This is a genomic window from Desulfurobacterium atlanticum (assembly GCF_900188395.1).
GTDB lineage: Bacteria > Aquificota > Aquificia > Desulfurobacteriales > Desulfurobacteriaceae > Desulfurobacterium_A > Desulfurobacterium_A atlanticum.
The window spans coordinates 1-113,871 of record NZ_FZOB01000001.1; the positions used below are offsets into that span (position 1 = coordinate 1).

Here is a 113,871-nt window from a genome sequence, read left to right on the forward strand (position 1 = left end):
CGTGGTATAGGTTTATATTTAGCTGCATGGTTGTCCTCCTGGTAGTGGTTTTGGTTTTCTGAAAATTTGAATGTTTAGTGCTCTTAATATTTTAACTACCAGGTGGGCAGCCTTTTTCCTTTGGTGTGGGTGGGGAGTATGTGTATACCTATGCAGGAACAATCTTGTAAAACTGCTTGATTTGGTAAGATAATGGTCGTAAAATCTGCCTGACTTTTTTCACGGAGAAGGTGTTTTGGATACATTTAAAGTTGTTTTTGTTGGAGATGTTGTAGGAAAGCCCGGAAGAAGGGCGCTTCATCTCTGGCTTGAAGAAAACAGGAGAAACATTGATTTTTGTATTGTTAATGGTGAGAATGCTGCAGCCGGATTTGGTATTACCGAAAAAATAGTTAAAAGTTTTATCTCCTGGGGAGTTGATGCTATAACTCTCGGTAATCACACATGGGATAAAAAAGAGATATATGATTTTATTGGAAAATATCCCCTTTTAAGGCCTGCAAATTATCCTGATAGAACTCCCGGGAAGGAGTTTTTAAAGTTTGATTTTGATGGTTTTTCGCTTTCTGTTTTAAGTATTATGGGAAGAGTTTTTATGGAATGTCTTGATAATCCTTTCAGAGTTTTTGATAAGTTATTTGTGGAATTTAAAGATTCTTTTGTTATTGTGGATTTTCACGGTGAAGCTACTTCTGAAAAGCAGGCTTTCGGGTTTTATGTTGACGGGAGAGCTGGAGCGGTTTTAGGCACTCATACCCACGTTCAGACAACAGATTTAAGACTTCTTCCAAGAGGAACACTTTATATTACGGATGTTGGAATGACAGGAGCTGTTGATTCTGTAATAGGAATGGAAATAAAAGAGAGTGTTGATAGGTTTGTTAAACAGCTTCCTGTGAGATTTAAGATTCCTGAGAAACCTGAGAAAATAAAATTTTCAGCGATTACTTTTGAGATTAATAAGCGATCTAAAAAGGTAGTTTCTTTTGAAAGGGTTGAAAGAATTTATATAAGAGGTGATGATGGCAACTATTCTTGATGGAAAGGCACTTGCACAGAAAATAAAAGAGGAACTTAGGGATGAGATTGAAAGATTAGAAGAAGCAGTTGGCAGAAGACCTGGACTTGCAGTTGTTTTAGTGGGAGATGACCCGGCAAGTAAAATATATGTTAAAAATAAAGAGAGAACCTGTGAAGAGCTTGGAATAAAATCTGTAGGTATCAGGAAACCATCTTCTATAACTCAGGAAGAGCTTGAAAGTATTATTGATGATTTAAATGGAAGGGATGATATTGATGGTATTCTTGTTCAACTTCCCATTCCAGAGCATCTTGATAGCCAGAAAATTATAAATCTTATATCTCCCTTAAAAGATGTGGATGGATTTCATCCTGTAAATATGGGAAAGGTTGTTCTTGGACTTTTTGATGAAGGATTGATGCCGTGTACCCCTTATGGAGTTATAAAAATTTTTGAAGCTTACGGAATAGAACTTCAAGGTAAAAATGCTGTTATGGTTGGTCACAGTAATATTGTGGGAAAGCCGCTTGCCAATATGATGGTTAATCTTAATGCCACTGTTTCTGTTTGTCATGTTTATACGAGAGATTTGAAATCTTATACAAAAGAGGCAGATATTCTTTGCGTTGCAACTGGAGTTCCGCATCTTATAAAAGAAGATATGGTTAAAGAAGGAGCGGTTGTTATAGATATAGGCATAAGCAGGGTAAACGGGAAAATAGTCGGAGACGTTGATTTTGAAAAAGTAAAAGGTAAAGTTTCTGCTATAACTCCGGTTCCTGGAGGAGTTGGTCCTATGACAATTGCGATGTTGATGTATAATACTGTAAAAGCTTTTAAAAGGAGAGAGGGGGTAGATTGAGGCATATACCTTATATAAATATAGAAATCTGTACCGGATGTGAAATTTGCGTTGATGTTTGTCCTGCGGATGTCTTTGAGATGAGTGAGATTGGGAAAGCGGTTGTAATTAATCCTGATAGTTGTACAGGATGTCTTTTATGTGAGGAGAACTGTCCGACAGATGCTATTGAAATAAAGCTTATTGAATAAAGAGGTAGATTATGAGTTTAAAGCAGGTACTTTATTCTGTGTTTGTTGCTGCTTTGATTTTGGCAGTGTCTCTTTTTGCACTTATGAATCTTCAAGATGTAACAGTTGTTATTCCGTTTTTAGGAGAGTATCAAACAAAACTTTTTATGCTTATTGTAGTTTCTTATATTGCAGGATTTTTAACAGCTGCTTTTCTGTCTTTGCTTACCCGTCTTTTCAGTATTCCTTCAAGGAGGAAAAAGGAACGTGAGAATAGACCTGTTTCTGAAACTGTCAAGAGTGGTGAAACGAAGGAATCAGGGGAAGATTCTTTGTGATGAAGGGGTTGTTAGAGTAAACGGGACTGTGGTTAAAGCTTCAAAAGAGATAAAGGTCGGTGATGTTGTTGAAATAGATACTGTAAATAGGTTTTTAAAATTTAGAATAGAAGAGGTTCCATCAAGAAAAACTGTTTCAAAAAAGAAAGCAAAAGAGTTGATTTCTGTTCTTGAAGATAGAAGAAAATCCATTTCCGATATAATTGACCTTATTTAATTTTTCCGGGAGGAAATTTATGTTTCTTGAAGATATCATTGAAAATTTTGATAAGAAAGGTGATAAAGAGATTCTTGTTGAAAAAAAAGACGGTAAATATAGTTCTATCACTTTTTCTGAGTTTAAAAAACTTGTCTCCAGTGTTCAAAAGGAGCTTGGAGATATAAATAAAGAGGACAGAGTGGTTATTTTTATGGAGAACTCTCCATTGTGGATTGCGTCTCTTTTTGCTGTTATGTTTTCTGGTGGAATTTCTGTTCCTGTTGATTATCTTCTTTCTGAAAGTGAGTTTTTTAATATTTTAAGGGATGCTCAGCCAAGGGTTATATTAACTTCAACTCAAAACTATGATAAGGCAAAATTAGCAGCCAAGAAACTTGGTTATAAACCGGAGATAGTGAAAGTTGATAATGTTGTTGTGGAGGACAGAGAGTTAAAGATTTTATTACCTTCAATGGATGATGTAGCGGTAATTCTCTATACTTCAGGAACAACAGGTAATCCGAAAGGGGTTATGTTAACTTATAGGAATCTAAATCATAATATAGAGGGAATAAGGGATATCAGGCTTCTAAATGAGAAAGACAGGTTTATAGCTATTCTCCCTTTTCATCATACTTATCCTTTGCTTGCAACAGTTGTTTTACCTATTACTGAAGGATTACCTCTTGTTTTTATAGAGAGATTAACTCCTGCAGACATACTTTCAACGATAAGAGATCAGAATGTTACGATAATGGTTGGAGTTCCAAAACTTTTTCAGGTTATTTATCACAACATTTAATAGAGATTTCCAAGCTTCCTGCTATTAAGAAAGGGTTTGTGAATTCAGCGTTGAAGTTTTTTAGAAAAGTGAATGCAAAAGCTCTTCAGAAAAAGGTTTTTAAGCAGGTTCATGAAAGGATAGGGCCATCATTAAGGTATATGATTTCCGGCGGAGCAAAGCTAAATGTTGAAGTTGCCCGTGGACTTGAAGCTATGGGATTTAATATATTGGAAGGTTATGGTTTAACAGAAACTTCTCCTTTAATATCGGTTAATACTCCTGAAAGAAAAAAGATAGGTTCTGCTGGTCCTCCTATAAAAGGTGTTGAGGTAAAGATAGTTAACGGAGAAATTGTTGTAAAAGGTGATAATGTTATGAAAGGTTACTTTAACAGACCGGAAGAAACTGAAAAAGTTATAAAAGATGGATGGTTTTATACTGGAGATCTGGGTTATATTGATGATGAAGGGTTTCTTTTTATAACTGGAAGGGCCAAAGATGTGATAGTTCTTGATAATGGAAAGAATGTTTACCCGGAAGATATAGAGAATGAAATATTAAAAAGTAGATATATCCTTGAAATAGGAGTTTTTGAAGAGGAAGGAGTTATAAAAGCTATCGTAAAACCGGATTTTGAACTTCTTATAGAAGAAGAGATTGAAGATATCTATGAATTTATTAAAAACGAGATAAAGAGAACCACAAAGCACTTGCAGTCATATAAGCGGGTTAAAGAGTTTAAAATCACAGATAGAGAACTACCGAGGACCAGAATAGGGAAGCTTAGAAGGTTTATGCTTCCTGCCTTATATAAGGAGATAGTTGATTAATGGTAGGACCGAGGGGTTTCGAACCCCTGACCTCCACCGCGTCAAGGTGGCGCTCTCCCACTGAGCTACGGTCCTGCAGTGTGAGATAAAAATATAGCCCCTGGATTATTAAATTCAAGAGTTATAAGAAAAGGAAAGGGAACATTCCCTTCCCCTCGTTCTATTGTGCGTAACTGTGAAGTCCAGGAAGTATCAGGTTTACTCCATAGTATGTAAATACGACACTTAAAAATCCTATAATGGTGAAGTGAGCAAGTGGTTTTCCAGAAAGTCCTTTAACATATCTTGCATGGAGATATACAGAGTAAACAAGCCATGTGATAAGGGACCAGGTTTCTTTTGGATCCCAGGACCAGTATCCGCCCCATGCATATTTAGCCCATACAGCACCGAGAATTATTCCAAGTGTTAAAAATACAAATCCTACAGCTGCAGCCTGATACATTATATCTTCAAGGGTTTCAACTGTAGGGAGCTTTTTTGCAAAACCGCTTTTGTTCATCCAGTAGAGGAATCCAACTACACCGGCGGCTATTACTGCAGATATTAAAAAGAAAAGAAATACACTGGTTCTGTATGCTGAATAGGTTATGAAGAAAGCTATAAATATTGTTGATAGGAAAAGGACTATCCAGTCTGTGCTGTTTGTGTCATCCCTTTTTGCAAAATAAGCGTAAGCTACTCCTGCACTTACTGCAAAACCTGCATAACCGATAAAAGATGTAACAACATGGAATAGAAGCCAGTTGCTCTGAAGTGCTGGAACAAGCGGTTGAGCTTCAGGATTGAAACCGAGTATCTGTGTTGAAGCTTCTGAGATGACTGCAAGGGGCATTACAAACATACCAAATATTTTGTTACGGTACTTTCTCTCAAAAATCAGGTAGATTACCACAATGGTCCAGCCAAAAAGCATCAGGGATTCATACATATTTGTGAAAGGGGCATATTTATAGAAAGCAAGCCAGTCATCTACCATGTTTAACTGAGCTTTCTCCATACCCCTTAGCACAAAAGCGATACCTTGAACAATCACTCCAGCAAGAGCGATGTAGGTAGCGATTTTCCCCATTTTCTCAGATTTTGAAAAAACATGAATGGTGTAAAACACTGATGCTGCCAAAAACAGCACCATTCCGATGTTAAAAAACTCCACTGAATTAAACATCTTTCTCCTCCTTAGGGGCTTGGATATTACAGTATGAAGACTTTAGAACCCCTAAGACTTTTTCCATATCCTTTTCAAGGCTTTCGTTTCCTTTGTTTGTCCTTCCAGCAATTACAATATTAACTTTTCCATCTTTCACATCTTTAACTCTTACAAGGATTCTCTTGTGGGAAATAAAGAAGGCTATAAAAAGACCGATAGTAAGTATTGTGCTTCCAGTCCATACAACCCATGTGCCCGGGTCATATGATACCTGTAAACCGGTGTAGAATTTATTATCTGCCCCTGCTATCGCAACAAACTGGTCTGTTTGTGGAATTCTATACCAGTTGTTTGGCATCATCTGAGCTTGAGCAATTCGTTTTCCATCTTTTGTGAGAAGGTCAACAAATATTATTCCTCCCTGCGCTGCAACAGGGGAAAGGAAATATTTTTTTCCATCTTTGCCTTTTCCGACATAAAACGGTTGTCCAAATGCAACGATAAGTTGTTTCTCTTTGGCATTTTGATTTTCTTTATGGAAGAAAAATACTCTGCCTTGGCCGTAGCTTGCCTGATAAAAATATATACCTTCGTAGGAAAGAGGAGTGTTTACTTCTATTATTTGCTCTTTTACCGCTTTTCCATCTTTTAATATTACAAGGTCACTTATATAAGATTTTGGCATGCCAGATGGGTAAAATTCCATTGTGAATTTTTTACACTCCACCTCAAAAGGAAGTTCTATAATGTGACCGTTCCCAAAGAGAGTAACAAGGTTGCTTTTTCCTCCCTGGGCAAGGTTCATATAACCTCTGTATCCGAAAAGGGCTGTTAATAAGCCACCTATCAGAACAATAATGATTCCGGCATGAACTATGTAAACACCGAATCTTGCAAAAACATTTTTATCTGCAAAAAGATATTTAATGTTTTTCTCTTTTTCATCTTCAACGACTTCTGTTTTATATCCAAGTTTTGATAGAGCTTCTTTGATTTTTCCTACGACTGCTTCTTTATCTGGAACAGAGAGAGTTATTTTGTGAACAAGTTTGAAAGAGCTTTCTGCTCCCTCAGCTAATTTCTTTTTAGGATATTTAGCAAGCTTCCAGATGTAGGGAAGTCTTTCAATTGAGCAGATTATAAGGTTTAATCCGAGTAGAACTAAAAGAAGTATATACCACCATGAGTGGTAGACATCTGTGAAACCTAAGAATTTGAATATTTTGTATGTTACTTCTCCATATTCTCTTAAATATTTATCAGGATCTTGCTGCTGCTCTATGATCGTTCCAATTATTGAGGTTACTGCAAGGGAAATGAGAATTACGATTGCTAATTTTACGGAACTGAAAAGATTGTAGAGTTTTTTTAGCATATTTTTGTCCTCCGCTGTCTGTGTCCACTGCTAATAATTCTCAATTCTCTTTTATCTATGTGATAGAAAATCTATCATTTTGGACTGCTTAAGTCAAATAACTCTATTGATATATCATCCATTAACAGTGTTTTAAAAGGGTCAGATATTTTAAGAGCAGGTTTAACAGCTGTAAAAATTCCGCTTTTTCTGTAAGTTTCTTCTATTCCCAGCGTTCTGGCTCCGCCTGTAGTTGCCATATAAAGCAGATTTTTAAGAGAAATTTTCCCTTCAGTTCTAAAATAAAGAGTTTTTATTTCAGAAAGCAGTGATAGAGATGTATTTGAGCTGAGGCCGTCTGTTCCTATGCCAGCTTTTTCATATTGGCCGATAAACTCAACATTCGGGAAACCGGTTTTTAAAAACAGATTGCTTCTTGGACATATAACTATTCCTGCTCCAGTATTCATCAGTTTTTCAAGTTCTTTTCTTGTGAGATTTGTGCAGTGGACTGCTATTAACTGTGGACAGAGTGCTTCACATTTTTCTATGTAATCTATCACAGAATCAGCTGTAAGATGTTCAAACCGTTTACGTCCAAGTGTTGGGTAGATTCTTGATTCAAATACATTTTTTTCTCCTCTTGCAAATAAAAGCTCATTGTAGCTTTCTCCTATATGCATCTGAAAAGGAAGATTTCTTTCCTTTGATAAACGGGCTCCTTGTTTTATAACTTCAACAGATGTTGAATAGATGGCGTGGATAGATATAGGGAGAGAGATTTTCCCGGGGAATCGGTTGCCTATTATTTCATGAAAAACCATTCCGTTTTCAACTTCAGATACTCCAAAGGAAGAGATATCTCCTATGAATCCTGTTCCCCATTTTCTTGTAAGATTTTTCCCTATTTTAACTCCCTTTTTTATCTCTTCAATGTCAAGTTTTTGTCTGTTTGAGATTATCCAGAGAAGCCAGTTATCAAAAGAGGTGGTCTTTTCTGGATTAAAATCCATCAGAGAAAGTTCAAGATGGGTGTGGGCGTTTACAAGTGCCGGGAAAAGAACAGTATTTTTTTTGTAAATCTTTTTTATTCTGCCCTGCGGTTCCTGATACTGAAATTTTACGGTTTTTCCATCGTAAATTATCCAGCCATTTTCAAAAACATTTATTTCATAATCTATAACAAAATCTGCTGTTACTGCTACTGCCGTTTTCACAGTGAAAATCCTTTTATAAATTTTTCTGCTTCTTCTCTACTGTTGATTTTCCCAAGTAATTGTAACTCCATAAGTTTCTTTTTAATCCTGCCAATATCTTTCCCGCTTTCTACTTTCAGAATGTTCATTATATCCTTTCCAGAAAGAAAAGGCTTTAAGTTTCTAAATTTTTCAAAGAACGGAACCAGTCTTGTGTTTATAAAACAGGTGTAGCTTTTTACTCCCTTTTCCATCTTTTCACAGGTGGCACAGAAGTCAGCTATGCTGTGAAGTATGACATAAGGGAATAAATCTTCACTGTCAAAAATAAATTTTACAATAGCCCTGTTTGATAGTTTTCCGTTTTTGTAAAGCTGATATAGAAAGAACGGGCGAAGATGTAATTTTATTATTTTAGATATGTTTTGTGAAACCTTTTTTCCAAATCCAAGATAAAAAAGTCTATCTTGTGATAGATACGCTCCTATTTTATCGTGGTTATAAAAGGTTAACTTCCCGTTTTTTTCCTTTACAGTGAAAGGTTTTCCGATGTCGTGAAGTAGTGCTGTTAGAATAAGAAGCTCTCTTCCTGTAAATTCTTTAAAATATGTAGCTTCTTTTACCACCTTTATTAGATTTTTATCAATATTTGTTGTAAATTTTTCATCTATTAAAAGAGTTACTTTCTCTACGGCTTTCAAAGTATGAATTATGAGGGGATATTGGTGGAGACCTGAAGGTGGTATTGTTTCCTGTTTTTTAAGTTCTGGAAAAATAACATATAAAACATTAAGCTCTTTCATATCGTGAAAAGCACTGTAGCTGGCTGGAAGTTTTAAAATTTTAACGATTTCCTCTCTTATCCTTTCTACAGGTTCCTTTTTAAGGAGATTACTGTATTTTTCCGATGCTACTTTAAATGTTTCGTCATATTTAAAATGGAGTTTATTTTTTATTCTGATTCCCCTTAAAATTCTTACAGGGTCTTTTTTTATGGAGTTTTCGTTTATGGGTTTTATGATTTTTCTCTTTATATCGTTAAGTCCGTTTAAAGGGTCTATTATTAATGGTTTATTTTTTATAATGCTTTTAATTTCTACCGCAATGGCGTTGATTGTAAAATCTCTGCTTTTCAGGTCTTGTTCAAGGGTTTCCTGAATCTCGGAGATGTCAATTCTACGGCTGCTATTCTCTATTGTGAATACCACTTTTTCTCTTTTATACAGGAAACCGTTTTTACCGGTTTTCTCTCTTACACATTCAATTCTTTCAGGGTCAAGGTCGGGAACGATAATATCTATATCTTTATTTGTTATATCAAGTATAGCGTCTCTTACACATCCGCCTACAAAATAACCATCTTTAACACATGGGACAATATCTTTGATAAGAATAAGTAATTTTCTGAAGTTCATTTTAACCTTTAATTTTTTAAGATGTTATTATTAAAGTTTAAATAAAAATTTTAGCTAAATAAAGGTATGAAAGCAGGGGTGCTTTATGATTCTTGTAAGAGTGGAAAATTTGTGGAAGATTTACAGGTCTGGAAATGATAGTGTTGAAGCTTTGAAAGGAATAGATCTTTCTCTTAAAAAGGGTGAATTTTCTTTGATAATGGGAGCTTCAGGTTCCGGGAAAAGCACTCTTTTGCATATTCTCGGAACGTTAGATAAGCCAACAGATGGAAAGGTTTTCTATAAAGAAAAAGACCTCTTTTCTCTTTCTTCAGATGAACTTGCAGAGTTTAGAAACAGGAATCTGGGATTTGTTTTTCAGTTTCATTATCTTATTATGGATTTGAATCTTGTTGAAAATGTTATGGTGCCCCTTCTTCTTTCGGGGGAAAAAGATAGTGTTGCAAGGGGAAAAGCTGTTGAAATGTTGAAAAAAGTTGGTCTTGGGCATAGATTATCTCACAGACCATTTGAAATTTCTGGCGGTGAACAGCAGAGAGCGGCAATAGCCCGAGCACTTGTTACTTCTCCAGAGCTTGTTCTTGCTGATGAACCTACTGGAAATCTTGACTCAAAAACTTCAGAATCGGTAATTTCTCTTATGCTTTCTCTTAATCGGGAAACAGGAACTACATTTTTGATAGCCACTCATAATAGAGAACTGGAAAAGTTTGCTGATAGGATATACCTTATAAAGGACGGCACTATTAAGATTTAGGAGAGGTGTATATGTTTGAGAAGTTTACCAAAAAAGCAAGACAAATTGTAATAAAAGCCAAAGAAGAGGCTGTAATTTTAAGAACACCTTACCTTGGCACCGAACATTTATTGCTTGTTTTGCTTAAAGATGATGAAATTGTAAACCAGATAATCAGCAAATACAACATCTCAAAGATAAGAATTCAGGAAATGATAATTCATCAGCTTCAGCCATCAACTGATGAGATAGATGTTAACACAATAGCTTTTACTACAGAGGCAAGACGCGCCCTTGAGCAGGCTGTAGAAGAAGCAAAGATACTTGGTCATGCTTATGTGGGGCCAGAACACATATTTATAGGACTTGCAAAGGAAAGACTTGGACTTGCAGGACGTATTTTAAGAAGTTACGGTCTTGACCATTATACGTTAAGAAGAGATATAACACAGCTTTTGAAAGGTATGCTTGGCAGGGCTAAAACTTCCCGTAAAAGTTCAACTCCAAATCTTGATAAGTATGGAAGAGACCTGACCAAACTTGCACAGGAAGGTTCTTTAGACCCTGTTATAGGCAGGGATAAAGAGATAGAAAGGGTCGTTCATATTCTTGCAAGGAGAAGGAAGAACAATCCGGTGCTTATAGGTGAGCCGGGAGTTGGAAAAACAGCAATTGTAGAGGGACTTGCCCTCAGGATTGCAGAGGGTTCTGTTCCTGAAAAACTAAAAGAGAAAAGGATAGTTTCCCTTGATATGGCTTCTCTTATAGCAGGGACAAAATACAGGGGACAGTTTGAAGAGAGGTTAAAGGCGGTTGTAAAAGAGCTTGAAAACAACAAAGATGTGATTCTCTTTATAGATGAGCTTCATACGCTTGTTGGTGCTGGAGCTGCTGAAGGTTCTATGGATGCTTCAAATATCCTTAAACCTTCTCTTTCAAGGGGAGAGATACAGGTTATCGGAGCTACAACTCTTGATGAGTACAGAAAGCATATAGAGAAAGACGGTGCTCTTGAGAGGAGATTTCAACCTGTTCTTGTGGAGGAACCTTCAGAGGAAGAAACAATTGAGATTTTAAAAGGATTGAAGTCCAAGTTTGAAGAGTTTCACAATGTAAAGATTACAGATGAAGCTATTGAAAGGGCTGTAAAGCTGTCTGTCAGATATATAAACGACAGAAAACTTCCTGACAAGGCGATAGATATTATTGATGAAGCTGGGGCAAAGGCACAGCTTATGGTTGGGACAAAACCTATGGAGATAAAGGAGATAGAGGAGGAGATACAGACAGTAAGGGCACTTAAAGAGGAAGCCCTCGCAATGGCAGAGTATGAGAGAGCTCACGAGTATAAACAGAGAGAGATATCTCTTACAGCAAAACTTGAGGAGCTTAATAGAAAATGGCTTGCTTCAAAGAAAAATGATAAACCGGTAATAGATGTAAAAGAGGTTGAAGAGATAGTTTCTCTGTGGACAGGAATTCCTTTAAGCCAGATTCATGAAGCGGAAAAGGAGAAACTTATCAGGCTGGAGTCTGAACTTCACAGAAGGGTGGTCGGTCAAGAAACTGCTGTAAGTGCTGTGGCAAGGGCTATTAAACGTTCAAGACTCGGAATAAGAACAAATCTTCACAGGCCTATAGGTTCTTTCCTTTTCCTTGGGCCGACAGGTGTCGGTAAAACAGAGCTTGCAAAAACTCTTGCAGAGGTTCTGTTTGGCGATGAGAAAGCGATGGTCAGGATTGATATGTCTGAGTATATGGAGAAACATACAGTTTCAAGGTTGATAGGAGCACCGCCAGGATATGTTGGTTATGAGGAAGGTGGACAGTTAACAGAGATTGTAAGAAGAAAGCCTTACAGCGTGATCCTTCTTGATGAAATAGAAAAGGCACATCCTGATGTTTTAAACATTCTTCTTCAGATAATGGAGGATGGAAGGTTAACAGATGGTCTTGGCAGGACAGTATCCTTTACAAACACAATTTTGATTATGACTTCAAACCTTGGAGCAAAGCATCTTGTTTCTGCTCAAAAGGGAATGGGGTTTGATACCGCTTCTGAAAAGGATATGGAGCAGAAGGCTTTTGACAGGATGAAATCTTTTGTGCTTGATGAGGTTAAAAGATACTTTAAACCTGAGTTTATAAACAGAATAGATGAGATAGTTGTATTCCATCCTCTTACAAAAGCTGATGTTAAAGAGATAGTTAGAAAGCAGATAGACAGACTTAATGAGGAACTTAAAGAAAGAAATCTTAAAATTTATGCTACAAATAAATTTGTTGATTACATTGTGGATAAAGAATTCCGTAAAGAGTATGGTGCAAGGACGATAAGGCGGGCTATACAATCCCTTGTAGAAGATAGACTTACCGATGAGATTCTTGCCGGTAGATTTACTGAAGGTGGAGAAGTTGTGTTTGATGTAACTCCTAAAGGAAAGGTTACTGTAAAAGAGAAAAAGAAAAAACGAAAGCAAACTGCTAATATAAACTGAATAAGGGGGCTTTATGCCCCCTTTTCTTTTTAAATGTTAAAATTCTTATAAAGAGCAATTACCTGCTGGAGAGGTTATGAGGAGATTTAAGGTAAACGATATAAGAGAAGATGTGGCTTATTTAAGGGGACAGGAAGCAAGACATGTGCTTAAGGTTTTAAGGTTAAGACCGGGAGATGAAATAGTTATATTTGACGGGAAAGGGAATGAGTATCTTGCTGTTATAGAGGCTTCTTCAACCCAATCTGTAAGGTTGAAAGTTCTTGAAAAGCTTATGATAGATAGGGAAAGTCCCCTTAAAACGGTTCTTTATATGGGTTTAACAAACAGACTGCAAAAATTTGAGATGGCTCTTCAAAAGGCTACAGAGCTTGGTGTTTCAAGGATAGTCCCTATAATTTGCAAACGTTCTGCTTTCGGTGAGAAGGTTAAGGATTGGAGTGGTAAGCTTAGGAGATGGAATGAGATTGTAGTGAACGCTTCCAAGCAGTGTGGAAGAGCTGTTATTCCTCCAGTTGAAGAGCCTGTTAAACTTTTAAATATAGATGATGATTCAGAGTTAAAATTTGTTCTCTGGGAGAGAGGCGGAAAGAGTTTTAATAACTTTAAGGATAATACTGCTACCTCTGTTTCGCTTCTTGTTGGACCTGAAGGTGGTCTTGATGAGAGTGAGGTTGAGATTTTAAAATCAAAAGGTTTTCATGTTATTCATCTTGGAAAGAGAATAATGAGAGCGGAAACGGCGGCTATAGTTGGCCTTGCAATAGTCCAGTATATCTGGGGAGATTTAAAATAGTTTATGAACAGGGAACTTTTAATTGTTGATAAGGATGGAGTGCTTATTCAGGTTGTTCAGGGAGATATAACTCAAGAAAATGTTGATGCTATTGTGAATCCTGCAAACTCTTCCTTAAAGCATGGCGGAGGTATTGCTGGAGCGATAATTAGAAAAGGTGGAAGGATAATTCAGGAAGAGAGTGACAGGATAGGTTTTCTTCCAACAGGAAAGGCTGTTTATACAGGTGCAGGAAATTTAAAGGCAAAGTATGTTATCCATACTGTTGGGCCTGTTTGGGGAGAAGGTGATGAAGAGAGAAAGTTAAGAAGTGCCGTTTCTTCAGTTTTTGATGTTGCAAGGAAAATATCCGTAAAGTCTATATCCATTCCTGCCATCAGTACAGGGATTTTCGGTTATCCTAAAAAAGAAGGAGTTTATGTAATTGTTGACCAGGTTTTGAAGGAGATAGAAAAGGATGCTTCCTATTTAGAAAAGGTGAGGTTGATAGCAATAGATGATGAAACTGTTGCTCTTTTCAAAGATGAAATTTCAGCTAAATTTGGTTTAAAATAGTTTTTTAAATTTCTACTTTTGGAGTTAGATTATGCCGGAGTTTCAGTTTGCAAGAATAGACAGGCTTCCCCCCTATGTTTTTGCTGTTGTTAATGATTTAAAAACAAAATTAAGAAGGGCTGGAGAGGATATTGTTGATCTTGGAATGGGGAATCCCGACCTTCCTACTCCTAAACATATTGTAGATAAATTGTGTGAAGCGGCGCAAAATCCGAGAAATCATAGATACTCACAAACAAAAGGTTTGTATAAGCTCAGGGAGGCTCTTTCCCTCTGGTACAAACGGAAGTATGATGTTGATCTTGACCCTGAAACCGAAGTTATAACCACAATAGGTTCAAAAGAAGGACTGGCACATCTTGCCCTTACGCTTGTTAATCCCGGTGATGTTGTTATGGTTCCGACCCCCGCTTACCCTATTCACCCTTACTCCTTTATAATTGCCGGTGGAGATGTAAGGAGTATTCCTCTTTTGACAGATGAGGGTTTTAATGAGGATGCTTTTTTTGAGTCCATTATAAAAGCATATAAGGAAAGCTGGCCAAGGCCCAAGGTTTTACTTTTAAATTTTCCTCACAATCCGACAACTGCGTGTGTTGATATCGGTTTTTTTGAAAAAATTGTTGATTTTGCAAAAGAGAACAACCTTCTTGTTATTCAGGATTTAGCTTATTCAGAAATATCGTTTGATGGTTATGTGCCTCCAAGTATTTTTCAGGTTAAGGGGGCGAAAGAGGTTGCGGTTGAATTTTATTCCCTTTCAAAGACTTACTCAATGGCTGGGTGGAGAGTTGGTTTTGCAGCTGGAAATAAGCAGGTTATTCATGCTCTTTACAGGATGAAAAGCTATCTTGATTACGGAATGTTCCAGCCGATTCAAATAGCGGCTATCATAGCTTTAAAGGGAGACCAGTCCTGTGTTGAGGAATACAGAAAAATTTACGAGAAGAGAAGAGATACTCTTGTAAATGGATTAAACCGTATAGGTTGGCGTGTTGAAAAGCCAAAATCCACAATGTTTGTCTGGGCAAAGATACCTGAAAAGTTCCGTTCTATGGGCTCTCTTGAGTTTTCTAAAATGCTCCTTCTTGACGGTAAAGTGGCTGTCTCTCCAGGTATCGGTTTTGGTGAGTATGGTGATGAGTATGTTAGATTTGCGCTTGTTGAAAATGAATTGAGAATTAAACAGGCGGTTAGAGGGATAAAAAGAGCTTTTGAGAAGTATGGTTTGAGAAACATTAACGTTTAGGGGTAAAGGATGGATTTGGTTAAGGTTGGAGTTGTTGGCTGTGGAACGGTTGGTTCAGGTGTTGTTGAGATTCTGTTGAAAAACGGAGATCTTATAGAGAAGAGGACAGGTAAAAAGATAGAATTATCCCTTGTAGCAGATAGAAATGTTGAGAAAGTTAAAAAACTTGATGTTCCAGAGAACATTATAGTTGATGACGGTTTTAAAGTTGTTGATTCTGATGTTGATGTAGTGGTTGAGCTTATAGGTGGAGTGACTGTTGCTAAAGAGATAGTTTTAAAGTCTTTAAAAAACGGAAAGCATGTTGTAAGTGCCAATAAGGCACTTTTTGCATCTTACGGAAAGGAGCTTTTTGAAGAAGCTAAAAGGAATGGGGTTTCAATAAGGTTTGAGGCAAGTGTTGGTGGCGGAATTCCTGTAATAAAAGCTTTAAATGAGGGTCTTGTTGCAAATAGGATAGAGAAGATTCTGGGTATAATTAACGGAACTGCCAATTTTATCCTTACGAAGATGACAGAAAATCTTCTGCCTTTTAAAGCTGCTCTTCAGATAGCAAAGGATAGAGGTTATGCTGAAGCTGACCCATCGTTTGATATTAATGGAATTGACGCTGCTCATAAAATAGCCATTTTGTCTTCAATAGCCTGTGGTAGATGGATAACGGTTGATGATGTGTATGTGAAAGGTATCAGAGATATAACACCTTTTGATATAGAGTTTGCCAATGAGTTTGGTTACAGAATAAAGCTTCTTGCTGTAGCAAAATTTGAAAATGGAACGATAGAGGTAAGGGTGCATCCGGCTTTCCTTCCCAAGTCTCATATTCTTTCCTCGGTGGATGGTGTTTTTAATGCCTGCTTGATAGAGGGAGATTTTGTTGGTCCCACCCTTTATTACGGTATGGGTGCTGGAAAGGAACCGACTGCAAGTGCGGTAGTTGCAGATATTGCAGATATTGCATCTTCAAGGGGAAGCAGCGTTCCTGCACAGCTCCTTTATCAGGAGTCACAGATTTTTATTAAAAACCCAGAAGACTTTGTTTCAAGTTTCTATTTAAGGTTTACTGCTGTTGATAAACCGGGAGTGCTTTCAAAGATTTCAGGAATTCTTGCAAAATACGGTATAAGTATTAAGATGGCATTTCAGAAAAATGTTGGGTTTAACGGCGGTGTTCCGGTGGTTATGACAACCCATGATGCTTCGTTTAAAACGGTAAGAAGGGCTGTTGAAGAGATTGATAATCTTGATGTTATTTTAAATCCAACATTTCTGTGTATGATAGAGGAGTAGCTTGTTAAAGGTTTCTGAAATTTTCACTTCCATTCAGGGTGAAGGGGTAGATGTAGGGAGAGTTGCTGCTTTTGTCAGATTCTCCGGATGCCCCCTTGGATGTAGATTTTGTGATACAGAGTATGCTAAAAGAGAAGGGAAAGAAATAAGTATTGCAGAACTCATTTCTAAATTGAAAAAGTTTCAGATACCTGATATTGTTGTTACAGGTGGTGAGCCTCTTGTTCAAGAAAATATAGCATCTTTTCTAACTACTCTTTCAAAAGAGTTGTGGGTGAGAAAGATATTTATTGAAACGTGCGGGTTTGTTTTCAAAGAGGAGATTTTTGCCGGGAAAGTATTCCTGAATCTTTCTCCAAAACCTCCTTCTATGATTGGAACCGATTACAGCAGATTTCTGCTTCAGTATATCAGATTTTTCCCTGAAAGGGTGAATGTTAAGTTCTTAATTGCTGATAAGACTGACCTTTCTTATGCTTTAAAGATAGTAAAAAGCGAACCTGAGTTTTTCAAGATTAAAGGGCTTGTTTTCCAGCCTGTTGAAATACCGGGAAAGCCTTACCCTGATGCAGTAAAACAGGTGCTGTCGTTGATATTTAAAAACAGAAGTATTCTTTCACAGTTTGAAGTTAAGGTTATTCCTCAGGTTCACAAACTTTTAGGGATAAAATGAGCAGATTCTGGCTTTATCTTTATAATTTTGTATATCTTTCTCTTCTTCCGGTTGCGGTTCCTGTTATGGTTTATACCTCAAAAAAGAGGGGAGGATTTTCTCCACTAAGAAGAATTAAAACTAAACTGGATGTTTTAGAGGGAAGGGATATATGGATACACTGTGCAAGTATAGGGGAGGTAAATTCTGCAAAACCTCTTATTGAAAGATTGAGAGATAGAGTTGTGATAACAACTTTTACAGATTACGGTGCAGAAAGGGCGAGAAAGCTTTTTAAAGATGTTCCTGTCTATGTTATTCCTTTTGATTTAAAGTTTTTAACAGATAGATTTTTATCTTTCACTCATATAAAAAAGCTTCTTATTTATGAAACAGAAATATGGCCCTCTCTACTTTCTTCTGCTGTTGAAAGAGGGATTGAGGTTTATATTGTGAGCGGAAAGATAACAGAAAGATCTTTTAAAAATTACAGAAGGTTTTCTCAGATTTTTTCTCCTATTTTTAAAAATATTATTTTTTTAGGTAGAAGCGTTGAAGATGTTAAAAGGGCTAAAGATTTAGGATTCAAAAAATGTTCTGTTGTTGGAGATTTAAAGTTTGACAGTGTTTCATTTTTTCTATCGCCCTTAAAAGTTGATATAGAAGGAAGCAGAAAGATTATTGTCTGGGGTAGCACCCATGAAGGGGAAGAGAAAATCGCTGAGAAGATTCATTTTAAACTTAAAAAAATTTTTCCTGAAGTTTTAACTGTTATTGCTCCAAGGCACATTGGAAGGGCTAAGGAGATTAAAGATTCTCTTTCTGGAAAAGTGGTTTTGAGAACGGAAACAAGACAAATTTCTCGGGATACAGATTTTTATATTGTTAATACGATAGGTGAGCTTACATCCTTTTATGCCGTTTCTGATGTTTCTGTTGTAGGCGGAACTTTTAACAGGAAAATAGGTGGACATAATCCTCTTGAACCTATGGCGCTTGGAAAGCCGGTTGTTATTGGACCTTATTACTACCATTTTAAAGATGTTGTAGAGAAGGTTAGAAAAGCACTTATTTTTGCAGATGAAAGCTCTCTGTTTGATAAAATTTTCTCTCTTTTTAAAAATAGAGAATTTGCATCTTCAGTCGGTGCTGTTGGAAAAAATATAATTTTAGAAGAGAAAGGTGTAATTGAAAGAATTTTGAAAGAGGTATCTATTGAATCTTGAAGAGGTTAGAAAAAAGGTTTTAAGTAAAAAAGGCGGTTGGTTTTTCCTTTATCCACTATTTTTTATACTTTCAAAACTTTTCTGCTTTTTTGCAAGGTTTCGTTATGAACTGTATAAAGGTGGTATATTAAAAACGATTACTCCTGCTGTGCCTGTTATTTCTGTTGGAAATATTGTTGCTGGAGGTACTGGTAAAACTCCACTTGTTGAGTATATCTATACGATGCTTCAGGATGTTGGATTTACTCCTGCTGTTGTTATGAGGGGCTATGGAGGGAAGGAGAAAGGGCCTGTAGTTGCAGAAGATGAACCTGAAAGATTCGGAGATGAGGCGGCACTTTATGTAAAAAAGGGATTTTTCGTGGTTGTAAGCAGGGATAGACTGGCAGGGATAGATTTTGCCGTTTCTAAAGGGGCCAATGTAGTTGTGCTTGATGATGGATTCCAACAGCTTGGAATAAAACCAACGGTAAATGTTGTTGTTGTGGATCCTTTTAATCCCTTTGGTGGAAATATGTGTCTTCCTCTTGGCACTTTAAGGGAGCCTGTTGATGCTCTTGAAAGGGCAGACTGCTTTGTTATATCAAGAGCCAACTTTGCTTCTTTTGAGAAAGTTAACTCTCTTGAAATATATCTTAAAACATTTAGAAAACAGGTATTTAAAGGGGAGCAGTGTTTTAAATACTGGATTGATAGAACTTTTAGAAAGGTTGAACCGCCAGAAAAGGAAATTACAGTATTTTGCGGAATAGGTTCTCCACAACAGTTTCTACAACAGCTTAAAGAGGAAGGATTTAAGGTTATCAAATCTTTTCTGTTTCCTGACCACCATTTTTACACAGCGGAAGAAATTAAAACTCTTTCTAAGTATCCGAATCTTGTTACAACAGAGAAAGATCTTGTTAAAGTAAAAGATTATGATATTGATGTGAAAGTGCCTGTTCTTGGAGTTGAGGTATTTGGACTGAAAGAGTTTATCTTAAATAGGATAAAGAATGTTGAAAAGCATGAGGAAAAGAATGAAAAAGAGTCTTTCGTACCAGATGGAGTATCTGTTTCTCAATCTGTTGAAAGAAGGATTTTTAAAGAGAGTTAGCAGAAAGCAGGCACTTTCTTTTGGTTCCTATCTTGCGAAAATTTTATACACAAAAACGAGGGCAAAAAGAGTTTCGGAAGAAAACCTGAAATTTGTAGGATTTGACATTTCCATAGGAGAAAAAGCGTTTGAAAATTTTGTTAGATGCAGTGTTGATTTTTTAAGGTCTGAAAAATATTCTTTTGAATTTCTAGATTCAATTTTCTCCTTAAGAGAGGAAAGTACTGTATCAATTGAAGAGCTTAATTCTCTTAACGGAGGAATTTTACTGACAGCTCATATAGGAAATTGGGAGCTTTTAGGCGGATGGTTTTCCCGTGTAAGTGGCGGTAGGCTTTCTGTGGTGGCAAAACCAATGAGAAACAGAAAAGTTGATAGCTTGATAAACAGAATAAGAAGTCATCTTGGGGTTAAAGTCATTCCTACGGGAAAGCCGATTGAGATTTTAAAGGATTTAAAAAAAGGAAAGTTTGTGGCTATTCTTCTTGACCAGAGACCGACAGAGAAGGAAGGGGTGTTGCTTAAATTTTTGGGAAGAGATACATATGTGAACAAAGGAGCAGCTATTTTAAGCCTTAAAACTGGAAAACCTGTTATTCCGGCTTTTTGTTATGTGGAAGGAGAGAGATACTCTTTTGAAATTCACAAACCTATCTATCCTGAAGGAAAAACAGTGGAGGAGTTGACATCCATTTATTCTTTCTGGATAGAGAGAGCTGTAAGAAAAAAACCTGAACAATGGTTCTGGATTCACCGTAGATGGAAAAATTCACCGGAGTTTAAAAGATGGAAAGAGAGCTGCCAGTTGTCATCCTGACAGGTCCTACAGCTACGGGAAAAACCGATTTCTCAATAAAACTTGCTAAAGAAATAGATGCTGAAATTATAAGTGCAGACTCTATGCAGGTGTATAAAGAACTTGATATCGGGACGGATAAAATATCTTATGAAGGGATGAAAGGGATTCCTCACCATCTGATAGATATTGTTCCTCCAGATAGACCGTTTTCTGTTGCAGATTTTGTAAGAGAAGCAGATAAAGCTATAAAGGAGATAAGAGAGAGGGGTAAGATTCCGCTTGTTGTAGGCGGAACAGGTTTTTACATAAGGAGTCTCATTTACGGTCTTCCTGAACTGCCGCCTAAGGATGAGAATTTGCGAAAAGAGCTTGAGAAAATTCCTTCAGAAAAACTGTATGATGAACTTAAGAGAGTTGACCCTTTGTATGCTTCAAGAATTTCTCCTGAAGACAGAAAAAGAATCATAAGAGCTATTGAGGTGTATAAACTTACAGGGAAGCCTCTTTCTTCTTTTAAGGAGCCTGATACTCCAAGGTATAGGTTTGTCGGGTATTTTCTATACCGCAACAGGGATGAGCTTTATAAAAGGATAGAAAATAGGGTTGATTCTCAGATAAAGAGAGGGCTTGTTGAGGAGGCGAAAAAACTACTTTCTTACGGAAGAGAGATAACCGCTTTTCAGGCTTTAGGGTATAAGGAGATGTTGCCTTATATAGAAGGGGAAGTTTCTCTTGAAGAAGTGGTAAGAGTGTTAAAGAGGAGAACAAAACAGTTTGCAAAAAGGCAGTTTACATGGTTTAGAAAGGAGAAAGGTTTTAAGTGGCTAAATATGTCTCAAATTCCTGAAGAAGATATTATTAATATGATAAAGGAAGATATTAAAAAGGGGGTAAGGCTATGCAGCCGATGAAGGTGCAGGATGCTTTCTTGAATAAACTAAGGAAAGAGAAAATCCCTGTAAACATTTTTTTAACAAAGGGAATAAAACTTCAGGGTATTGTAGTTTTTTTTGACCAGTTTACCATTATTCTTGAAAATGAAGATACACAACAACTTGTTTATAAGCATTCCATAGCAACTATAGTTCCTTTAAAACCGATAAAGATTTTTGTTTACGGGGAGGAAAATTCTGATTAAAAAGGTTATTCTCCTCGGAGTGTTGAAGGATAGAGAAGAGATAGATGTTAATGAGATGAAAGGTCTTGTTGAAGCTCTTGGCGGTGAAGTTGTTGGCCTGGTTTTTCAAAAGAGGAAAAGTCTTCATCCTGCAACCTATATAGGGAAAGGAAAACTTGAAGAAGTAAAAAGGTTGGCAGACTATAGAGGAGCTGATGCTGTTGTTGTTTATCACAATATTTCTTCTTCACAGATAAGAAATATTGAAAGGATAACAGGGCTTCAGGTTCTTGACCGCTCCGAAATCATAATAGAGATTTTTGCAAGAAGGGCAAAGACAAAAGAGGCAAAGGTTCAGGTTGAGCTTGCAAAATGTTATCACCTTCTTTCTCGATTACGGGGGAAGGGTAAAGAGCTTTCAAGGCTTGGTGGCGGAATAGGGACCAGAGGCCCCGGGGAGAAAAAAGTAGAAATTGATTTAAGGGCTATCCGCAGGAAAATGTATAAGCTTCAAAAAGAGATAGAAAAATTTTCAAAGAGAAAGAAACTTGTTCTGGATAGCAGGAAAAAGAAAGGTTTTGTCACTGTTGCAGTTACTGGATATACAAATGTTGGTAAGTCAACACTGGTAAGAAAACTTACAGGGGAGGACATTTTTATAAAAGATATGCCCTTTGCTACCCTTGATACAAGGACAGGTTCTATTTACCTTAAAAATGCAGGAAAAAAAGCGCTTATAACAGATACCGTTGGGTTTATAAAGGATATACCTCATGAGCTTATAGCTTCATTTAAAGCTACACTTCAAGAGGTGGCAGAGGCAGATATAGTTGTGGTTGTATATGATGTGACATCACCTTCTTTGAAAGAGGAATCTGAAACCGTTGAAAAGATACTTTCAGAGCTTGGCGCTTCTAAAAAGCCCCGTATAACGGTGATTAATAAAATTGATAAAACTTCTCTTAATAGAGATGAGATTATGGTTGATGTGGCGGGGCATATTAAAAATTTTGAAAACCCTGTATTTTTATCGGCGGTTTCAGGAGAAGGGATGGATGAATTTTTTGAAAAACTTGAATATGTTGTTTCATCTTTCTTTTAGGGCTTTATTCCAATTCTCTCTTATACTATCTCTTATTTCCATGTAATCTTTTCCTTCGTTGAAGGCTCTTTCTATCGCTCTGGAAAACACTTTTTCGTAGAATTCCTCTCCCATCCTTTTAACTATTTTTTCATCAAACTCGGACGGCGTTGCCATTTTTCTCCACCATGGTGTTCCTTCCTTTTTCTCTATGTATTCTTTTGTTGCTCCCCGGTATTTTGTTTTATGTCCATAAAATTTTCTTGCGGCTACAACTTCGGCTACTGCAAGACCGTATGATTTGGCTTCTTCTGGAGAAAGTCCCAGTTCTTTTATGCCTTTTAATCGGTTCCATTCTGCGAAGACATCAAATCTTCTTATGGGAGCTTTTGGTTTTATTTTGTCCATTTTGTTCCTCCTTAGTGAATTTATGTTCATTTTAACTTTTGTTCCCTCTTGTTTAATTTTTACAAATTTTTTACAATTAAGCTACACTATTATGAAGTTTATTTGGAGGATTTAATGTTTAAAGGTGGTATGGGAAATATGGGAAATCTTATGAAAATGGCAAAACAGCTTCAGAAAGAGGCTGAAAATTTGAAAAAAGAGATTGAAGAGATGGAGTTTACAGGTTCTGCCGGTGGAGCTGTTGAGGTTGTTGTTAAAGGAGATGGAAAACTTGTAAGTGTTAAGATTTCTCCTGAAGTTGCAAAGGATGATGTGGAAATGCTTGAAGATATGATTGTTGTTGCAGCCAATCAGGCTATAGATAAGGCGAATAAAAAAATGGAAGAGGAGATGAAAAAGATAACAGGTGGGCTTGGAAATCTTGGAGGCCTGTTTTGATATATCCTGAAACTCTTGAAATAGTAATTGATTTTCTTTCTTCTGTATCTGGTATAAGTGAGAGGGCAGCAGAAAGGGCAGTTTTATCTCTGGCAAAACTTCCGGGTAATGAGCGGATAAGGGTAATAAACGCTTTAAAGGAGATAGATACTATAAAATCCTGCTCAAAATGCGGTCTTCCAACTGTTGAAACCTTATGCCCTATATGTGCTTCAGAAGAGAGAGATAAAACTGTTGTATGTGTTGTTGAACAGCCAAGGGATGCTGTTTCTATAGAGAAACTTGGTAAGTATAAAGGAGTTTATCACGTTCTTGGAGGTCTCATTTCTCCACTTGAAAATATTGGTCCGGAAGATTTAAGAATAAAGGAGCTCTTTCAAAGGTTAAAAACAGAAGGTGTAAAAGAGATAATAATTGCCCTTAATCCGACGGTTGAGGGTGAAGCAACAGCAAAGTTTCTGATTGATAGAATTAGGGATAAACACATTAAAATATATCGTATAGCCTATGGGATTCCCTACGGCGGTACAATAGATATGGCTGATGAGTTAACTTTAAAACGTTCCTTTGAAGATATGAAACTTTTAACTGGAGGAGACTGATGATAGAGATCAGATGGCATGCCAGAGGCGGCCAGGGAGCTGTTACCGCTTCTAAAATTCTTGCAAGTTCTGCTATAAGGGAAGGAAAGTACGCTCAGAGTGCTCCAGATTATGGTGCTGAAAGGGCAGGAGCTCCTTTAAGAAGTTTTAACAGGGTTTCAGAGGAGCCGATAACACTGCACTGTCTTGTTTTACATCCGGACATTGTGGTTGTGGTTGATCCGACTCTTCTTAAAACTGTTCCTATTCTTGAAGGAACTGATGAGAATGCAATTCTTGTTGTAAATACTGATAAATCACCAGCACAGCTTAGAGAGTATCTTGGTGTGGAAGGTAGAAAAATTTATACAGTTAATGCTTCTCAGATAGCTATGGAGGAGCTTAAAAAGCCTCTTATGAATATTCCTATGCTTGGTGCACTTGTTAAAGTTATAGAGGACCTTGTTTCTCTTGAGAGTGTGGAAGAGGACATAAAGGCAACATTTGGCAAAAAGATAACTCAAGAGCTTCTTAATGCAAACTTAAAAGCTCTTGACAGAGCTTATAGGGAGGTAAAGGGCGAATGAAAGGATGGAAGGATTTAGAAATAGGAGCTGTTATAACAAATCCTGGCTCAAGTGCAGAGTATAAAACAGGTGAGTGGCGTGCCTGGAGGCCGGTGTTTCAAAGGGAAAACTGTATAGACTGTATGATATGTTGGGTTTTCTGTCCTGACAGTTCAATAATTGTAGAAGATAAAAAAGTTGTCGGAATTGACTATGAGCACTGTAAAGGTTGCGGTATATGTGCTTTTGAGTGTCCAAAAAGTAAAGGTGATGATGAATCAAAAAAGGCACTTGTTATGAAACCGGAATATCTGTTTCGTGAGGAGGATTGATTATGGCAGTTACAATAATAAAAGAGAGAAAGATGGTTCCGTACTCCGGAAATATGGCAGCAGCAGAAGCTCTAAGGCAGATTAATCCTGATGTTGTTGCTGCTTATCCAATTACACCTCAGACTGAAATAATGCACTTTTTTGCCGACTTTGTAGCTAACGGGCTTGTTGATACAGAACTTATGACAGTTGAGAGTGAACACAGTGCTCTTTCGGCAGCTGTTGGTGCAGCGGCGGCTGGTGCAAGAGCGATGACAGCAACAGCTGGTCCAGGTCTTGCTCTTATGTGGGAAATTCTCGGTGTTGCTTCTGGAATGAGGCTTCCCATAGTTATTGCTGTTGTTAACAGGGCTCTTTCTGCCCCGATAAACATTCACGGTGATCATTCCGATATGATGGGAGCAAGGGATCAAGGATGTATTATGCTTTTTTCGGAAAATGCAGAGGAAGAGTATGACAATATGATTCAGGCTATTAAAATAGCTGAAGATGAAAGAGTGCGTCTTCCGGTAATGGTGGGAATGGATGGTTTTATTATTTCTCACTCAATTGAAAATGTTTCCCTTTTAACCGATGATGAGGTGAGAGAGTTTATTGGAACTCAGAAGATGATGAACTCTCTTCTTGATGTTGACAATCCTGTGACTCACGGTGCTATTGCCATGTCAGATTCCTATATGGAGTTTAAGAGACAGCAGAGAGAAGCTATGATGAACGCTTATAAAGTAATTAGAGAAGTTGGTGAGGAATTTGCTGCTTTAAGGGGCAGGAAGTATGAACATATAGAAACTTATAAAACAGAGGATGCAGAATACATTCTCGTTGTTATGGGTTCTACTGCAGGTACAGCAAAATATGTGGCTGACAGGTTAAGAGAGAAAGGGGAAAAGGTTGGAATTATAAAGGTTAGAACGTTCAGGCCATTTCCTTACTACGATATTGCTGATGCTATAGAGGCATCAAATGCAAGGGCGATAGGGATTATGGATAGGGCCGAAACGTTTGGTGGATATTCAGGTCCTTTGTTTGAAGAAGTTTGCACGGCACTTTATACAAGGGGTAAAATTTATCCTGTAACAGGAATAATTTATGGTCTTGGTGGAAGGGACTGTAATATCAATCATATAGAAGAAGCTTTTGATGTTGTTAAAAAGAAAGCTGCAGGTATTGAAGTTCCACCTGTAACTTATCTTAATTTAAAAGCTTAATGGAGGAAAATATGGCTCAGATATCAAATAAACCAAAGTTTGTTACAAAAGATGAGATAAAAGTGCCACCTTTAAAGGAGCTTACCTCTTTAAGGGAAGGCATAGCACCGGGACATAGGCTCTGCACCGGTTGTGTAGCTGGAACTATTTTAAGACAGATGTTTATGGCGGCAGAAGCTGCAGGGTATACACTTATAATTGCAAATGCAACAGGATGTGTGGAGGTTTGTACTTCTATCTATCCTCATACATCGTGGAAAGTTCCCTGGATTCATAACGCTTTTGAAAATGCTGCAGCAACAATTACAGGTGCAGAAGCTGCTTACAAAGCTCTAAAGAAGAAAGGATTGCTTCCTTCCGATAAAAAAGTAAAATTTGTTGCTCTTGCAGGAGATGGAGGAACTTACGATATTGGCTTTCAATCTTTATCCGGTGCTTTTGAAAGGAATCACGATTTTATCTATGTTTGTTATGACAACGAAGCTTACATGAATACAGGAATTCAGCGTTCAAGTGCCACTCCAAGATATGCTTCCACAGCCACTCAGCCTGCTGGAAAAGTGATTCCTGGAAAACCTCAACCGAAAAAGTGGATGCCAGAAATAGCTGCTGCTCATGGGATTCCTTATGTTGCCCAGCTTGCTCCTTCCCATTTTAACGATTTTATGAAAAAATTCATTAAAGCTTTAAACACGAAAGGTCCTTCATACCTGAATATTTTCTGTACCTGCCCAAGAGGATGGAGGGCAAAAGAAGAAGAAGGTATTTTGATTTCAAAACTTGCAGTTGAAACAAACTATTGGCCCCTTTTTGAGGTTGAAGAAGGGAAGTGGAAAATAAATTATAAGCCTAAAAATAGAAAACCTGTGGTAGAATTTCTGAAAAAGCAGGGGAGATTTAAACATATGTTTAAACCCGGAAATGAGCATTTGATTGAAGAGCTTCAGAGAGATGTTGATGCAAGATGGGAAAGATTGCTTAAACTTGAACAGTTGTAAAGAGGGTGAAAGTGCTTAGTATAAGACCTGAAGAAGATAGAAAATTAAGAGAAATACTTACTGCTCTGTGTACTGAAAGTAAAGCAAAGGTTGTGTTTCTTATTGATAAGGCAGGTCAACTTATAAGCCGGAGTAATGCTCCGGCTTATACTTCAAACGATATTACGTTTGCATCTTTAACTGCTGGAAATGTGGCTGCTTCAGAGGCACTTTCAAAGCTTCTTGGAGATAAAACTTTGAATCACGCTTTTACAGAGACGGAAGATGAAGGTATATATATGTCTCTTATAAAGCAGAAACTAATTCTTGTTGTTATTTTTGAAAAGTATACGTCAAATCTTGGGATAATTAGAGTAAAACTTAAGAAGTATAAACCTCAGATTGAGGAGATTATAGAAAACATAGAGATGAAGTCGTCTAAAGAGAAAGAGCTTGGAAAAGAGATAGATATTGAAGATATTAACATAGATAATCTGTTTGAGTAAACGGAGATATCAATGCCGCTGATAAATTTTGCTACTAAAGAGATAAACTGCAAAATAGTTTATTATGGTCCTGGGTTAAGCGGTAAAACTGCCAATATAAAGTGGATATACGATCATATAAGACCAGAAAGTAGAGGGGAGCTTATAACTCTTGCCACTGAAACAGAAAGAACCCTCTTCTTTGATTTTGTTCCTATTGAAGTTGCCAATGTTAAGGGATTTAAAGTCAGGTTTCATCTTTATACTACTCCCGGTCAAATTATTTATAAGGTCAGCAGAAAGCTTATTCTTAAAGGCGTTGATGGAATCGTTTTTGTTGCTGATTCTCAGGAAGAGAGGCACGATGCCAATCTTGATACTCTTGATGATATGCTTGCCAATATGGAGGAGCTTGGAATAAGATTTGAAGATACTCCTTTAGTTTTTCAATATAATAAGCGGGATTTGCCCAATATTTTACCTGTTGAAGTTCTTAGAAGAGATTTAAATAGGTGGAACTGTCCTGACTTTGAGGCTATAGCTATTAAAGGTGTTGGTGTTATAGAGACTTTTAAAGAAATAACAAAACTGGTTGTCCAGAAACTAAGAAAATGATAAATATTAGAGAATTTTTACTATTGTCTCTGGAAAATGTTTTAGAGCAATTTTCTGAGATTTATAACATTAAGAAGATCTTTTCTGGAAAGAAGATTGAGACGTGCGCGATTGTGAATGCTAAAAGTGGGAAATGTGTCTCTGATTGTAAATTCTGTGCCCAGTCTTTAAAATCAAGTGTGAAAATTAAAGTATATCCGTTGCTGACAGAAGAAAAACTTTTTTCAGCAGCAGAGGAAGCTTTTTCGGAAGGAATAAATAGATTCAGCTTTGTTTGCAGTGGTGTTAGAGTTTCAAAGGAGGATGTGGAGAAGATAGCTTCTGTGGTTGAGAAATTGAAAAGCAACTATAAAAGCAAAAAGATATGTGTTTCCCTTGGTCAGATAGATAAAGATAGTTTGAAACTTTTGAAACTGTCAGGAGTTGATAGATATCATCATAATCTTGAAACTTCAAAAGAGTTTTATCCCTCTGTTTCAACTGTTCAAAACTGGGAGGATAGATATAAAACTGTGGCTTTAGCCAAAGAGGTGGGGTTTTCTGTTTGTAGTGGAGGGATTTTTGGGCTTGGTGAGACTGTTAATGATGTTGTTTCTTTATTTAAGTCTCTTAGAGAGCTTGAAGTTGATTCTATTCCGTTGAATTTTCTTCATCCCATAAAAGGAACTGCGTTTGAAAACAATAAATTTTTAACTCCTTTAAAAGCACTTAAAATAGTTTTTGCTGCAAGAGTTTTCTTTAAAGATAAGGTTATCAGGATTTGTGGTGGAAGAGAGTACAATTTTAGGGAATTACAACCTTTTGCTATTTCTGTTGTTGATGGGCTGATGGTGGGGAACTATTTAACTACTAAAGGAAGAACGCTTGATACTGACAAACAACTTTTGGAAGATCTTGGTTTTAAGGCATTTTCTGATGATTGTTTAATACAATAAAAAAATGTGTTAAATTTGTGTTATAATTTACCTGTTTAGGAAACAAGTTTATTAGAACTGTATAAATGTTTAAAACTAAACCAGAGGGAGTAGAAGAATGAGGATAGGGAGATTTCTTTTAACCATTGCCCTGGGAGTGCTGGTAGGGGGAACCTCTTACGCGGCTGAGTGTGGAGGGAAAGGTTATACAGGAACTGATAGTTCTTATTGTTTAAAGTGTCATAAACCCTGTGTAACTTCCACCCTTGCCAAAGGTGAGCCTAAAGGTTGTGTTAAAGTACCTGCAAGCTTTCCGCTTGCAGATGGAAAGGTAACATGTGTAACCTGCCACGATATGGTGAATGGAAATCAGCAGGATATGTTTTTAAGGGGCAATTACAACCCAAATCAGGCGATGTCTTTCTGTTTCAATTGTCATACTAAAGAATGTTACACCAAATTTAATCCTCATGAAGGTATGTGGCTTTATTCTGGTAAGAAGCTAAGACAGACCTGTGCTTACTGTCACGGCAGGAACAATACTGCTGATGCTAAAAAGGTTTGTATAGGATGCCATACTAAAAATCCTCACCCTGGAGCTCTTGAGCACGTTGGACAGTCAACTTCTGTTAAAGACTTACCATCAGTTGATGGAAAAATTCACTGTATAACCTGTCATAATCCTCACCCATCAACTCTTGATAAACATGAAGGAAAGCTTTTAACTGGTCTTGGTGAGAAAGTGGCAAAAGCTGACTTTGAAGCTGTTTTAAAAACTATTTCCTTTAGAAATCTTGAACATGTTGAGTTTAAAAACGGACCCCGTCAGTTGATGAGAATGTCAACAGAAGATGGAAAGCTCTGTCTTGAGTGTCACAGCGATATTCTTAACAAATAATTGTTGATTTTGTTGTTAAATAGAACCCACCGCTTAAGCGGTGGGTTTTTTGTTTTGGACTTTTAAAAAAGGGTGTATAATAGGAGCTTGATTTTTAGCCATTTGGCAGGAGAGGAATGATGAAAAGTTTGAAATGGCGATTGTTAGTTGTTCTTTCTGTTTTTTTTGCAGCCCTTTATGTATCTTTTACAAAAAAAGTTAACCTCGGTCTTGACCTTCAGGGTGGAACCCATCTTGTGCTTCAGGTTGATGTTGAGAAAGCACTTGAGAATGAAGTTTCAACCTATATGAGAGAGATAACCTCTCTTTTAAGAGAGAAAAAAATTCCTGTTCTTGACGTTAAAAGGAAAGGGACTTTCATTACTGTAGAAATTCTTGATAGTGATAGACTTTCTTCTGCTGTTAAATTGATAAAGGATGAGTATGGAAAGGTTTTTGATATAAAAGTTAGAGGAACTTCGCTTTTACTTTCTTTAAAAGATTCCTACAAACTAAAAGAGGAAGACAGATTATGTAATCAGGCTCTTGAAACCATAAGAAACAGAATAGACCAGCTTGGAGTGGCAGAGCCTGTTATTGTGAGAAGCGGAAAGGACCGAATAATAGTTGAACTTCCTGGAATCAAAAATCCAGATAGGGCGAAAAAAATTCTCGGGAAAGTGGCAAAGCTTGAATTTAAGCAGGTTATAGATGTTGCTCCTACAAAAGAAGAGCTTATAAGAAAAGCGGGTGGAAAAATACCTGATGATGAAGAAATCCTGGTTCAGGAGATAAAGAAAAACGGAAAAGTGGTTAATAAGATATACTACCTGGTCAAGAAAGAACCGATTCTCACAGGTGCTTACCTTAAAGATGCATATCCGGGCGTTGACCAGTACAATATGCCGGCTGTGAATTTTGAGTTTAAGTCTCAGGGAGCAAAAATTTTTAAAGAATATACTGCTTCTCACATAGGGACAAGACTTGCGATAGTGCTTGATGGAAAAGTTCAATCAGCTCCTGTTATTCAATCTCAGATTGGAGAAAAAGGTCAGATAACAGGACAATTTACCTATCAAGAAGCAAAAGATCTTGCGATAGTTTTAAGAGCTGGTGCTCTTCCTGCCCCTGTGAAGATAATAGAAGAGACAACTATAGGACCTTCTCTTGGTAAGGAATCTATAGAGAAAGGTATAAAGTCTGCGGTAGCCGGTCTTATTATTGTGATGATTTTTATGGCTATCTATTACAGGCTTTCTGGGGTTATTGCTGATATAGCTCTTCTGATGAATGTTGTTTTGCTCTGGGCGCTTCTTGCGCTTCTTGGTGCAACTCTAACTCTTCCGGGAATAGCAGGGTACATTCTTACTATTGGGATGTCTGTGGATGCCAATGTTATCATTTTTGAAAGGATAAAGGAGGAGCTTAAGAAAGGGCGTTCTCTCATATCTGCGATAGAGATTGGTTTTTCTGCAGCGTGGGGAACAATTCTTGATGCCAATATAACCACCCTTGTATCTGCGGCTGTTCTGTTTCAGTTTGGTACAGGTCCGATTAAAGGTTTTGCTATTACACTTTCCCTTGGTATTTTATGCAGTATGTTTACTGCAGTTTTTGTTACAAAGGTTCTTCTTGACCTGATTATCAGGTATAAAAGGGAACTATTCAGTATTTAAGGAGAAGTTGGTATGGAAAAACAGTTTGATTTTATAGGCAAAAGGTATATTGCTTATTTGATTTCTATTCTCTTGATTGTTGGCTCCTGGGGGTATGGCCTTTATAAAGGACCAAAATTTGGAATAGATTTTACCGGTGGTGTTCTTGTCCAGATTAAAATTGATGAGAATGTTAGCACAGAAAAGATCAGGCAGGTTTTCAAAAATAGTGAAATAGCTAAAGGTTTAACGGTTCAGAAAATAAAAGGGAGTAATGAATTTATTTTAAAAGTTCCAGCTGAAAAAGATCCAAATAAGCTTGTGGAAGAGTTGAAGTTACAATTGAAGAAAGTTTTTAAAGATGGAGTTCATATTTTACGTATTGAAATGATAGGTCCTGCCATAGGAAAGGAGTTGAGGGAAAAGGGTTTGCTTGCGGTAGTTTATTCCATGATAGCTATTCTTATCTATGTTGCATGGCGGTTTGAGCCTGTATTTGCAGTGACTTCTGTTCTTGCGCTTCTTCATGATTCTCTTATAACTGTTGGTATGTTAATGGCTACCGGAAGGGAGTTCAACCTTCCCGTTGTTGCTGCTGTTTTAACGATAATTGGTTATTCTATCAATGATACTATTGTGGTGTTTGATAGGATTCGGGAAAATATGAAAAAGTATAAAAACTCAAAGCCGTTTGAGGAACTTGTTAATGAAAGTATTAATCAGACACTTTCAAGAACGGTTATTACAGCTTTGACAACTTTTTTTGTTGTTCTCTGTCTATTTCTCTTTGGAGGTAGTACCATAAATAACTTTTCCTTTGCCCTGCTTGTGGGAATTGTTGTAGGAACATACTCTTCCATCTTTATAGCAAGTTCTCTTGTTGTGGATTGGTACAGGATAAGACATAAAGGATGAAAGTTTTACACAGGTATATTTTATCGGAGATTATAAGGTATTTCTTTCTGTTTATAGCAGTATTTATACTTATAATGTTGATGAATAAAGCTTCTTTTATTGCTAAAACGGTTCTTGGGTACGGTGTTTCTTTTTCTTCCCTGTTTTCAGTTTTGGTTAAAACTATTCCTTCGTTTTTTGAGTTTCTTATTCCGATGTCCCTTGTTTTTGCTGTTCTTGTGACCTTTTTTCTTCTTTCAGGTAGAAATGAGATTGTTGCTGTTAAGTCCTGCGGGATAAGTGTAAAAGAGCTTGCAAAACCTGTAATAGTGTTTTCTATTGTGTTGACAATTTTTAATTTTTTCTCTGTGATGTATCTTGTGCCTGAAAGTAATGTTGCTATGAAAAGAGAGATTCAGGAACTTGTAAGAAAAAAACTTTCTCTTGGAATAATTCCGGGAAAGTTTATATCAAATTTTCCCGGAGTTACATTTTATGCGGAAAGTGTTTATCCAAGTAAGGGTATATTAAAAAACTTTATGGTTTCGGTAGTAAAAAAGGATGAACAGGCTACAATTTTTGCAAAATATGGAAGAGTAAGAATGACTAACGGGACAGTATTCCTTGACATAGATACGGGAATTGCTCACTTTCTTAACTGGAAAAGGCCAGAAAATCTTAAAATTTTAGAATTTAAGACCTATACGCTTGTTGTTTATAAATTTGCCTCTCAAGAAAAGTTTGAAGCCTCAAAGTACAAAACGCTTAATGAACTTTTTAAGAGATGGAATTTGAAGGATAGGCTTGAGTTTTTTAAGCGTTTAACCCTTGCCGTTTCCCCAGTTATAATGGGATTGTTTGCGTTCAGCATAGCTGTTGTGATTCCGAGGGGGTCTATAGGAACAGGGATTCTCGTTGGGCTTATTGTTATTGTTAGTTATTATGTGTTTTTTACGTTTTTAAGGAAAGCTGCTCAGTTTTCAGGATTTGTTTTTCTTCCTGTTTTTGTTGATATAGTGTACTTCTCTGTTGGTTTAATATTTTACAAGAAAGCAATAAACGAAAATTATTTTAATATGGGGATTGGTAGGTGGTAAAAATCCTGGATGGATATATTTTTAATAGAGTTTTTATCTATTTTTCCCTTTCATTTCTTGTGTTGATGGTTATCTTTCTCCTTGTTGATTTTGTTTCTCATGTGGATTTAGTAGCAAAAGGGAAACTTGTTGATGTTCTGCTACTGGTTTTTTCCCGTATTCCTGTTTATTCAATCAGGATGCTTCCTATAGCTACTCTTATCGGAGTTATGGTAGCAATAAGTGAGCTTTCCTCAACAAATGAGCTTGTTGTAATAAAATCTTTAGGAATAAGCATCTATCGGATTTCTGTTCCCATTTTTATCTTTGCTTCTCTTGTTGTTCTGGCAGGTTTACTTATTACAGAATTCTTTGTTCCAAAAGGTGCTGCCCTGGAAAATTTTATGTATGAAAAACTTGGGAAAAGAAATAAAGTTTTTTATCTTGTAACTCCTGAGGTATGGATTAAAAAGGGAAATACTTTCTTTTCTGTTAGAAATTTTGATCCTGTTAAAGGTTGTGGGGAATATTTTTCTTTAATAAAAATCGGAGAAGATTTTAGACCTTTTTATAGAGAGGATGCACTTAATATTAGGTATGAAAAAGATGGTAACTGGAAACTTGAGAATGTTTATGAGAGAGATTTATTAAGAGAGAAAACCTTATTTAAAAAGGAAAAAGTGGAAAATCTTGGCATTACTGTTAAAGATCTAACCAGTTTTTTTATAAATCCTTCTACAATGGAGCTGTTTTCACTGTTTAAACTGATTCATCATTTAAAACTTCTTGGTTATAACACTACAACTTATGAGATGGAGTTTTACAGTAGAATTTCTATGCCTTTTATTGTTTTTGTTGTGGCGTTGATAGGTATTCCTCTTGGAGCTTTTAATCCGAGAAACCAGAAAGGTTATACTGCAGTTGTTGCTGTAGGGTTTATTGTTTCTATGTGGGTAACAGTGTCATTTTTTAATAATTTGGGTAAAACAGGTTTTCTTCCTCCTGTTTATGCAGCTTTTGCTTCTCATTTTATTTTCCTTTCAATTGGTCTTATTTTGTTTTCGCGGAGCCATTCTTAATGTTTAATTTTAAAAAAGCAGCGGTTGCTCAGCAGATTTTAAGGAAAAAAGTTCAGGTTAAACCACTTGAAACTTCTATAAATTATGTTGCCGGATGCGATTTGACATTTTTAAATCCTTTTAAAACACCAACGGTAGGGATAGCTGCTTTTACACTTTTTAAGTATCCTGAGCTTGATCTTATTGAAAAGGTGTGGATTTCTGGAGAGGTGGAAATTCCTTATGTTCCAGGTTTTCTTGCTTTTAGAGAGATTCCACTTTTAGTGCGAGCTTTCAACAAGCTTTCTACAAAACCTGATATTGTAATTGTGGATGGGCACGGTATTGCCCATCCACGGAGAATGGGAGTGGCTTCCCATTTTGGAGTTGTTACGGGAACACCTACGATAGGCTGTGCTAAAAAGCCTTTATATGGGAACTTTTCTCCTCCTGAAAACAGGAAAGGGGCATTTTCATTTATTTTTGATGAAGAAGGAAAGCGGATAGGAGCGGTTTTGAGAACCAAAGTAAATGTTAAGCCTGTTTATGTTTCTCCCGGCCATCTTATAGATGTTGAGGGTGGTTTGCATCTTGTTTATAACTGTGTGAAATCTTATCGGCTGCCAGAACCTACCAGGATTTCCCACAACTTTTTAAAAGGGATAAGAAAACAACTAATGAAAAATAACAAAAAATAATACTGTTTTCTATAGAAATAATATTTTATGTTTCTTGTTGACATAATATCAGAATTTCCTTATACTAATATTATCTTAACTTCATCTCTGGAGGTTAGAATGGAATTCCAGTTAGAGACCGCAAAAATTCTTCCTAAGGAAAATTTAGGCAGATTTCTTGAAAGCTTAAAAAGTTTTGGTAGATTGATTGCTCCAGTTAAAAAGGAACAAAAGTTTGTCTTTTCAAAGATTGATGATGTTTCTGTAGTTGAAACAGACTATGTTAGAACAATTCTTCCTCCAAAAAAGTTTATTCTTGGCTATTTAAGAGAAAGATTTGAATACTCTCCAGATAGTATGGAGTTTACTGAAACTTTCACTTCTCAACCTCAGATTATTTTTGGATTGCATTCCTGCGATCTTCATGGAATAGCGATTCTTGATGCAGTTTATTTAAAGGGAGAAAATCCTGATCCTCGCTATCTTGCTGCAAGAAAGGAAACGGTGCTTATAGGTATTTCTTGTATTCCTGATGAGGATTGTTTCTGTATTTCAACAGGAACAGCTTTTCCAGATGGAACAAGCTGGGACCTGTTTTTTACCGATATAGGGGATAGTTATTTTGTTTCTATCGGTAGCGTAAAGGGAGATGAGATAGTTCACTCTTTTGAAGAACTTTTTAAGGATATTTCAAAAAAGGAACTTTCACTTTATAAAAAGGTGACTGCTGAAAAGAAGTATATGTTTAAAGAGAGGGATGTTCCAGATCTTGAAAGGATTTCTCAGGTTATTGAGCTTGAGTTTGATTCTGAAATCTGGGATGAAGAGGCAAAGCGATGTTTTAGCTGTGGAACCTGTACCAACACCTGTCCAACGTGTTTTTGTTATACAAGTGTTGATGTTCCTTCACTTGACGGCTCGCTTGTGAAAAGGGTTGAATTTATTACCTCATGTCAGTATCCCTATTACTCTCTTGTTGCCGGTGGCCACAGATTCCATGAGAATCTTAAAGAGAGATTTAGAAACCGTTATTACCATAAGTATGTGGGGTATCCCTATCAGATAGAGCGTTTCGGCTGTGTTGGATGTGGTAGGTGCCAGCATGAATGCCCTGCAGGTATAAGAATTGTTGATACTCTTAAAAAACTGAGAGGAGCGGGAGATGAAGAAGAGTCTGGAAAAGTTACTGACAATATCCACAGTGCATGATCCCTTTAAACCGCAAAAAGTCAGAATTGCGGATATTGAGGAGCTTGCTCCTGGCCATAAGAGGTTTTCCTTTGTTTTCCTTAATGATGAGCTTAACGAGACCTGGAGTTTTAAACCAGGACAGTTTGTAATGTTAACCGTGCCTAAAGCCGGGGAGATTCCTATATCTATCTGTTCCTCTCCTACAAGGAAGGGAACGGTTGAATTAACAGTCAGGAATGTTGGAAGAAAAACCAGCGTTCTTCATCAGATGAGTTGTGGAGATGTGCTGGGTTTGAGGGGACCTTACGGAAATTCGTTTCCAGTTGATTTGATGGAAGGGCATAATGTTTTAATTATAGCTGGTGGTCTTGGAATGGCTCCCCTTCGTTCTCTTGTCTGGTATGTTCTTGATAAAAGAGAGAGGTATAAAGAGATATACCTGCTTTACGGAACAAGGAATTATGAATCTGTGCTTTATAAAGAGGAACTTAAAAGATTGAAAGAGCGGGATGATATTAAGTGTCTTTTCATACTTGACCGATTGGAAACAGAGGAGGATAGAAGCTGGACAGATAGAGAAGGATTAATTACCTCTTTAATTCCTGAAGTTGACCTTGATCCTGCAGATACTTATGTGGCTGTTTGCGGTCCTCCCGTTGCCTACAAATTTATAGGGGCTGAACTGATAAGGAACGGTTATCAGGAGAGTAAGGTTTTTGTTTCTCTTGAAAGGAAGATGGAGTGTGGAGTTGGCAAGTGTGGTCACTGTCAGGTTGGTTATAAGTTTACATGTGTTGACGGGCCTATCTTTCCGCTGTGGGATACAAAAAATCTTCCAAAAATGATTTAGATGGGGTGTAAAATGGCTAAACCTAAAATTGGAATAATGTATCTTACAAGCTGTTCAGGGTGTCAGTGTGAAATTTTAAATTATGAGTCTGCCCTTTTAAAACTTCTTGATATAACCGAGATAAAGTATTTCCCTATAGGAAGCAGTGCCAATACCCTTGATGAAGAGCTTGATGTTCTTTTTGTAGAAGGTTCTGTTTCAACAGAACTGGATGAAAAGATGGTGAAAAAAGGAAGAGAGGCGTCTAAAGTTCTTGTTGCTATCGGTACGTGTGCATCTTTTGGAGGAGTTCAAGCAAATAATAATGATATTCCTGTAGAAGAACTGCTTGAGACTATTTACGGAACGTCTGAAATGCCTTTTGAGATAACAAAGGCAAGACCTCTTGATGAGGTTGTGAGAGTTGACTATAAGCTTCCTGGCTGTCCTGTTGAAGGAAAGCAGTTTGTTCAGGCGGCAGCTTTCCTTTTAAACGGTGTAAAACCGTTTTTCCCAAAAATGGCTGTCTGTTATGAATGTAAGCTTTCAGAAACAGAGTGTAGAACTTTACAGGGATTGTGGTGTCTTGGTCCTATTACTAACGCCGGTTGTGGTGCTCCCTGCACTTCAAAAGGGTTTGGTTGTCAAGGGTGCCGTGGTGACCATGACGATCCCAATTATATGGAGATGGTTGAAGTGCTGACGGAAAGGGGATTGAAAGGTGAAGACCTTGTAAACTTTATGAAAACCTTTCGGGGTAATTATCTTAAAGAGAAATTGAAAGATGCGGGAGTTGAGTTATGAGAAGAGAAGTAAAGGTTGAACATCTTACCCGTGTTGAAGGGCACGGGGCTATAGAGATAGTTTTTGAGGAAGATAAAGTTAAGGATGTTAAAGTCAGAATAACTGAAGGACCGAGGTTTTATGAATATACTGCAAGGGATAGGCTGTGGGGAGAGATTCCAAAAGTCATGTCAAGAATTTGCGGGATATGTTATGTTAGCCACAGGATAGCTTCTGTAAGGGCTATTGAGGATGCGTTTGATGTTTCTGTTCCTGAACCTATAGAGCTTTTAAGAAAACTTCTTATAGTTGGTGAGTTTTTTGAAAGCCATTCCTTACATGTTTATTTTCTGGCTCTTCCAGACTATATGGGATACAACTCAGCTCTTGAGATGGCAAAAGAGTATCCGAATGTTGTAAAACGTGCTTTTAAGATGAAGAATTTAGGCAATAAGATAATGAAAACTATAACTGGAAAGCACTTTCACGGAGAGAATATTGTTCCCGGTGGATTTGCTACTTTTCCTTCTAAAGATGAACTTCTTGAGCTTAAGGAAAATCTTGAGGATATTTTAGTTGATGCGAAGGATACAATAAAACTTTTTGATTCTCTTGAGTATCCTGAATTTAACGCTCCTTTTGAGCTTCAGATGGCAATTTCAAAGGAGCACTTTTCTCTTGTAGGAGATGAGGTTTACGTGTCAAATGGGACTGTGTTTACGAAGAATGAGTTTGAGATGTTTGTTGTTGAGACTTTTAACGGATATTCAATGGCAAAGCAGTCAACCATAGAAGGGAAACCTTTCCTTGTGGGACCTCTTGCAAGAGTTAACCTTCATCTTGATTCGTTAAGACCTGAAACAAAAGAGATTATGAAAGATATGAGGGTGAAATTTCCATCTGCAAATATTCTTCATCAAAACGTTGCAAGAACCATAGAGCTTTTTGAATTGGCTTTAGAGGGGATTGAACTTATAGATAAGATTCTTGAAAATTATCCAGCCTTTTCAGTGGTTGATATTAAGCCTAAAAAGGGCTCTGGTTTTGGTTTAAAAGAAGCTCCACGGGGAACACTTTATCATAAGTACTCTTTTGATGAGAACGGCAGGTGTATATCTGCAAATGTTATAACACCGACTGCCCAGCTTCAGGCGAATATGGAGAGGGATTTAAGAAGTCTTGCTGAAAAGCTTGTTTCTGCTGATGATGAAACAATTAAAAAATATGCAGAGATGGTTATAAGGTCGTATGATCCGTGTATTTCCTGTTCTGTTCACATGTTCAAAGCAGAATTTGACACTTTAAAGATAATTCGCCTTTAAAAATTCACTTTTCTTGAAGCCCTTAAAGGGCTTCTCTCTTTCAAAAATCTCTTTTTAACCTTTTTAAAATGTTAAAATTTTTTAAAAAGCTCTGGAGGATTTATGGATACAGCTATAAAGATTTTTTATTACGTTGCAAGGGTATTTTTCTTCCTTGCTTTCATCTATCTTGTGCTGGTTATTCTTCTTAGAATATATTGGAACTTTAAATCTAAAAGAATGAGAGGAAAACCTTTACCTTTACTTGATGGTGAATTTTCTAGATTAAAGAAAGGTAAAGGGATGGTTTATTTCTTTTCTCCAACATGCAAACCGTGTAAGGAGATGGAACCTATAATTAAAAAACTTTCAAGAGATGCAAAGATTAAAGTTGTAAGGGTTGATGTTAACAAAAAACCCGAACTTGCAAGGAAGTTTGGAGTTCTTGCTACGCCGTGTGAGATCCTTACAAAGGATGGAAAGATTGTGAAGATTTTTCTTGGCCCTGCTACAGAAGGGGATATAAGGAAGGCACTTGAGCTATGAAGGTAACCTTTTGCGGTGCTGCTGGTGTTGTAACGGGAAGTTGCTTTCTTATTGAAGCGGAAAATGTCAGGTTTCTTGTTGATTGTGGTCAGTTTCAGGGTGATGTGAAGCTTGAGGATGAGAACTTTCGTTTTCCCTTTGATCCTTCAACGATAGATTTTGTTCTTTTAACCCACGGACATCTTGACCACTGCGGCAGATTGCCGCTTCTTGTAAATAAAGGTTTTAAAGGCAAAATCTTTGCTACAGACGGGACTATAGATATAGCCCGGCTGATTTTAATGGATGCGGCTCAGGTTCAGGAAGAGACAATAGTTACTGTTAATAGAAAACGGATGAGGGAAGGATTACCACCTGTTAAGCCACTTTTTCTCCTTGATGATGTTTTTGAGGTTTTTCCTCTTTTTGAGTCTGTTGAACAGAACAGGCAGATTGAATATAAAGGGGTAAGATTTTGTTTTCGTGATGCGGGACATATTCTCTGTTCTTCTTTTGTTGAGATTGATATTGAAGGAAAAACGGTTGTTTTCTCGGGGGATTTGGGAAATAGAGGAAAACCAATAGTTCCCGACCCTCAAGAGCCATCCCCGGCAGATGTGGTTTTTATGGAGACAACTTACGGAGATAGGAAACATAGAACTTTGGAGGATTCAGTTAAAGAGCTTAAAGATGCGATCAATGATACTTTTAAAAGGGGAGGTGTTGTTCTCATTCCCTCTTTTGCCCTTGAAAGGGCTCAGGATGTCCTTTATTTTATCAGACAGTTTGTTGAGAAAGGAGAGATTCCCCGATGTAACGTTTTTCTTGACAGTCCCCTTGCAATTTCAATAACCAAAGTTTTTAGAAGACATCGGGAGTGTTTTGATGATGAAGCTTTAAATAAAAGAAATCTTTTTGATTTTCCTGGGTTGAAATTTACTAGAACGGTGGAAGAATCTATGAAAATTAACAATATAAAGTCAAAAGCGATAATAATTGCCGGGAACGGCATGTGCACAGGGGGAAGGATACTTCACCATCTGAGGCATCATCTGTGGGATAGAAATAGCTCAATAGTGTTCATAGGTTATCAGGCAGAAGGAACAACGGGAAGGGAAATAGTTGATGGAAAGAAAAAGGTTAAAATATTTAACGAGCTTATAAAGGTTAATTCAAAGGTATATACGATTAACGGGTTTTCATCTCATGCAGATCAACCGCAGCTTCTTAACTGGCTTTCTCACGGAATTAAAGAGGGGACAGAGGTGGTTCTTATACACGGAGAGAAAAGAGCTATGAGTGTTTTTGCTAAAAAGGTAGAGGAGTTGTTTGATATTTCACCGGTAATGCCGTCTCTTTATGAAACTTTAATTTTTTGAAAGGGTATAAAGATGAAAAACAGGGAGCTTGCGAAGATTTTTGAAAAGTGGGCTGATATTCTGGAATTTAAGGGAGATAATCCTTACCATATAAGAGCTTACCGAAATGCTGCAAGGATTATAAACGACCTTACTGAAGATATAGAAGTTCTTGCGAAAGAAGGGAAACTTACTTCTATTCCAGGAATAGGACAGAGATTGCAGGCTAAAATTCTTGAGTTTCTGAAGACCGGTAAGATTGAGGAGTTTGAAAAAATTAAAAGGGAAGTTCCTGATACTATTTTCACACTTCTTGATATTCCCGGTGTGGGGCCTAAAACGGTAAAACTTCTGTATGAAAATTTGGGGGTCAGAAGTTTAGAAGATCTTAAAAGGGTGATTGAAAACGGAAAAATTTACTCTCTACCAGGTTTTCGCCAGAAAAAGGTTGAGAAGATAAGGAAGGGAATAGAGCTTCTTGAAAAATCAAGGGGAAGAATTTTACTTGGAGTTGCTGTTTTTATAGTTGACAGGATAGTGGAGCAGCTAAAATCCCATTCGGCTGTTGAAAAGATAAGTGTTGCCGGTTCAACAAGACGAATGAAAGAGACTGTTGGGGATATAGATATTCTCGCAACAGGTAAAAATCTTGAAATAATAGAAGCTTTTGTTTCTCTTCCAAATGTTAGGGAGATTCTATGGAAAGGAACAAAAAAGGCAACAGTTATTGTTGAGGAGGGCGAGCAAGTTGATTTAAGGGTAACAGAGCCGGAGTGTTATGGAGCGGCGCTTCAGTATTTTACAGGTTCAAGGGCACATAATATCCATCTACGAACTATTTGTGTTAAAAATGGGTTAAAGCTTAACGAGTATGGGCTTTTTAAGGGAGATGAGAGGATAGCTGGAAAAACGGAGGAGGAGATATATTCGGCTCTTGGGATGGATACGCCACCTCCAGAAATAAGAGAGGATACGGGGGAGATAGAAGCGGCTCTTGAGCATAAGCTTCCTGCTCTTTTGGAGGATAAACATATAAAAGGAGACCTTCACATTCATTCAAACTGGTCAGACGGTGCTTCAACCATTGAAGAGCTGATAGATGAGGCGCTAAAAAGAGGTTATAAATATATAGCGATAACAGACCATTCGAAATCTTTAAAGGTTGCTTCAGGTCTTTCTGAGGAGGATCTTTTAAGAAGAAACTACGAGATAGATAAGTGGAATGAAAAGCTTAACGGGAAACTTGTTCTTCTTAAAGGTACAGAAGTTGATATTCTTCCTGACGGTTCTCTTGATTATGATGATGAGATTTTAAAGCAGCTTGATTTTGTGGTTGCCTCAATTCATTCAAGATTTAATAGGGACAATACAGACAGAATTTTAAAAGCGATGGAAAATCCTTATGTTAATGTTATAGGACATCCTACAGGTAGAATTATCGGAAGCAGGGACCCTTATCCTCTTGATATGGAAAAGGTTATGGAGAAAGCTGTAGAGACAGGAACTGCACTTGAGCTTAACTGTTACTATGATAGGCTTGACCTTAAAGATACCAACTGTCGTCTTGCAAAAAGATACGGAGTAAAAATTTCCCTTGGCACAGATTCACACCATAGGGACCACATGTGGATGATGAAACTTGGCGTGGGGACGGCGAGAAGGGGCTGGCTTGAAAGGAAGGATGTTATCAATACATACACATTGAAAAAATTAAAGGAGTTCGTTTTAAGAAAACGAAAACTGTTTGGAGTTTTGTAGGGGGATGGGATGTATGTTTTAAAAGCAACCGAGATGGCGGAGATAGACAGAGTAACTATTAATGAGATAGGCGTTCCCGGTGCTGTTCTTATGGAGAATGCGGCAAGAGGATTGGCATCTGTTATTTTTGACCGTGTAAAAGGGAAAAATGCTCTTATTGTTTGTGGTGCCGGAAATAACGGTGGAGATGGTTTTGCCGTTGCAAGGAATCTTATTAATCACGGCTATAAAGTAGAAATAGTTCTTCTTACATCTCCTGAGAGGTTGAAAGGTGATGCAAAAATCAACTACGACATTCTCCTTAATATGGGAGTTGATGTTAAAGTTGCTGAGAAAGAAACAGATTTAACTGTTTTGCTTGATAGTCTTAAAAATGCAGATTTTGTTGTTGATGCTATTTTTGGCACAGGTTTAACAAGACCTGTTGAGGGTTTTTATGCTACGGCTATAAAGTTTATTAATGAGAAGAGTAACTTTACTGTTTCTGTTGATATTCCATCTGGACTTTTTGCCGGTGAATCATTCCTGCCTGAAGGTGAATTTATCAAGGCTGATATAACTGTTACATTTGCCTATCCTAAAATTGCTCACGTCTTACCGCCAGCGTGTAAAATGTGCGGGGAGGTTTTTGTTGTTGATATTTCTATTCCTGAGAGTAAAGTTAAAAATCTTTTACCCCATAGAGAGCTTATAACGGTTGAGAAAGTTGCTCCCGCTTTTCCAGGAAGGGATATGGATACTCACAAATACAATTACGGCTATCTTGCTGTTATAGGTGGTTCTTGCGGAAAAACCGGTGCTGTTTCTATGACTGCTATGGCATCTTTAAGAACCGGCGTTGGTCTTGTAACTGCTATTGTTCCGAGGGATCTTAACACTATTTATGAGGTGAAACTTACCGAGCCGATGACAATTCCGATAATTTCTGCTGAAAAAGGACATTTTAATGCCAATTCCCTTGATGAGGTTATTACTGTTTTAAAAGAAAGCAAGTTTTCTACAGTTGCGATAGGCCCGGGACTTGGATGGAATAAAGATACTGAAATTTTCGTTTCGGAACTTTTGAAGACTATTAAAAAGCCTGTTGTCCTTGATGCTGACGGACTTAACAGTATTTCTAAGAATGTTGATATTCTTAAAACTTTAAGGGAAACTCCAATTCTTACTCCTCATACAGGAGAGTTTTCAAGGCTTACAGGAATACCTGTAAAGGAGATAAATAATAGACCTATTGACACTGCAGTTAAGTTTGCTACAGAATATGGTGTTGTTCTTGTTCTAAAGGGGGCAAGAACTATTGTTGCAACTCCCGAAGGGAAAGTTTACATAAATACTTTAGGTAATCCGGGAATGGCAACAGCTGGAACAGGGGATGTTTTAACGGGTATTATAGGAGCTTTAAGGGCTAAAGGATTATCAGCAGAACTTTCTGCTGTTGCCGGAGTGTTTGTTCACTCTCTTTCAGGGGATTTAGCAGCTAAAACTTTGGGAGAAGAGTCTCTTATCGCTACAGATTTAATTAAAACTCTTCCTGAGGCTATACGATTTTTAAAGGAAGCTGCAGAAAAAGAAAAGTCTAAAGATAGCTTTGTTAAATCTTTTCGTGAGATTGTAGGTGCTTAAGAGTAAAAGGGTAAGGAAGCGGATTTTAAACATAGCCGGTTTATTAACCGGCTTTTTTATTCTTGCTTTTTTTGGAACCAAGTTTCTCTCATGGATATCTGGAAAATTCTATTTAAGCAACCCTTCCTTTCATATACTTTTTTCTATTAATCTCCTTTTACTTCTTGTTATCTTTGTTTTTCTTATCAGAAACATTTTTCTGCTTTTTGTTCCCTATCGTTCAACCCGTTTAAGATTTAAACTTGTAACGGCTTTTTCTCTTCTTATCCTTGGACCTGCTCTTTTTTCAGTTTTTATCTCTACAAATTTTATTAATAGGGGGCTTGATAGACTTTTTAAACTTCAAATGAAAAGAAGTATAGAGACTGCAGTATCTGTAGGTTCTGCAACATTTGATCTTCTTTCTGATGACGTTGCTTCATTTTTAAAAACTTTTCCTTCATTTAAAAGAGTTAATTTAAAAAAAAGTGGATTTGAAGGAATCTGCCGTATTACAGGGGAAAAGGTGGAATGTAGAGGGAAGATAGATATAAACCCGGACCTTGTTAAAAATGTTGTTGATGTTTCAGGTATCTATTCTCGCCTTAATAGGAAAAATAGGAGTTTAACTGTCTGTATAAAGAGGGGAGGAAGATATTACTGTGCCTTGAAAAAGCTTCCTGAAAAGTTTATGAAAAACCTTTCTCAGCTTGAACAGTTAAAACTGGATTACTCTTTAATGAAAAGTTATGAGAAGCCTATAAAAGGGGTTTATACAGCTACTTTCTTTGTTATGGGTGTTCTTGTTTTGGTTGGAGCTTTTTGGTTTGCAAGATATTTTGAGAAAATGATAAATGTTCCAGTTGAAGCTCTTTACAGAGCCACAAGAAAAATTTCTACTGGAAATCTTGATGTAAAAATTGAGGTGGAAGGGACGGATGAACTTAGAAATGTTATTTCGGCTTTTAACTATATGGTTGAGCAGTTAAAGGCTTTGAAAAACAGATTGGAGATGGAAAAGAGATACATTGAAAACATTATTAATGCGATTTCTCCTGCTGTGATAACTATTTCAAAAGATGGACAGATTATTTCCTTCAACAGTGCTGCTAAAACGATGTTAGGTGATTTAAAGCGGGGAATTTCACCGATGAAAGCTTTTAAAGATTTTCCTGAATTTAGGGCCTTTTTGTCAAAATTAATAGTTTCTGGTGGTGGAAGGGAGGAAGTTAAAGAAATTATTGATGGTAAAGAGCGGATATTTTCTGTAGAGGTGGTTAAACTTCCTGATGAAGGATTTGTTGTCATTATTGAAGATATTACCAAAATAGTTAGTGCTCAGAAAATGTCTGCATGGAGAGAGGTAGCTCAAAGACTTGCTCATGAAATTAAAAATCCTTTAACTCCCATTTCTCTTTCGGCAGAGAGAATAAAAAGAATTATTGGAAAACAGGATTTTCCACAGGAGAAAAAAGAGATTATAGATAGGGCTGTTTCTCTTATACTTGAAGAGGTGGAATCTATAAGGCGATTAATTGATGAATTTAGAATGTTTGCCAGATTGCCGCTTCCTGATAAAAGACTTGAGGATATAAATAAACTTATAAATGACTTTGTTTCAAGTTATAAAGAGAAGATTTCTGTTGTTATTGATCTGGCTTCTGATATCCCTGCTGTTCCTGTTGATAAAAGGCTTTTGAGGGAAGTGTTGTTAAATCTTATGGAGAATAGTATAGATGCGGGGGCTGATACCGTTTACATCACTACCACTTATAGAGACAACAAAGTTTTTATTGTTTTTAGAGACAATGGTCCGGGTGTTCCTGAAGAGCTTGGTGATACTGTTTTTTCACCTCACATTTCAACAAAGAAAACCGGATGGGGACTTGGGCTTGCGATAGCCAAAAAGATTGTAGAAGATCATGGAGGGAAAATTTTTCTTGCAGATAGAAACACTTTTATTATAGAGCTTCCTGTTTAGATATGTGGTTTTGACAATATTATAAAAACTTTTAAATGGGTAGACTGTCTGTAGCTTTGGAGTATTGTTTTTTTCTCAAATTTCCTATAGATGTTAAAATATTGTAAAAAAATTTGGTAAAATAAATTGAACCATAAAGTGGGAGGAATAATATGAAAATACATGAATATCAGGCAAAAGACATATTCAGAAAGTATGGGTTGCCTGTTCCTGAAGGGAAGGTTGCACATTCAGCACATGAAGCAAAGCAGGCTGCAGAAGAGCTTGGAACTTCTGTGGTTGTAGTTAAAGCACAGGTTCATGCAGGTGGTAGAGGAAAAGCAGGCGGTGTTAAGCTTGCGAAATCTCCAGAAGAGGCGGCTGAAATAGCTGCAAATATGATAGGTAATCGCCTTAAAACTTACCAGAATCCCGAAGGTCTTCCTATTAATGTTGTTCTTATAGAGGCAGGTGTTAATATAGATAAGGAGTATTATGTAGGTATAACTCTTGATAGAGAAGTTTCACGGCCGGTTCTTATGGTTTCGGCGGCTGGCGGAATGGAGATAGAGGAGATAGCTAAAACAAATCCTGAATTGATTATAAAAGAGCATATAGATCCTGTGACAGGACTTATGCCTTATCAGGCAAGGAAAATTACCTTTAAAATCGGCCTTACAGATAAAAAAGTTCTTTCTCAATTTGTAAGATTAGCAATGACCCTTGCAAGAATGTATTTTGAACTTGATGCCTCTCTTATAGAGGTAAATCCACTTGTTTTAACTAAAGAGGGGAATCTTATCTGTCTTGATGCAAAGATAGAGTTTGATGAGAATGCTCTTTTTAGGCATTGTGATATTCTTGAGCTTGAAGATACAACCCAGATTGATCCACTTGAGCTTGAAGCTAAAAAGTGGGATTTGAACTATGTAAAGCTTGATGGAAATATAGGTTGTATGGTGAACGGTGCAGGACTTGCTATGGCTACAATGGATACTATTAAGTTTTACGGAGGAGAGCCAGCCAACTTTCTTGATGTTGGTGGTGGTGCTACTGTTGAAAGAGTTGCTGCGGCTTTCAAGTTGCTTCTTTCAGATCCAAATGTGAAAGCTATTTTTGTGAACATTTTTGGCGGTATAGTCAGGTGTGACAGAATTGCCGGCGGTATAGTTGAAGCAGCAAAACAGGTTAATCTTGATAGGCCACTAATAGTAAGACTTGAAGGAACAAATGTTGAACTTGGAAGAAAAATGCTTGAGGAGAGCGGTCTTAATATAATTCCTGCCAAAGATATGGCAGATGGTGCAGAAAAGGCTGTTAAAGCTGCAAAAGGTGAACTTTAATTAAAGGGAGGATGAGAAATGAGCGTTCTTATAGATAAAAACACAAAAGTAGTTGTTCAGGGTTTAACGGGAAAAGAGGGTTCTTTTCACGCTAAACAGTGCCTTGAATATGGAACTCAAATAGTTGCCGGAGTTACTCCTGGTAAAGGTGGACTTACATGGGAAGATGATGAGAAGAAGTATAAAGTTCCTGTGTTTAATACCGTTGAAGAAGCTGTTAAAGAAACAGGGGCAGATGCTTCTTTAATTTTTGTCCCACCGGCGTTTGCTGCAGATGCAATACTTGAGGCTGCTGATGCCGGAATAAAGCTTATTATCTGCATTACAGAAGGGATTCCTGTTAATGATATGGTTAAAGTTAAAAGAGCTTTAGAGGGAACAGGTGTCAGGTATGTTGGTCCAAACTGTCCCGGTGTTATTACACCTGAAGAGTGTAAAATGGGAATTATGCCAGGGCACATTTTTAAGAAAGGTTATGTTGGTATTGTTTCAAGAAGTGGAACATTAACATATGAAGCAGCTTATCAGCTTACAACACGAGGAATAGGTCAGTCAACGGTTATTGGTATCGGTGGAGACCCTGTTCCTGGGACAACCCATAAAGAAGCTGTGGAGATGTTTAATAATGACCCGGAAACAAAAGCTATAGTTCTTATAGGTGAGATTGGTGGAACTATGGAAGAGGAAGCGGCAGAATACATTAAAAACAATGTGGATAAGCCGGTGATTGCTTATATAGCCGGTGTTACTGCGCCTCCTGGAAGAAGGATGGGACACGCGGGAGCTATTATTTCTGGTGGAAAAGGTGATGCTAAAAGTAAAATGGAAGCCTTAAGAGAAGCTGGTGCTTACGTTTGCGATACTCCGGCCGAAATCGGCGCTATGGTGGAAAAAGCTTTAAAAGAAAGAGACCTTTTGTAAGGAGGAAAGTATGACAAAGCCAAAAGGGATAGTTGAAATTAACGTTGAGTGGTGTAAAGGATGCAATGTTTGTGCTTCTGTATGTCCTACAGATGTTCTTGAACTTGACAGAGTTAGAGCTGTTATGACTGTTAAGCATCCTGAAAAGTGTATAGGATGTAATCAGTGTGAAATGATATGTCCAGATTTCTGTATCTATGTTTTTAAACCTGAAGAGTTTGAAGAAATTACAGGAAGTAAAAGTGCTTAATGGAGGTTAAAAATGGCAAAGCTTGAGTTAAAGTATGGAAACCATGCCTGTGCAGAAGCGGCAATTATCGCAGGTTGTAGATTTTACGCTGGATATCCTATTACTCCTTCTTCTGAAATTGCAGAAAAAATGGCAGAGCTTCTTCCTAAAGTGAGAGGTGCTTTTATTCAGATGGAAGATGAGATTGGTGCTATGGGTTGTGCTATAGGTGGGGCTTTTGCAGGTAAGAAGTCTATGACGGCTACATCCGGTCCCGGATTTTCTTTAAAAGTGGAGAATATCGGTTATGCTGTGATGTCTGAAGCTCCTGTGGTTATCGTGAATGTTCAAAGGGGCGGTCCTTCAACGGGTCTTCCGACTCAGGTTGGACAGCAGGATATACTTCAAACTCAGTGGGGACCTCACGGAGATAAACTTATACCTGCTTTCTGTCCTGCTTCTGTTGAAGAGGTTATGGAAGAGACTATTAGAGCTTTCAACTGGGCAGAAAGGTTAAGAACACCTGTGGTGCTTCTTCTTGATGAAGTTATCGGCCATATGAAAGAGTCTGTTGATATGGAAAAGTTTGAAAATCCTGAAATCTGGAATAGAAAGAAGCCAAAGGTTTCTCCTGAAGAGTATCTTGCTTATAAACCTGAAGAGGATGATGTTCCTGCTCTTGCTGATTTTGGAGATGGTTATAGATACCATGTAACAGGGCTTATGCACGATTACACAGGCTTTCCGACAACAAATCCAGAAATGTGTCAGGAGCTTGTTGAAAGACTTATAAGAAAGGTGAGAAGGAGAGCTAAAGAGCTTGAAAAAAATGAGGAATTTATGCTTGATGATGCTGAATTTGCGATTGTTGCTTTCGGTTCAACTGCAAGATCTGCAAAGCTTGCTGTTAAGCTTGCAAGGGAGAAAGGTATTAAAGTTGGACTTTTCAGACCTGTAACTCTTTTCCCTTCACCTGAAGAAACTCTTTACAGACTTGCTGGGAAAGTAAAGGCTATACTTGTTCCAGAGCTTAATATGGGGCAGTATGTTCTTGAAGTTGAAAGATGCACAAAAGGGCAGTGTCCGATTTTCAGAATGAACAGAGCAAACGGCCAGATGATATATCCGTTTGAAATTCTTGAAAAGATAGAAGAGATAGCAAGTAGAAAAATAGTTATTCCAGTTTCAAAAGCTTAATTTCAGGAGGTAAATTATGCTTCAGCCTGTTGATATTCCAATGGATAAAGTAAAGGAAAGAAAAATCTACTTTAAATATTTAAGAACAGATAAACTTCCCCACATCTGGTGTCCTGGATGTGGAAACGGTCAGGTTTTAAAGGCTATCTGTTTTGCTCTTGATAGACTCGGTATAGATAAGAATGATGTTGCAATGGTTTCAGGTATCGGTTGTTCTTCAAGAACACCAGGATACTTTGACGGTTATACCCTTCATACTACTCACGGAAGAGCTCTTGCATTTGCAACAGGAGTAAAACTTGCAAGACCGGAACTTAATGTTATCGTAACAACCGGGGATGGTGATTGCACAGCTATTGGTGGAAATCACTTTATTCATGCCTGCCGCAGGAATATTGACATGACAGTTCTTCTGTTTAATAACTGGATTTACGGTATGACAGGTGGACAGGTTTCTCCTACTACTCCTGAGACTCATTACGCTACAACTGCTCCTTACGGAAATATTGACCCGAACTTTTCAATTGCTGACCTTGCAATCGGTGCTGGGGCTACGTTTGTAGCAAGAGGAACTGCATATCACGTTACAGAGCTTGTAAATCTTATAGAAGCTGGATTAAAACATAAAGGTTTTTCTCTCATTGAAGTTTTAACGCCGTGTCCTATCCAGTATGGTAGAAGGAATAAGATGGGAATTGTTGATAGTTATAAGTGGCTTAAAGAAAATACCCTTCCACTTAAGGCGTGGGAGAAACTTCCTGAGGAGAAAAGAGAGGGTAAATTGCCAAGGGGAATTCTCCACCATCTTACAGATAGAGATGAATATACAGAAAGATACTACAGGATGGTGGAAAAAATCGCTGGAGGTAATGAGTAATGAGATATGAGATAAGGGTTATAGGTTCAGCCGGGCAGGGTTCACTTCTTGCTGCTTACGTTCTTGCCCAGGCAGGGGTTGAGGATGGATATCATGTAACCCAGACTGCGACTTATGGTGCTGCCATGAGAAGTGGTACATCTATGGGTGATGTTGTTATCTCAAATGAGCCGATAGATTTTCCAAAAGTTATAGACCTTGATGCTATTATAATTCAATCTCAGGAAGCTTATGATGAGATGGTTGGCGGGAAGCCTGTAAGGCTTGACCCTGAGTGTGGTGATAAAAATGCTGATATTCTTGTAAAAGTTAAGGATGGTGCTATTGTTGTTTTTGATGCTGATCTTGTTAAATGTGACCTTGAAGCTAACAGATATAAGCTTATTCCTGCACCGATAGCAAGAACAGCAACAGAGGTGGTTGGAAAAAGGCAAACGATGAACATTGTTGCTCTTGGTGTTCTCTGTGAAGCGTTAAAGGATTCAGTGGCTCCAATATCTGAAGAAGCTTTCGTAAAAGCTATTGAAAAAGCTGTTCCATCAAGATTTGTTGAGCTGAATAAGAAGGCTTTTGCGGAAGGGTTGAAGATAGCTAAAGAGGCTGTTAAGTGATTAGGGGGATATATCCCCCTTCTTTTTAGTATTCAAGCCATTTTTCAATTTTTATTTTTCCACCTGTTGCTCCATTTTCTATCTGCCTTTTGAGTTCGCAAAATAAGTTTTTATATACTCCTGAAATTCCGTAATCTGTTCCATTGTTGCAAAACATTTTAATTTCTTCATAAGTTAAACCACTTCCAGCAAAATCCCATTTCCCTTTAAAAGAAACATTTCCCTCAGGAACAATAACAGCCATGTTTCGTGGGTAATGTGCTGATGCATCTGAATTAATTCCATGGGCTGTAAGTCCCTTGTCAGCCCAGACTACCCAATTTGTATATTGTTTAGTGCTTCCTGTTTGGTCTATAAGATATTGGCTGTTTAAATTCTGGTTTAGTGTAAACTTCCCTTCAGTAAGAATAAAAATGTTGGATGCCTTTGTTTCTGCTTCTCCAGCAGTAATTTTGATGAAATCCTGAGTTGCTCCTACTATTTCCTCTTTCCCGTACAGTAGAATATTGTAGTTTTCTTCGGGCTTAGCTGTAAGATATATAAATTCTTTCCCTCCATTCAACAATATTTTCCCTTTGGCCAGCACTTTTATGTCTATATTTTCTATACTTCCTGTTTCTATACTTCCTGTTTTTTTAAAGACACCGTTTGCGTTGGAGTTTACAACTATATCCTGCTGTGCTGCAATAGTTATGTTAAATTTATCATCTGTTGGTTCTATCTGGGTATTAATAGTTACCGTTTTTCCGCAAACCGTCACTATGCCGTCTCCATTTTTATCATAAGGATTAAAATTAAGTGAGTAATCACTATTGTAATTTCCGTAGTCACACGCTGTTTCTTCGGGGAAAATTTCGTCGGCATTTATGTTTGAAACCCGAGGTATTTGTGGATTTGTAAGGTAATCTATGGTAAATCCTGCATCTTCCATCTGTTCTTTTGAACTTTCATCTGCAAACTTCAAAACTCCCATATATGCGTCACTCCATTTTCCTCCATCAAAGTTTTCAACGTGATATGTCCCATTTATTGAAAAAGGATAGAAGTTTCCTCTTCCTAAAGAGAATTCAACAATGACTTCCCTTACCGAATTTCTGTAAATTCCTTTTGATTGTATTCTTACTCTATTGCCGCTTTGCTTATTTATAGAAACATCAAAATTGCCGTATCTTAGGTTTTTTTGCACTCTATTTGGAGAGCATGTTGCACTTTTACAATCAATATCACCTTTTTTTATTTCAGTTAGTGCTACCTCTACGCCGCTTTGAGCGGCTCTTAAAGCTTTTAAGCTATTAATTGTTTTTGCGGTTGTTCCTGTTTCCTGATTTATTACATATGCACCTATCGCTCCTGCTATACTTAGAACGGCAATTGTTCCAAGAATTGTGACAAGAACCATTCCTTTTCTCATTGTTTTCCTCATGAATCAGGGTTTATTTAATAATTTAATATTCCTTCCAGTAGATTATTTTAATTTCCCCGCTTCCTGTTTCAATCTGTGTTTTAAGTTCACAGTACAGCTGTTTTACAGTTTCAGGAATTCCCAGAGATGTTCCGTTTAAACAGTAGTTAACTATATCTTTATAGGAAAGGCCGCTTCTGTCCTCGCTTCCGCTGAACGCCCAGTGGTCAAATACAGCATCACCGTTTGCAACTATTACAGAAAAATTCCTTACAGTTGAAGAGGAACCGGCAATATCAAATCCTCCATTTTCACTGTTTATTCCTTTGTCACCCCATAATACGAAATTAACGTCGTTTCGCGTTGTTGCTGTGTCATCTATAATGTCTCTGTTTACATTGATTTCACCTTCTGTCATAATAAATACATTTGAAACGTTAGCTGTGTTCTGGTTCCCTGAAATAGAGATAAACTGTCCAGTTGTATCGGGACTTGAGATTTCATTTTTTGCATATAAAATAAGATTAAAACCTTCATCGGCTCCTGAAAAGTCTATATTGCTATTTCTATCAAAATATGCTGTATCACCGGCAATAATACTTAAATCTGAAGCACTACCAACCTTTTGTTTCAATGTTGTGTTTGGAGTGAATGTTACGTTTCCTTTTGCTGCTATAACTGTATCTTTATTAAAGTAGATAAGGGCATCATCTAATGTAATGTTTTTCCCGCAAACAACAATTTTTCCATCATTATTGACATCTTCAGGGTCATTTTTTACTACTAAATCTGTGTTGTAATTGCCATAATCACACTCTGATTCGGAAGGGTAAAAGATAGAACTATCTATATCTGCAACTTTTGGAACATCAAGTGTGTTTGATATTGTTATTTTAAAGCCGATATCTGTTAATTCTTCATAGGTGTTGTTATCTATGGTTTTAACACCAGCTTCTGCTTCGGTCCAGTTTCCAGAGCCAGTGTTGTCAAAATCATTTATTTTAAAAAGTCCGTTTATTGCGAAAGGGTAAAAAATCCCTGTCTTTTCAACTTTTACTTCAACTTTCCTTAAAGCGTTGCTGGTTTTTCCTGTGGAGATTATGGTTATTGAATTGTCAGAGTTTTTTGTGAGATTCACATAGAAATAACTGCCATCTATTGTTCCGTTGAAAGCATAGGGAAAAGTGCCAACTCCATTTTTTAATTTTACAAGGGCTTCTTCTACTCCACTTTGAGCGGCTTTTAAGGCTTTAATACTGTCTTTGGTAGATTTTGCTGTTTTTGTCTCTCTTGAAATTACATATCCCGCTACTCCTCCGAGCAAAGAGAGAATTGCCACAAATGCAAGCGTTGTTTCAATTACAAGTCCTCTTCTTGTCATCAATACTCTTTCCAGTTTTTAATGTTTAAATTTTCAAATCCTTCTTTCTCTATCAACTTTTTAAGTTCGCATATCACATTTGATAATGGCGAGTTTACACTTTCTGTGTAGTTACACCATTCAACTATCTCCTCGTAGGTTAAGCCATTTCTTTTTTCCCTTCCTGAAAAGAACATATCACCAAGAGTTAGATTTCCCTGAGTTAAAAATCCTATGTATCTTATTTCATCCCCACTGTTTGCTACGTATTTTATTTTTCCTGCGTTTATGTCTCCGTCTGACCACACAAGCAGATCAAGCCACTCTCTGCCGCTTATATTGATAAAGTTGTTATCGCCCATATCTATACCATTTTTTGATATAAGGACAACACTACTCTTCTGGTCCAGGTCTGCTGATGCGTATCCTGAAATATCAAACAGATAGGTGCCTTCGCCAGAACCGGGGGCTGAAAGTTCAGAGATTATTTTATCTCCTGCATAGATGAATGTCTGATAATTTTCGCTTTTCCCTGAAAGTTGCAGTTCGGAGTTAAGGTAAATGTCTCCTTCTTTTGCAATGATGGAAACAAGTTTTTCATCTGTGGCGTATATATGGATTTGGTCATTGATTTTTATATCTCCTTCTTCAGATATAAAGCTTATATTTACACTATCACTATTACTGTTTCCTCCTCCAGAACTTAAGCTTCCTATATTGGCGTTAACTTCAATATCGCCGGTTGTTTTTATCACAAGAGAGGCATCATTTATATCTGTGCTTGAGATGCTGGTTTCAATACTTATAGGTCCACCGTCATTACAGAGCACTATTTTTCCATCTCCATTTTTGTCTTCTAACTTTACATAGGTTCCATCTTTGATATAAACAGCAGGATAGGAATAGCTGATTCTACCAGGCCCTGTTGCAATGGAAACGCTATCTATCTTTTCAACGTTGTTTATATCGCATTCATACTCTGGAAATGCGATGTTTAAGTCTTCCACCTTCGGTATAAAAGCGCTGTTAGCGTCCTGGAATAAAGGAGCAAGTCTTTGTCTCATCTCTTCTGTGATTGTGCCGTCTGGTCCTACAACAAACTTAATGTTCCAGGAAGTTCCATCTATTGAGATTTTATCGTTGCAAAATCCGAAGCCTTCTCCAGCCCAGAAAATTGTTTCATTTTCCCATTCTCTTGACCCGGGAGCACCAACATTTATAAAATCACATATAGTTAACATTTCTCCAGCAGCAAAAGACCTTAACGCTCCTCCTTCAGGTTCTATTGTAACTTCTACAATCCTGCTGTTTCCGTTAAGATACCCTGTGGATGTTAACAGATAACTTCCATCATTTTTCTTCTTTATTATGACGGTGTAATTTCCATTTTTTATATTTCCTATAAGTTTGTATGTATTATTGTCAACTTTTTCAAGCTGGGATAACCTGTTGGATTTTACATACGTTAGAGCTGTTTCTATTCCTGATTGGGCAATCCGCAGGGCTGCTACACTCTTTTTTGTTCTGTGACCGGTTCCTGTTCTTTGCATCACCGTGTATGTTGCAATTCCTCCTGCTATGGTAAGAACAGCGATTATTCCCAACGTTGCCACAATAACAAAACCTTTTCTTTTCATTTTTGCCTCCGCAGTAAGGTTCAAATTACCAGTTTCTGCATATCACTTTGTCTCCGATAGAAAACGGTTTGTCTTTTACTGTTCCGTTTATAACATAAGAAACTGTTTTGGTTGTGTTGTCTATATCTACATTGAAACTGTTAACGGTAACGATACTTTCATCAAACATCGGTTGCTCTGTTCCAGTTCCGTCAGCTCCCTCATCTACATATCGGTAAAGATTGTTGTTCTGTAAGAAGTACTTTATTTCGTACGAACAACTGTCTCCTATAGACCATGTTTTGTTTTCACATATAACATTTTCATAATTAACATATCTAACTATCAAACTACTTCCGTTCCATTCCACCGGTTTATCACTTGCTTCAACATCGCCATAACCTGCTTTTTTTAAATCGGAGTCTATAATTTCAAGTGCGTTGAATATGGAGATACTTCCCCTTGACTTTTTCATCGTTTTATCCATCTGTCTGTAGCCAACGGAGAAGAATATAAAGGCTGCAGTCATCAGAATAAGAGCTATAGACATTCCGACAATAAGTTCGGTAAGGGTGAATCCGCTACGCCACTTCATTTACCAGTTTCCTTTAATGTAGTTTAAAGTTACATTTCCTGTGTAGTTCTGGTATGTGAATGTTGCTATTACCGTTATCTCTTTTGTGTCTGGAGATGTTCCCAAGTTTACAATCCATCTTACACTTTTATCACCTGCAAAGCCGTCACAACACGACCCTGTATCATTTTCGCAGGTATCATCCGTTCCTATAGTTAGACACAAATCTGTATAGTTTAAGCTTATTAGGTGTTCTAAAACTTTGTTTGCTTTATAAAGTGCAACTTCTCTCTCTTCGTTGATTTTTGAGTATTTTATATTGAAAACAAGAAGTGCCCCTATTCCGAGTATTGCAATAGCAAATATCGCCATTGCAGCTATTATCTCTATGATGGTGAATCCCTTTCTATTTTTCAACTAAAGCCTCTTCAATTGGATTCTGCCGCCTATATTGTTTATTACTATGTTATAGGTTACGCCATATCCTGAAATTACAATGGTGCCTCCTGTTATTGGAAGTTTATTTCTTCTAAATTTAATTTCGTTATTTGTAAAATTACTTAATAAACTGATGTTTGTGTCATCTATCGTAATTGATTTGATCGGTGTGGTTGCCGTTTCAGGTGCGTAGATTTCATATCTGTCAGAATAGATTTTTACTTTACTTGAACCTTTTTCCATTGCGAGTCCCTGTGCAAACTGCAGGTCAGCTGTTAGCTGTTCTGCTACCTGCCTTACTTTAGTGCTATTTATCCATCTGCCTATTTTTGGAACTGCTATAGCAGCAATAATTCCTACTATTGCTATAACAATTATAAGTTCAGTCAAAGTGAATGCATTTAACTTTTTCAAAACTGTCTCCAAATTTTGTTAAAAATTTTTCTGACTTTAAATTTAATTATATACTTTGCTTTATAGAGAAACAACTTTATAAAAAATCTAAAATTCCTTTGAAAATTTATTGACATTTAGATGCAGAAATCTTAAATTTAATTGTGCAAGGAGGCGGTGAGATGAGAGATGAGCATACTCCCGTATATATGATAAGTGTTGTAGCCCAGCTTGTAGGGGTTCATCCTCAAACGTTAAGATTTTATGAGAATGAGGGGCTTATAAAACCTTCAAGAACACAGGGAAAGACGAGGCTTTACTCTGAGGCTGATCTTAAAAGAGTGAAGCGCATAGTGACTCTTACAAGAGAAAGAGGGGTGAATGTTGCGGGAGTTGATCTGATATTGAAAATGGAAGATGATATCGGCAGATTATTTGAGATTCTGGCTGATCTACTTGATGAAACTTTAAAGAAATCGCTTATGGAACGTCTTGAAAGTGAGAATTTTTCTGAAATTGATGTTGAAAATTTCTTAAAGATTCTATTAAGATAGCAGTAATATTTTAAAACAGGACTGTAACGAAAAAACATAAAAAATATAATCAAAGGGAGGTTTAGCATGAATATCTGGGATATTCTTAGTGGAAGAGCAAAAGATTCTATTATGCTTTCTCAGGAAATAGCAAGACAACTTGGAGAAAGGTATGTAGATACGGAGCATCTTCTCCTTGCGATGGTTGAGCTGCCAGGTTCTCCAATAATAGACATTTTCACAATAGCAGGCTATGACCCTATAAGGGTTAAAAAGTTTATAAGGGAACAGGTTGATAGACTTGGGAGACTTGGTGTCCCCGGAAGTTATACAGGATATGAGGAGATTTATATAACCCCTACTCTTAAAAAAGTTCTTGATTCGGCTATAGATGAAGCAAGGAATATGAAGGCAAGAAATGTTGATGTGGAACATCTTTTCCTTGCACTCTTTAACGTGCCTGAGGGAATGGCTGCAAGAATTTTAAACAAGCTTGGAATAACCAAAGATGAAGCTGTGAAGGCCGTTGAGAAATACAGAGCTGGTAAAAAGAAGGTTTCAAGAGATATTTCAGGTAGAAGGGGCGGTAAGCAGCTTCCTGAAATTTTAAGGAAATATGCTATAGATCTTACAGGTCTTGCTGAAGAGGGTAAGCTTGACCCAGTAATAGGTCGTGAAAATGAGATGAAAAGGGTTATTCAGATTCTTTCAAGAAGGACAAAGAACAACCCTGTTCTTGTTGGACCTGCTGGTGTTGGTAAAACTGCGATTGTTGAAGGCGTTGCTCAAAAAATTGCAAACGGTGAAGTGCCAGATGACTTGAAAGATAAAAGAATAGTAGCTCTTGATATGGCATCTCTTGTGGCAGGAACAAAATATCGTGGAGAATTTGAGGAAAGATTAAAGCAGGTTCTTGATGCTGTTAAAAATGAGGGAAATATTATTCTCTTTATTGATGAGCTTCATACAGTTATAGGAGCTGGTGCTGCTGAAGGTTCAATGGATGCGGCAAATATTATGAAGCCGGCACTTGCAAGAGGGGAGTTCAGGGTAATAGGTGCAACTACAACCGATGAATACAGAAAACATATTGAGAAAGATCCTGCCCTTGAAAGAAGGTTTGCACCTGTATGGGTTGATGAGCCTGATATTGATACAGCAATTGAGATGCTTAAAGGTTTGAGACCAAAACTTGAAGAGCATCATAAAGTTAAAATCACAGATGAGGCAATAGAAGCAGCGGTTAAACTTTCCAAAAAGTACATACAGGGAAGATACCTTCCTGATAAAGCTATAGATGTTCTTGATGAGGCTTGTGCACGTAAGAGGATTCAGGCTACTTATGTATCACCTGAAATGCATGAGCTTAAAGAGAAACTTCATCAGTTAAGAGCTGAACTTGATGAAGCAGTTAAAAATGAGGAATTTGATAAGGCTGCTAAACTTAAGAATGAGATTAAGAAAGTGGAAGAGCGTATAAAAGAGCTTGAAGAGAAACAGGAAAAGATGAGAGAGGAGGCTAAAGGGGATAAGCCGGTTGTTACTGCTGAAGATATAGCGGAAGTGATTTCTGAAATGACAGGTATTCCAGCTTCTAAGCTTCAAGAAGAAGAAATTCAGAAACTTCTCAGAATGGAGAAAGAGTTACATGAAAGAGTTATCGGGCAGGAAAGGGCTATAAAGGCTATTTCTGAAGCTATAAGAAGGGCAAGAGCTGGACTTGAACCGGGTAACAGACCTCTTGGAAGCTTTCTCTTCCTTGGACCAACAGGTGTAGGTAAAACAGAACTTGCCAAAGCACTTGCGGAGTATCTTTTTGGTGATGAAACTGCAATGATAAGACTTGACATGTCTGAATATATGGAGAAGCATGCAGTGTCCAAGCTTATAGGGGCTCCTCCGGGGTATGTTGGATATGATGAGGGCGGTCAGTTAACCGAGGCGGTAAGAAGGAAACCTTACAGTGTTATTCTCCTTGATGAGATAGAAAAGGCTCATCCTGATGTGTTTAACATTCTTCTTCAGATACTTGACGATGGAAGGTTGACCGATGCTAAAGGGAGAACTGTTGATTTCAGTAATACTGTGATAATTATGACATCAAACGTAGGTTCAGAGTATCTAATGCATCTTTCTAAGGAAGAGTTTGAGAAGAACTATGAGAAGATTAAAGAGCAGGTTATGGCTGAGCTTAAGAAAAGATTCAGACCTGAGTTTCTCAACAGGATTGATGAGATTATCATCTTCCATCCATTGGCTGAAGAGGAGATCAAGCAGATTGTTGACCTGCTTGTTAGACAGCTTAATAAGAGACTTGCTGAAAGGGGAATTAAAGTTAAGTTGACAGAAGAGGCGAAGAAAGAGCTTGCAAAACGCGGTTATGTGCCTGAATTTGGTGCAAGGCCTCTTAAGAGAACAATACAAAGAGAGCTTGAAACACCTCTTTCTGTGGAAATATTGAAAGGGGAAGTTCAGGAAGGAGATACTGTAACTGTTGACTATGATAAAGAGAAAGGAGAATTTACGTTTAATGTTGAAAAGCCTGAGATTCCTGAGGCGAAAAAGGCAGAGATAAAAACAGAAGAACCTGAAAAATCGGAAGAAAGCGGTTCTAACGATACAAAAAGTGGTGAAAATAACTGATTTAAACCTTAGAAACACCTGGAAGCGGGAGGATAACCTCCCGCTTTTTCTTTTTTCTTGAAAAAGTTTTTCATCTATGTATAATTTTTTTATAGGAATTTTCTGGAGGTTTGTTTGGGAATGATGAAAGTTAAAATGTTTAATTTGCTTGTGTTAATAACTTTTCTGATTTTTCTACCAAGAGTAAATGCTGCGAATATTGGAATGTACCTTAAATCTGCCCACGGCAACGCCACCTACGGAGTAAACAGAAACTCAATGTCAGGATACTCAATAGGGAACTGCGACCACTGCCACGAAATGCACGCAAGCCAAAATGGTGTAGAACCAACACCCCAAAACGGCTCTCCATCCCCATTTGCCCTGTTTGCCCCAAACTTTAACACTGCAAAAACAACTAACCCATACACTCTATCAGACAACTACTGCTTCTACTGCCATTCAACAACAACAGACGGCTCAGTTCAGGTAGGAGGAATAGATAACCACAACTTCAGCTACACATTTGGTGGATACACATCATCAAGTGTAACAGGTATATACCAGATGTTTAACCAGGCATCCTACCACAACCTTTACGACCTTCACCAATTTGCCCTTGGAAATGCAGGAAGCACAACACTTCCATTTAGCACATTCTACAAACAACAATCAAACCCATGTGACACCTGCCACAACCCCCACATAGTAAGAGCAAACAAAAGAAATGTATCAGACCCAACATACACACCACTTTCAAAACCATCAGACCACAATAACCTCTGGGGAGACGATGCAAACGAAACCCTTGCAGCCCTTACAAACGCCTACCAGCCGCCTTACTACTACGGTTCAACCACAACATTTGAACCTGACGGAGCTGCCGATACCCCATCAAATCAGGCAGCAAAGATGCCCGACTACATAACCTACTGTACAGACTGTCACAACACGGTAAATAAAATTTACAGCACTACTCTTGGAAGGGAGCTTTATGAGATAGATTGGTTTTCAGATGATGGAGATAAACATGGATTCAGGGTGGCGGATTCAGATGTAGGGGTGGGTGATACAAACACAGCTTCTTTAAAACGCCCTTACAATGGCAGTCCGATAGCTAACGCAAACGGAGCCGGGTTTGTTGTTTCCTGTATGGACTGTCATGAAGCTCACGGTTCTAAACATGCGTATTTAATAAGGGAAGAAGTTAACGGTAAAGTTATGGAATCAATAGTAAATGATTATAATCTCTCAGAACTTTGCAGAAAATGTCATATGGATGATGAAGCTGCTTATGGAAGGGCTTCTGGAAGGAATAAATGGCGCTATGTTCATCATAGAGCACCTGATGCTCCCTATCATGGAGGAGGTTGTGGCCCTTGTCATGGAAGATTCGGGGGAACAGGACCAGATTCTTGTATAAAATGCCATTTTCATGGTGGTACTGATAAAGTTTTAGGTACAATGGCTACTAAGCGTAGAACATTTTAGTTTTTAAAAAACTTTATACCGCTTAAAAATAGGGCTGTTGATATACTGATATCTATAATTGAAACAGCTATAAGCAGGGTATGATTTCCTGATGCTATTTCTGATAGTTTAGAACCTAAAAAAATCATTGCTGTCAGGAAAATGTAGAATTTTGTTTCAAACACCTGCCAGATTGTAGCTCTTTTTAAATTTTCTATTCGCTTTATTTTCTTTTCGGCAGATTTTGAAAATATATATTTCCATTTAACTATTCCTAAAAGTATCCCTGAAATTAAAGCAGTTATTATCCAGACTTTTAAGGGTTTAATGCTGAATGCTTCGTTGAGAAGAGAAGCACTTTTAAATGCTAAAACTATGCTGCCGCTATACCATATAGCAACAGCAATAGATTTTAGAATTTGTGGAGATACTATTAGCATTTATTGTATATTCCCTGCTTATATATTTTTTACTACAGCTTCAGCTGTTTTAAGTGAGTTGTAAACACAATCGTTTACACCAACTCCCTTGTAAGCGTTTGAGTTTAAATATAGTCCTTTGTGGTTGGTAGTTCTTTTAAAAATTTCTTCAACTTTTTCAAGGTGTCCGACTGTATAGTGAGGTATTCCCTTTGTGTGTTTAAACACTTTTGTAATTTCCGGTTTGTGTCTTATCTTCATTATTTTTTTGATGTCTTTGTATGTAAACTTTGCTATCTCCTCCTCTCCTGCCATAGCAAGTTGAGGCTGTCTTGCTCCTCCAACCATAGCTCTTATAAGTGCTTTCCCCTCTGGTGCTCTATTTGGAAAGATACTTGAGTCCCACAGAACTCCAAGTATCTTTCTGTTTTCTGTCCTTGGGACAAGAAAACCGAATCCATCAAGGTCATGGCCGAGTCCTTTTTTCCTGAAGCCAAAAGCGACAACTGCTATAGGAGAATAATCTATCTCGTTTAATTTTTCAGAAAGCTCTTTATCAAAATTCTTGGTGAGAGAAGCAGCAACGTATGAAGGTGTGGCAAGTACTATGATATCAAATGTTTCTTCAAATATTTCATCCCCTCTTTCGTAAACAATTTTCCACTTATCTTTCTCTTTTATAAGTTTTTTAACAGTTGTGTTTGTTAGAATTTCCCCTTTTATATTTTCAACAAGTGCATCTATAAGGTCTATCACACCATTTTTAAACGACATAAGAACACCGCCGGGACCTGCTGTAGCATCTTTTTTTTCCTTTTTCATTGCTAAAAGTCCTTTTATAAGCCCACCGTATTTTTTCTCAAGATGCCATACTGCAGGAAAAGCAGCTTTTACACTTAACCTGTCGGGATCTCCAGCAAAAATTCCGGCTGCCATAGGGTCTATCAATTTTTCTAATGATTCCTCTCCAATCCTTCTTTTTACAAATGAGGAAAGACTTTCATCAGAATCATCCTCTTTTGGGGGAACAAAATATTCTGCTGCAAGACGAAGTTTTCCTTTAAAGGATAATACGTATGAAGCGAGAAAAGCTATCGGACTTTCAGGTAGTCTTACCAGTTTGCCGTTTACAAACACAAATCTTTTTCTTGCTTTATCTGAGCTTCTGTAAAGTCTATCTTCAATTCCAAGTTCCTTTACAAGCTCAAGTGTGTAAGGTTTATTGTCAAGAAAACCGTTTGGGCCTGTTTCTATAATGAATCCATTTTCATGGACTGTTCTCATTTTACCGCCGCACTGCTTTTCTTTCTCAAGCACTTTAACGGTAATATATCCACCGGATAACTTTTCAATATAAAAGGCTGTTGTTAAACCTGAAACACCAGCACCTATAACTGCAACTTTCTTCATTTCTATCTCCTGAAAAGTTTTTCACATTCTGTTGCTATGGCTTTTATTAAATTATCATCTTTGTGGTTTAAGGGAACTCTTACATATCTCTCAATGCCTGCTTTTTCTGCTACTTCTTTATATTCTACATCAAGTTCAAAAAGGGTTTCTATATGCTCTGATATAAAACTTATAGGAAAAACAACAAGCTCTTTTACGCCCTTTTCCCCCAACTCTTCTATTGTTTCTTCAGTTGAGGGTTTTATCCATTCAATGGGACCAATTTTACTTTGAAATGAAAGTTTATAGGGAAATCCTCTGAAGTTTTCCATAACAAGGGAGATGGTTTCTTCAGTTTCATTTAAGTAAGGGTCTCCCTGCTGTATTAAATACTCGGGAAGACTGTGGGCGCTGAAAAGAATGAAAGGGTTTTTAAGCGTATTTATGGAGTTTTTTATCTGGTTTGTTATCCATTTTATGTAGTAGGGATTTTTGTTCCATGATTTAACAACTTTTGCAGATGGAAGTTCTTTCCTTATATCTCTTATGCAAGCTCCTGCTGTGGCAAGTGAATAGTGGGGGTAAAGTGTTATAGCTACAATTTCATCAGGATTGTATGCTTTTATCTCTTTTACAGTTTCTGTAAGGAGAGGCTTGGAGTAAAGCATTCCTGTAAATGTTTTTATTCCTGTTAATTTTTCAACCTCTTTTGCTATTTCTACAGAATATTTTACTGTGGGGGAACCGCCTCCTATAGCTTCATAATTTGGTTTCACTTTTTTTGCTCTTATTGATGCAATTAAGTAAGCAAGAGGTTTTTGTAGAAAAGAAGGTACACCTAAATTTATAAGGTCTCTGTCTGAAAATAATCTGTATAGAAATGGTTTTATCTCTTTAAGTGTTGAAGGACCGCCCATATAAACTATCAGTATAGCTCTTTTCACTTTTATCTCCTGAGCTTAAAACTTGGTATTGAATAATAGCAGTTTTTTCTCTATCTGTCCTGAGAAAGAATGTTGCTATAAATTCAACTTCTCATATATTTAATAATAGCAATAAAAGGAGGGTGCTTATGCAGATATACACCTTTAAGTGTCAGGATTGCGGAAAAGAGTTTGATGTTGAAATCTATACTCCCCTTCAGGTGCTTGAGATAAGGTGTCCTGAGTGCGGGTCTGAAGAACTTGAGGTTATAAATATCGTTAACATCTGTTCCCCGTTTGGCTGAGGTTAAAGATAGAGGGGAGTTTCCCCTCTTATACTTGTATGTGTATTCTTTTAACCTTTAAGTTTAAAATGTTTTCAGACAGGGATTTTAGGGAGTCAATCTGCTTTATTTCTTCAGGGTCAGTTATTCCGTTATAATTTATAAGATAAAAAGAGGGAGAGGTTCCATACGCTTTTTCGGTATCAAAGATAAAGCCGCAAACTGTTAAATTTCCTTGTGATATAAGCTTTTCAAATTCTGGAATTTTTTTTATTGTTTCAATCTGAAAATCTATATTAAGTTCTAGAAATGCACTGTTTAAAAGCTTTTCATCTTCGTAAAGGGGAGCTATTATTTCGTAGTTTTCTTCATAAATTTTCATAATAGATTTAAATTCAAACTCTCCTGCCGGGTATTCACTGGATATAAGTTCTTTAATTTTGGAACTGTTTGTATCTATTATTGATATTAGTTTTAGATTGTAGTTTTTGATAGCGTGGTGAACTGATGCAAGGTTTGTAACGGCCTGACAACCGGCATTTGAAATTATGAAGGGAGTTAACCGGTAAAATTTTTTGAGAAGAAGTAGTTTTGATGAGCATACCACGCAGGAGACCGGATTTTCAAATGTTTCATCCCAGTTTTCCGATAAGAGATTCTCTATAAATTTTATTACCATCAAATCTCCACAATTTCTGTTTCTCCGTTTAGCAAATTAAGTATAACAAAAGTTGAATTTCCCGTTAGATATCCGCAGAGTTCCCCTGGATTAATGATAACTGTGCCCTTTTCTTCTCTTATATCTATCCTGTGAGTATGCCCGTAAAAGATGAAATCAACTGTTCCTGAAAGTTCATCTATGAAAATTGGCTCATGCATTATTATGGCAGTTTTTCCGTTAAGATTTGTTTTTACAGGAGGGTTTTCTAAATCTGGTGCTACGTTAAGCAATCCTTTAATTTCCCCGTCGTTGTTTCCAAACACTGCTACAAACTCTGCTTTGAGAGTTTTAAACCTTTTAAGAGAAAATGGGGAGATAATATCGCCGCAGTGAACTACTGTATCAACATCTATTTTGTTAATTTTTTCTATGCACTTTTCTATCTTTTCTATGTTGTCATGGCTGTCTGAAATAACGGCGACTCTCATTTTTCTTCCACCTTTTCAGGAGGTTTATTTGAAACGTATTTACAATCAGGATATCTTGAGCAACCGTAAAATACCCTTCCCTTTTTACTCCTTCTTTCAACTATATCACCCTCTCCACATTCAGGACATTTACCGTAAGTTATACTTTCGGTGTATCTGCAATCCGGGTAGTTGGAGCAGGCTATAAATCTTCCAAATCTTCCCCTTTTTATTACAAGTTCACTTCCACAGTCGGGACATTTCTTTCCGGTTTTCTCATCCTCTTTTTTTCCGTTCTCTTTATATTTACATTCAGGATAGTTGGAGCAGGCTATAAATGACCCGTATCTTCCGTAGATTTTAAGAAGTTCTCCGCCACACTCGGGACATCTCTTCCCTGTTGGTTCTCCTTTAAGTTCTTTAAGATTTTTCTGTGCGTTTTCAAGAAGGGATTTAAACTCTCCGAAGTAAAATTCTTTTAAGAGTTCTTTCCACTCTTTTTTTCCCTCTTCTATCTTGTCAAGCTCTTCTTCTATGTTTGCTGTAAATTTTATATCAACGATTTTTGGAAAGAGTTTCTTTAATATTCCGTTTATAAACTCTCCAAGCTCTGTAGGTTTAAGTTTCTGTTTTTCCTTCTCAACATAACCTCTCTGTATAATGTTTGAAATTATTGTTGCGTAAGTTGAAGGTCTTCCAACTCCTTCTTCTTCAAGTGCTTTAACGAGTGTTCCTTCGGTGTATCTTGGTGGTGGTTCTGTAAAGTGCTGGATACCTTTAATCTCTTTAAGTGCCAATTTTTCTCCCTCTTTTATATCAGGCAGGATTTTCTCTTCCACACTTATAGGATAAACTGTCATAAATCCGGGAAATTTAATTGTGCTTCCTGTGGCTTTGAAGCCAAGGCCGCTGCTTTCAAGGGTTGCTGACACAGTGTTAAATACTGCATCCTTCATCTGTGATGCTACAAATCTTCTCCAGATAAGGTCGTAGAGTTTATATTGTTCGGGAGTTAAGAAGTTTTTTACAGATTCTGGAGTTCTTTCTACCGATGTTGGCCTTATAGCTTCGTGGGCATCCTGTGCGCTTTTTGGGGTTTTTGTTTCATAGCTTCTTGCCTTTTGGGGGAGATATTCTTTTCCAAAAATTTTGCCTATGAAACTTCTTGCTTCTTTTACTGCTTCGTCTGAAACTCGTGTTGAGTCTGTTCTCATGTAAGTTATCAAACCGACCCGCTCGTTTCCTATGTCTATACCTTCATAAAGCTGCTGTGCTATTTGCATTGTCATTTTTGCCGGGAAGCCGAATTTTTTTGAGGCTTCTTGCTGAAGGGTACTTGTTATGAAAGGTGGATAAGGTTTTCTTTTTCTCTCTTTTCTTTCAACGGATGTTACTGTGAATTTTTGCTCTTTTTTTGCCCTTTCAACAAGCTCATTAGCTTTTTTCTCATCGGGAATGTCAAATTTTCCTAATTTTTTTCCGTCAACTGAAAACAGCTTAGCCGGTAATTCCTTGTTTTCCTTTTTAAACAGTGCTTCTATAGTCCAGTATTCTCTGGGCTTAAACTGCCTTATCTCTTCTTCCCTATCACATATCAATCTTAAAGCTACTGATTGAACCCTGCCTGCAGAAAGAGCTTTTTTGAATCTTCGTGAAAGCATTGGAGAGATGGAGTATCCAACTATCCTGTCAAGTATTCTTCTTGCCTGCTGGGCATCTACTTTATTTTTGTCTATGGTATCTGCTTTTTCAAGGGCTTCTTTAATCGCCTTTTTTGTTATTTCATGAAATCTAACTCTAAAAATTCCTTCTTTCTTTACTCTTTTAAGAATTTCAGCTATGTGCCAGCTTATCGCTTCTCCTTCTCTATCAGGGTCTGTTGCAAGGTATATTTCATCTGCTTTTTTTGCTGCTTCTTTGATCTCTTTTACTATTTTCTGCTTCCCTTTAATAGTGGTGTATTTTGGTTTGAAATCTTTTTCTATGTCAACTCCAAATTCTTTCTCCGGGAGATCTCTTATATGTCCCATTGATGCTTTTACAGTAAAATCTTTTCCAAGATATCTCTGAATTGTTTTAGCTTTGGCAGGAGACTCAACAATCAGTAGTTTTCTCTTTCCCATTTATTTCACCTCAACGATTTTGACTAAATTTGTAGTTCCAGGCACTCCTGTTGGTGCACCAGCTAAAACTATAACCTTATCTCCAATTTTTGCAATCCCCCTTTCTTTGACCGCATGTATGGAAACTGCTATAAGCTTTTCTGTGGATTCTACAGGTGTTGTAAGGCAGGAATCAACTCCCCATACGAGATTAAGCTTCCTTCCCGTTTTTATATCGTGGGTTACGGCAAATACAGGAACTTTCGGCCTGAATTTTGCAACAGCCAATGCTGTTGCTCCTGTTCTTGTAAACGCTATTATCGCTTTTATGTTCCCGGACTTTGCAAGTTCACATGCGGCTTTTGCAAGTGAATCTTGCAGACTATCAGGTTTTATATCTTCATACCTTTTAAATGGGTATATTTTTTCAGCTTCTTTTATAACATTTGCCATTGTTTCTATCACTTTTAGCGGATATTTACCTACTGCTGTTTCCTCTGAAAGCATCAGGGCATCGGTTCCGTCAAGCACAGCGTTTGCTATATCTGTTACTTCAGCTCTTGTAGGTATAGGCATGTCAACCATTGACTTTAACATCTGGGTGGCTGTTATTACAGCTTTCCCTTTCCTGTTTGCTTTTTTTATAAGTGTTTTCTGTATTACAGGGACTTTCTCAATTGGAAGTTCAACACCTAAATCTCCTCTTGCTACCATTAAAAAGTCCGTTACTTCAAGAATTTCATCTATGTTTTCAACAGCTTCCGGTTTCTCTATTTTAGAAACAACAGGAATGTTTTTAGCGCTGAGCTCTTCCAGAAGATTTTTTAATTTTATTATGTCGGCAGCTTTTCTAACGAAAGAAAGGGCTATTATATCTGCTCCTTCTTTAACTGCAAATTTCACATCTTCAATATCTTTTTCTGTTAATGCAGGGATAGAAAGATTGCTGTGAGGCAGGTTTACACCTTTGTGGGATGTTAAAGGGCCACCTACGACCACTTCACAAATAACTTTTTTCTCTTTTACATCTTTTACCTTCAACCTGAATGCACCATCAGCAAGAAGTATGGTTTCTCCTATCTTTACCTCTCTGTCAAGATATGGATAGTTCACAAATATTTCACCTTTTTCATGCTCTTTTTCTGGTGTCAGAATAATGGTGTCTCCCCTGTGAAGGAAAAGGGGTTCATTTTCTATCTTTCCTATCCGAATTTTCGGACCGCACAGGTCCACAAGAACAGGAATTTTTATACCTGTTGACTCCTCTACTTCTCTTACAAGTTCTATTTTTTTTCTGTGTTCTTCGTATGTTCCGTGAGACATATTAAGCCTTACAACATTTAACCCTGCTCTTACAAGTTTTTCCAGTGTTTCTTTATTCTCTGTTGCAGGTCCAAGGGTTGCAACTATTTTTGTCCTTTTCATCATTTACCTCTGAAGCGGTTTTGATGTTTTTTAAATATAGATGTTTTGAATTGGTTTTTACATATTGTTTCTAAATTTTTACAGTTGCATAGTTTTAGATGATGTATTTAAACATGATTTAATAATTTAAAAATTCTTTATTAAAGTTGAATATGTAAAACATATTTGCAATTTGAAAATTTTTTATCTAAAATTCACTAAAAATAAAACAGGGAGGTGCCGTAATGGTAAAGAAACTGTTAGCAGCCATGGCTGCTGTGGCAATTATGGGGGGAACAGCGGTAGCTGGTGGACACGGAAAAGCAAAAACAACACCGGCAGAAGCACTAAAAGAAGTTGTGGAGGGGAACGCTAAGTGGGTTGAATCTCACACAAAATCTTACTTCAAACCTTATATGAATGCTCAGCACCCCATTGTAACTATGATTACATGTTCAGATGCAAGGGTTCATCCTACAGTATTCTTTGAAGACCCAGTTGATAAAGTTTTTGTTATCAGAAACATTGGAAACCAGCTTGCAAACGCAAGAGGTTCTATAGACTACGGTATTTATCATCTTCATACACCAATTCTTTTAATTTTAGGTCACACCCATTGTGGTGCTGTAAAAGCTGCTCTTCATGACTATTCTAAAGAGACCGAAGGTATCAAAAATGAGCTTGACCACCTTCATCTGCCACTTTCTAAAGTTTCTAAATCAGGTCCTTTTGAGAAAAGATGGCTTGAGGGTGTAGAGAAGAACGTAAACTATCAGGTTCAGGAAGCTCTTAACTTCTACAAGCCTTTCATTAAGAAAGGACAGCTTGCAGTTGTTGGTGCTGTTTATGACTTTATAAATGCTTACGGTAAAGGATACGGAAGAATTGTTATTCTTAACATCAACGGTGAAACAAATCCATCAAAACTTAAATATTCGCCTGTTATGAAATATCTTTCATCTTCAATGAAAAAAGCAGTGCTTGTTACAAAGTAATTTATCGGGGGGAATTCCCCCCTTTCTTTAATCTTTCTATACAGATTTCTATACAGACTATACAGACTATACAGAGATGTTTATTTTTCCTGAGTCTATGTGTACTTTAACTTTTTCCAGCAGTTTCTCTTTTTCTGTTTTTTCTTTTTTGTAAGTGATTGATACAGGGATAAATCCTGCTGATAAAAGTTTAGTTTTAAGTTCAGCATCTCTTTTTTTCAAGGCTTCAACTATTTCCTTATTTTCTGCTTTAAATTCAATGGAAACTTCGTTTGAAATTGCAAAGATAGAAACGTTTATAAATAGGGAGTTTTTTGATATTTCAATCTCTACTTTGCATCCATCTTTGTCTTTTTCAAATAAAATCTCTACATCGGTATCATTTACTTTTAAAGGAAAGAATACTATGTTGCCTACGGGAAGGAAGTAGAATGCAAGCATTGAAAGGATTAATTTTCTAAAGTCTTTCTCGCTAAGATTACCTTTTGATTGAATCAAAAGTTCTTTTACTGTTAAGAGAGTATCGGCTGCTCCTTTAGGTGAAAAAATCATTTTTATAAACTTTTTAAGCGTCTCATCTTCTATTTTTTTATCTCTTGAAGAGATCTCTTTGATCTCTTTTTTGAAAATTTCCGATATAACTTGTTTAATGGATTTACTGTCAAGGAAAGGTAGAAGTTTTAAGAGGATAAACTGATTGCTCCATTTTTCATCAAGTTTTATTAATTTTAATTCAAGCTTAGGATACAAAGATTTGATGAGAAAAATAAGCTCTTCTCCTTCTGTGAACTGTCTATCTGTTTCAACATCTGCAATGATTACTTTATTACCTAAAAGAATTTTTGCCTTGCCATCTTCGGTATATCCTAAAAATTTTACTTTTATCCTTTTTCCTTTCAGTTCTTCTGAGACATCTCCCTTCCTTTCTCCTGCAATTATAGAGGAGAGTAATTTCTCCATATCACGACGGGAGAAATCCTGAAGCTTCGTCGGAAGGTTTCTGCTTATCGCTTCTGTTGGAATAATACCTTCTATTTTCCTTATCTCTATGATCTCCCCCTAAAACAGGTCTGTTGAAAGGTATCTTTCTCCTGTATCTGGAAATACTGTAACAGCAGGTTCTTTAAGGAATCCTTTCTCTGCAGCTTTTATGATGCCTGCCACGTTTGCACCGGAAGAGATTCCGACCAATATTCCGTAGCTACCTGCAAGTTTCTGACAGTAATACTTTGCTTCATCATAGCTGACTGTTATAACTTCCGTTATAAGATTTCTATCAAGTATTTCAGGGATAAATCCTGCACCTATACCTTGAATTTTATGAATTCCCGGTTTACCTCCTGAAAGGACAGGAGATTCCTTAGGTTCAACGGCTATGATAGTGATATTTTCATTTTCCTCTTTTAATCTTCTTCCGACACCTGTTAAGGTTCCGCCTGTGCCGACTCCAGCGATAAAAGTTTTTGGTAATTTTTTCAGCTGTTTGAGGATTTCAACGGCCGTTCCTTCGTAGTGGGCTTTTATGTTTGCTGGATTTTTAAATTGATTTGCGGGAACATATATATCAGGATTCTCTTTAACTCTTCTTTCTGCTTCTTTAACCGCTCCTGCCATTCCCTCTTCAGCCGGTGTTAATATAAGCTCTGCACCGTAAGCTTTTAAAATTTTCTTCCTTTCGTCACTCATGTTTTCAGGCATCACGATTGTGCAGCCGTAACCTTTTGCTGCACATACAAGGGCAAGGCCTATTCCTGTATTTCCGCTTGTGGCTTCTATAATTCTTTTTCCTTTTTTTAAAATTCCTTTCTCTTCCAAATCTCTGATTATGTAAAGGGCTATTCTGTCCTTTATACTTCCTCCGGGATTAAACATTTCAAGCTTTGCGTAGAAGGTCAACTCGTTTATTGTTAGTTCTATTAATGGGGTGTTTCCTATCAGTTCAAGGATACTTCTTGATAGTATACTCATTCAGTTCTCCTGAATCTATGAAAGATTTAGTTTTTATTTTATCAATTAAGTCATCTTTTACCACTTTAAATCCATGAACATGTTTTCCACCTTTGCGAAAGTGAAATTCGGTAAGGTTAAACTCCTTTTTAAGTGAAAGGTAATCGGAAAGAGGTAAAATCCTTTCTCTGCCCTTCTCTGTTTTTATTTTAAGGATTTTCTCCTGTAGTTTTTCCCTTATAATTCTTAGTTTTCCCTGCCTTGTAAGGTTTCTTATTACAGCTTCATCAAGGGTTATCGGTAGTGTTAGAAAGTCGCATACAATTTTTGTAAGTTCGTTTATCCTATCGGGAACAGGGGTTGTTGAACCTTTATATGTTATTTTTCTGTGAGGGGCATTTTTAAAAATTTCTCTCGTTGCTCCTGTCAGCCGCTCTCCGTGGTCAACAATTCCCCCAAAGATAAGGACTGTATCTGTATCTATCTCATCCTTTTCAAGAGTTTTCTCTCCATTGGGGTCAAGCACTATAATCTTTCTGTTTTTCGGTATCTTATTTCTGATTTTAAAGGGAATATGGGGATGGAAGAAGTTTTTAAGCACTGATATAGATTCTAAATTTTCATCCAGAATAAAAAAGTTATCAGGGGTAAAGTAATCCTTTACAATTCCGTATGTAAGTTCTATCTGGTTTAAAAGTCCCTTTTTTTCTCTGTCTTTTAAGATATAAAAAAAGCTCATGTCTATGGCTATAGATGGAAACTGTAAATTTTTAAGAGTTAAGATTTTCTCTTCAGGAAAATCCTCGTTTCCCTTTACAATAACTGCATCAGCTTTAGTGTCTCCCTTTCCTATTAGAAAATTTACACAGTTTACCTTTTCTATAATTTTTCCAGGGATGATTTCTCCAAAGTATTCCTTTCTTACAACTTTCAGCCTGCCTGTTGCTATCTGATATGCAAGGCGGTTTATAAAGTCTCCTCTGCCGGGCTTCCTTAAACACTTTATATTTTTGATGTTCTGCTCTTTAAGCTTTTCAGAAAGTATCTCTTTTGCCTTTTTAAACTGCATCGTTCCACCAGAGTTTTCTCTCTTTGAGATTATCTATGTAAGCTAACACCTCTTCATCTGTTAAGTCAGGAAAGCTTTCATAAAAACTTGCAACGGCAAAGGGAAGTTGGGTGCTTTCATGTAAAACTAAAACTTTGTCAAAATAGGGTTTGAGACGTTCAATCGTGTGAATAGGGGCAACAGGTGCTACTGCCAGGATTTTTTCAGGATTTAACGTTTTTAGGAAATTTGAAGCTGCTATAGCTGTAAAACCTGAAGCAAATCCGTCATCTATTATTATTGCTGTTTTTCCGTTTAAAGGTTTGTATCCTTTTCCTTCCCTGTAGATGAGGTTTCTCCTTAGAACCTCTTTGAAAACCTCTCTTCCAACTTCATTGATAGTTTTTCTATCAATAAGATTTTCAAAATCCGGGTTTAGAAATATTGTTCCGTCAATTGTTACTGCTCCAAATCCTGCTTCTGGATTCCACGGTATGGGTAGCTTCCTTACAACTATTATGTCCATGGGTATATTGTGTCTAACGGCAACCGGGTATGCTACAGGGACTCCTCCACGGGGAATGGCAAATATTACACTGTTTTCCGGAAGCTTTAGGGAATGGCTTAGTACTTCTCCTGCATGGAGTCTGTCTCTAAATAGCGGTTTCATCACACCTCGCTGATACGGTTGTTCTATTTAAGATTAGTGTTAAAATTTAACAAAATCAACAGTTAATCGGAGAAGTGGAAATGAAAGGGATATCTGATGTTAAAGGTTTTTTATGCGGCACAGGGAGGGGAGGTATAAAGAAAACCGATAAGCCTGTTGAGAGAGATGATGTTCTTGTTATTGTTTCTGAAGTACCGGCGGTGGCTGCTGGAGTTTTTACGCAGAATGACATAAAAGCAGCACCTGTCAAAGTGTCTATGAAGCAGTTTTCTGTCTGTGAAAAAATTTCCGGGATTGTTGCAAATAGCGGAAATGCAAACGCCTGCACGGGAGAGCAGGGACTTAAAGATGCAGAGAAAATGGTAAATATATGTGAGGATTTAACCGGGAAAAAGCCTTTTATTGTTGCTTCCACAGGGGTTATCGGAGAACCTTTACCTATGGATAGAGTGGAAAAAGGGATAAAAGAGGCTGTTAAAACTCTTGGAACAAAGAATAGCATTGAGGCTGCTACCGCTATTATGACTACCGATACTTTCCCAAAAGTTGCTTTTTTTGATGGCGGTGAATTTTCCATAGGTGGTGTTGCTAAAGGTGCCGGAATGATAGACCCTGCTATGGCAACGATGCTCTCTTTCGTGGCTACAGATGTTGAGATTGATAAAAACCTTTTGCAGGAGATTTTAACTGAAATTGTGGATGAAACTTTTAATGCAATAACTGTTGACGGTGATATGAGTACAAACGATACAGTCTTTATACTTGCAAACGGTATGTCTAAGGTTAAAATCGCCGATAGTAATGTTGAACTTTTTGCTGAAGGTTTGAGGAAAGTTATGGCTTCTCTTGCATATCAGATAGTTAAGGATGGCGAGGGAGCCACAAAGGTTGTAAGGATAGTTGTTGAAGGAGCTTTGACGAAAGAGGAGGCAAGAAAAGTAGCTCGCAAAATAGCCCTTTCGCCACTTGTTAAAACCGCTGTGTTTGGATGCGATCCGAACTGGGGCAGGATAATTGCTGCGGCAGGAAGTGCCTGCACAGGAATAGAGGAGAAAGCACTTGAGCTAAAAATAGGTGATTTTGTGCTTTTTAAAGGTGGTAGAGCAGAGTATAGAGAGGAGGATGTTTATAGATACATGAAAGATAGTGATGAGATAGTTATAAAGCTTAATCTTGGAAAGGGAAAGGAGCGGTTTGAATATCTTACCTGCGATTTAACTTACGATTATGTGAGGATAAATGCTGAATATAGAACGTGAAACTCCATTTTTGATAGATGCTGGAAATACTTTTGTAAAAGTTGCTGTAAAGGAGGAAGGGGGCTTTAAATTTGCTTTAAAAATTGAAACGGAAACGGTTAAGAAAGGGAATTTTCCTTTTAAAGGAAAAGTTGCAGTTGTTTCAAGTGTAGTTCCTTCAATAGAGGAAGTGATTAAGAGTAATTTTGAAAAGGTTTTCTTTGTTTCTGCACATTTGCCATTACCTTTGAAACTTGATTATAAAACACCTGAAACCTTAGGTGCTGATAGAATAGCTGCTGCTTGCGGATTTCTTGATTACGGCAGTAATGGAATTGTTGTTCTTGCCGGAACGGCTGTTGTTATTGATGTTGTTAAAGATGGTATTTTTCAGGGTGGTGCTATCTTACCGGGCACTTCTTTGATGGCAAAGGTTCTTGGAAGGTTTACGGAGCAGTTGCCGGAAGTTGAAGGTTTTTTAAATGAGTATCCTGGTAAATCCACCGCTGAATCTATTATGTCGGGGATTGGACTTGCACTGGCAGGAGCGGTTGATAGAGCTTTGAAGATTGCAGATTTAAATGATTCACCGGTTGTTTTAGCAGGTGGGTATGCAGAAGATTTGAGAAAGATGCTTGGTTACGGCATCGTTGATGAGTTTTTAATATTCAGGGGACTTTGGAACATTTACAGATGGAATAAAAAAGGGGGAGCTTAAGCTCCCCCTTTTTTCTATTAATATTCAGGCATTGGAGGCATATTTTTCTCTTCTTTCTCAGGTATCTCTGTGATTGTAGCTTCTGTTGTAAGGAGAAGTCCCGCCACAGAAGCAGCGTTCTGTAGAGCAACCCTTTCAACTTTAGTTGGGTCAATCACACCAGCTGCTACAAGGTCTTCATATTCACCTTTTCTTGCGTTAAATCCGTAGTTTACACCTTTTTCAGCTATAAGCTCTTTAACTTTTTCAACAACAACCTGTCCTGCGTATCCGGCGTTTTCAGCAATCTGTCTTAGTGGAGCTTCCACAGCTTTCTTAACAATCTCTACTCCGTGTTTCTTGTCAATTTCACCTGCTTCGTCAAGTTCTTTGATAACTTCATCAAGTTTCCTTGCAGCTGCAAGAAGTGCCACTCCACCACCTGGAACAATTCCTTCTTCAACAGCAGCTCTTGTTGCGTGGAGTGCGTCTTCAACTCTTGCCTTCTTCTCTTTAAGTTCAGCTTCAGTTGCAGCACCAACTTTGATAATTGCTACGCCGCCTGCAAGTTTTGCAAGTCTTTCCTGAAGCTTCTCTTTATCGTATTCAGATGTAGCTTTTTCAAGTTCAGCTTTTATCTGCTTGATTCTTGCTTCAATTTCTTCCTCTTTACCTTTTCCGCCGATGATTGTTGTGTGTTCTTTGTCAACAACAACCTTGTCAGCCTGACCTAACATATCAAGAGTTACATTTTCAAGTTTAATTCCAAGGTCTTCAAGGATAGCCTGTCCACCTGTAAGGATAGCGATATCCTGAAGCATAGCTTTTCTTCTTTCACCAAAGCCAGGAGCTTTAACAGCACATACGTTTAAGGTACCACGGAGTTTGTTAACAACGAGTGTTGCAAGTGCTTCACCTTCTACATCTTCAGCGATGATAAGGAGTGGTCTTCCCTCTCTTGCAACAGCTTCAAGTACAGGTAAGAGTTCTCTTATGTTTGAAATTTTCTTGCCGTAGATAAGAATGTATGGGTTTTCAAGGACAGCTTCCATCTTGTCAGGGTCTGTTACAAAGTATGGAGAGAGGTATCCTCTATCAAACTGCATACCTTCAACAACTTTAAGCTCTGTTTTGAGACCTTTAGCTTCTTCTACTGTTATTACACCTTCTTTTCCAACTTTGTCCATAGCTTCGGCGATAAGTTCACCGATCTCTTTATCATAGTTTGCTGAAATTGTAGCAACCTGAGCAATCTGCTCTTTTGTTTCAACAGGCTTGGAGATGTTCTTAAGTTCTTCCACAACTTTTTCTACAGCCGTGTCAACACCTCTTTTAAGTTCAATTGCGTTGTCTCCAGCAGTTACAAATTTAAGACCGTCGTTAAAGATAGCTTGCGCTAAAACTGTAGCTGTTGTTGTTCCGTCACCTGCCTTGTCAGCAGTTTTTTGAGCTACCTCTTTTACAAGTTGAGCTCCGATGTTCTCAACAGGATCTGTAAGCTCTATCTCCTTAGCAACTGTAACACCATCTTTTGTTACAAGAGGAGAACCGAATTTTCTCTCAATTACAACGTTTCTTCCACCTGGTCCCATTGTAGCTTTTACAGCGTTTGCAAGTTTATCTACACCTATCTTAACTTTCTGTCTTGCTTCATCGGCAAATCTAATATCTTTTCCTGCCATGGCTCTCACCTCCTCCTTGGTTTTTGTTATTCAACGATAGCTAAAATGTCTTCTTCTCTGATAATGAGAAGTTTTTCACCGTCAAGCTCAACTTCATTACCTGCATACTTGCTGTAAAGCACTTTATCTCCCTCTTTCACTTTAAGAGGTCTGATCTCACCGTTTTCAAGAAGTCTGCCTTCTCCAACAGCTACAACTTCTCCCATCTGGGATTCTTCCTTAGCTGTGTCTGGAAGGATGATTCCTCCTGCAGTCTTCTGTTCCATCTCAACTTTCTTTACAACCACCCTATCGTATAGAGGCTTTAACTTCATCTCTCTACCCTCCTTTCTCTGGTTTTTAGCACTCATCTTTGGTGAGTGCTAATTTGTTCACTATAAAATTTAGATAGATGGTGTTAAGTGTCAAGGGGAGATAGTAAGATGTTTGAAAAGATGGCGACAGGATATGGGAGATTTTTTGGGCGTAGCCCAAAGAATGACTGCCTTTTTTTCTGTCATTTTGAGCGTCAGCGAAGAATCTCATATTTTTGAAGTCTAAGAAGGTATATGTGGAATCTTATTTAAAGAAAGATGATTGTTGTAAGGAATTTAATTAAAAAATGGCATTTTGGATTGGATTATAAAGCCCAGCAGTCTATTTTTCCGCTTGCAGGGTTTAAAGTGCATTTTATATCTAAGCTGTCTTTTTGATAAATACACTCTCCGTTTTCAAACCTGACAATACCTTCAGAATCTATGATAACCTTGCAGGAACCGTTGTAGCCTTCAAACTGGCAGATAGTCTGGTTTGATGCTGAATTATTGCAATAGTCTCCGCAAAGCTGCCTTGCACAGGTTGTTAACATTTTTTGGAGATTTGCCACTTCAGCGTTTCTCTTATACTTTGTGTAATAAGAAATAGAAACTGCGGCGAGGATGAAGATTATAGCCACTGCTATAAGTAATTCAATAAGGGTAAAACCACGGTCTTCCATTTTTCACCTGTGTAACTGTAGTTAGATTTAGGGTTTTATCAAAAAAGTGGGGGATATTTATCCCCCTTTTTGCGTAAATTGGCTGTCATAAATTTATAAATGAGTTTTAATTTGTAGTACAGCTAACCACGTTGTTGGTAATTGTACACGTAACACTTGTATTTTTGTATGTTACAGAAGTTTGATCGTTGCCATTAAATGAAATGTTACCAGTATCTGGATCTAAACTCAATGTTACAGTTGTGTTTTCACCAATTGTGCAATTCCATGTTACATCATTATTTTCTGCGTATGCTGCTGCCAATTCACTCATACATGTGGAAATTTGCCCGGCTACTGCTGATGCTATAGCATTTTTCTTATACTTTGTAAACTGAGGTATAGCCACAGCTGCAAGGATTGCGATGATTGCCACAACAATCAGCAGTTCTACCAGTGTAAACGCCTTTCTCATATTACACCTCCTGTATTTAAAGTTTTTTGCTGACTTTATCAGCATCCAATATCTAATATAAGCATTTTTTATGCCACAGCCAGAAGAACGGAAAATGAGGAGATAGGGGAGGTTTTTATGACGAAAATTGTCACCTTTCCTGGTTTTGGCCACTTTTCATGACAAATCTTGTCACCTTTTTATAGTAATACTTTGAGATATACTGAGATTCTTCGCTGGCGCTCAGAATGACAAAGAGAGTCATTCTGAGGGTGAAGCCCGAAAAGTCTATTAGGTGTTTCAGTTTCTTTTTTGGTTAAAATTAACCTGATAAAATTTTAAAGGAGATTTTCTGTCATAAAGGGGGGAATGTGATAGTTATAACAGGTGGCAAAGGGCAGCTTGGTAGGGAGTTTATCAAAGCTTTAAACAGGGCTGAAGTTCCCTATAAAGCGTTTGATAAAAGTGAGCTTGATATTTCATCCGGTGAGAAGGTTTTAAGTGTTATAAGGGATATAAAACCTGATGTGATAATAAATTGTGCTGCTTACAATCAGGTTGACAGGGCGGAGACAGAGTATGAAATGGCGTATAAGGTGAATGTTATAGGGGTTGAGAATCTTGCTGTTGCTGCAAAGGAAGTGGGGGCTTTCTTTGTCCATTACAGCAGTGATTATGTTTTTGACGGTAAAAAGGAAGATGGTCTTTACACTGAAAAAGATACTCCATCACCTTTGAATGAGTATGGAAAGAGTAAACTTCTTGGAGAGGAGAGAGTAAAAGCTGTTCTTGATAACTATCTTATTTTAAGGGTAAGCTGGGTTTACGGAGAGGGGAAGCAGAATTTTATCCATAAGCTTTTATCGTGGGCTGAAAGGGACAGTTATCTTAAGGTTGCCTGTGATGAGTTTTCTGTTCCCACATACACCGGTGTTATAGTGGATGTTACTCTGAAAGCTATTGAACAGGGACTTTCAGGCCTTTACCACCTGACAAATTCAGGTTTTACATCAAGGTTTGAGTGGGCAAGGGCTGTTTTTGAAATACTTGGTGTGGATAAATTTATAAGGCCTGTCCCTTCATCTGTTTTTTCTCTTCCTGCAAAAAGACCTCTATTTTCCCCGATGAGTAATAAGAAAATCTCAAAAGAGCTTTCTGTATCCATCCCTTACTGGGAGGAGTCTTTAAGAGAATTTTTAGGATGTTTAAAAGGATGATTGTAAGCTTTGAGAGATTCTTCGCTAACGCTCAGAATGACTTTTTTATTGTTCTGATGTTGCTTTACAGCCGGAGAATCTCAGTATTTTTGAAATAATTTAGAGGAGTTTTAAAACAGATTCAGAGAAATTTTGATAAACTTCCACTTTCAAGGTTATATTTAAAGTCTCTGAAATTTCGAAAACGGGAAGAGGAGAAGTTTTATGGAAGATATTTTGTACGAGAAGAAGTGGTACATAGTTGCTTTAAAACCGAGGAAGGAGAAAGTTGTTTTTGCCCAGCTTGATAGAATCGGTGTTGAGTATTTCTATCCTGTTGCAAAGATAAAGAAAGGGAAGCTTTTAAAAGAGGAGCCTTTATTTCCAGGATATATGTTTGCAAAATTTTCTATAGCTGAAAATTTTAACAATGTAAGGTTTGCAAGAGGTGTAAGGGATATTGTTAGATTTGGAAAAAATATTCCTTTTGTGGATGATGGTTTTATAGAGGTTTTAAAAGAGAAAGTTGGTGATGTGATAGAGTTTGGAAAGCCTGCTGTTTCTGAAGGGGAGCTTGTCAGGATAAAAGAGGGTCCTTTTAGAGGATTGATAGGACAGATACTTTCTGTTAAAAGGGGAGATGAAAGGGTTGTGTTACTTTTAAAAAGTGCTTCCCTTTCTTCAAAAGTTGAGCTTCCTGTTTCTTTTGTTGAAAAGATAAGTTGAAAATTAAGAGTGAAATTGTAGAAAATTTTTAGATTCTTCGGGCGTAGCCTAATAATAGGTGTTAAATAGAAAAGGGGCTTTAAGCCCCCCCTTTTTGTTTTTTAGGCAACTTTATTGAATTTTTCCTTCAAACTTATCCTTAACATATTTGAGAACACCACCGGCCTTAATGATTTTAACCTGTCTTTCGTTGAGGCCGTGTTTTGTAGGAATTGAAATTCCTTTTGTTCTGTTTATAACTGTTATTATGTTGTCTTCACCTGGGGCGAAGTTTGATGTGTCTATTTCAAGAATGTCTCCCTGGTCTATCTTGTCATAATCTTCAGGATTTACAAATATGAGCGGAAGAATACCGAAGTTTATAAGGTTTGCCCTGTGTATTCTTGCGTAGGATTTTGCAATTACAGCTTTAATACCAAGATACATCGGACCGATAGCTGCGTGTTCCCTTGAAGAGCCCTGTCCGTAGTTTTCACCACCCACGATAAATCCGCCGCCTTTCTCCTTTGCACGTTTTGCAAAGTTTTCATCAACAACACTGTAAACGTATTCAGAAATGGCAGGAATGTTTGAACGAAGCGGAAGAATTTTTGCCCCGCCCGGGATAATGTGGTCTGTTGTTATGTTGTCACCTACTTTAAGGAGAACTTCTCCTTCAAGTTTATCTCCAAGCGGCTCTTTATAACCTATGTAGTTTATTGTTGGTCCTTTCCATACTTCAACTTCATCAGGGTCTGCGGCAGGAGCAAAAATCATTGAATCATCAATTTCAAATTTTTCAGGAAGGAAGATTTTTATCTCTTCAAGTCCGAGGTCTCTCGGATCCTTCATCTCTCCTGTCATTGCGATGGCTGCTGCTGTTTCGGGAGATGCAAGGTAAACCTGAGCATCCTTTGTTCCTGAACGGCCGAGGAAGTTTCTGTTAAATGTTCTAACAGAAACTCCTCCAGATGGTGGTGAAAAGCCCATTCCTATACACGGTCCGCATGCACACTCAAGGAATCTGAATCCTGCCCTTAAAAGAACATCATACATTCCTTCCTTATCTATCATTCTGAGAACCTGCTTTGAGCCGGGTGAGATGGCTGCAGATACCATTGGGTGAACAGTTTTTTTAGCCTGCTCAAACATTTTTGCAACCATCATAAGGTCTCTGTATGATGAGTTTGTACATGAACCGATTGCAACCTGGTGAACTTTCATTCCTTCAAGTTCTTTTACCTTCTTAACTTCGTCAGGCATGTGGGGACATGCGATTAAAGGTTCAAGTTCAGAAAGGTCAATGTCTATAACTTCGTCATACTCAGCGTCAGGGTCTGCTTCAAGCCTTCTCCACTGGGCTTCTCTTCCCTGTGCTTTCATAAAGATGTATGTTTGCTCGTCACTTGGGAAAATAGAAGAAGTTGCTCCAAGCTCTGCTCCCATGTTTGTTATGGTTGCTCTTTCAGGTACTGTGAGGTATTTAACACCTTCACCGCCATATTCAAATACTTTTCCAACACCGCCTTTAACAGAAAGTCTTCTTAAAAGCTCAAGAATAACATCTTTTGCTGAAACGAATGGTCTTAATTTTCCGTAGAGGTTTACTCTTACGACTTTTGGCATGTTAAGGTAGAAAGGTTCTCCTGCCATTGCAAGAGCGATGTCCATTCCTCCGGCACCTATTGCAAGTGAACCTATACCGCCTGCTGTTGGAGTGTGGGAGTCAGAACCAAGGAGAGTTTTTCCCGGAATTGCAAATCTTTCAAGGTGGATCTGATGGCATATACCGTTTCCTGCTTTTGAGAAGTAAACGCCGTATTTTGCAGCTACAGTTTGAAGAAACAGATGGTCGTTTGCATTTTCAGGTCCGCCAGCCTGAATAGTGTTGTGGTCAACGTAGGAAACTGAAAGCTCTGTTTGAACTTTAGGAAGCCCCATGGATTCAAAGTGAAGGTATGCCATGGTTCCTGTAGCATCCTGTGTAAGTGTCTGGTCAATCTTGATGGCTATCGGTTTGCCGGCCACCATTTCACCTTCTACAAGGTGAGTTTTGATTATTTTCTGTACGATGTTTAATCCCATCGTGCCTCTCCTTATTTTGGTATTTTGCAGTTTAATTTGTTGTTAAAATTATGTAAAAAAATTGTAAAAAAATCAACATTTTAAAGATTAAAATTCAAAAAGCTCCTGATACTGTTTTCTTCCCATCTCATAAAGGTCGTTGCCGTAAATATCGTTTACCACAAAAGCAGGAAAGTCTTCAACAACAAGTCTTCTTATCGCTTCAGGGCCTAAATCTTCGTAGGCAACAATTTCGGCCGATTTTATACATCTTGCCAGATATGCAGCTGCTCCTCCTATTGCTCCAAAATAGATTCCTTTAAATTTTTTTATTGCATCCTTTACTTCCTGATTTCTTTTACCTTTACCTATCATCCCTTTAAGCCCTATTTCAAGAAGCTTTGGAGCGTAGGGGTCCATTCTGTAGCTTGTGGTGGGGCCAACTGAGCCTATGGGCATTCCCGGCTTTGCAGGTGCAGGACCTGCGTAATAGATAATCTGTCCTTCTATTTCTATAGGAGGTTTTTCTCCTCTTTCAACTGCTTCAACAATTCTTTTGTGAGCGGCATCTCTTGCTGTGTAGATTGTTCCAGAAATAAGGACAAAATCACCGGCTTTAAGATTTTCTATTATTTTTTCGTCTGTTATAGGCGCTTGGATTTTTATAGGTTCCATTGTTCCTCCTGAAATGTTAAGTTTGAGAAGTCATTTTATCAATTAATTTTGAAGAGGAAAAATGGAGAAAGAAAGTGTTTGAAAATTCTCATTTGTTTCTAAAAGGTATTGAGATTCTTCGGCTGCAAAGCAGCCTCAGAATGACGAAAAAAGTCATCCTGAGGGCAAAGCCCGAAGGATCTCTTAAAGTTCATAGCCATTTTTCAAACGGCCTCAATGGAGAAAAAGGTGAAGGAAGGAGGAAAAATCCTCCACTATAGATTTTCTATTTGAAAAGTTCCTGGTATTTTTTCCTGCTCTTTTGTGCCGGATTTGTCATCAAGCTCTACAAGTTCGTAACATTTTCTTGCGTATATCTCTTTTACAAGCTTTGCGTTAAGGGCATGTCCTGTTTTATATCCTTCAATCTCAGCAAGAAGGGGAAATCCGAGCACGTAAAGGTCGCCTATAAGGTCAAGAGTTTTGTGAGCTACAAACTCGTTTTCCATTCTAAGACCTGTAGGATTTAAGATGTTGTATTTGTCTATCACGATAGCATTATCAAGACTGCCGCCCTTTGCCAGTCCTTTTGATTTTAGCCATTCTACCTCTTCAACAAAACAGAATGTTCTTGCCTTTGCTAAAAGTTTTACAAAGTTATTTAGAGAGTGAGTATAACTAATTGTTTGATATTGAACTTTCCTGTATGTGTGGTTAAAGGAGATTGTATTTTTTACTGAAAGATAGTTTGATGGGATGGCAGTAAGGTATTTATCTTCCTCTTTTACCTCTACGATTTCTTTCAGTTTCAGATACTTTCTTTTTCTGTTTTGTTTCTTTATTCCTGCACTTTCAAAAAGATAGATGTAGGGTGCTGCACTGCCGTCAAGTATAGGCACTTCTTCGTTATCTATAAAAATGTAAAGGTTATCGATGCCAAATGCTGAAAGAGCGGCCAGGAGGTGCTCCACAGTTTTTATGTAAATACCGTCCTTTTCAAGATTGGTTGCATAGAAAAGGTTTGTGGTGTTTTCTGGAGAAACTTTTATTTCAGGAAGGGATTCTATATCGTTTCTTATAAAAACTATTCCTGTATCTGGCGGTGCAGGAGTTATTCTTACGTTTACTTTTTCTCCTGTGTGAAGTCCGATTCCGCTAAACGTTATCTCTCTTGCTACTGTCTGTTGATAAATCTGCATTCTAAACTCCATAAGTATATGGTATTTCAGGATAAGTAAAGCAAAATATATGCCAGAGGTTAGGAAGAAAAAAGTATTTGAAATCAACAGTTTAAATTTTGCAGTTTAACAACTGTTAAGGGGTTTTTTGCAATTTTGCAATTAAAATCTGACACTCACCTCTCCTGCAAATAACCTTTTGATTTCTCCATCTTTTTCAGCTATCAAAAAACCTTCTCTGTCAAATCCGAGGACTTTTGCTGTGAACTTTTCTTTTTCCGTTTTAATCGTGATTTCATCTCCTTTCTGTATCAAGGATAGGTTTTCAAACTCTGCAATATTAAACTCTCCTGAAACAGTTTTTTGATAATAGCTTATTACGTTATCTGTAACCATTTCTGTTATAACTTTTCTGTCAGCCTTAATTTTTTCAATTGAAAGGGATGTTGCAGGTATATCAGCTCCTGCAAGCTCTTCTGCTGTGTGGTAAAGATTTATTCCTATACCGATGATTATCTTATCTCTTGTTGCTTCTGGCAGGATACCGCAGATTTTCCTGCCGTTTATAAGGATGTCGTTTGGCCATTTTATAGTGAAGCCACTTCTTAATCTGTTTAAGACCTTTGCAACGCCTACCGCAGTTGACAGACTGAGTAACTGTAGGTTTTCAAAATTGTCAGGTTTTCTGAAGAGAAACGATATATAAAGCCCTCTATTTTTGGGGGATATCCACTTTTTTCCTCTTCTTCCTTTTCCATTTGTCTGGTTTTTTGCAGTTACAACGGTAACTGGAGAAAAGTTTTCCCTTTTCAGAAATTCGTTGGTGGAATCTACAGTTTCAAGGTTTATAATCTTTATGTTCATTATTTCTCCGGGAGGTTTATTTTGGAAGTTGTTGTTACTACCGAAAAATCACCTGCAAAGGATATTATAGAAGATGCAAGACAGCTTGCAAAAAAGTTTAATGCAGAGTATGTGTATAGAAGGCACAGCACTATAGAATCTATAAAAAAGAGATACAAAAAAAATGTTCTTGTTGTTTCCCGTGATGGATTGATTTTACACACTCTTACAGGCAGTAAGCTGTTTTTTCATCCCGGTCTTGTGAAGATAAGACTTTTGAACTACATACAAACAGGTAAAGAAGCGATGGTTGAAGCGATGAACCTTAAGAAGGGAGATAGGGTTCTTGACTGTAATCTGGGTCTTGCTCAGGATGCTGTTATCTGTGCCTTTGTAACAGGGGAAAAGGTTGTTGGAGTTGAAAAGAATCCTGTAATTGCAGAGATAGTTTCAAGGGGATTAAAAAGCTTTAAACCTAAAGGGAAGTTGAAGGTTGCGGAGGATGCTTTTAGAAGGATAGAGGTTAATGTGGGAGATAACAGTGAATTTCTGAAAAGTCTTCCGGATAACGCTTTTGATATTGTTTATTTTTCCCCGATGTTTATAAAACCTAAATGGAAATGTGATGTTATGCAGCCGTTTAGAGAGGTGGCAGTAAAGGATTTTATTGCTCCAGAAACCTTAAAAGAAGCTGAAAGGGTTGCCAGGAAGCGGGTGGTTATAAAGGTAAATAAGGGAGTAAAGGAGATGTTCCCTTTTCTTGAAAGCTATACACTTCAGAAAAGTGCTACAAATGTTGAGTATCTCTATAAAGATGTTTAAAGGGGGTGGACTATGGGGGATTTTAGAGAGAGAGAACCTCAGGTTATGAAAGAGAATGTTTACTTATTAAAAGATGCGATGGAGAAAGCTCCCCGGCTAAGAGGTGTTCCTACAGGTGTTAAGGGACTTGATGAGCTGTTTTTTAAAGTTGAGTGGGAAAACGGAAAACCTGTAAGGAAACCACTTGGTGGAATTCCTGAATATGCGGTTATCAATTTAACCGGGATGCCAGATACTGGAAAGAGTTTAATTGCCGAACAGTTTACGGTAAAGCAGGCTTCCCTTGGACAGAAAGTTTGTTTTATAACTGTTGAAAGTCCTGCCTCTTTTGTGGCAGCTTCTTTAAGAGAGAGAGCCACGGCTATGGGAATAGAGTTTGAAAAGATAGAGAACAATATCATTTTGATAGATGCGGCAAGCAACTCCCGTTTAAGGGACGATGTTCCTACTATGCTTGATACACTTGCTTACGTTTATAGAACCTATAAAGCTCATAGAACGGTTATCGATTCTATTACGGGACTTTTTGAGGCTAAAGAGATGCTGGCAAGGTCAATAGTAAGAGCCTTTTTTAACTTTATGAAAAAGTGGTATCAGACTGCTATATTTGTTTCTCAGAAAAGGAGCGGTCATGAAGGGCTTTCTGCAGAAGCTGCCGGTGGTTATGCTGTAGGTCATATTGTTGATTCAACGATGGTTCTTTCTAAAGAGGTGATACTTTCAGAATCAAGGGCAAGAAGCTACAAGGTTGATTTTGGTGATATTGTTAGACTGTTCAGGATTGATGGATGTAGAATGTGCGGGCACGATACAAAAGTTCATCTTATGAATATAACCGAGCTTGGACTTGTTGAGATAGGGCCGCCGCTTGTTGAAGTGTTAAAAAGGAAGGGGTGATTTTACCCCTTCTTTGTTTTTGCTATTTTAACTTCCCCGTCAACATACTCTATACGGGGGAATAGAATTTCCGGTTTGTTTAAAGTTTTTCCCGCTTTTAGACCACCCCACTTTTTGAAACTTTCTACTTTAAACTCTTCTTCATCAAGGTTTAGCATCTCTTTCATCTTCTTACCGGCAGCAGGCATAAATGGGGAGACAAATGCGGTTATGAATCTTAAGGCTTCAACCATGTTGTAAAGAACCCTGTTTAGCTCTTCTTTATCTTCTTTGTTAAGGCTCCACGGAGCGGTTCTGTCAATGTAAAGGTTAACAAAGTTAATAAACTGCCATATCTCTTCAAGGGCTTTTGTAAGTTCACCTTTTGGAATTAATTTTTCTATCTTTTCAAAGGTTTTAACAGCCTTTTCTTCAAGTTCTCTATCGATCTCTGTTATATTTCCGGACGGTTCTGGAACGGTGCTGTTTCTGTATTTTTTCACCATGGAAAGAGTTCTATTAAACAGGTTTCCAAGGTCGTTTGCAAGCTCTCCGTTTATCCGTGCCACAAGCTTTGAGTGGGAGAAATCACCGTCAAGTCCGAATGTAACTTCTCTGAACATGAAAAATCTTACCTGATCAATTCCGAACTTTTCAACAAGCTCGTAAGGGTTGATAACATTTCCTTTTGATTTACTCATCTTTTCACCTTCAACAGTCCACCATCCGTGAGCAAAGACTTCCTTTGGAACATCAAGTCCTGCTGACATTAAGAAGGCAGGCCAGTAGATGGCATGGAAACGGAGAATATCCTTTCCCACAAGGTGAAGGTCTGCAGGCCAGTAGCGGCTAACTTTTTCCGTATCATCGGGATAACCGATAGCTGTAAGATAGTTTGTCAGTGCGTCAAACCATACGTAGATTACATGGTTTTCGTTTAACGGCACAGGGATTCCCCATGTAAAGCTTGTTCTGCTTATGGATAGATCTTTTAACCCCTGTTTTACAAAGTTTACAACTTCATTTTTCCTGAAATCCGGTTTTATAAATTCAGGATTTTCTTCATACAGTTTTAAAAGTTTATCTTCATATTTTGAAAGGCGGAAGAAGTAAGATTCCTCTTTGACCTTTTCTACAGGCCTTTTACACATTGGACACAGTTTACCTTCAAGAAGGTCTTTCTCTGTGTAGTAGGTTTCACAGGGGACGCAGTACCATCCTTCATACTCTCCAAGATAGATATCTCCGTTCTCGTAGCATTTCATAAAGATGTGTTGGACTGCTTTGATGTGATCTGGATCTGTTGTTCTTATAAATCTGTCGTAAGATATGTTTAGTTTTTCCCAGAGTTCTTTAAACCGTGGGACGAGAGAGTCAACAAACTCTTTTGGAGACATTCCTTTCTTTTCTGCGGCTTTCTGAATTTTAAGTCCGTGCTCGTCTGTTCCTGTTAAAAAGAAAACATCTTTTCCCATAAATCTTTCAAACCTGGCGATTATGTCTGCGGCTGTTGTTGTGTAAGCGTGCCCTAAATGGGGAACATCGTTAACGTAGTATATAGGTGTTGTTACGTAAAATTTCTCTTTCATGTATGTCTCCTGCAAGTTTAATGTTTTTTCTGTGAGGGTATTTTACTATTTCGGCATCTGTTTTAACATTTTTTCCACATACTTGCCTATTATGTCAAATTCAATATTTACAACGTCTCCCGGTTTTTTGAATTTAAGGTTTGTTTCTTCAAATGTTGTTGGAATAACAGCAACGGAAAAGCTACTTTCACTTATTGAAGCTATGGTTAAGCTTATTCCATCAATGCCGATAGAGCCTTTTTCAACTATTAAGTGACCAAATTTTGAAGGTGTTTTAAAGGAGAAAAGGAAACTATCACCTACTCTTTTGATTGATGTTATTTTTGTAATTGTATCAACATGTCCCTGAAGAATATGTCCGCCCAATCTGTCAGACAGCTTTAATGCTCTTTCAAGGTTAACAATATCTCCTGCTCTCAAGTATCTGAAACCGCTCTTTTCTATTGTTTCAAAAGAAACATCAAAACTTAAGGAGTCTCTTTCTATTTCTGTTACTGTAAGACATATTCCGTTAACGGCTATACTGTCTCCCTTTTTGGTTTCTTCTATCACTTTTTTACATTTAACTGTCAGGCTTGAGTTTTTTCCCTGCCTTAAAATCTGCTTAATTTTTCCAGTTTCCTCAACAATTCCTGTAAACATTTAAAAACTCCTTAAAGTTCTACATGGTAAAATTACAAACTGACTTTGAAATTATAACGTTTAAGGGGACAAAGTTGAGAATAGCAACAATAGATATAGGAACCAATTCAACCCGTATGCTTATTGCCGATGTTGAAAACGGGCAGGTAAAACCTCTGTTTAAAACAGGTAAAGTAACGCGACTTGGTCAGGGGGTGAAGAAAAACGGGTATCTTTTAAAAGAGAGTATAGAAAGAACGATAAAGGTTCTGGAAGAGTTTAAGAAGATAATTGAAAGGTATGAAGCTGAAAAGGTGATTGCGGTAACAACAGAGGCTGCAAGATTGGCAAAAAATGCTGATGAGTTTTTGAATAGGGTTAAAGAGCTCGGTATAGAGTTAAAAATTCTTTCTGACAGGGAAGAAGCAGAGCTTGTTTATATTGCCAATGTTTTCCACTTTAAACCTTCTGTAAGTGCGATGACTGTTGACCTTGGTGGAGGCAGCACGGAAATAGCTTACGGAGAAGGGGAAAGATTACTTTACTATGAAAGCTTGAAATTTGGTGTTGTTGTTCTTCTTGAGAATTTCATCCATTCAGACCCGCCGACAGAAGAAGAATTTACTAATCTGGAGGGATTTATAAAAAATAATCTTGAAAATTTTAAGAAAAGGGCCGGGATTAAAGAGCCTTTTGTTGTTTACGGCGTAGGTGGGACTATAACTTCTGTTGTTGCTATGGAAGAGAGGATGACTGTTTACGATACTGATAAGGTTCACGGTTATACAGTAACTTACAGTTTAATAAAAAAGTGGTATAAAAAGGTTGTCTCTATGAAAACTGAAGAGAGAAAAAATATAGTTGGTCTTGAGGCCGGAAGGGCGGATGTGATTGTGCCGGGACTTGCATTTTTTAAAGTGTTCTGTGAAGTATTTGATGTTGATAAGATTACAGTAAGTGAACTTGGATTACTATACGGATTAGCTTTAAAGGAGGCCAGAAGATGTCAAAAAGGATAGCTGTTGTAGGGACAGGTTACGTTGGACTTGTATCTGGAGCGTGCTTTGCGTATTTAGGGCATAAGGTTATAGGACTTGATATTGACCCTGAAAAGATAGAAAGGCTGAAAAAAGGGGAGGTGCCCATATATGAACCTGGACTTGATAAGATTTTAAGGCAGGCAATAGACAACAAAAACATAGAGTTTACAACAGATTACGGGTATGCTGTAAAAAACTCCGATTTTATCTTTATCGCTGTGGGAACACCTTCAAGAGATGACGGTTCTGCTGACCTTTCATACGTTGAGAGTGCTTATAGAAGTATAGTTGAAGAGATGGAAGAGGGAGATTTTAAAATCATAGTTAATAAATCAACCGTTCCTGTCGGTACAGGAAGATGGGCAAAAGAGTTTATCTCTTCTCTTTTAAGAGAGAAAGGATTTAAAGAGCCTGAAAAGATGTTTGAAGTTGTTTCAAATCCTGAGTTTTTAAGGGAAGGTAAAGCTGTTGAAGACTTTATGAATCCCGATAGAGTTGTTGTGGGAGCTGATAACAGAGATTATGCGGGAATGGTTGCTTCCCTTTATGAGAAACTTCAACCTGCAATGATAATAACAGACCTTCCGACGGCTGAAATGATTAAATACGCTTCAAACTCCTTCCTTGCCACAAAAATCTCGTTTATAAATGAGATTGCCAACATTTGTGAGAGAGCGGGAGCAGATGTTTCCGTTGTTGCAAGGGGGATGGGACTTGACCACAGAATAAGTCCTCACTTTTTAAATGCAGGGTGTGGTTTCGGCGGAAGCTGTTTCCCTAAAGATGTAAAGGCACTTGTTTACACTGCGAAGCAGTATAATGTTGAACCTGAACTTTTAACAGCAACGCTTGATGTGAATGAGAAACAGAAAGTAAAGCCTGTAGAGAAACTTGAAAAATATTTTGATGCTCTCAATGGAAAAACTGTAGCTTTATGGGGGCTTGCATTTAAACCTGATACTGATGATATGAGAGAAGCTCCTTCAATATCAATTGTTAGAAAGCTTCTTGAAAAAGGAGCAACGGTAAAGGCTTATGATCCTGTTGCTATGGAGAATGCTAAAAAGGTGTTTAAAGGTGAGATAGAAAAGTATCCTGAAAAGCTTATTTTCTGTGATGATAAATATGATACCCTTGAAGGAAGCGATGCATTAATCCTTGTGACGGAGTGGTCAGAGTTTAAAGATGTTGATTTTGATAGGTTCAGGAATAAAGTTATAATTGATGGAAGGAATCTCTGGGAGCCTTCTATAGTTAGGCAGTATGCAAAAGCTTATGAAGGCATTGGGAAACCTTAATTTGGAGTGATTTATGAATATAACGAGCAAAAGGGATACTTTGAAAAAACTTTACTCTCCTTTCGGTTCTGTATTTGCAAAGGCAAATATTCATCCTAACGTTATTACTTTTTCCGCCCTTGTGGTCGGGACAATTGCAGCATTTATGTATTACAAAGGGCATCCTGTTATAGGTGCTTTTTTGCTTTTTACTTCAGGCGTTCTTGATTTGTGTGATGGTTATGTTGCTGTAAATAACAGAAAAGCTACGAAATTTGGAGCTGTATTTGACTGGATTGCTGATAAGTGGGTTGATGGATTTGTTCTGGGTAGTGTTGCTTTAAGGTATGCTGGTGACTGGATAGCACTTTTTGTGGTCGTTGTTTCTATGCTTCATACATTTATTAAGCCTGTTGTTTATTCAGAGATAGGTTATGAGATAAGGGAAACAGGAAAAATAAAAGATCCTCTTGAAAACACGGGATTTTTTGGAAGACCTGAAACTTTTGTTACCCTTTTTGCAGCTTCTCTAATCTATCCGTTTAACAATCAGATTTTAAGATATGCAATTGAGTTCATAGGTGTTATGAGTTTTCTTTCTCTTATGCAGAGGATATTCTATCTTTACAAAAATTACGGCAGAGAGTATGAGGAGTAGATTATGAATAGACCTTACGTGATGATAGTTTCTGAAGTAACTATAGATGGGAAGCTTACTCTTGATGAGGGGGTTTCAAGTAAAGAGATAATGAAGCTTATGGATGATGAAGCCAATAAATACCTTCACCAGGTAAGAGCCGAGTGTGATGGGATAATGGTTGGAGCTACGACAGTGAGAATTGACAATCCCAGCCTTACCGTAAGGTATGTGGAAGGTGAAAGTCCGATAAGAATCATACCTGCTTCAACAGGAGATCTCCCTCTTGATGCAAACATTTTTGATGTTGCAAAAGCTCCTACAATTATTGCTGTAAGCAAAAAATGTTCTGAAGATAAGATTAAAGCTATGAAAGAGAAGGGAGCTGATGTAATTGTTGCTGGTGAAAATAAAGTTGATTTTGTTGAGCTTTTAGAAAAGCTTTATGAAATGGGCATTAAAAAGCTTATGGTTGAAGGTGGCTCAAAGGTAAACTGGGAGATGATTAAAAATGACCTTGTTGATGAGATAAGGCTTATCCATCTTCCTGTTGTGGTTGGCGGTGATAATGTTCCTTCTCTTGTTTCAGGTGAGGGTTTTAAAAAGCTTGAGCTTGTTAAAAGGTATGATATTAAGGCTGTTTTTAAGTGTGGAAATCAGGTTATTACAGAGTATGTAAGGAAAAATTCGGGGAGTTAATCTCCCCTTTTAAATAGGGAGAAATGTTTAAGTATATCGTAAAGAGGTTTCTTCATTTTATTCCCCTTATACTTGGTATGACTTTTGTATCGTTTTTAATAATAAAACTTGCTCCGGGAGATTTTCTAACATCTCTCAGGATGAATCCTTCAATTTCCGAAGAAACTATAAAAGCTCTTGAGAAAAGCTATGGCTTAAACGAGCCTCTGATAAAACAGTACTTTTTGTGGTTGTGGAATGCTCTCCACTTTAATCTTGGTTACTCTTTTTCCTATCACAGACCTGTTCTTTCACTGATAGGTGAAAGGGTGGGGAACACTCTTTCTCTTACTGTCACAGCTTTTATCGTTTCATGGCTTGTGGCTGTGCCTCTGGGAATAGTTGCAGCTTACTATAGAAACAGGTTTGTGGATAGAATTATTACATCTTTCTCTCTTATAGGACTTTCAATTCCGTCATTCTTTCTTGCTTTTATTTTGATGTTTCTTGCAGCAAAGACAGGATGGTTTCCTATAGGCGGAGTAGTATCTCAAAATTATGAATCTCTTTCTGTTCTGGGAAAAATAGTTGACAGGTTAAAGCACATGTTTATTCCGTTAACTGCTATGGTTGTTGGCGGGATATCGGGACTTGTCAGGCTCATCAGGGGAACTGTAATTGAAGAGCTTGAAAAGGAGTATGTTAAGCTTGCTGTTGCCAAAGGGTTGCCCGTAAGAGTGATTTTATTTAAACATGTTTTAAGAAATGCTTTAAATCCTTTTATAACTCTTATAGGGTTTGATATAGCCGGACTGCTATCAGGAGCTGCTCTTATTGAGATTATAACTGCCTGGCCGGGAATGGGGCGGCTTATGTTTGATGCTGTTATGGCTCAGGACTTTTTTGTTGTAATGGGTGCTCTTTATATAGGCGGGATAATGCTTATAATCGGTAACCTTATGGCTGATATTCTTCTTGCCCTTAATGATCCGAGAATAAGGGAAAAAGAGATAGAGGGAAGGTTGTGAGAGAGTTTGTAAAGAAGCTTTACAGAAAGCATAAGCCGGGAGCTGTTGCTTTTGTTTTTTTATGCTTACTTTATTTTATCGCTATATTTGCCGATTTTATTGCACCTTACCCTTACGATATTCAGTTTCGTCATACTCCCTACCATCCGCCAACACCTGTCCACTTTTTTGATGAAAAAGGAAATTTTCATTTAAGACCTTTTGTTTATGGACATAAATTGGTTGACCCTGTTTTTAAAACCTACACTACTGTGTGGGAGGAAAAATATCCTTTAAAGTTTTTTGTAAAAGGAGAACCGCACTATCTTTTTGGCTTTATAAAAACGGATATTCATCTTTTTGGAGTGGAAGGTAACGGAAAAGTCTTTCTCTTTGGGACAGATAGACTTGGAAGGGATATATTTTCGCGAATTATTTACGGAACCCGTATATCTCTTACTATAGGGCTTGTTGGTGTTGCAATTTCATTTTCCATAGGTCTGATAGTTGGAGCAATTTCCGGATATTTTGGAGGGATTACCGATACGGTGATTATGCGTCTGGTTGAACTGCTCATGGTTTTTCCTTCCTTTTACCTTCTTCTTGCCCTTCGTTCAATGTTTCCTGTTGATATTCCAAGTATTGCTGTGTTTTTTATAATTGTGGCGATACTTTCCCTTATAGGATGGACAGGCCTTGCGAGGGTTGTAAGGGGAATGGCTCTTTCCATAAGGGAGAGCGATTTTGTAAAAGCTGCTAAGGTTTTAGGCGGTAGCAGTTTTTACATTATCAGAAAACACATTATCCCAAATACTTTATCCTACATTATTGTAGCAGCTACGCTCTCTATTCCAGGTTATATTCTGGGAGAGTCAGCTTTAAGTTTAATCGGGCTTGGTGTTCAGGAGCCTTATCCATCATGGGGTAATATGCTGTCAGAGGTTCAAAACGTTACAAAGCTTACCTCTTTTCCGTGGCTTCTTGCTCCAGGTATAGCTATATTCCTTGTTATAATTGCTTTCAACCTTTTAGGTGATGCTTTAAGAGATTATTTTGATGTTAAGCTTTAAGATTTATAAAGAATAGTAGTTATTGAATGCTTATAAACAAGCATTTTTCCCATGTAGGAGTTTACCCTTAAAACAAATCTATCAAATCCCTTTAATCTCCCTTCTATTTTTGAGCCGTTTCTGAAAAAGATTAAGATCCTTTTGTTTATAAGATTTCTCAGTGTTCTGCTTTGCACACCGCCAAGAAGTGAAGATGCAACTATTTTGTAACCTTCTGCAAGTTTTTTGTTTATTTCTTCCTCCTGCTGGGGGGTTAATACAGGAGGCACTGTTGCAAAAGATGCAGGTCTTATTATTATCTCTTCACCGTTAACTTCATAATTAATATCGCCGGAAGCTTTAAGGCTGTTTAGAAGAGGGATTATTACTTCCTGTTTGACATCAAGGGTTTTCATGAATTCATGAATGGTTCCTCTAAACTCTCCGTGTTCTTCAAGAAAATCTATAAGCTCAAGTTGAAGTTCCTCAAGTGTTTTGTATCTCTTCATTTTTCACCTATTCATATATTATTGTGGCTATTGCGTGTTTATAGACAAGGGATTTCCCTTTGGGAGCTGTCATGGAGAGAGTAAAGTTGTCAAAATCAAGTAGCTTCCCTTCAAGCCTTGTTCCGCTTATCAAGAATACAGTTATCTCTTTGCCAAGAAGAGAGGAGAGCACTTCATCCTGAAGAGAAGTTTTTCTTTTTTTCTTTTCTATTTTAGCTTCTTCCTGTGGTGCTTCTTTTTGCTCTTCTTGAGTGGAGATAGAAGTTTCTTCACTGTCTTTTATCTCTTTTGCAGTTTCTTCTTTGGCCATTGTGATGTGAAGCCCCTTTCCTCTCTTTGACTCTGCTTTAAGTAAACCTTCTTCTTCAAGCTCTGATATGGCTTTTCTTACAAGATAGGCACTTGTGTTTGTTAACTGTGCTAACTCTTCTACTGTTCCTGAGTATTCACCAAACTCTTTAAGATACTCTTTCAGCCATGTTTTTATTTTCTCATGCTTTGGAATTGTGGACATTAGACCTCCTGAATTTTGTTAATTACTTTTTGTTCTACGAATCTTTTAGATACTTTTGCAGAAAATAAAAAATATTTCAACAGACAGCCCTTCAAAAAGATTAATCAAAATTTAATATTTTTAGTTTGAAAGTATTCTTTCTAAAATTTTATCTTCTAAAACTTTGGTGTCAAGGTCTCCTTTTAAGAAATTTTCATCTTCTATAAGTTTAAGATGAAACGGAATGGTTGTTTTTATGTTTCCTTCTATGAAAAATTCCGAGAGTGCTCTTTTTCCACGTTTTATGGCATCGTTTCTGTTTTCCCCGTGAACTATAAGCTTTGCTATAAGAGAGTCGTAGTAAGGCGGAATTGTGTATCCTTCGTAGATATGGGTGTCAACTCTTGTTCCGAAGCCTCCAGGTAGAAGCAGTTTTTCCACTTTGCCGGGAGTTGGTCTGAAATTCTTTTTATAATCTTCAACATTTATTCTAAACTCAATGGCGTGGCCTTTAAGTTCAGGGTCTGCCATTTCAAGTTTTTCTCCTTCGGCAGTCTTTATCTGAAGTGCTATAAGGTCTTTTCCTGTTATCATTTCGGTAACAGGGTGTTCTACCTGAATTCTTGTGTTCATTTCAATAAAATAAAAATTTTTATCTTCATCAACCAGGAACTCAACTGTTCCGGCTCCTTCATATTTTATATACTGTGCAAGCTTTCTTGCTGCTTCGTAGAGTTTTTGACGGAGATTTTCATCCACAAACGGAGATGGAGCTTCTTCAAGAACTTTCTGATGTCTTCTCTGGAGAGAACATTCTCTCTCTCCAAAAATTATCACATTTCCATGTTTGTCAGCTATCACCTGAATTTCTATGTGCCTTGGTTTTAGAATAAGTTTTTCAACGTATACTTCTCCATTTCCAAAAGCTGCTTCTGCTTCTGCCATTGCAGTTTCTATAAGCTCTTTTGCACCTTCTTCAGATTCTATAATTCTCATTCCTCTTCCACCACCACCGTGGGCAGCTTTTACAAGGACGGGGAATCCTATCTCTTTCGCGATTTGAAGAGCTTCTTCAGCATTTTTAACTACATCACTACCCGGGACTATAGGTATTCCTGCCTTTTTAGCTATGCTTCTTGCCTGAGCTTTATCTCCCATAACAACCATTGTCTCTGAAGATGGACCTATAAATTCTATTCCACATGCTCTGCATACTTCTGCAAATCCGGGGTTTTCTGATAGAAAGCCGTATCCCGGATGAATGGCGTCCGCTCCCGATATTTCGGCTGCAGAGATTATAGCCGGAATGTTTAAATAACTTGATGCAGGTTTCTCTCCACCTATGCAGATAGCTTCATCAGCAAGAAAGACCGGTAGAGAATCTTTATCAGCAGTTGAATAGATGGCAACGGTTTTTATTCCAAGCTCTTTACAGGTTCTTATTATTCTTACAGCTATTTCACCTCTGTTGGCGATTAATATCTTTTTAAACATGCAAAACTCCAGATTTTATACTTTTTCTATATGAAACAGCGGCTGGTCAAATTCTACAGGCTGTCCATCTTCTACAAGTATTTTTACAACTCTTCCTGAAACGTCAGATTCAATCTCATTCATCACTTTTAAAGCTTCTATTATGCAAAGGGTTTGCCCTTTCTCTACAAAATCACCTTCTTTAACAAAAGGTTCAGCTCCGGGAGATGGAGCTCTGTAGAACGTTCCAACAATCGGTGATTTTACTACATGGATATTCTCAGGTTCTGCAATGCTTTCTTCTTTTGGATGTTCCTGCTTAACAGAATGGTAGGCAGGTTCTGGGATTTTCTCTATAATCACGGGTTGAGAAGAGGGCTTTTGCCTTGTGTATTTAGCTTTCAGCTTCATCCCTTCAACTTCTATTTCTATCTCTTCAATACTACTATTTTCAAGGGATTTTAAAAGTTTTTCAATTTTTTCTATCACAGTAGCCTCCAGTTTACTTGTTCACCCGTTCCAAATACTTTCCTGTTTCTGTATCCACTTTTATATATTCACCTACGTTTATAAATGTTGGAACCTGAACAACGGCTCCTGTTTCAACGGTTGCAGGCTTTAAAACGTTGTTTACTGTATCACCTTTAAAGCCCGGTTCTGTTTCTATAACTTTAAGAACAACTGTTTTTGGAAGTTTTATGGAGATAGGCTCTCCTTTGTAAAACTGAACCTGAACAGAGTCGTTCTCTTTCAGGAAATTTGCTTTATCCCCTACGTTTTCTGACGGCACACCTATCTGTTCGTATGTTTTTGTATCCATAAAGTAGAAGAATGTGCCATCGTTGTAAAGATACTCCATCTCTCTCTCTTCAAAGTCTGCAAGTTCAAGTTTTTCACCAACTTTGTAAGTTTTTTCAACCACATTTCCGGTTTTAAGATTTTTAAGCTTTATTCTTGCAAAAGCCTGTCCTTTTCCCGGTTTAACATGCTGGTAATCTACTATCTCGTAAGGCTCGCCATTGATTTCAAGTTTCATTCCTTTTGATATTTGGTTAACATCTATTGAAGCCATTAAAACCTCCTCTATACTCGCGAATATTTCAAAATATTATACACAAATTGTTTTAAAGTTGGTTAGTCAGGCAGTCCTGTACTTCCTATGCTTACTTCTTCAACTTCCCTTTCGTTTAAAGGCACCACTTTTCTCAGTTTTTCAAATATGAAATGGTTTTCAAGAATTTCTGCTGCCCGTTCACTTTTTGTGAATCTATAGTGCTTGCTTATTAGGACTTTCAGAAAATCTGCATCTTTTTGAGATAGTTCCTTTACTTTAACATAGTTTCTGTTTATTTTCTGCTCTATTTTACCGTCAAGAATGTATGCTACTCCACCTGTCATTCCCGCTCCAAAATTCATTCCAACTTCACCAAGGATAACAACAACACCTCTTACCATATATTCACACCCATGCTGTCCTATACCTTCAACTACAGCAACAGCACCGCTGTTTCTTACTGCAAATCTTTCACCGACTTTTCCTGATGCAAACAGCATTCCACCTGTTGCACCGTAAAGGAGAGTGTTGCCGGCTATAACATTTTCGTAATGTTTTCCTTTAAAGTTGTCTGCGAAATTTAAAACTATTAATCCTCCTCCCATTCCTTTACCGACGTAATCATTGGCAATTCCTTTAAGATAAAGAGATATGCCGTTTGTTAAAAATGCTCCGAAACTCTGTCCAGCTGTTCCTTTAAATGTAAGCTTGATAAGGTCTTTCGGAGCATTGCTTCCAAAGTGTTTATTTACTATGTATGCAAGTGGAATGCCAACTCCTCTGTCAACATTTTTTATCAGGTATGTTTTTCTAAAAGGTTCACCGTTTTCAATGAACGGCTTTGCGTCTTCAACAATCCGTTCGTTTAACGGGGAAGAGATCGGATTGTATGGTTCTTTTACTCTTATGAAAGGTAGTGATGGTGAGGTTATATAACCAAAATCAACAGAAGAAGCTTTTGAGTGTTTTTTCAATTTTTCCATATCAGGCTTTAGAAGTTCACTTTTTCCCGTTATCTCCTTCAGGTTTTTATAACCAAGCCGGGCAAGGTGTCTTCTTACATCTTCAGCCAGCAGTTTAAAGTAATTTATAACGCTTTCAACCTTGCCTTTAAACCTTTTTATCCTTTCTTCATCCTGTGTGGCTATGCCTACAGGGCATCTGTTTGTGTGGCATTCTCTGTCCATCACGCACCCTTCGGCTATCATGGCAGCCGTGCCGATTCCAAACTCCTCGGCTCCAAGGAGAGCAGCAATTATGATATCTCTTCCACACTTTATTCCGCCATCAACCCTTAAGGTGACGTTTTCTCTCAATCCATTTTCAATAAGCGTTCTGTGAGTTTCAGGAAGTCCTATCTCCCAGGGAAGCCCGGCTCCTTTTATTGAAGTTATCGGTGAAGCTCCTGTTCCTCCGTCACTGCCTGAAATCTGAATAACGTCAGCTTTTGCTTTAGCAACCCCTGCTGCTACAGTTCCAACTCCGGATTCAGCAACAAGTTTTACCGCTATTTTTGCTTTTGGATTTGCCAGTTTCAGGTCATATATAAGCTGTGCAAGGTCTTCTATTGAGTAGATATCGTGATGTGGAGGTGGCGAGATTAGTGTCACTCCCGGAATGGAAAATCTCAGTTGGGCTATATATTTTGTTACCTTTTTGCCTGGAAGGTGTCCTCCTTCTCCCGGTTTTGCTCCCTGGGCAATTTTTATCTCAATCTCTTCAGCAGATGCAAGGTAAGAAGGGGTTACACCGAATCTTCCTGAAGCTACCTGTTTTATTTTGCTGTTTTTTGCGGCGTAGTATCTTTCAGGGTCTTCCCCTCCTTCTCCGCTACAGCTTTTTGCTCCTAAAAGGTTCATCGCTTCTGCAAGAACCTCATGAGCTTCTTTTGATAAAGCTCCGACTGACATTCCTGGAACCATCAGGTGTTTGACTATGCTTTCTACCGGTTCAACCTCTTCTATCGGTATGGGTTTTCTGTCCGATTCTATTTTTAAAAGATCTCTTATGTAAATAGGATTTTCGTTATAGTAATCGTAAAGTTTTTCAAACTCTTCAAAGTTTCCTGTTTTTGCACTTTTTAAAATTGCTCTTACTACTTGCGGAGAGAAACCGTGTTTCTCTTTACCTGGTTTAAATCTTAAAGCGCCTGATTCTGGAATATCTTCAAGAGTTTCTGAAGCATTGCAGTTTCTATTTATCTCTCTCTCTATGTCCTTAAGTGTCATACCACCTATAGGGGAGAATGTGTGAGGGAAAAATTTATCCACCACCTCTTTTGAAAGGCCGAGTATGTCAAAATTCTGACTCAGATGGTATGAAGATAGCAGGGAGATTCCCATTTTTGACATTATTTTAAGAAGACCGTTATTTACAGCTTTTTTGTAGTTATCAATGAGAGTTTCATACGGCAGGTTCAGTTCAATTACGCGGGTTTTAAGGTATTCAAACACAAGGTAGGGATAAACCGCACTTGCTCCAAAAGCAACAAGGGCTGCTATTTCATGTGTTGTTTTTACCTCTCCTGTTTCAACAACGATAGAGATTTTGTGCATGAGATTTTCTTTCTTTAAAAAGTTTAAAAGTCCTGAAACTGCAAGAAGTGAAGGAATAGGCTTTTTGCAGTTTCTATCAGAAAGGATAACAACATCAATATCGTGCTTTTCTATCGCTTCTTTTACACTTTTAAAAAGGTTTTCTATGGCTGTTTCAAGATCTTCTTTAAACTCAAGTTTAAAGGTTTCCACTTTCATAAATGAGGCGTTTTTCAGGTTTTCAAATTGACCGGGAGTAAGCAGTGGAGATTCAAGTTCAATTCTTCTTGGCAGCTTTCCTTCTCTCTCAAGGAAATTTACTTTTCCACCAAGTCGTATTTTCAATGACATTACAACCCTTTCTCTTATAGGGTCAATGGGAGGATTTGTAACCTGAGCAAATTTCTGCTTAAAGAAGCGGAAAAGGGAAAAAGGTGCATCGGATATGAATGGAAGAGGCGTGTCATCTCCCATGGAAAAAACAGGTTCTTTTCCAAATTCTGCCATTTCGTCAATAATAAACTCAAGGTCCTCTTTTGAGTATCCAAATTTAATTAATTCTTCTCTTAGTTTACTTTCGTTAACGAGAGAGTTTTCAAGAGTTGTTTTAAGGTCTGAAAGCTTGAAAAGTTTTCTCCTTATCTCTCTCCTTAAATCTCTCTGACGGGCTATGCGTTTTAACACCTCTTTGTTTGTTTCAACTGTTCCAAATTCTGTGTTTACGACAACTATCTCTCCGGGAGAGAGTCTGTTGTGGGAAACTACTTTGCTCTCATCTATTTCAATCATTCCCTCTTCAGAGCCAAATATAACAGTTTCGTCTTCTGTTATTGTATATCTGGCAGGGCGCAGTCCGTTTCTATCAAGTTTTCCTCCTACCACTTTTCCGTCTGTAAATGCAACTGCAGCAGGTCCGTCCCACGGCTTCATTAAAAGAAGATGATATAGGAAAAATGCCCTTTCTTCATCATCAAGATCAAGCATTTCATAAGCAGGTGGGATTAAAACACTTATTGCCTCTTCAGGTTGATAACCTGATAACACCATGAGTTCAAAAACTCTGTCAAGAGATGCAGAATCACTTTCGTCAAAGTTTATTACAGGTAATGCGTCTTTTATTCTGTTACCGAAACGGGAGCTTTTTATTATCGGTTCAACTATTTTTATAAAGTTTCTATTTGCTGTTATTGTGTTTATTTCTCCGTTGTGGGCTATCATTCTGAGAGGCTGAGCAAGTTTCCATTCAGGATTTGTGTTTGTTGAATATCTCTGGTGAAATACAGCAATTGCTGTTTTAAAAAGGTCATTGTTAAGGTCAGGATAAAATTTTTGAAGGTCAGGAGCAAGAAGCATCCCTTTGTAAACTATAAGTTTATCAGAGAAAGATAAAACGTAATTATTTTTGGAAATTTGTCTTAATGCTTTCTCAATCTTTCTTCTTAAAATGTAAAGGTCAATTTCACCGGGAAATGGAGTTATTATCTGAATAATGAAAGGAAGGCTTTTTCTGGCAATTTCGCCACATTCGTTGATGTTAACAGGAACTTCCCTCCACAGAAAAGGAAGGTTTTTCTCTTTTAGAATATTTTCAACAGTTTTAATACTTTTATCAACCTGTCTGCTGTCTATAAAAAAGGTTCCAACTGCTATCTCATCTCCGAAATTTTCCCCTGCTTTTTCAACCTCTTTTCTAAAAAATTCCACAGGTAGCTGGAAAAGGACGCCTGAACCATCGCCTGTTCTTCCGTCGGCAAGAACGGCTCCTCTGTGTGTAAGGTTTGAAACTGCGCTAAGTGCTTGATGAAGAATTTTGTAGCTTTTATATCCGTTTATATCAGCTATAAATCCAACACCGCAGGAGTCTTTATGTTTCATTGTGCTTCTCCTTAAAAATGAATTATGTATTTTCCATTAAACGATTGAGCATCTTCAATACCTATATATTTTGTTGTTCCTTCTTTAAATTTCTGGAATCTTTTAGATGGATAGATACAATAATCAGGGTTAATGGTTTCCACTATCTCTTTTAAAAGTTTGTTTTCAGGAGATAGCATTGATACGAAGATGTTAACTTTTGGGATTTTTAGCTTTTCAAAAGTGGCAAAAAGGGCAAGAATATCTTCATTGAAGATGTATCCCATATCTTTTTTAGGAAATTTTCCTTTGTTTCTTTTTGCCCATTCTTTTCGTGTGAATTTGTATGTTTGTGGATGAAAAATACCACTTAGTCCGCAAAAGTAGATATTTTTGTATTTAAAAATTCTTGACATAAAATCAACACCGTCGCTTTTTGAAAGAATTTCAAAGTCTTTCTCTTTACCATGTATGTAAAACCACGTTCTTTTGAGAGTTAAAGGACGGGATAGATTCATCGGTCCAAAAGCTATTGTAATATCAGGAGATGTAACTTCAACAAGCCCTTTTAACCTTTTATCGTGCCCGTTTAACGGTCCAACTATTAAAAAATCCATAAAAAACTCCAGAGAAGGTTTTAAGAAAATAGTCCTTCAACAAATTCCTCAGGATTGAATTTCCTTAAATCTTCTATTTTTTCGCCGATTCCAACATATTTTATTGGAATTTTAAGTTCGTTTGAGATGGCAATAACAATTCCGCCTTTTGCTGTCCCATCAAGCTTTGTCAGTGCAATTCCTGTAACATCTGTTATCTCCTTGAACGCCTTTGCCTGAGAAATTGCATTCTGCCCGGTGTTTGCGTCAAGGACAAGAAGGATTTCAGAAGGTTCTCCGGGAAGCTCTTTACTGACAACTTTTTTGATTTTTTGTATCTCTTTCATCAGTCTATCTTTATTGTGAAGTCTTCCGGCAGTATCTATAATGAGCACGTCATCTCCTTTGGCTTTAACACTTTGAACAGCATCAAAAACCACAGATGCAGGGTCGGCGCCTTCATTTCCTTTTATGATTCTTGCTCCCGATCTTTGAGCCCATACCTCAAGCTGTTCTATTGCCGCTGCTCTAAAAGTGTCTGCTGCTGCAAGAACAACACTTTTTCCTTCATCTTTTAGCTGTTTTGCAAGTTTTCCTATGGTGGTTGTTTTTCCAACACCGTTTACACCAAGCACTAAAATTACAAATGGTTTGTGGTCTATTTTCAGCTCTCCTTTATGTTTTAAGAGAATGCTTTTAAGTCTGCTTTTAAGAAGTTCAAGAATTTTGTCCGACTCTTTGATTTTTTTCTTTTTGGCTTCTCTTTTAAGCTCTTCTATAAGCTCAAGAGTTGTTTTTACTCCTATATCTGCAAGTATAAGTTTCTCTTCAAGCTCTTCAAAAAACTCTTCGTTAACTTCCCTTCCTTTAAATACAGAGAAATTAAGGGCTTCTCGCGTTTTCTTTAAACCTTCTTTAAAGCTTTTAAAAATTCCGCCTTTTTTCTCCTCTGTTGCCTTTTCTATCTCTTTTTTAAGTTCGTTTAACTCATCTTTGTAGCTCTCTGGTGTAAAGGGTTCTATTTCAGATATAATTTTCTTTGCCTGGTCATAAAACCCTTCTTCTATTAAAAGCTTTGAAAGTTCAAATCCTGCTAAAAATTTTTCCTGTTTGTTTTCAGATTGATATGCTGTTTCAAAAAGGTTTCTGGCTTTTGATAAATTTTTGTTTTCATACTTTTCAAGGATTCCCGATATTAAAGCAGCTGTGTATTTTCCTGCCTTCTCTTCTATAAGGTTTGTATCTATATCAACGTCTCTGTAAGAGATTTTCTCTTTTAATAGTGTTGCTGCTTCAACAACAAGTTCTCCGTTGCTGTAGTGAATGGCGTTGGCTATTCCTTCTGTGAATTTCTTTATATTTTTGTCTGCAAGTTTAAGCCACAACTGTGGTTGATTGGGATTCTCTTTTAACTCATCTTCAATAGATTTCTTTCTGAAAAACCCGAGCATTTTCGGCTCCTTACGATTAAAATAATTTGGTAAACTGTCCTGGCTAAATTTATTTCTTTAAACAACTTTTTCAAAAGTGCTGATGGTAAGGAATGCAATATATTATATCAGGTTAAACATTTAGATGAGGTTGGTTATGGATTTAAGACTTTACGGAATAACCGATGAGAGGTTTATGGGGCTTAAGGACATTGCTGAAAAAGTTGCCGCTGCAATAGAGGGAGGGGTAACTGTAATTCAATACAGAGCTAAAAAGAAAGAAGCGATAGATATGTATGAAGAGGCTTTAAAGGTAAGAGAGATTACAAAAAAGTATCACATTCCTTTTATAGTAAATGACAGGGTTGATCTTGCGATTGCTGTTGGGGCTGATGGTGTCCATGTGGGGCAGAAAGATCTACCTGTTTCTGTTGTGAGGAAAATGGTCGGGGAAAGTTTTATTGTGGGTCTTTCAACCCATAATCTTTTAGAGGTGGAAAGGGCAGATAGAGAAAATGTTAACTATATAGGATTTGGACCGATTTTTCTGACAAACACGAAAGAGAAACCTGACCCTGTTGTGGGAACGAAACTTTTGAAAGAAGCTGTTTCTGTTTCAACTCACCCTGTTGTTGCGATAGGTGGGATTAATAGCGATAATATAAGAGAAGTTTTAGAATGTAAGCCTGCGGGTGTCTCTGTTGTAAGAGGTATCTTTCAGGGAGACCCTTATGAAAATGCAAAAAAGTTAAGAGAGATAATAGATGCTGAGATGGGCTGAAATCTATCTTAATAGGCTTAAGAACAATTACAACTCTTTAAAAAAATTTACAGGAAGAAAGAAAATAATTGCCGTTGTTAAAGCAAATGCTTACGGCCACGGCAGTGTTCCCGTTTCCCTTTTTCTTGAGAGGGAAACAGATGTTGATATGTTTGCTGTTGCGACTATTGATGAAGGAAAGGAACTTAGAGAAGGGGGAGTAAAAAGCCCGATTCTTGTTATGAGCAATCCTTTAATTGAAGGTGTTGATGAGGTAAAAGAGCTTAATTTGACCCCCGTAGTTTTTGATTTTGAAAGTCTTGAAATAGCTGTAAAAAATGGTATAGGTTTTCACCTTAAAGTTGATACAGGTATGGGAAGATTAGGATTTCTTCCTTATCAGTGGGAGAGTGTTCTTGAAAAGCTGGATTTTTCACTTCTTAAAGGGGTTATGAGCCATTTTGCAGATTCTGATACTGATGTTGAGTTTACACGTTATCAGTATAATATGTTTATACCGCTTATTAAAAAAGTTCTGTCTGTTAAAAAGGTTGCTGTTCATATAGATAACAGTGGGGCTGTTCCTCTTTCTCTTGACGGACTTTTAACCCATTCAAGGATAGGCCTTGCTCTTTACGGGAGTAAACCGTATCCTGATTTTCCTGTTCCGGTTGAGCAGGTCATGGAGGTTAAATCAAAAGTTATAGATGTGAAAACGCTACCTCCAGATTGGGGTGTTTCTTACGGAAGAACGTATATTACAAGAAAGAGTGAAAAGATAGCGGTTGTTGCTTTTGGTTATGCCGATGGATTTATCCGTTCACTTTCAAACAACTGGCAGGTAAAGATAAACGGTTGTTTTGCTCCTGTTATTGGAAGAATCTGCATGGATATGACTGTTGTTTCTGTTGAAAGGATTGATACAAAGGTTGGTGATGAAGTTGTTATTACAGACAGAGCTCTTACTTTTGATAAAATGGCTGAGAAAGCGGGAACCATATCTTATGAAATTATGTGTGATATAAGTCCCAGGGTTAAAAGGATTTTCTTTGAGAGGGAAGATGGAAAGATACTATCTCGTTTTTGATTTTGCCATACCATTTCAGATGAGAGATATTGCTGATGGAATGTTTTTTGAAGCAGGTTGCAAAGGGGTGGAGGATTTAAAGGAGGAGAACGGAATTTATTATGTAAGAGTTTATTTTGATGGGAATGCTGATTTTCATCCTGAAGAGACTCCACTTAAAGAGTATCTTATAGGTTCTTTTCGTATAGAGGAGCAGGACTGGAATGAGAACTGGAAGGAGCATTTTAAACCTGTTGAAATAGGAAAATCTATCGTTGTTGTTCCTTCCTGGCTTAAGGAAGAGTTTAATCCAGAGGATAGAATTCCCATTTACATCTATCCAGGTCAGACATTTGGTACAGGGAGTCATGAGTCAACAAAACTTATGATGAAGCTTATGGAAGAGTATGTTTTTCCAGATTGTTCTTTTCTTGATGTTGGAAGCGGTAGTGGTATTCTTTCAATTCTTGCAAAGAAGCTTGGTGCAGGGAAGGTTGTGGCGTGTGATATTCAAAAAGAGGCAAAGGATGAACTTGAATTAAATTCGCTGATAAACGGTGTTTCAGGTGTTGAGTTTGTTCACGGAAGTGTTGATAGAGTTAAAGGACAGTTTGATATTGTTGTTGCAAACATAGAGAAACACCTGCTTCTTCCAATTTTTCCGGAAATTGTCCGAAAAGTTTCGCAAACTCTCCTTATTTCCGGGATTCTTGAATCCCAGGAAAGTGATATGGTGAAAGAGATTGAAAAACATGGTTTTACCGTAGAAAAAGTTGAAAGGGAAAATGGATGGATAGCTGTAGCTGCCAGAAAGTAAATGTTGACCTTCATATGCATACAACCTGTTCAGACGGGACAGATTCTCCTGGAGAGATTGTTAAGCTTGCCGCTTCAAAAAATCTGAAAGTTATAAGTATTACCGATCATGATACGGTTTCAGGTGTTCAAAAAGCTGTAGAGGTAGCAAAGAGAGAAGGGATAGAATTTATTCCGGGAATAGAAGTTACTGCAGATACCTCTTTCCTGCCCTCTGATGCGGAGTTTCATATACTCGGATACTTTATAGACATAGAATCTTCTGCCATAAAGGAGCTTGTTGAGTTTTTCTCTAAGACGAGAGAGAAGAGAAACAGGCTTTTAATAGAAAGGCTTGAAGATGCAGGTTATGATATTCACTATGAAGATGTTGAATCGTTGTTTGGTAAAAACTTTGGGAAACCGAACATTGTTACTCTTCTTGTTGAAAAAAAGATTGTTCCTACAAGAAAGGAAGCTTTTTCTCTTATTAAGAAATACAGGGTGAAAAGAGAAAAGCTTGATTACAGAGAGATTTTCAGGCTTTTAAAAGAGGCAAACGGTATTCCTGTTGTTGCCCATCCGCCTACTCTTAAAATTCCAAGAAATTACTATCTATCTTTTTTCACGAAACTGAAAGAGGAAGGTCTTGAAGGTGTTGAGATAATTCATTCTATCCATACGCCTGCAGATGTTGAAGCTTTAAAAGGTGTTGTAAAAGAACTTTCTCTCCTTTCCACAGGTGGCAGTGATTACCACGGTTATAATAAACCGGACATAGCTCTTGGTATGCTTAATATAAAACTTGAAGATTTAAATTTCGGGATTTTCACCGGGGTGTGATTATGATTTTAGGTGTGCTTGGTTCAGGAAGCTGGGGTTCTGCCATTGCCGTTCATTTTGGAAGGCTTGGATTTAAAGTTATTCAGTGGTGTAGAGAAGAGGATGTGGCTGAAAGTATAAATAGGGAACGGGAAAACAGAAGATACCTTCCGGGAATTTCCTATCCTGATACGGTGGAAGCTATTTCAGATGTTGAACGGTTTTTTAAGAGAGTGGGAGATGTGATTTTTTCCGTTATTCCTGCTCAATTTAGCAGGGATTTCTGGAGCCGTTTCAAAGATGAGCTTAAAAGGAGAAGGGTTATCTGTGCAAGTAAAGGAATAGAGATAAGTTCTTTAAATCTTCTGTCTCAGGTTTATAAAGAGGTTGTCGGTGGAAAGTATTTTGTTCTTTCTGGTCCCACATTTGCCCGTGAGGTAGCAAAAGGGCTTCCTTCTGCTGCTGTTGTTGCAGGTGAGGATAAGGAGGAAACGTTTGCTCTTGTTAACATGCTCAGCAGTAAAATTTTCAGGCTTTACTCCTCTAACGATGTTATCGGTGTTGAAACAGGCGGTGCTATGAAAAATGTTGTTGCGATTGCTGCTGGAATTTCAGATGGGATGGGTCTTGGCAACAATGCAAGGGCGGCTCTTATAACCAGGGGACTTCATGAGATTAAAAACCTTGGTGTAAGATTGGGTGCTCAGGAAAGAACGTTTTACGGTCTTTCAGGTATGGGAGACCTTATCCTGACATGCACAGGGGATTTATCAAGAAACAGACAGTTTGGACTTTCAATAGGTAAAAGAACCGGTAAAGTTGACGAGAAATATGTTGTTGAGGGTGTTCACACTGTGAGAGCGGCTGTTGAGCTTGCCAAAAAACTTAATGTTGAAATGCCGATAGCTGAAGCTGTTTATTCTGTTGTTCACGATGGTAAAGACCCTGAAAGGGTTATGGTGGAGCTTCTCTCAAGACCGGTGAAGGAAGAATGAAAAAGAGTGTAACAATAGGAACGGCTGGCCATATTGACCACGGAAAAACATCCCTTGTAAAGCGGTTAACAGGTGTTGATACCGACAGGCTAAAAGAAGAGAAAGAAAGGGGCATGACCATAGAGCTTGGGTTTGCCCACATGAAGCTTGGAGATTATCTGATAAGTATTGTTGATGTTCCCGGCCATGAAAAATTTATAAAAAATATGGTTGCAGGAGCTCAGGGAATAGACGGTGTTCTTTTTGTGATAGCCGCTGATGAAGGAGTTATGCCTCAAACAAAAGAGCATCTCACAGTTTGTGAAATGCTCGGTATAAAAAAGGGAATAGTCGTTCTTACAAAGGTTGACATGGTTGATGATGAGTGGCTTGAACTTGTTGAAGAGGACGTCAGGGATTATTTAAAAGGTTCTTTCCTTGAAAATGCTCCCTTTGTCAGGGTTTCTTCAAAAACTGGAGAAGGGTTTGACATTTTAAAAGAGGAGATTCTAAAACTTGTAAAAAATATTCCGGAAAATAAAGAGTATTCATTTCCAAGACTTCCTGTTGACAGAGTTTTTTCTGTTAAAGGTTTTGGCACCGTTGTTACTGGAACACTTTCTGGAGGCTTGATAGAGGAAGGAGAAGAGTTATCTGTTTATCCCTCTTTGAAGAGTTTGAAGGTGAAAGGGATTCAGGTTGCAGGAGAAAAAGTTTCAAAGGCTTATCCGGGTCAGAGGGTTGCCTTAAATGTTTCTCTTTCTTTAAATGAGATTGAAAGGGGAGACATTTTAGCTCCTGCTGGTATTTTAGACGGCAGTAATCTGATAGATGCTGTTATAACATTTTCAAAAAATATGGAACCTTTTGAAAAAAGGAAACGTATCCATTTTCATTATCTTACTCAAATGGTTGAAGGAGAGATTGTTTTAATAGATAAAGATGTAGCTGAACCTGCCTCTTCTTCCAGGGTGCAGATTATTCTTGATAGAGAAATTTTTCCGGTTTACGGTGATAGGTTTATCTTAAGGAGCATAACTCCTTCAGAGGTTATAGGTGGGGGTATGATTCTCCATCCTCTTGAAAGAAAACGTTATAGGAAAAAGTTTAAGCAGGAATTTGTTGAAAAGATAAAACAGCTTGAAGAAGGCAGAAAAAAAGCTCTTAAAGTTTTTGTTTCTCAGTTTGAACCTCTTGAAGTATCAAAACTTCCACAGTTTCTTAATCTTTACGGTGAGAATTTAAATCTCTTTCTCAAAGAAGTGGAAGAAATGGGGGATATTGTCAGGGTTGGAGATTTCCTTTATAGAAGAGATAGTGTTGATAAAGTTTTTAGAAAAGCGTTGGAGTTTGTTTCCGATTTTCACAAAAAGTATCCTGTTCTTGAAGGGATTAACAGGGAAACTCTTAAAAGTTTTCTCAATGTTGACTCTGCTCTTTTTGAAAAGGTGATTTCAGAATCTGCGGAGCTTCTTTCTGTTTCAAAATATGTGAAATTGAAAGATTTTAATCCTTACCTTGATGAAACTTTTAAAAAGATTAAAGAAAAAGTTGATACTGTTCTTTTAAGGGAAAAATTTTCTCCCCCGTCTGTTGAAAAGCTGAGAGAAGAGATTGGTGAACCGAAAGATAAGTTTTACGCCCTTCTGGAATTTCTTCAAAAAAACGGATATAAAATGGCAGGGGAGTTTCTTATCCATCCTGAGATTTTTGATGAGATAGTTGAGAAACTTAAATCGTTTAAAGCTACCGGTTCCTTTAAAGTTGCAGAATTTAAAGACCTTCTTTCCATTTCAAGAAAACATGCAATTCCTTTACTTGAACTGCTTGATAGAGAAGGTATAACAGAGAGAGAAGCTGATGGAACAAGGAAATTGAAAGTATAAATTCTGGCTTACTTTCTCAAAAACGGTTGCAAATTGGAAATCTCAGTAATATAATCCGTTTAGCAAAATTATCAGAAAAGGAGGCGATGCTTAATGGCAACAATTTATGTCCGTGACGGAGAGCCATTTGAGAAGGCGCTGAAAAGATTTAAGAAACTGTGTGAGAAAGAGGGTATTCTTACAGAGATTAAGAGAAGGGAATACTACGAGAAACCAAGTGAAAAGAGAAAAAGAAAGGCTATGGCAGCAAGAAAGCGTCTGATCAAGGCTCTCAAAAAGCGCGGTCTTTTGCCACCAAAGGGTAAGAAAAAGAAGAAGTAATCCGATAGGCGGAGCTTATAATGGGTATAAAAGAGCAGCTTAAGAATGATATGAAAGAGGCGATGAAAGCCAAAGATAAGGTGAAGCTCAGCACCATAAGAATGATTATGTCTCTTATAAAGAATGCTGAAATAGATAAGCGTGGCGAGCTTACAGATGAAGAGGTTATCAGCTTACTTCAGAAGTATGCCAAACAGCGTAAAGAATCCATAGAGATGTATGAGAGAGGTGGCAGACAGGACCTTGTGGAGAAAGAGAAAGCCGAGCTTGCCATTGTTGAGTCGTATCTTCCAGAGCAACTTGATGAAAATGAGATAAAAAATATAGTAAAATCTACAATAGAAGAAGTTGGTGCTTCCTCTGTGAAAGATATGGGTAAGGTAATGAAGGCAGTTATGCCTAAACTTAGAGGAAGGGCTGACGGCTCTGTTGTAAACAGGATTGTTAAGGAACTTCTTTCTGGAGAATAAAAGTTATGGCTTATAATCGGGGCGTTCACACTCCTTTGGTGTATTGGAGGGGGTATTCATACTAATGTTCAAAGGAGTGTGGCGCCACCTTGGATTTGATACCCTTCTTGAAAAAACCGCTTCTCTTGCCAAAAGTGAATCCGGGAAAGAAGCTGTTCTTTCAATAAAACCTTTAAACGATAAAATTGAAATTACCGAAAGGGGACTTTTTACCCTTGAGTTTGTAAGACTTCTTTCTGAAAGACACTTTCCTCTTGAAACTTTCCCTGATATATCTGCCATTATTGAAAAACTTAAAGTTGAAGGGGTTGTTCTTTCTGTTGAAGAGATTTTAAAGGTAAGGTCTGTCTGTGTTCAGTCAAAAAATGTTAAAAGATTTTTAAATGAAATAAGAGAAAGGTTTCCAAGACTTTCTGCATTTTCTCACGCTCTTTCATCGTTTCTTGAGCTAAGAGAGATGGTTGACTCTGCCATAGATGAGAGTGGAGAGATTCTTGATACGGCTTCTTCCAATCTAAAGCTTATAAGGAGTGAAAAAAGCAGGATTGCTGATAAGATAAAGAAAAGGTTGGAGTCTCTTGTAAGGAGAAATGAGGATATCTGTCCTGAGCAGATAATAACTATAAGAAACAGCAGATATGTTGTCCTTGCAAGAGCAGGATACCGAAAAAGGTTTCCGGGGATAGTTCACGACAGGTCTGCTTCCGGTCAGATGGTTTATGTGGAACCGACATTTATAGTGGAAGATAATAACAGGCTCAGAGACCTTGAGATAGAGGAACAGAAAGAGATAAAGAGAATTCTTTCAGAGATAAGCAGAAAAATCAGGGAAAACAGGTATCGTCTTGAAAGCGCGTATCAAACACTTGTGGAGCTTGATAAAAGATATGCTGTGGCGTATATGAGCTATAAGCTGAAAGGGACTCTTCCAGATGTTGGAGATTTTATTGATATTAAAGATGCAAAGCACCCTCTTCTTGCTCTTTCAGGGAAGGAGGTTGTCCCTGTTGACATTAAGCTACGTAGAGGGCTTGTTATAACAGGGCCAAATACCGGGGGAAAAACTGTTATTCTTAAAACTATTGGAATTTTTGTCCTTATGTCTCAGAGCGGTTTCCTTATTCCCTGTGCTGAAGGGAGTAAAATCAGGCTTTTTAATAAAGTGATGGCGGATATAGGTGATGAGCAGAGCATA

At 37.6% G+C, this 113,871-nt stretch carries 116 protein-coding genes and 1 tRNA gene (1 of these 117 only partly in view); 76 read left to right on the forward strand and 41 right to left on the reverse strand.

Features of this window, described 5'->3' with window-relative positions; all coding sequences use genetic code 11:
- Window positions 1-235 precede the first annotated feature (235 nt).
- The 7 genes from CHB58_RS00005 to CHB58_RS09180 are packed head-to-tail and all read left to right on the forward strand — an operon-like array spanning window position 236 to window position 4,204.
- On the forward strand, window positions 236-1,039 hold the full coding sequence (locus tag CHB58_RS00005; RefSeq protein ID WP_089322044.1) for a TIGR00282 family metallophosphoesterase: 804 nt from the start codon (window positions 236-238) through the stop codon (window positions 1,037-1,039).
- Window positions 1,023-1,883 carry a bifunctional methylenetetrahydrofolate dehydrogenase/methenyltetrahydrofolate cyclohydrolase FolD gene (folD, locus tag CHB58_RS00010; protein WP_089322045.1) on the forward strand — a complete coding sequence of 287 codons (861 nt, stop codon included), beginning with the start codon at window positions 1,023-1,025 and terminating at the stop codon, window positions 1,881-1,883. The genes CHB58_RS00005 and folD overlap by 17 nt, the downstream gene beginning before the upstream one ends.
- Window positions 1,880-2,074 (forward strand): 4Fe-4S dicluster domain-containing protein, encoded by a 195-nt coding sequence (locus tag CHB58_RS00015; protein ID WP_089322046.1) that lies wholly within the window; start codon window positions 1,880-1,882, stop codon window positions 2,072-2,074. The genes folD and CHB58_RS00015 overlap by 4 nt, the downstream gene beginning before the upstream one ends.
- Window positions 2,075-2,085: 11 nt before the next feature.
- Entirely contained in the window at window positions 2,086-2,391 is a 306-nt protein-coding gene (locus CHB58_RS00020) for a lipopolysaccharide assembly protein LapA domain-containing protein (RefSeq protein ID WP_089322047.1), read from the forward strand.
- The gene (locus CHB58_RS00025; RefSeq protein WP_245807293.1) at window positions 2,357-2,608 is read left to right on the forward strand and encodes a S4 domain-containing protein; all 252 of its coding nucleotides are present in this window, start codon (window positions 2,357-2,359) and stop codon (window positions 2,606-2,608) included. Before CHB58_RS00020 ends, CHB58_RS00025 begins: the two co-directional genes overlap by 35 nt.
- 19 nt (window positions 2,609-2,627) lie before the next feature.
- On the forward strand, window positions 2,628-3,392 hold the full coding sequence (locus CHB58_RS09175) for an AMP-binding protein (RefSeq protein WP_274534080.1): 765 nt from the start codon (window positions 2,628-2,630) through the stop codon (window positions 3,390-3,392).
- Between the two features lie 38 nt (window positions 3,393-3,430).
- Window positions 3,431-4,204: an AMP-binding protein gene (locus tag CHB58_RS09180; RefSeq protein ID WP_274534081.1), complete on the forward strand. Its 774-nt coding sequence runs from the start codon at window positions 3,431-3,433 to the stop codon at window positions 4,202-4,204.
- Here CHB58_RS09180 and CHB58_RS00035 read toward each other — a convergent pair.
- The 5 genes from CHB58_RS00035 to CHB58_RS00055 form a co-directional block, all read right to left on the reverse strand.
- A tRNA-Val gene (locus CHB58_RS00035) sits at window positions 4,205-4,279 on the reverse strand.
- An 85-nt stretch (window positions 4,280-4,364) separates the two neighbouring features.
- The gene (gene ccsB / locus CHB58_RS00040; protein WP_089322049.1) at window positions 4,365-5,372 is read right to left on the reverse strand and encodes a c-type cytochrome biogenesis protein CcsB; all 1,008 of its coding nucleotides are present in this window, start codon (window positions 5,370-5,372) and stop codon (window positions 4,365-4,367) included.
- Window positions 5,365-6,729: a cytochrome c biogenesis protein ResB gene (gene resB, locus CHB58_RS00045; protein ID WP_089322050.1), complete on the reverse strand. Its 1,365-nt coding sequence runs from the start codon at window positions 6,727-6,729 to the stop codon at window positions 5,365-5,367. The genes ccsB and resB overlap by 8 nt, the downstream gene beginning before the upstream one ends.
- Before the next feature lie 74 nt (window positions 6,730-6,803).
- The gene (locus CHB58_RS00050; RefSeq protein WP_089322051.1) at window positions 6,804-7,925 is read right to left on the reverse strand and encodes an amidohydrolase family protein; all 1,122 of its coding nucleotides are present in this window, start codon (window positions 7,923-7,925) and stop codon (window positions 6,804-6,806) included.
- Window positions 7,922-9,319 carry a tRNA nucleotidyltransferase/poly(A) polymerase-related protein gene (locus tag CHB58_RS00055; protein WP_089322052.1) on the reverse strand — a complete coding sequence of 466 codons (1,398 nt, stop codon included), beginning with the start codon at window positions 9,317-9,319 and terminating at the stop codon, window positions 7,922-7,924. The genes CHB58_RS00050 and CHB58_RS00055 overlap by 4 nt, the downstream gene beginning before the upstream one ends.
- Before the next feature lie 85 nt (window positions 9,320-9,404).
- On the opposite strand from CHB58_RS00055, the gene CHB58_RS00060 reads away from it, so the two are divergent.
- From CHB58_RS00060 to hflX, 13 genes are all read left to right on the forward strand, one after another.
- Window positions 9,405-10,076: an ABC transporter ATP-binding protein gene (locus tag CHB58_RS00060; RefSeq protein ID WP_089322053.1), complete on the forward strand. Its 672-nt coding sequence runs from the start codon at window positions 9,405-9,407 to the stop codon at window positions 10,074-10,076.
- 11 nt (window positions 10,077-10,087) lie between these two features.
- Window positions 10,088-12,553: an ATP-dependent Clp protease ATP-binding subunit gene (locus CHB58_RS00065; RefSeq protein ID WP_089322054.1), complete on the forward strand. Its 2,466-nt coding sequence runs from the start codon at window positions 10,088-10,090 to the stop codon at window positions 12,551-12,553.
- A 76-nt stretch (window positions 12,554-12,629) separates the two neighbouring features.
- Window positions 12,630-13,349, forward strand: a complete 720-nt coding sequence (locus CHB58_RS00070; RefSeq protein ID WP_089322055.1) for a 16S rRNA (uracil(1498)-N(3))-methyltransferase — start codon at window positions 12,630-12,632, stop codon at window positions 13,347-13,349.
- A gap of 3 nt (window positions 13,350-13,352) precedes the next feature.
- Entirely contained in the window at window positions 13,353-13,904 is a 552-nt protein-coding gene (locus CHB58_RS00075; protein ID WP_089322056.1) for a macro domain-containing protein, read from the forward strand.
- Window positions 13,905-13,935: 31 nt separating this feature from the next.
- Entirely contained in the window at window positions 13,936-15,153 is a 1,218-nt protein-coding gene (locus CHB58_RS00080) for an aminotransferase class I/II-fold pyridoxal phosphate-dependent enzyme (RefSeq protein WP_089322057.1), read from the forward strand.
- Between the two features lie 9 nt (window positions 15,154-15,162).
- Complete coding sequence (locus CHB58_RS00085) at window positions 15,163-16,443, forward strand: homoserine dehydrogenase (RefSeq protein ID WP_089322058.1); 1,281 nt, start codon at window positions 15,163-15,165, stop codon at window positions 16,441-16,443.
- Between the two features lies 1 nt (window position 16,444).
- Complete coding sequence (locus CHB58_RS00090) at window positions 16,445-17,116, forward strand: 7-carboxy-7-deazaguanine synthase QueE (RefSeq protein WP_089322059.1); 672 nt, start codon at window positions 16,445-16,447, stop codon at window positions 17,114-17,116.
- On the forward strand, window positions 17,113-18,321 hold the full coding sequence (locus CHB58_RS00095; RefSeq protein WP_089322060.1) for a 3-deoxy-D-manno-octulosonic acid transferase: 1,209 nt from the start codon (window positions 17,113-17,115) through the stop codon (window positions 18,319-18,321). The genes CHB58_RS00090 and CHB58_RS00095 overlap by 4 nt, the downstream gene beginning before the upstream one ends.
- A complete protein-coding gene (lpxK, locus tag CHB58_RS00100) occupies window positions 18,311-19,417 on the forward strand; it encodes a tetraacyldisaccharide 4'-kinase (protein WP_089322061.1) in 1,107 nt (368 codons plus the stop codon). The genes CHB58_RS00095 and lpxK overlap by 11 nt, the downstream gene beginning before the upstream one ends.
- Window positions 19,341-20,234: a lysophospholipid acyltransferase family protein gene (locus CHB58_RS00105; protein WP_089322062.1), complete on the forward strand. Its 894-nt coding sequence runs from the start codon at window positions 19,341-19,343 to the stop codon at window positions 20,232-20,234. The genes lpxK and CHB58_RS00105 overlap by 77 nt, the downstream gene beginning before the upstream one ends.
- A complete protein-coding gene (gene miaA, locus CHB58_RS00110) occupies window positions 20,204-21,127 on the forward strand; it encodes a tRNA (adenosine(37)-N6)-dimethylallyltransferase MiaA (protein ID WP_089322063.1) in 924 nt (307 codons plus the stop codon). The genes CHB58_RS00105 and miaA overlap by 31 nt, the downstream gene beginning before the upstream one ends.
- Entirely contained in the window at window positions 21,115-21,354 is a 240-nt protein-coding gene (gene hfq / locus CHB58_RS00115) for an RNA chaperone Hfq (RefSeq protein WP_219350044.1), read from the forward strand. Before miaA ends, hfq begins: the two co-directional genes overlap by 13 nt.
- Before the next feature lie 19 nt (window positions 21,355-21,373).
- Window positions 21,374-22,435 carry a GTPase HflX gene (gene hflX / locus CHB58_RS00120; RefSeq protein WP_245807294.1) on the forward strand — a complete coding sequence of 354 codons (1,062 nt, stop codon included), beginning with the start codon at window positions 21,374-21,376 and terminating at the stop codon, window positions 22,433-22,435.
- On the opposite strand, the gene CHB58_RS00125 is transcribed toward hflX, so the two are convergent.
- Window positions 22,421-22,822 carry a hypothetical protein gene (locus CHB58_RS00125; RefSeq protein ID WP_089322064.1) on the reverse strand — a complete coding sequence of 134 codons (402 nt, stop codon included), beginning with the start codon at window positions 22,820-22,822 and terminating at the stop codon, window positions 22,421-22,423. The two genes, hflX and CHB58_RS00125, sit on opposite strands and share 15 nt — an antisense overlap.
- Before the next feature lie 114 nt (window positions 22,823-22,936).
- On the opposite strand from CHB58_RS00125, the gene CHB58_RS00130 reads away from it, so the two are divergent.
- The 30 genes from CHB58_RS00130 (at window position 22,937) to CHB58_RS00275 (ending at window position 51,660) form a co-directional block, all read left to right on the forward strand.
- Window positions 22,937-23,260: a YbaB/EbfC family nucleoid-associated protein gene (locus CHB58_RS00130; protein ID WP_089322065.1), complete on the forward strand. Its 324-nt coding sequence runs from the start codon at window positions 22,937-22,939 to the stop codon at window positions 23,258-23,260.
- Window positions 23,257-23,862, forward strand: a complete 606-nt coding sequence (gene recR, locus CHB58_RS00135; RefSeq protein WP_089322066.1) for a recombination mediator RecR — start codon at window positions 23,257-23,259, stop codon at window positions 23,860-23,862. Before CHB58_RS00130 ends, recR begins: the two co-directional genes overlap by 4 nt.
- The gene (locus tag CHB58_RS00140) at window positions 23,862-24,428 is read left to right on the forward strand and encodes a 2-oxoacid:acceptor oxidoreductase subunit gamma family protein (protein ID WP_089322067.1); all 567 of its coding nucleotides are present in this window, start codon (window positions 23,862-23,864) and stop codon (window positions 24,426-24,428) included. Before recR ends, CHB58_RS00140 begins: the two co-directional genes overlap by 1 nt.
- The gene (locus tag CHB58_RS00145) at window positions 24,425-24,739 is read left to right on the forward strand and encodes a 4Fe-4S dicluster-binding protein (protein ID WP_089322068.1); all 315 of its coding nucleotides are present in this window, start codon (window positions 24,425-24,427) and stop codon (window positions 24,737-24,739) included. Before CHB58_RS00140 ends, CHB58_RS00145 begins: the two co-directional genes overlap by 4 nt.
- 2 nt (window positions 24,740-24,741) lie before the next feature.
- A complete protein-coding gene (gene porA, locus CHB58_RS00150; RefSeq protein WP_089322069.1) occupies window positions 24,742-25,947 on the forward strand; it encodes a pyruvate ferredoxin oxidoreductase in 1,206 nt (401 codons plus the stop codon).
- Window positions 25,948-25,958: 11 nt separating this feature from the next.
- Window positions 25,959-26,945 (forward strand): thiamine pyrophosphate-dependent enzyme, encoded by a 987-nt coding sequence (locus CHB58_RS00155; RefSeq protein WP_089322070.1) that lies wholly within the window; start codon window positions 25,959-25,961, stop codon window positions 26,943-26,945.
- An 11-nt stretch (window positions 26,946-26,956) separates the two neighbouring features.
- Window positions 26,957-27,430, forward strand: coding sequence for a roadblock/LC7 domain-containing protein (locus CHB58_RS00160; protein WP_089322071.1), 474 nt, complete (start codon window positions 26,957-26,959; stop codon window positions 27,428-27,430).
- Window positions 27,431-27,442: 12 nt separating this feature from the next.
- The gene (locus CHB58_RS00165) at window positions 27,443-28,024 is read left to right on the forward strand and encodes a GTP-binding protein (RefSeq protein WP_089322072.1); all 582 of its coding nucleotides are present in this window, start codon (window positions 27,443-27,445) and stop codon (window positions 28,022-28,024) included.
- The gene (gene bioB, locus CHB58_RS00170; protein ID WP_089322073.1) at window positions 28,021-28,959 is read left to right on the forward strand and encodes a biotin synthase BioB; all 939 of its coding nucleotides are present in this window, start codon (window positions 28,021-28,023) and stop codon (window positions 28,957-28,959) included. The genes CHB58_RS00165 and bioB overlap by 4 nt, the downstream gene beginning before the upstream one ends.
- Window positions 28,960-29,056: 97 nt before the next feature.
- Complete coding sequence (locus tag CHB58_RS00175; protein WP_089322074.1) at window positions 29,057-29,836, forward strand: cytochrome c3 family protein; 780 nt, start codon at window positions 29,057-29,059, stop codon at window positions 29,834-29,836.
- A 119-nt stretch (window positions 29,837-29,955) separates the two neighbouring features.
- A complete protein-coding gene (secD, locus tag CHB58_RS00180) occupies window positions 29,956-31,491 on the forward strand; it encodes a protein translocase subunit SecD (RefSeq protein WP_089322075.1) in 1,536 nt (511 codons plus the stop codon).
- Window positions 31,492-31,503: 12 nt separating this feature from the next.
- Window positions 31,504-32,385 carry a protein translocase subunit SecF gene (gene secF / locus CHB58_RS00185; protein WP_089322076.1) on the forward strand — a complete coding sequence of 294 codons (882 nt, stop codon included), beginning with the start codon at window positions 31,504-31,506 and terminating at the stop codon, window positions 32,383-32,385.
- On the forward strand, window positions 32,382-33,461 hold the full coding sequence (locus tag CHB58_RS00190) for an LptF/LptG family permease (RefSeq protein ID WP_089322077.1): 1,080 nt from the start codon (window positions 32,382-32,384) through the stop codon (window positions 33,459-33,461). Before secF ends, CHB58_RS00190 begins: the two co-directional genes overlap by 4 nt.
- Complete coding sequence (locus CHB58_RS00195) at window positions 33,455-34,519, forward strand: LptF/LptG family permease (protein WP_089322078.1); 1,065 nt, start codon at window positions 33,455-33,457, stop codon at window positions 34,517-34,519. Before CHB58_RS00190 ends, CHB58_RS00195 begins: the two co-directional genes overlap by 7 nt.
- Window positions 34,519-35,196, forward strand: coding sequence for a deoxyribonuclease V (gene nfi, locus CHB58_RS00200; protein ID WP_089322079.1), 678 nt, complete (start codon window positions 34,519-34,521; stop codon window positions 35,194-35,196). Before CHB58_RS00195 ends, nfi begins: the two co-directional genes overlap by 1 nt.
- Before the next feature lie 99 nt (window positions 35,197-35,295).
- Window positions 35,296-36,384 (forward strand): 4Fe-4S dicluster domain-containing protein, encoded by a 1,089-nt coding sequence (locus CHB58_RS00205; RefSeq protein WP_089322080.1) that lies wholly within the window; start codon window positions 35,296-35,298, stop codon window positions 36,382-36,384.
- Entirely contained in the window at window positions 36,338-37,216 is an 879-nt protein-coding gene (locus tag CHB58_RS00210) for an FAD/NAD(P)-binding protein (protein WP_089322081.1), read from the forward strand. The genes CHB58_RS00205 and CHB58_RS00210 overlap by 47 nt, the downstream gene beginning before the upstream one ends.
- Window positions 37,217-37,228: 12 nt before the next feature.
- Window positions 37,229-37,999 (forward strand): NADH-quinone oxidoreductase subunit B family protein, encoded by a 771-nt coding sequence (locus CHB58_RS00215; RefSeq protein ID WP_089322082.1) that lies wholly within the window; start codon window positions 37,229-37,231, stop codon window positions 37,997-37,999.
- On the forward strand, window positions 37,996-39,300 hold the full coding sequence (locus tag CHB58_RS00220) for a Ni/Fe hydrogenase subunit alpha (RefSeq protein ID WP_089322083.1): 1,305 nt from the start codon (window positions 37,996-37,998) through the stop codon (window positions 39,298-39,300). The genes CHB58_RS00215 and CHB58_RS00220 overlap by 4 nt, the downstream gene beginning before the upstream one ends.
- A 102-nt stretch (window positions 39,301-39,402) precedes the next feature.
- Window positions 39,403-39,825 carry a thioredoxin family protein gene (locus CHB58_RS00225; protein ID WP_089322084.1) on the forward strand — a complete coding sequence of 141 codons (423 nt, stop codon included), beginning with the start codon at window positions 39,403-39,405 and terminating at the stop codon, window positions 39,823-39,825.
- The gene (locus CHB58_RS00230) at window positions 39,822-41,183 is read left to right on the forward strand and encodes an MBL fold metallo-hydrolase (protein ID WP_089322085.1); all 1,362 of its coding nucleotides are present in this window, start codon (window positions 39,822-39,824) and stop codon (window positions 41,181-41,183) included. The genes CHB58_RS00225 and CHB58_RS00230 overlap by 4 nt, the downstream gene beginning before the upstream one ends.
- A 12-nt stretch (window positions 41,184-41,195) precedes the next feature.
- Complete coding sequence (polX, locus tag CHB58_RS00235; RefSeq protein WP_089322086.1) at window positions 41,196-42,920, forward strand: DNA polymerase/3'-5' exonuclease PolX; 1,725 nt, start codon at window positions 41,196-41,198, stop codon at window positions 42,918-42,920.
- A gap of 9 nt (window positions 42,921-42,929) precedes the next feature.
- Complete coding sequence (locus tag CHB58_RS00240; RefSeq protein ID WP_089322087.1) at window positions 42,930-44,543, forward strand: NAD(P)H-hydrate dehydratase; 1,614 nt, start codon at window positions 42,930-42,932, stop codon at window positions 44,541-44,543.
- Entirely contained in the window at window positions 44,536-46,503 is a 1,968-nt protein-coding gene (locus tag CHB58_RS00245) for a sensor histidine kinase (protein WP_089322088.1), read from the forward strand. Before CHB58_RS00240 ends, CHB58_RS00245 begins: the two co-directional genes overlap by 8 nt.
- A 152-nt stretch (window positions 46,504-46,655) precedes the next feature.
- Window positions 46,656-47,825, forward strand: coding sequence for an ADP-forming succinate--CoA ligase subunit beta (gene sucC / locus CHB58_RS00250; protein WP_089322089.1), 1,170 nt, complete (start codon window positions 46,656-46,658; stop codon window positions 47,823-47,825).
- A gap of 18 nt (window positions 47,826-47,843) precedes the next feature.
- Window positions 47,844-48,746, forward strand: a complete 903-nt coding sequence (gene sucD / locus CHB58_RS00255; RefSeq protein WP_089322090.1) for a succinate--CoA ligase subunit alpha — start codon at window positions 47,844-47,846, stop codon at window positions 48,744-48,746.
- Between the two features lie 10 nt (window positions 48,747-48,756).
- Window positions 48,757-48,996: a 4Fe-4S binding protein gene (locus CHB58_RS00260; RefSeq protein ID WP_089322091.1), complete on the forward strand. Its 240-nt coding sequence runs from the start codon at window positions 48,757-48,759 to the stop codon at window positions 48,994-48,996.
- Window positions 48,997-49,008: 12 nt separating this feature from the next.
- Window positions 49,009-50,172, forward strand: a complete 1,164-nt coding sequence (locus tag CHB58_RS00265) for a 2-oxoacid:acceptor oxidoreductase subunit alpha (RefSeq protein WP_089322092.1) — start codon at window positions 49,009-49,011, stop codon at window positions 50,170-50,172.
- Window positions 50,173-50,188: 16 nt separating this feature from the next.
- On the forward strand, window positions 50,189-51,049 hold the full coding sequence (locus CHB58_RS00270; RefSeq protein ID WP_180706381.1) for a 2-oxoacid:ferredoxin oxidoreductase subunit beta: 861 nt from the start codon (window positions 50,189-50,191) through the stop codon (window positions 51,047-51,049).
- On the forward strand, window positions 51,049-51,660 hold the full coding sequence (locus CHB58_RS00275; protein WP_089322093.1) for a 2-oxoacid:acceptor oxidoreductase family protein: 612 nt from the start codon (window positions 51,049-51,051) through the stop codon (window positions 51,658-51,660). Before CHB58_RS00270 ends, CHB58_RS00275 begins: the two co-directional genes overlap by 1 nt.
- Before the next feature lie 25 nt (window positions 51,661-51,685).
- Here the strand turns inward: CHB58_RS00275 and CHB58_RS00280 are convergent, their stop codons facing one another.
- The 6 genes from CHB58_RS00280 to CHB58_RS00305 are packed head-to-tail and all read right to left on the reverse strand — an operon-like array spanning window position 51,686 to window position 57,464.
- Window positions 51,686-53,071 carry a hypothetical protein gene (locus CHB58_RS00280; protein ID WP_089322094.1) on the reverse strand — a complete coding sequence of 462 codons (1,386 nt, stop codon included), beginning with the start codon at window positions 53,069-53,071 and terminating at the stop codon, window positions 51,686-51,688.
- Between the two features lie 34 nt (window positions 53,072-53,105).
- The gene (locus tag CHB58_RS00285) at window positions 53,106-54,443 is read right to left on the reverse strand and encodes a pilus assembly PilX N-terminal domain-containing protein (protein WP_089322095.1); all 1,338 of its coding nucleotides are present in this window, start codon (window positions 54,441-54,443) and stop codon (window positions 53,106-53,108) included.
- Window positions 54,443-56,059 (reverse strand): hypothetical protein, encoded by a 1,617-nt coding sequence (locus tag CHB58_RS00290; protein WP_089322096.1) that lies wholly within the window; start codon window positions 56,057-56,059, stop codon window positions 54,443-54,445. The genes CHB58_RS00285 and CHB58_RS00290 overlap by 1 nt, the downstream gene beginning before the upstream one ends.
- 25 nt (window positions 56,060-56,084) lie before the next feature.
- Window positions 56,085-56,633 (reverse strand): PilW family protein, encoded by a 549-nt coding sequence (locus CHB58_RS00295; protein ID WP_089322097.1) that lies wholly within the window; start codon window positions 56,631-56,633, stop codon window positions 56,085-56,087.
- Window positions 56,634-57,029 (reverse strand): prepilin-type N-terminal cleavage/methylation domain-containing protein, encoded by a 396-nt coding sequence (locus tag CHB58_RS00300; protein ID WP_089322098.1) that lies wholly within the window; start codon window positions 57,027-57,029, stop codon window positions 56,634-56,636.
- On the reverse strand, window positions 57,030-57,464 hold the full coding sequence (locus CHB58_RS00305; protein ID WP_143340981.1) for a GspH/FimT family protein: 435 nt from the start codon (window positions 57,462-57,464) through the stop codon (window positions 57,030-57,032).
- A 161-nt stretch (window positions 57,465-57,625) separates the two neighbouring features.
- Between CHB58_RS00305 and CHB58_RS00310 the strand changes: the two genes are divergently transcribed.
- The 3 genes from CHB58_RS00310 to CHB58_RS00320 all read left to right on the forward strand — a co-directional run bounded on the left by CHB58_RS00310 (window position 57,626) and on the right by CHB58_RS00320 (window position 62,089).
- Window positions 57,626-57,997, forward strand: a complete 372-nt coding sequence (locus tag CHB58_RS00310; RefSeq protein ID WP_089322100.1) for a heat shock protein transcriptional repressor HspR — start codon at window positions 57,626-57,628, stop codon at window positions 57,995-57,997.
- A 66-nt stretch (window positions 57,998-58,063) separates the two neighbouring features.
- The gene (locus CHB58_RS00315; RefSeq protein WP_089322101.1) at window positions 58,064-60,619 is read left to right on the forward strand and encodes an ATP-dependent Clp protease ATP-binding subunit; all 2,556 of its coding nucleotides are present in this window, start codon (window positions 58,064-58,066) and stop codon (window positions 60,617-60,619) included.
- Between the two features lie 123 nt (window positions 60,620-60,742).
- Window positions 60,743-62,089, forward strand: a complete 1,347-nt coding sequence (locus CHB58_RS00320) for a cytochrome c3 family protein (protein WP_219350045.1) — start codon at window positions 60,743-60,745, stop codon at window positions 62,087-62,089.
- Here CHB58_RS00320 and CHB58_RS00325 read toward each other — a convergent pair.
- Genes CHB58_RS00325 through hemH form a run of 3 tightly spaced genes read right to left on the reverse strand, consistent with a single transcriptional unit; the run spans window position 62,086 to window position 64,820 of the window.
- Window positions 62,086-62,508, reverse strand: a complete 423-nt coding sequence (locus CHB58_RS00325; RefSeq protein WP_089322103.1) for a hypothetical protein — start codon at window positions 62,506-62,508, stop codon at window positions 62,086-62,088. The two genes, CHB58_RS00320 and CHB58_RS00325, sit on opposite strands and share 4 nt — an antisense overlap.
- A gap of 18 nt (window positions 62,509-62,526) precedes the next feature.
- Window positions 62,527-63,897 (reverse strand): protoporphyrinogen oxidase, encoded by a 1,371-nt coding sequence (gene hemG, locus CHB58_RS00330; RefSeq protein ID WP_089322104.1) that lies wholly within the window; start codon window positions 63,895-63,897, stop codon window positions 62,527-62,529.
- A 2-nt stretch (window positions 63,898-63,899) separates the two neighbouring features.
- Window positions 63,900-64,820 carry a ferrochelatase gene (hemH, locus tag CHB58_RS00335; RefSeq protein ID WP_089322105.1) on the reverse strand — a complete coding sequence of 307 codons (921 nt, stop codon included), beginning with the start codon at window positions 64,818-64,820 and terminating at the stop codon, window positions 63,900-63,902.
- Between the two features lie 128 nt (window positions 64,821-64,948).
- Here hemH and CHB58_RS00340 point away from each other — a divergent pair, with 128 nt between their 5' ends.
- Window positions 64,949-65,104 (forward strand): FmdB family zinc ribbon protein, encoded by a 156-nt coding sequence (locus CHB58_RS00340; protein ID WP_089322106.1) that lies wholly within the window; start codon window positions 64,949-64,951, stop codon window positions 65,102-65,104.
- Between the two features lie 28 nt (window positions 65,105-65,132).
- On the opposite strand, the gene CHB58_RS00345 is transcribed toward CHB58_RS00340, so the two are convergent.
- From CHB58_RS00345 to pyk, 4 genes are read right to left on the reverse strand one after another with little or no spacing between them, the layout of a single operon-like run.
- A complete protein-coding gene (locus CHB58_RS00345) occupies window positions 65,133-65,762 on the reverse strand; it encodes a hypothetical protein (protein WP_089322107.1) in 630 nt (209 codons plus the stop codon).
- Window positions 65,762-66,232 carry a metallophosphoesterase gene (locus CHB58_RS00350; protein WP_089322108.1) on the reverse strand — a complete coding sequence of 157 codons (471 nt, stop codon included), beginning with the start codon at window positions 66,230-66,232 and terminating at the stop codon, window positions 65,762-65,764. Before CHB58_RS00350 ends, CHB58_RS00345 begins: the two co-directional genes overlap by 1 nt.
- Complete coding sequence (gene topA / locus CHB58_RS00355) at window positions 66,229-68,334, reverse strand: type I DNA topoisomerase (RefSeq protein ID WP_089322109.1); 2,106 nt, start codon at window positions 68,332-68,334, stop codon at window positions 66,229-66,231. Before topA ends, CHB58_RS00350 begins: the two co-directional genes overlap by 4 nt.
- Complete coding sequence (gene pyk, locus CHB58_RS00360) at window positions 68,335-69,738, reverse strand: pyruvate kinase (protein WP_245807295.1); 1,404 nt, start codon at window positions 69,736-69,738, stop codon at window positions 68,335-68,337.
- A 224-nt stretch (window positions 69,739-69,962) separates the two neighbouring features.
- On the opposite strand from pyk, the gene CHB58_RS00365 reads away from it, so the two are divergent.
- Entirely contained in the window at window positions 69,963-70,712 is a 750-nt protein-coding gene (locus CHB58_RS00365) for a carbonic anhydrase (protein WP_089322111.1), read from the forward strand.
- Window positions 70,713-70,778: 66 nt separating this feature from the next.
- Here the strand turns inward: CHB58_RS00365 and CHB58_RS00370 are convergent, their stop codons facing one another.
- The 4 genes from CHB58_RS00370 to CHB58_RS00385 all read right to left on the reverse strand — a co-directional run bounded on the left by CHB58_RS00370 (window position 70,779) and on the right by CHB58_RS00385 (window position 74,377).
- The gene (locus tag CHB58_RS00370) at window positions 70,779-71,672 is read right to left on the reverse strand and encodes a hypothetical protein (RefSeq protein WP_089322112.1); all 894 of its coding nucleotides are present in this window, start codon (window positions 71,670-71,672) and stop codon (window positions 70,779-70,781) included.
- A 99-nt stretch (window positions 71,673-71,771) separates the two neighbouring features.
- Window positions 71,772-72,680: a cysteine synthase A gene (cysK, locus tag CHB58_RS00375; RefSeq protein WP_089322113.1), complete on the reverse strand. Its 909-nt coding sequence runs from the start codon at window positions 72,678-72,680 to the stop codon at window positions 71,772-71,774.
- The gene (locus CHB58_RS00380) at window positions 72,652-73,728 is read right to left on the reverse strand and encodes a hypothetical protein (protein ID WP_089322114.1); all 1,077 of its coding nucleotides are present in this window, start codon (window positions 73,726-73,728) and stop codon (window positions 72,652-72,654) included. The genes cysK and CHB58_RS00380 overlap by 29 nt, the downstream gene beginning before the upstream one ends.
- Entirely contained in the window at window positions 73,718-74,377 is a 660-nt protein-coding gene (locus CHB58_RS00385; protein ID WP_089322115.1) for a phosphoribosyltransferase, read from the reverse strand. Before CHB58_RS00385 ends, CHB58_RS00380 begins: the two co-directional genes overlap by 11 nt.
- Before the next feature lie 80 nt (window positions 74,378-74,457).
- Between CHB58_RS00385 and argJ the strand changes: the two genes are divergently transcribed.
- The gene (argJ, locus tag CHB58_RS00390; RefSeq protein ID WP_089322116.1) at window positions 74,458-75,636 is read left to right on the forward strand and encodes a bifunctional glutamate N-acetyltransferase/amino-acid acetyltransferase ArgJ; all 1,179 of its coding nucleotides are present in this window, start codon (window positions 74,458-74,460) and stop codon (window positions 75,634-75,636) included.
- Window positions 75,617-76,333 carry a type III pantothenate kinase gene (locus CHB58_RS00395; RefSeq protein WP_089322117.1) on the forward strand — a complete coding sequence of 239 codons (717 nt, stop codon included), beginning with the start codon at window positions 75,617-75,619 and terminating at the stop codon, window positions 76,331-76,333. Before argJ ends, CHB58_RS00395 begins: the two co-directional genes overlap by 20 nt.
- A gap of 17 nt (window positions 76,334-76,350) precedes the next feature.
- Here the strand turns inward: CHB58_RS00395 and groL are convergent, their stop codons facing one another.
- The 4 genes from groL to CHB58_RS09185 all read right to left on the reverse strand — a co-directional run bounded on the left by groL (window position 76,351) and on the right by CHB58_RS09185 (window position 79,424).
- Window positions 76,351-77,994, reverse strand: a complete 1,644-nt coding sequence (gene groL, locus CHB58_RS00400; RefSeq protein WP_089322118.1) for a chaperonin GroEL — start codon at window positions 77,992-77,994, stop codon at window positions 76,351-76,353.
- Between the two features lie 26 nt (window positions 77,995-78,020).
- Entirely contained in the window at window positions 78,021-78,308 is a 288-nt protein-coding gene (gene groES / locus CHB58_RS00405; RefSeq protein WP_089322119.1) for a co-chaperone GroES, read from the reverse strand.
- Window positions 78,309-78,613: 305 nt separating this feature from the next.
- Window positions 78,614-78,970 (reverse strand): type IV pilin protein, encoded by a 357-nt coding sequence (locus tag CHB58_RS00410; protein ID WP_089322120.1) that lies wholly within the window; start codon window positions 78,968-78,970, stop codon window positions 78,614-78,616.
- Window positions 78,971-79,076: 106 nt separating this feature from the next.
- The gene (locus CHB58_RS09185; protein WP_180706382.1) at window positions 79,077-79,424 is read right to left on the reverse strand and encodes a prepilin-type N-terminal cleavage/methylation domain-containing protein; all 348 of its coding nucleotides are present in this window, start codon (window positions 79,422-79,424) and stop codon (window positions 79,077-79,079) included.
- Window positions 79,425-79,750: 326 nt separating this feature from the next.
- Here CHB58_RS09185 and rfbD point away from each other — a divergent pair, with 326 nt between their 5' ends.
- The gene (rfbD, locus tag CHB58_RS00420; protein WP_089322121.1) at window positions 79,751-80,620 is read left to right on the forward strand and encodes a dTDP-4-dehydrorhamnose reductase; all 870 of its coding nucleotides are present in this window, start codon (window positions 79,751-79,753) and stop codon (window positions 80,618-80,620) included.
- Between the two features lie 204 nt (window positions 80,621-80,824).
- Complete coding sequence (gene nusG / locus CHB58_RS00425; RefSeq protein WP_089322122.1) at window positions 80,825-81,325, forward strand: transcription termination/antitermination protein NusG; 501 nt, start codon at window positions 80,825-80,827, stop codon at window positions 81,323-81,325.
- Window positions 81,326-81,436: 111 nt separating this feature from the next.
- Here the strand turns inward: nusG and CHB58_RS00430 are convergent, their stop codons facing one another.
- From CHB58_RS00430 to CHB58_RS00450, 4 genes are all read right to left on the reverse strand, one after another.
- Entirely contained in the window at window positions 81,437-83,389 is a 1,953-nt protein-coding gene (locus tag CHB58_RS00430) for an aconitate hydratase (protein ID WP_089322123.1), read from the reverse strand.
- An 87-nt stretch (window positions 83,390-83,476) separates the two neighbouring features.
- Entirely contained in the window at window positions 83,477-84,043 is a 567-nt protein-coding gene (locus CHB58_RS00435) for a Fe-S-containing hydro-lyase (protein ID WP_089322124.1), read from the reverse strand.
- A 254-nt stretch (window positions 84,044-84,297) separates the two neighbouring features.
- Window positions 84,298-85,221 (reverse strand): UDP-3-O-acyl-N-acetylglucosamine deacetylase, encoded by a 924-nt coding sequence (lpxC, locus tag CHB58_RS00445; RefSeq protein ID WP_089322126.1) that lies wholly within the window; start codon window positions 85,219-85,221, stop codon window positions 84,298-84,300.
- Window positions 85,222-85,362: 141 nt separating this feature from the next.
- Window positions 85,363-86,064 (reverse strand): biotin--[acetyl-CoA-carboxylase] ligase, encoded by a 702-nt coding sequence (locus CHB58_RS00450; RefSeq protein ID WP_089322127.1) that lies wholly within the window; start codon window positions 86,062-86,064, stop codon window positions 85,363-85,365.
- 21 nt (window positions 86,065-86,085) lie between these two features.
- Here CHB58_RS00450 and CHB58_RS00455 point away from each other — a divergent pair, with 21 nt between their 5' ends.
- Window positions 86,086-86,865, forward strand: coding sequence for a class I SAM-dependent methyltransferase (locus CHB58_RS00455; protein ID WP_089322128.1), 780 nt, complete (start codon window positions 86,086-86,088; stop codon window positions 86,863-86,865).
- A 12-nt stretch (window positions 86,866-86,877) separates the two neighbouring features.
- Complete coding sequence (locus tag CHB58_RS00460) at window positions 86,878-87,762, forward strand: KaiC domain-containing protein (RefSeq protein WP_089322129.1); 885 nt, start codon at window positions 86,878-86,880, stop codon at window positions 87,760-87,762.
- A 2-nt stretch (window positions 87,763-87,764) separates the two neighbouring features.
- Here the strand turns inward: CHB58_RS00460 and metG are convergent, their stop codons facing one another.
- Together metG and CHB58_RS00470 are read right to left on the reverse strand one after the other, a co-directional pair.
- Window positions 87,765-89,330 (reverse strand): methionine--tRNA ligase, encoded by a 1,566-nt coding sequence (gene metG, locus CHB58_RS00465; RefSeq protein WP_089322130.1) that lies wholly within the window; start codon window positions 89,328-89,330, stop codon window positions 87,765-87,767.
- Between the two features lie 45 nt (window positions 89,331-89,375).
- Entirely contained in the window at window positions 89,376-89,972 is a 597-nt protein-coding gene (locus CHB58_RS00470) for a riboflavin synthase (RefSeq protein WP_089322131.1), read from the reverse strand.
- A gap of 74 nt (window positions 89,973-90,046) precedes the next feature.
- Here CHB58_RS00470 and CHB58_RS00475 point away from each other — a divergent pair, with 74 nt between their 5' ends.
- From CHB58_RS00475 to CHB58_RS00500, 6 genes are read left to right on the forward strand one after another with little or no spacing between them, the layout of a single operon-like run.
- On the forward strand, window positions 90,047-90,970 hold the full coding sequence (locus CHB58_RS00475) for a Ppx/GppA phosphatase family protein (RefSeq protein ID WP_089322132.1): 924 nt from the start codon (window positions 90,047-90,049) through the stop codon (window positions 90,968-90,970).
- Window positions 90,955-92,289 (forward strand): UDP-glucose dehydrogenase family protein, encoded by a 1,335-nt coding sequence (locus tag CHB58_RS00480; protein WP_089322133.1) that lies wholly within the window; start codon window positions 90,955-90,957, stop codon window positions 92,287-92,289. The genes CHB58_RS00475 and CHB58_RS00480 overlap by 16 nt, the downstream gene beginning before the upstream one ends.
- Before the next feature lie 13 nt (window positions 92,290-92,302).
- Window positions 92,303-92,926 carry a CDP-alcohol phosphatidyltransferase family protein gene (locus CHB58_RS00485; protein WP_089322134.1) on the forward strand — a complete coding sequence of 208 codons (624 nt, stop codon included), beginning with the start codon at window positions 92,303-92,305 and terminating at the stop codon, window positions 92,924-92,926.
- Window positions 92,927-92,929: 3 nt separating this feature from the next.
- On the forward strand, window positions 92,930-93,604 hold the full coding sequence (locus tag CHB58_RS00490) for a RibD family protein (protein WP_089322135.1): 675 nt from the start codon (window positions 92,930-92,932) through the stop codon (window positions 93,602-93,604).
- Window positions 93,605-93,627: 23 nt separating this feature from the next.
- Window positions 93,628-94,611: an ABC transporter permease gene (locus tag CHB58_RS00495; RefSeq protein ID WP_089322136.1), complete on the forward strand. Its 984-nt coding sequence runs from the start codon at window positions 93,628-93,630 to the stop codon at window positions 94,609-94,611.
- Complete coding sequence (locus tag CHB58_RS00500; protein ID WP_089322137.1) at window positions 94,608-95,660, forward strand: ABC transporter permease; 1,053 nt, start codon at window positions 94,608-94,610, stop codon at window positions 95,658-95,660. Before CHB58_RS00495 ends, CHB58_RS00500 begins: the two co-directional genes overlap by 4 nt.
- On the opposite strand, the gene CHB58_RS00505 is transcribed toward CHB58_RS00500, so the two are convergent.
- The 8 genes from CHB58_RS00505 to ftsY form a co-directional block, all read right to left on the reverse strand.
- Window positions 95,657-96,148 carry an RNA chaperone Hfq gene (locus tag CHB58_RS00505; protein ID WP_089322138.1) on the reverse strand — a complete coding sequence of 164 codons (492 nt, stop codon included), beginning with the start codon at window positions 96,146-96,148 and terminating at the stop codon, window positions 95,657-95,659. The two genes, CHB58_RS00500 and CHB58_RS00505, sit on opposite strands and share 4 nt — an antisense overlap.
- Before the next feature lie 7 nt (window positions 96,149-96,155).
- Window positions 96,156-96,662 carry an RNA chaperone Hfq gene (locus CHB58_RS00510; RefSeq protein ID WP_089322139.1) on the reverse strand — a complete coding sequence of 169 codons (507 nt, stop codon included), beginning with the start codon at window positions 96,660-96,662 and terminating at the stop codon, window positions 96,156-96,158.
- 120 nt (window positions 96,663-96,782) lie between these two features.
- Window positions 96,783-98,135, reverse strand: coding sequence for an acetyl-CoA carboxylase biotin carboxylase subunit (gene accC / locus CHB58_RS00515; protein ID WP_089322140.1), 1,353 nt, complete (start codon window positions 98,133-98,135; stop codon window positions 96,783-96,785).
- A 15-nt stretch (window positions 98,136-98,150) separates the two neighbouring features.
- The gene (accB, locus tag CHB58_RS00520) at window positions 98,151-98,603 is read right to left on the reverse strand and encodes an acetyl-CoA carboxylase biotin carboxyl carrier protein (protein ID WP_089322141.1); all 453 of its coding nucleotides are present in this window, start codon (window positions 98,601-98,603) and stop codon (window positions 98,151-98,153) included.
- Between the two features lie 13 nt (window positions 98,604-98,616).
- Complete coding sequence (gene efp / locus CHB58_RS00525; protein ID WP_089322142.1) at window positions 98,617-99,186, reverse strand: elongation factor P; 570 nt, start codon at window positions 99,184-99,186, stop codon at window positions 98,617-98,619.
- A gap of 62 nt (window positions 99,187-99,248) precedes the next feature.
- Window positions 99,249-103,577, reverse strand: coding sequence for a glutamate synthase large subunit (gltB, locus tag CHB58_RS00530; protein ID WP_089322143.1), 4,329 nt, complete (start codon window positions 103,575-103,577; stop codon window positions 99,249-99,251).
- Window positions 103,578-103,588: 11 nt separating this feature from the next.
- Window positions 103,589-104,173, reverse strand: a complete 585-nt coding sequence (locus tag CHB58_RS00535; RefSeq protein ID WP_089322144.1) for a hypothetical protein — start codon at window positions 104,171-104,173, stop codon at window positions 103,589-103,591.
- A gap of 20 nt (window positions 104,174-104,193) precedes the next feature.
- Window positions 104,194-105,084, reverse strand: coding sequence for a signal recognition particle-docking protein FtsY (ftsY, locus tag CHB58_RS00540; RefSeq protein WP_425478086.1), 891 nt, complete (start codon window positions 105,082-105,084; stop codon window positions 104,194-104,196).
- A gap of 655 nt (window positions 105,085-105,739) precedes the next feature.
- Here ftsY and thiE point away from each other — a divergent pair.
- From thiE to CHB58_RS00585, 9 genes are all read left to right on the forward strand, one after another.
- Window positions 105,740-106,363, forward strand: coding sequence for a thiamine phosphate synthase (gene thiE, locus CHB58_RS00545; protein WP_089322146.1), 624 nt, complete (start codon window positions 105,740-105,742; stop codon window positions 106,361-106,363).
- Window positions 106,347-107,429 (forward strand): alanine racemase, encoded by a 1,083-nt coding sequence (gene alr, locus CHB58_RS00550; RefSeq protein WP_089322147.1) that lies wholly within the window; start codon window positions 106,347-106,349, stop codon window positions 107,427-107,429. The genes thiE and alr overlap by 17 nt, the downstream gene beginning before the upstream one ends.
- Window positions 107,404-108,225 (forward strand): 50S ribosomal protein L11 methyltransferase, encoded by an 822-nt coding sequence (locus CHB58_RS00555; protein WP_089322148.1) that lies wholly within the window; start codon window positions 107,404-107,406, stop codon window positions 108,223-108,225. The genes alr and CHB58_RS00555 overlap by 26 nt, the downstream gene beginning before the upstream one ends.
- On the forward strand, window positions 108,198-109,046 hold the full coding sequence (locus CHB58_RS00560; protein ID WP_089322149.1) for a PHP domain-containing protein: 849 nt from the start codon (window positions 108,198-108,200) through the stop codon (window positions 109,044-109,046). Before CHB58_RS00555 ends, CHB58_RS00560 begins: the two co-directional genes overlap by 28 nt.
- 2 nt (window positions 109,047-109,048) lie before the next feature.
- Complete coding sequence (locus CHB58_RS00565) at window positions 109,049-110,020, forward strand: NAD(P)H-dependent glycerol-3-phosphate dehydrogenase (protein WP_089322150.1); 972 nt, start codon at window positions 109,049-109,051, stop codon at window positions 110,018-110,020.
- The gene (selB, locus tag CHB58_RS00570; protein WP_089322151.1) at window positions 110,017-111,885 is read left to right on the forward strand and encodes a selenocysteine-specific translation elongation factor; all 1,869 of its coding nucleotides are present in this window, start codon (window positions 110,017-110,019) and stop codon (window positions 111,883-111,885) included. The genes CHB58_RS00565 and selB overlap by 4 nt, the downstream gene beginning before the upstream one ends.
- Before the next feature lie 93 nt (window positions 111,886-111,978).
- Window positions 111,979-112,206 carry a 30S ribosomal protein S21 gene (gene rpsU, locus CHB58_RS00575; protein ID WP_089322152.1) on the forward strand — a complete coding sequence of 76 codons (228 nt, stop codon included), beginning with the start codon at window positions 111,979-111,981 and terminating at the stop codon, window positions 112,204-112,206.
- Window positions 112,207-112,226: 20 nt separating this feature from the next.
- The gene (locus tag CHB58_RS00580) at window positions 112,227-112,676 is read left to right on the forward strand and encodes a GatB/YqeY domain-containing protein (RefSeq protein ID WP_089322153.1); all 450 of its coding nucleotides are present in this window, start codon (window positions 112,227-112,229) and stop codon (window positions 112,674-112,676) included.
- A gap of 64 nt (window positions 112,677-112,740) precedes the next feature.
- Window positions 112,741-113,871, forward strand: the 5' portion of a protein-coding gene (locus CHB58_RS00585; RefSeq protein WP_089322154.1) for an endonuclease MutS2. It continues 1,152 nt past the right edge of the window; 1,131 of the gene's 2,283 nt are visible here — the first part of the coding sequence; its start codon is at window positions 112,741-112,743; its stop codon lies off the right edge, out of view.

What these genes read in the sequence shown, in the direction of transcription:
- groES (WP_089322119.1), bottom strand. Translation starts at nt 78,308, where the DNA reads ATGAAGTTAAAGCCTCTATACGATAGGGTGGTTGTAAAGAAAGTTGAG.
- sucC (WP_089322089.1), top strand. Translation starts at nt 46,656, where the DNA reads ATGAAAATACATGAATATCAGGCAAAAGACATATTCAGAAAGTATGGG.
- CHB58_RS00365 (WP_089322111.1), top strand. Translation starts at nt 69,963, where the DNA reads ATGGTAAAGAAACTGTTAGCAGCCATGGCTGCTGTGGCAATTATGGGG.
- gltB (WP_089322143.1), bottom strand. Translation starts at nt 103,577, where the DNA reads ATGAAACATAAAGACTCCTGCGGTGTTGGATTTATAGCTGATATAAAC.
- CHB58_RS00345 (WP_089322107.1), bottom strand. Translation starts at nt 65,762, where the DNA reads ATGGTAATAAAATTTATAGAGAATCTCTTATCGGAAAACTGGGATGAA.
- CHB58_RS00075 (WP_089322056.1), top strand. Translation starts at nt 13,353, where the DNA reads ATGAACAGGGAACTTTTAATTGTTGATAAGGATGGAGTGCTTATTCAG.
- CHB58_RS00085 (WP_089322058.1), top strand. Translation starts at nt 15,163, where the DNA reads ATGGATTTGGTTAAGGTTGGAGTTGTTGGCTGTGGAACGGTTGGTTCA.
- CHB58_RS00505 (WP_089322138.1), bottom strand. Translation starts at nt 96,148, where the DNA reads ATGAAGAGATACAAAACACTTGAGGAACTTCAACTTGAGCTTATAGAT.
- CHB58_RS00435 (WP_089322124.1), bottom strand. Translation starts at nt 84,043, where the DNA reads ATGGAACCTATAAAAATCCAAGCGCCTATAACAGACGAAAAAATAATA.
- CHB58_RS00555 (WP_089322148.1), top strand. Translation starts at nt 107,404, where the DNA reads ATGGAAAGATACTATCTCGTTTTTGATTTTGCCATACCATTTCAGATG.
- nusG (WP_089322122.1), top strand. Translation starts at nt 80,825, where the DNA reads ATGGAAGATATTTTGTACGAGAAGAAGTGGTACATAGTTGCTTTAAAA.
- CHB58_RS09185 (WP_180706382.1), bottom strand. Translation starts at nt 79,424, where the DNA reads ATGAGAAAGGCGTTTACACTGGTAGAACTGCTGATTGTTGTGGCAATC.
- CHB58_RS00430 (WP_089322123.1), bottom strand. Translation starts at nt 83,389, where the DNA reads ATGGGATTAAACATCGTACAGAAAATAATCAAAACTCACCTTGTAGAA.
- CHB58_RS00095 (WP_089322060.1), top strand. Translation starts at nt 17,113, where the DNA reads ATGAGCAGATTCTGGCTTTATCTTTATAATTTTGTATATCTTTCTCTT.
- groL (WP_089322118.1), bottom strand. Translation starts at nt 77,994, where the DNA reads ATGGCAGGAAAAGATATTAGATTTGCCGATGAAGCAAGACAGAAAGTT.
- CHB58_RS00285 (WP_089322095.1), bottom strand. Translation starts at nt 54,443, where the DNA reads ATGACAAGAAGAGGACTTGTAATTGAAACAACGCTTGCATTTGTGGCA.
- ccsB (WP_089322049.1), bottom strand. Translation starts at nt 5,372, where the DNA reads ATGTTTAATTCAGTGGAGTTTTTTAACATCGGAATGGTGCTGTTTTTG.
- CHB58_RS00275 (WP_089322093.1), top strand. Translation starts at nt 51,049, where the DNA reads ATGAGATATGAGATAAGGGTTATAGGTTCAGCCGGGCAGGGTTCACTT.
- sucD (WP_089322090.1), top strand. Translation starts at nt 47,844, where the DNA reads ATGAGCGTTCTTATAGATAAAAACACAAAAGTAGTTGTTCAGGGTTTA.
- CHB58_RS00190 (WP_089322077.1), top strand. Translation starts at nt 32,382, where the DNA reads ATGAAAGTTTTACACAGGTATATTTTATCGGAGATTATAAGGTATTTC.
- alr (WP_089322147.1), top strand. Translation starts at nt 106,347, where the DNA reads ATGCTGAGATGGGCTGAAATCTATCTTAATAGGCTTAAGAACAATTAC.
- rpsU (WP_089322152.1), top strand. Translation starts at nt 111,979, where the DNA reads ATGGCAACAATTTATGTCCGTGACGGAGAGCCATTTGAGAAGGCGCTG.
- CHB58_RS00230 (WP_089322085.1), top strand. Translation starts at nt 39,822, where the DNA reads ATGAAGGTAACCTTTTGCGGTGCTGCTGGTGTTGTAACGGGAAGTTGC.
- efp (WP_089322142.1), bottom strand. Translation starts at nt 99,186, where the DNA reads ATGGCTTCAATAGATGTTAACCAAATATCAAAAGGAATGAAACTTGAA.
- CHB58_RS00295 (WP_089322097.1), bottom strand. Translation starts at nt 56,633, where the DNA reads ATGAAGTGGCGTAGCGGATTCACCCTTACCGAACTTATTGTCGGAATG.
- CHB58_RS00175 (WP_089322074.1), top strand. Translation starts at nt 29,057, where the DNA reads ATGAGGATAGGGAGATTTCTTTTAACCATTGCCCTGGGAGTGCTGGTA.
- metG (WP_089322130.1), bottom strand. Translation starts at nt 89,330, where the DNA reads ATGAAAGAGAAATTTTACGTAACAACACCTATATACTACGTTAACGAT.
- accC (WP_089322140.1), bottom strand. Translation starts at nt 98,135, where the DNA reads ATGTTTAAAAAGATATTAATCGCCAACAGAGGTGAAATAGCTGTAAGA.
- CHB58_RS00495 (WP_089322136.1), top strand. Translation starts at nt 93,628, where the DNA reads ATGTTTAAGTATATCGTAAAGAGGTTTCTTCATTTTATTCCCCTTATA.
- CHB58_RS00070 (WP_089322055.1), top strand. Translation starts at nt 12,630, where the DNA reads ATGAGGAGATTTAAGGTAAACGATATAAGAGAAGATGTGGCTTATTTA.
- argJ (WP_089322116.1), top strand. Translation starts at nt 74,458, where the DNA reads ATGAAAGGGATATCTGATGTTAAAGGTTTTTTATGCGGCACAGGGAGG.
- CHB58_RS00510 (WP_089322139.1), bottom strand. Translation starts at nt 96,662, where the DNA reads ATGTCCACAATTCCAAAGCATGAGAAAATAAAAACATGGCTGAAAGAG.
- CHB58_RS00350 (WP_089322108.1), bottom strand. Translation starts at nt 66,232, where the DNA reads ATGAGAGTCGCCGTTATTTCAGACAGCCATGACAACATAGAAAAGATA.
- miaA (WP_089322063.1), top strand. Translation starts at nt 20,204, where the DNA reads ATGGAAAGAGAGCTGCCAGTTGTCATCCTGACAGGTCCTACAGCTACG.
- CHB58_RS00020 (WP_089322047.1), top strand. Translation starts at nt 2,086, where the DNA reads ATGAGTTTAAAGCAGGTACTTTATTCTGTGTTTGTTGCTGCTTTGATT.
- CHB58_RS00280 (WP_089322094.1), bottom strand. Translation starts at nt 53,071, where the DNA reads ATGAGAAAAGGAATGGTTCTTGTCACAATTCTTGGAACAATTGCCGTT.
- CHB58_RS00225 (WP_089322084.1), top strand. Translation starts at nt 39,403, where the DNA reads ATGGATACAGCTATAAAGATTTTTTATTACGTTGCAAGGGTATTTTTC.
- CHB58_RS00320 (WP_219350045.1), top strand. Translation starts at nt 60,743, where the DNA reads ATGAAAGTTAAAATGTTTAATTTGCTTGTGTTAATAACTTTTCTGATT.
- CHB58_RS00240 (WP_089322087.1), top strand. Translation starts at nt 42,930, where the DNA reads ATGTATGTTTTAAAAGCAACCGAGATGGCGGAGATAGACAGAGTAACT.
- porA (WP_089322069.1), top strand. Translation starts at nt 24,742, where the DNA reads ATGGCAGTTACAATAATAAAAGAGAGAAAGATGGTTCCGTACTCCGGA.
- secF (WP_089322076.1), top strand. Translation starts at nt 31,504, where the DNA reads ATGGAAAAACAGTTTGATTTTATAGGCAAAAGGTATATTGCTTATTTG.
- CHB58_RS00485 (WP_089322134.1), top strand. Translation starts at nt 92,303, where the DNA reads ATGAATATAACGAGCAAAAGGGATACTTTGAAAAAACTTTACTCTCCT.
- CHB58_RS00380 (WP_089322114.1), bottom strand. Translation starts at nt 73,728, where the DNA reads ATGCAGTTTAAAAAGGCAAAAGAGATACTTTCTGAAAAGCTTAAAGAG.
- CHB58_RS00490 (WP_089322135.1), top strand. Translation starts at nt 92,930, where the DNA reads ATGAATAGACCTTACGTGATGATAGTTTCTGAAGTAACTATAGATGGG.
- lpxC (WP_089322126.1), bottom strand. Translation starts at nt 85,221, where the DNA reads ATGCAGATTTATCAACAGACAGTAGCAAGAGAGATAACGTTTAGCGGA.
- CHB58_RS00310 (WP_089322100.1), top strand. Translation starts at nt 57,626, where the DNA reads ATGAGAGATGAGCATACTCCCGTATATATGATAAGTGTTGTAGCCCAG.
- folD (WP_089322045.1), top strand. Translation starts at nt 1,023, where the DNA reads ATGGCAACTATTCTTGATGGAAAGGCACTTGCACAGAAAATAAAAGAG.
- hemG (WP_089322104.1), bottom strand. Translation starts at nt 63,897, where the DNA reads ATGAAGAAAGTTGCAGTTATAGGTGCTGGTGTTTCAGGTTTAACAACA.
- CHB58_RS00130 (WP_089322065.1), top strand. Translation starts at nt 22,937, where the DNA reads ATGTTTAAAGGTGGTATGGGAAATATGGGAAATCTTATGAAAATGGCA.
- CHB58_RS00315 (WP_089322101.1), top strand. Translation starts at nt 58,064, where the DNA reads ATGAATATCTGGGATATTCTTAGTGGAAGAGCAAAAGATTCTATTATG.
- topA (WP_089322109.1), bottom strand. Translation starts at nt 68,334, where the DNA reads ATGGGAAAGAGAAAACTACTGATTGTTGAGTCTCCTGCCAAAGCTAAA.
- CHB58_RS00460 (WP_089322129.1), top strand. Translation starts at nt 86,878, where the DNA reads ATGGGGGATTTTAGAGAGAGAGAACCTCAGGTTATGAAAGAGAATGTT.
- CHB58_RS00410 (WP_089322120.1), bottom strand. Translation starts at nt 78,970, where the DNA reads ATGGAAGACCGTGGTTTTACCCTTATTGAATTACTTATAGCAGTGGCT.
- CHB58_RS00105 (WP_089322062.1), top strand. Translation starts at nt 19,341, where the DNA reads ATGAAAAAGAGTCTTTCGTACCAGATGGAGTATCTGTTTCTCAATCTG.
- CHB58_RS00165 (WP_089322072.1), top strand. Translation starts at nt 27,443, where the DNA reads ATGCCGCTGATAAATTTTGCTACTAAAGAGATAAACTGCAAAATAGTT.
- CHB58_RS00065 (WP_089322054.1), top strand. Translation starts at nt 10,088, where the DNA reads ATGTTTGAGAAGTTTACCAAAAAAGCAAGACAAATTGTAATAAAAGCC.
- CHB58_RS00145 (WP_089322068.1), top strand. Translation starts at nt 24,425, where the DNA reads ATGAAAGGATGGAAGGATTTAGAAATAGGAGCTGTTATAACAAATCCT.
- CHB58_RS00480 (WP_089322133.1), top strand. Translation starts at nt 90,955, where the DNA reads ATGTCAAAAAGGATAGCTGTTGTAGGGACAGGTTACGTTGGACTTGTA.
- resB (WP_089322050.1), bottom strand. Translation starts at nt 6,729, where the DNA reads ATGCTAAAAAAACTCTACAATCTTTTCAGTTCCGTAAAATTAGCAATC.
- CHB58_RS00140 (WP_089322067.1), top strand. Translation starts at nt 23,862, where the DNA reads ATGATAGAGATCAGATGGCATGCCAGAGGCGGCCAGGGAGCTGTTACC.
- CHB58_RS00565 (WP_089322150.1), top strand. Translation starts at nt 109,049, where the DNA reads ATGATTTTAGGTGTGCTTGGTTCAGGAAGCTGGGGTTCTGCCATTGCC.
- CHB58_RS09175 (WP_274534080.1), top strand. Translation starts at nt 2,628, where the DNA reads ATGTTTCTTGAAGATATCATTGAAAATTTTGATAAGAAAGGTGATAAA.
- CHB58_RS00220 (WP_089322083.1), top strand. Translation starts at nt 37,996, where the DNA reads ATGAGAAGAGAAGTAAAGGTTGAACATCTTACCCGTGTTGAAGGGCAC.
- pyk (WP_245807295.1), bottom strand. Translation starts at nt 69,738, where the DNA reads ATGAAAAGGACAAAAATAGTTGCAACCCTTGGACCTGCAACAGAGAAT.
- CHB58_RS00155 (WP_089322070.1), top strand. Translation starts at nt 25,959, where the DNA reads ATGGCTCAGATATCAAATAAACCAAAGTTTGTTACAAAAGATGAGATA.
- CHB58_RS00210 (WP_089322081.1), top strand. Translation starts at nt 36,338, where the DNA reads ATGAAGAAGAGTCTGGAAAAGTTACTGACAATATCCACAGTGCATGAT.
- bioB (WP_089322073.1), top strand. Translation starts at nt 28,021, where the DNA reads ATGATAAATATTAGAGAATTTTTACTATTGTCTCTGGAAAATGTTTTA.
- nfi (WP_089322079.1), top strand. Translation starts at nt 34,519, where the DNA reads ATGTTTAATTTTAAAAAAGCAGCGGTTGCTCAGCAGATTTTAAGGAAA.
- cysK (WP_089322113.1), bottom strand. Translation starts at nt 72,680, where the DNA reads ATGAGTATACTATCAAGAAGTATCCTTGAACTGATAGGAAACACCCCA.
- CHB58_RS00270 (WP_180706381.1), top strand. Translation starts at nt 50,189, where the DNA reads ATGCTTCAGCCTGTTGATATTCCAATGGATAAAGTAAAGGAAAGAAAA.
- CHB58_RS00535 (WP_089322144.1), bottom strand. Translation starts at nt 104,173, where the DNA reads ATGGATTTTTTAATAGTTGGACCGTTAAACGGGCACGATAAAAGGTTA.
- CHB58_RS00370 (WP_089322112.1), bottom strand. Translation starts at nt 71,672, where the DNA reads ATGGAGAAATTACTCTCCTCTATAATTGCAGGAGAAAGGAAGGGAGAT.
- CHB58_RS00385 (WP_089322115.1), bottom strand. Translation starts at nt 74,377, where the DNA reads ATGAAACCGCTATTTAGAGACAGACTCCATGCAGGAGAAGTACTAAGC.
- CHB58_RS00125 (WP_089322064.1), bottom strand. Translation starts at nt 22,822, where the DNA reads ATGGACAAAATAAAACCAAAAGCTCCCATAAGAAGATTTGATGTCTTC.
- CHB58_RS00450 (WP_089322127.1), bottom strand. Translation starts at nt 86,064, where the DNA reads ATGAACATAAAGATTATAAACCTTGAAACTGTAGATTCCACCAACGAA.
- CHB58_RS00060 (WP_089322053.1), top strand. Translation starts at nt 9,405, where the DNA reads ATGATTCTTGTAAGAGTGGAAAATTTGTGGAAGATTTACAGGTCTGGA.
- CHB58_RS00290 (WP_089322096.1), bottom strand. Translation starts at nt 56,059, where the DNA reads ATGAAAAGAAAAGGTTTTGTTATTGTGGCAACGTTGGGAATAATCGCT.
- hfq (WP_219350044.1), top strand. Translation starts at nt 21,115, where the DNA reads ATGCAGCCGATGAAGGTGCAGGATGCTTTCTTGAATAAACTAAGGAAA.
- selB (WP_089322151.1), top strand. Translation starts at nt 110,017, where the DNA reads ATGAAAAAGAGTGTAACAATAGGAACGGCTGGCCATATTGACCACGGA.
- CHB58_RS00080 (WP_089322057.1), top strand. Translation starts at nt 13,936, where the DNA reads ATGCCGGAGTTTCAGTTTGCAAGAATAGACAGGCTTCCCCCCTATGTT.
- CHB58_RS00260 (WP_089322091.1), top strand. Translation starts at nt 48,757, where the DNA reads ATGACAAAGCCAAAAGGGATAGTTGAAATTAACGTTGAGTGGTGTAAA.
- polX (WP_089322086.1), top strand. Translation starts at nt 41,196, where the DNA reads ATGAAAAACAGGGAGCTTGCGAAGATTTTTGAAAAGTGGGCTGATATT.
- CHB58_RS00340 (WP_089322106.1), top strand. Translation starts at nt 64,949, where the DNA reads ATGCAGATATACACCTTTAAGTGTCAGGATTGCGGAAAAGAGTTTGAT.
- CHB58_RS00580 (WP_089322153.1), top strand. Translation starts at nt 112,227, where the DNA reads ATGGGTATAAAAGAGCAGCTTAAGAATGATATGAAAGAGGCGATGAAA.
- CHB58_RS00265 (WP_089322092.1), top strand. Translation starts at nt 49,009, where the DNA reads ATGGCAAAGCTTGAGTTAAAGTATGGAAACCATGCCTGTGCAGAAGCG.
- CHB58_RS00055 (WP_089322052.1), bottom strand. Translation starts at nt 9,319, where the DNA reads ATGAACTTCAGAAAATTACTTATTCTTATCAAAGATATTGTCCCATGT.
- thiE (WP_089322146.1), top strand. Translation starts at nt 105,740, where the DNA reads ATGGATTTAAGACTTTACGGAATAACCGATGAGAGGTTTATGGGGCTT.
- CHB58_RS00395 (WP_089322117.1), top strand. Translation starts at nt 75,617, where the DNA reads ATGCTGAATATAGAACGTGAAACTCCATTTTTGATAGATGCTGGAAAT.
- CHB58_RS00325 (WP_089322103.1), bottom strand. Translation starts at nt 62,508, where the DNA reads ATGCTAATAGTATCTCCACAAATTCTAAAATCTATTGCTGTTGCTATA.
- secD (WP_089322075.1), top strand. Translation starts at nt 29,956, where the DNA reads ATGAAAAGTTTGAAATGGCGATTGTTAGTTGTTCTTTCTGTTTTTTTT.
- CHB58_RS00470 (WP_089322131.1), bottom strand. Translation starts at nt 89,972, where the DNA reads ATGTTTACAGGAATTGTTGAGGAAACTGGAAAAATTAAGCAGATTTTA.
- CHB58_RS00215 (WP_089322082.1), top strand. Translation starts at nt 37,229, where the DNA reads ATGGCTAAACCTAAAATTGGAATAATGTATCTTACAAGCTGTTCAGGG.
- CHB58_RS00205 (WP_089322080.1), top strand. Translation starts at nt 35,296, where the DNA reads ATGGAATTCCAGTTAGAGACCGCAAAAATTCTTCCTAAGGAAAATTTA.
- CHB58_RS00560 (WP_089322149.1), top strand. Translation starts at nt 108,198, where the DNA reads ATGGATAGCTGTAGCTGCCAGAAAGTAAATGTTGACCTTCATATGCAT.